The organism is Burkholderia aenigmatica, from assembly GCF_902499175.1.
Classification (GTDB): Bacteria; Pseudomonadota; Gammaproteobacteria; order Burkholderiales; family Burkholderiaceae; genus Burkholderia; species Burkholderia aenigmatica.
Map to the genome: position 1 here is coordinate 1 of NZ_CABVQC010000012.1, position 113,177 is coordinate 113,177.

The window sequence follows — 113,177 nt, forward strand, 5'->3', positions numbered from 1 at the left end:
GCCCGCCACCCCGCCCGCACCCGCACGCGGCGCCGCGCGCGCCGCATGCCGGCGCGCCGGGGGCACCCCGTATTCGATCGTCAGACCTGTCATGCTCGACTCCTTGCAGTGACGCGCCGCGGCGCGCTACGCGACCCACGCATGGCGTTGCCGGTCGATCCGCGTGAACGGCGCCGGGTCGATCCATGCGCGCGCATCGAAATCCTGTTCGAGGAAGCCCCACTCGACGAGGAAGTCCTTGAACGCGACCAGCCCGTCGATCGACGTCTGCGCGAGCCCCGTCTCCAGATGGCGGTGCACATCCGCACCGTACGCATAGCGCACCCATTCGTCGGACGCGCGCGTTTCGCGGCCGATATAGGCGACCGTCTCCGCCGGATGGCGCGCGGCCCAGTCGCCGGCCCCCACCACGACCGACAGGAAACGGCTGACGAGATCGGGGCGCGCGTCGATCAGTGCGCGGTCGACGGTCAGCGTGCGCGGCGTGCCGTTGCCGATCCGCACGAGCGGATCGGGGTGCGCACCGAGATCGATGACGACCTGCGCGTCGATCAGATGCACGGTTTCGAGCCCCTCGACGCCTTTCACGAACACCGCGTCGACCTCGCCGCGCATGAGCGCCGCGATCTCGAGCCCGTACTCGTGCGGGCCGCGCGTGAACGAAGCGGGCCCGGTGCGGCGCTCGCGCTGGTCGGGCAGGTCAACCCATTCGGCGTCGCCGTGCCCGAGCCCTTCCAGTTCGAGCGCGCTCAGGAAGCCTTTCAGCGCGGCCGCGCGCCAGAAGTCGATGCTGATCGGATGGCGCGGCAACCCGAGCCGCCGGCCGCGCAGGTCGCGCACGGTGCGGATGCCGCGATCGGGCAACGTGACGATCGCCTGGAATTCGTTGGTCCACGACAGGCCGATCACGCGCGTATCGGCGCCGCGCGCCCGCGCCCACAGCGCCGGGATGTTGCCGCCCTGCCGGAACGAGTGCGGCATGCTGTGATCGAAGTGCGATTCACGCTTGCCGGCGTCGGCCGTCTCCTGCAGCGAATGCAGCGCGATGCCGTCCGGCCCGAACTCCTCTTCGAACCAGCCGCGGTGCACGGCGATGCCGAGCGCGGTCGGCACCGGGCAGCGCGTGTACCAGAGTGCGTCGCAGGCCGTGGCCTGCGCAGCGAGTGTCGTCATGGTGAATGTCCTTGTCGATGTCGTTGGATTGCGCGGGATTGCCGTTGCGCTCATGCGCCGGCTACACGCAGCGCCGCCCGCGTGCCGCGCGCGTTCAGCGCGCCGTCGACGAGCGGCAGCACTTCCTCGCCCACGCGGTACGCCTCCTCGAGATGCGGGTTGCTCGCGAGGATGAACGTCGAGACGCCGATGTCGACGTATTCCGCGAGCCGCTCGGCCACCTGCTCGTGGCTGCCGACGATCACGCAGCCGGGGCCACCGCGAATCTGCGACATCCCGGCCCACAGGTTCGGGCCGACGATCAGGTCGTCGAAGTGCTGCGTGTTGCCCTGGTGCAGCGCGAACTGGCGTTTCGCGCCGACCGATTCCGACGACTCGCCGCGCCCGCCGAAGCCGTTGCGCGTCGCGTCGCCCACCGTCGCGAACATCTGCCGCAACTCGGCCCACGCCTGCTCCTCGGTCTCGCGCGCCAGGATGTCGATGCGCATGCCGAAGCGCAGGTCGCGCTCGGCGTTCTGGCGCTCGAGCGCGCGGCGCGCCGCATCGATCACTTCCTTCTGTTTTCCAAGCGGCTCGCCCCAGCTCAGGTGCACGTCGCCATGCTTCGCGGCGACCGCGAGCGCGGCATCGCTCGCGCCGGCCAGGTAGATGCGCGGCGGCTTCTGGCCGCTCAGCGGCGGCAGCAGGCCGCCGGCTTCGACGCGGTAGAAGCGGCCGTCGAACGTGAACGGCTCACCGGCCGCGACGCCCTTCACGACATCGAGGAATTCGTCGGTGCGCGCATAGCGGCTGTCGTGATCGATGAAGTCGCCGTATGCGCGCTGGTCGGGGCCGCCACCGCCCGTGACGACGTTCCACTCGACACGGCCGCGGCTGATCCGCTGCAGGCTCGCGGCCATCTGCGCTGCATAGACCGGATGCACGAAATGCGGCTGCAGCGCGATCAGGAGCCGCAGCCGGCGTGTCTCGCGCGCCAGCGCGGCGGCCACGACCCACGGTTCCTCGGTAAAGCGGAAGATCGGAATCAGCGCGCCGTGGAAACCGGCGATGTCGGCCGCGCGCGCGACCTGCGACAGATAGTCGATGTAGCCGAAATCGTCGTCGTCGACTTTCGGCGCGACGCGCGACGCGCGCTGACGGTTCCATTCGCCGCGCGTATGCAGGTCGTGTGCGCGCCGGCCGTCGCCATGCATCGGCAGGCGCCACAGAAATTCAACAGCCATCGGAGTTCTCCTGGTCGGGCCATTCGGATTGCGTGCGGCATCGGCGTGCCGCGCGTGTGCTGCGCTGTAAAGCACGCGGTGTGCCAACGCGCTCGCCACCGCGCGTGCCGAGCCGTCGATGAATGCGCACGGCGCCTTGCCGGTCGGGCATCAGCGGCAATCGCGCAGCGCGCGCCGGCTGGTGCTGGCCACACCGAAACACGCCCGTACCGCGCTGCTGCACCGGCCGCACCGCTGCTGCGCGCGCAACAGCGGCCGACGCGACTGTTGCTGACGCAACAGGCGATGCATCGGCACGTGCATCGCACCTCCCGCGCGACGCCCGCGCCGCGTGCGGCCGCGCCGTTTCCGTTCACTGGCCCGGAACTTGCAACGTTGACCGGCCCGCGCGTGCGACACCGACGCCGTGCGCGACCGGGCTTCAACCATGCTTACGCAGAGAGGGAATCTCACCCATGACAGACAGGCCCGATTCGTCATCGGACAAGCAGCAGACGTTCTGGTACGCCCGATCGCCCGTGCCGACCCCGCTCGGCATCGCCGTGCATCTCGGCTGGCTCAACGGCGAAACGTCGGCCGACGGCGTCGCGATCCGCTCGCCGCGCGGCGCCACGCGGCACGACGTGTCGTCGATCAGCGATCACACGCTGACGCGGTCGTTTCGCCAGGGCGGCAGCATCCCCGCGATGTGGGCGCGCTCGAACGGCGCGAACACGCGCGTGATCGGGCTGTCGTGGGTCGACGAATCGCAGTTGATCCTCGCGCGGCCCGAGTCGGGTATCCGCTCCGTGAAGGCGTTGCGCGGGCGCCGCATCGCGATCCCGAGCCGCCCCGACGACCGCATCGACATCTTTCGCGCGTCGGCGCTGCGCGGTTTCGGCAACGCGCTGAGCCTCGACGGGCTGACCACACGCGACGTCGAACTCGTCGACGTGCAGGCACGCACGCTGCAGGCCGTCGGGCCCGCACGCGCGGCGGACCTGTTCGCGTCACCGCACGGCTTTTCGAGCCGCGCGCTGTATGCGGCCGAAGCCGGCGCGCTGCTGCGCGGCGAAGTCGACGCGATCTACGTGAAGGGCTCGACCGGCCTCGAGATCGCGCAGCTGATCGGCGCGCACGTCGTGATCGACATCGGCTTTCATCCGGAGCGTTCGATCCGCAACAACAACGGCACGCCGCGCCCGCTGACCGTCAACGCCGACGTGCTCGCGAACCATCCGGACATCGTCGCCGGCTTCCTGAAGCTCGTGGTCGCCGCCGGCGAATGGGCCGGCACGCATCCCGACGAAACCGCGCACTACGTGGCCGGCGAAACCGCGTCGTCGATCGACTGGGTCCGCGCCGCGTACGGCAACCAGCTGCACCGGCATCTCGGCGTCAACCTCGACGACGAATCGGTCGCCGCGCTCGACGACTTCAAGACGTTCCTGCACGACCAGGGCTTTCTGGAAGCCGACTTCGACGTCGCCGACTGGATCGACCCGCGCCCGCTCGCCGACGTGCTGCGGCCGTCGCTGCAGAAACGCGCGTGAGCCCCTTTTCCGCCCCCTGCTCCGGATCATCATGAAATACACGCTCTCCCTCGCCTCGCTGCACCGCCCGCTGCGCGCGCTGTTCGCCGTGCTGCCGTTCGCCGCCGCATCGCTCGCCGCGCCGGCTGCGCATGCGGACGATGCGCCCAAGGTCGTACGGATCGCCGTCGTCGCGTATTCGAGCGCCGGCAAGACGCAATACGCGGGCGCGTCCGCGCTGATCGACGCCGACAAGTCGCTCGAAAAGGCACTGGCCGCACGGCACGTGAAACTGCAATGGGTACCCGTGTCGACCGCGGCAGTCGGCACGCTCGTCAACGAGGCGTTCACGAACGGCAGCATCGATTTCGCGGGCTACGGCGATCTGCCGTCGGTCGTCGTCAACGCATCGGGCACGCCGACGCGCCTGATCGTGCCGGGTGGCGTCGGCAGCAACACGTATCTCGTCGTGCCGGCCGGTTCGACCGCGAAGTCGATCGTCGACCTGAAAGGCAAGCGCATCGCGCTCAATCGCGGCCGGCCATGGGAAGTCACGTTCAGCAAGCTGCTCGCCGAGAACGGGCTGAAGCTGTCCGACTTCAAGATCTACAACCTCGACCCGCAGGCCGGCGCGGCGGCCGTCGCGGCCGGCCGCGTCGACGGCTTCTTCACGCTGTCCGACGCCTATTCGCTCGTCGACAAGCAGGTCGGCAAGATCATCTGGTCAACCAAGACGGCGCCCGATGACTGGAAGATGCGCGCGGAGCTGTGGGCGTCCGACGATTTCGTGCGGCGCTACCCCGACATCACGCAGCTTGTCGCGACAGCCTACGTGCGTGCCGCACACTGGATCTCGCAACCGCAGAACCGCGACGCGTACGTGAAGATCCTGAGCGCATCGGGCCAGCCCGAAAGCGTCGTGCGGCGCGAATACGCGGACGAATCGACGCCGTGGAAGGAGCAATGGACGCCGCTCTTCACGCCGGCCCTGACCGGCCACTACCGCGACGTCGTCGCGTACAGCCGCCAGGCCGGCCTGACGTCCACGCCGGTCGACGTGAACGCGCTGCTCGCGCCGACCTTCGTGTCGACCGCGCTCAAGCAGCTCGGCCTCGACGGCTACTGGCGCGCCGACGCCGCACGCGTCGCGAGCCGCTGATGCCGATGCATGCCCTCGCGTCGAACGGCGCACGCGCGCTCCGCCTGCCCGGTATGGCACGGCTCGGCGGGCTCGCGCTGTGGTGGGCGACGCCCATCGCGTTCATCGCGCTGTGGTGGCTTGCGAGCGCACGGCATTGGTTCCCGCCACAGCTCGTCGTGCCGCCCGATCGGCTCGCGGCGACGCTGCGCACGCTGCTCGACACCGGCGAACTGCGCGACAACCTGATGATCACGCTGCATCGCCTCGCGCTCGGCTTCGCGATCGGCGCGACGGGCGGTGCCGCGTTCGGCATCCTGCTCGCGCGCAGCCGGCTGTTCGCCGACTACCTGCGGCCGACCTTCGACCTGCTGCGGCAGGTGCCGACGCTCACGCTGATTCCGCTGCTGATCCTGCTGATCGGCGTCGACGAGCCGCTGAAGCTCGTCGTGGTCGGCAAGGCCGTGTTCTTCCCGGTTGCCCTGGCCGCGTACACGGGCGTGCATGACGCGCCGCGCGACCTCGTCGAGATGGCGCGGCACTACGGACTCGGCCGCTTCGCGCTGCTGCGCGACGTGCTGCTGCCGGCCGCGTTGCCGCCGCTGCTGACGGGCGTACGGATCGCGCTCGCGCGCGCGTGGCTCGCGCTCGTCGCGGTCGAGCTGCTCAGCGCCGACAGCGGGATCGGCCAGATGATGGAACTGGCGCGGCAGATGCTGCGCCTCGACGTCGTGCTCATCGACGTCGCGGTGATCGGGCTGATCGGCTTCGCGATCGACCGGTCGATCGCGCTCGTGCAACGCTACGCATTGCGCTGGCAGATGCCCGCGCGCTGAACGGACAGACTTCGGAATGACCCTCGCTACGCTCCCCCCCTCATTCGCCACGCTGCGCCGCCGCGCGTGCGGCCTCGTCGTGCCGGCCCTGCTGGTGGCCGCATGGCAATACGCATCGTCCGGCGACGCCGCCCATCAATACGCGTTCGTGCCGTTGCAGCAGGTCGGCGCCGCGCTCGTCGAACTCGCGCGCAGCGGCGAACTCGCGACCGATCTCGGCGCGAGCCTGCGCCGCACGACGCTCGGCCTCGTGGCCGGCGTCGCGCTCGGGCTCGTGTTCGGTGCGGCCATGGCGCGCTCGACGCTTGCGCGCAAGCTCGGCGAGCCGGCGTTCCAGGCATTGCGCTACGTGCCGCTGCTCGGCCTGATTCCACTGCTGAGCCTGTGGGCCGGCACCGGCGAATTCGCGAAAGTGTTCATCATCGCGCTCGCCGCGTTCTATCCGATGACCACCGCCAGCTTCGACGGGCTGCGCCGCGTCGATCCGCGCTACGTCGAACTCGCGCAGTCGTATCGACTGACGCGCGTCGGCCTGTGGCGCGACGTGCTGATTCCGGGTGCGTTGCCCGACCTGTTCGCCGGCGTGCTGCAGGCCGTGCCGTTCGCGTGGATCACCGCGACCAGCAGCGAGCTGCTGTTCAACGCGGGCGCGGGTGTCGGCAGTCTGATGCAGAACGCGCAAGCCGGCGCGCGCGCCGACGTCCTGCTGGTATGCGTGCTGGGTGTGACGACGCTCGCCGTCGGCATGAGTGCGCTATGCGAGCGGATCGCGCAGCGCGCGCTGCGCTGGCGCGATCACGCCTGACGGCGCAGCCGCGCGTCGGCGTCGCCCACGTCGCGCGGCTTCAGGATGCCGAGCTGTGCGAGCCGCGCGCGCACGATGTTGCGTGACTGGTCGAGCAGGCGCGACATGCGCAGCTGGTTGTGCTCGCTGTAGTCGAACACGCTGCGGTAGACGGTGTCCTCGATGTGCTGCCAGAGTGCCGGCGTGCCGAGATCCAGCAGTTCGATCACCGCGTGACGCAGCGCGTCGGTCGCTTCGGCCACATCGCGCGCACGGCGCGGCGCCTCCGCCGTGGCGCGCGAGTCGCCGGCATCGGGGGCGAGCGACAGCGCGGAAAACTGCAGGTCGCCCACCTCGATCGCGCCGCCCGCGCAGATCAGCATCGCGTGGTGGATCACATTCTCGAGTTCGCGGATGTTGCCGGGCCACGCGTGCGCATGCAGCCGTGCGCGCGCGGCGTCCGTCAGCGTCGGCGCGGCCACCCGCAGCCGCTTCGCATAGGTGTCGATGAAGTGCTCGATCAGCGGCGCGATGTCGCCGGGCCGCTCGCGCAACGGCAGCAGGCTCAGCTTCACGACGTTGAGCCGGTAGTACAGGTCCTCGCGGAAATTGCCTGCGCGCACCGCGGCTTCGAGATTCACGTTGGTCGCCGCGACGAGCCGCACGTCGATCTTCACGGTCTTGCGCGACCCGACCGGTGTCACTTCGCGCTCCTGCAGCACGCGCAGCAGCTTGACCTGCGCGGACAGCGGCAGGTCGCCCACCTCGTCGAGAAACAGCGTGCCGCGATTCGCGGATTCGAACCAGCCGGGCTGGCTGTTGATCGCGCCGGTGAACGCGCCGCGCTCGTGGCCGAACAGCTCGCTTTCGATCAGCGTTTCGGAGAACGCGCCGCAGTTGACCGCGACGAACGGGCCCTCGTGGCGCTCGCTCAGCGAATGCACGAGGCGCGCGATCAACTCCTTGCCAGTGCCGCTCTCGCCGGTGACGAGCACGGTCGCGTCGCTGGGCGCGACGAGCTGGATGCGCTCGAGCAGCACCCGCGATTTGGGATCGTCGAACGTCAGTGCCTTCGCGCGGATCGTGATCGCATGCGAAGTCGGGTCCGGCAAGCTGAAGATGGCCATGGCACAACCGGCGTGTTGAACGGGGAAGGTTCGACGATAACAAGGCTCGCGCCGGCCACGAACCAATTCATCGAGCTATCGGTATGACGGCGGCCGGATTGCGCAGGCCGCCGCGCGACGTCATGCGAGGCCGGTCATTTTCCATTGCTGCTCGAGCGCGCCCGGCCCGAATTCGAGCGAACCGCCGAGGGGTTCCGCGAGCGCCTGGAAATACGCGGCTTCCTCGAGGATCAGGATGTACTTCGATACATCGAGGATCGACTGGCCCCAGAACGTCGCACCGCCGTTCGCCTCGATGATTGCAGGCACGTCGGGGGTGCGGCGGATCGTGTCGACGATGAAGCGCGGCTCGCCGGGACGACGATCGACATACACCGGAATCTCGCGGGCGCGCGTGTAGCGCGCAGCCGGCGCGTAGCGGATCGGCAACGGACGATGCGCGCTCGCCCAAGCGCCGAGGTACGGGCCGTGCACGTGGATCACGACACCGACTTCCGGCGCCTCGCGGAACACGTCCGCATAGCGTGGCCCGTTGCCGCCCGCGCGCGCGTCGCCGTGCAGCACGTCGCCGTCGAACGTGACGACGACGGGCTGGATCTCCTGCGACGCGGCCCATGGGCTCGGCGCCGACAGCGCGACAACGAGCTCGGTGCCCGGCACGCGCTGGAACGCCTGGAACGTGTTGGTGGCGGACAGTGTGCGCGTGTCCTTCAGCACGCGCGCGGCCTGCGTGAATTCGCGGGTGGCGCGCTCGACGAATGCCACGAGTTCACCGCTGTCGATGGTTGAAGTGACGGACATGAGGAGGGTTTCCTTGATCGGGTGGACGGATGGGCTCGCATCGCGATGTCGACACGCCGCGACGCACGGCCACCGGATCAGCAGCAATCGTGCCAGCCGCGCATGCATGCGTCGAAGGCCCGCGCCACGGTGCGTGTGCGCCTTGCACGACGCGCGCCGTGCGATCCACGTGTGTGCCTCTGTTGCGGGAGCAACAGCCCGCCAGCCCGGATTGCTGCGCGACACACAGCCGCTGAATGCGTGCGGGGCACGCCGGAAGACGCAGCGGCCCGTCGTGCCGCGCGCCACGCACCCAACGGATGCGCTGGTTCGAAACTTGCATCGTGGTCGGCCCGCGCCGCGCGATGTCCGGCGCGTCCGATCCGACTTCACCGACACCCATCCGACCATGACGTTCCTTCCCCTGCGCGGCTACACCGCACGCACGCTGCTGGCTTCCGCACTCGCCGTATCGTCTCTCCTCGCGCACGCGGCTTCGCCCGGCCGCGTTCCCGCGCCCGATCCGTTGCAAGGCGACGGCCGCGTGTCCGCGTTCTACACGTGGGACCGCGACATTCCGGCGACGCCCGGCGTGCTGCTGCGTTCCGAACCCCTTCCGGCGACGCTCGGGCTCGCGAGCGCCGGGCGCCAGCTGCGTATCCTCTATGCATCGACCGATGGCGTCGGCGGCCGCACGCCGATCGCCGTGTCGGGTGCGCTGTTCGTGCCGCGCGGCACGCCGCCGGCGGGCGGCTGGCCGATCGTCGCGTGGGCACATGGCACGTTCGGGATGGCCGACATCTGCGCGCCGTCGTGGTTCGGCCGCTCGTATCGCGACGTGCGCTACCTGAACGCGTGGCTTCAACAAGGGTTCGCGGTCGTCGCGACCGACTATCAGGGGCTCGGCACGCCCGGCCCGAATCCACAGCTCAACAACCGCTCGAACAGCTACACGTTGCTCGACAGCGTGCGCGCGGTGCTCGGCGGCGTGCCGGGCCTCGCGAACGAGGTCGTACTCGTCGGCCAGTCGCAAGGCGGCTCGGCCGTGTTCGCGGCAGCCGGCTATGCACCCGCCTACGCGCCGGAACTCGCGATCCGCGCGACCGTTGCTACCGGGACGATCTACAACGCATCGTCCGCCACGCTCGCGTCGTTGCCGAAGTTCGAGAGCGCGTACCGGCGCGACCCCGACCGCGTCGATCCGACGCTCGCGTACCAGTTCTACTCGGTGCTCTCCGCGCAGCAGATCGACCCGTCGCTGCGCGCAGACGAAGTGCTGACCGAGCAGGCCTTGCCGATCCTCGAACAGGCGCGCATCAGTTGCCTCGCGTCGCTCGAGGACGACGCGGCGCTCGCGCACCTCACGCACGCGAACACCGTGAAGCCCGGCGGCGATGCCCGGCTGAAGACATGGTGGGACGACTATCTGAAGTATCCGACGCTGAAGATCGCGACGCCCGTCTTCATCGGCGCGGGTGCGGACGACGGGCTCGCGCCCCTCGAACTCGCACTCGCGAAGGATGCGTGCGCGGCGGGTACGACGGTCGAGGCGCACCTGTATGCGGGCCGCGAACACAACGGCACCGTGAACGCATCGCTCGCCGATTCGATTCCGTTCGTGAAGCGCGTGCTCGCCGGGGAAAAAATCCACCCGGTCTGCACGCCCGCCGCGCAGCAGGCCGTGTCGCAATAGCCGGCACCGCACGCTTTGCACGACGGCGCGAATGCATTTCCGAATCCGTTATTGGATCGCGCCGCCGTGCATTTTTATACTCGTCAGCACTCTCTGAAAAAGAGTGCCAGCCCATCTCGACAGAACAGATCAGCACAGGACGAACCAATGAGCCTACGCCCCTTGCACGACCGCGTGATCGTGAAGCGACTCGATCAGGAAACCACCACCGCGTCGGGCATCGTGATCCCCGACAGCGCCGCGGAAAAGCCCGACCAGGGTGAAGTGATCGCCGTTGGCCCCGGCCGCAAGGATGCGGACGGCCAGCGCATCGTGCCCGACCTGCAGGTCGGCGAGCGCGTGCTGTTCGGCAAGTACGCGGGCCAGGCCGTCAAGGTGGACGGCAACGAGTTTCTCGTGCTGCGCGAAGAAGACATCGTCGCGGTCGTCAATCAATAACGGAGCGCAATCATGGCAGCAAAGGAAATCATTTTCAGCGACGTCGCACGGGCCAGGCTGACCGAAGGCGTGAACATTCTCGCGAACGCGGTGAAGGTCACGCTCGGGCCGAAGGGCCGTAACGTCGTGCTCGAACGCAGTTTCGGCGCGCCCGTCGTCACGAAGGACGGCGTGTCGGTCGCGAAGGAAATCGAACTGGCCGACAAGTTGCAGAACATCGGCGCGCAGCTCGTGAAGGAAGTCGCGTCGCGCACCAGCGATGCGGCCGGCGACGGCACCACCACGGCGACCGTGCTCGCCCAGGCGATCGTCCGCGAAGGCCAGAAATACGTCGCGGCCGGGCTCAATCCGCTTGACCTGAAGCGCGGCATCGACAAGGCCGTCACCGCGGCCGTCGACGAGCTGAAGAAGATCAGCCGGCCGACCACTACGAGCAAGGAAATCGCGCAGGTCGCGACGATCTCCGCGAACGGCGAGGAGTCGATCGGCCAGCGCATCGCGGAAGCGATCGACCGCGTCGGCAAGGAAGGCGTGATCACCGTCGAGGACGGCAAGTCGCTCGCGGACGAACTCGATGTCGTCGAGGGGCTGCAGTTCGATCGCGGCTACCTGTCGCCGTACTTCATCAACAATCCCGACAAGCAGATCGCCGAGATCGAAAGCCCGTACATCCTGCTGCACGACAAGAAGATCTCGAACATCCGCGACCTGCTGCCGGTGCTCGAACAGGTCGCGAAGTCGGGCCGGCCGCTGCTGATCATCGCGGAAGATGTCGAGGGCGAAGCGCTCGCGACACTCGTCGTGAACAACATCCGCGGGATCCTGAAGACGGTGGCCGTGAAGGCGCCGGGCTTCGGCGACCGCCGCAAGGCGCTGCTCGAGGACATCGCGATCCTCACCGGCGGGCAGGTGATCGCCGAGGAAACGGGCCTGACGCTCGAAAAGGCGACGCTTGCCGAACTCGGCCAGGCGAAGCGCATCGAGGTCGGCAAGGAAAACACGACCGTGATCGACGGCGCGGGCGATGCGAAGAACATCGAAGCGCGCGTGAAGCAGATCCGCGTGCAGATCGACGAAGCCACGTCGGACTACGACCGCGAAAAGCTGCAGGAACGCGTCGCGAAGCTCGCGGGCGGCGTCGCGGTGATCAAGGTCGGCGGCGCGACCGAGATCGAAGTGAAGGAGAAGAAGGATCGCGTCGACGACGCGCTGCACGCGACGCGCGCGGCCGTCGAGGAAGGCATCGTGCCGGGCGGCGGCGTCGCGCTGATCCGCGTGCGGCAGGCGATCCGCGAACTGCAGGGCGTGAACGCCGACCAGAACGCGGGCATCAAGATCGTGCTGCGCGCGCTCGAGGAACCGCTGCGCCAGATCGTCACGAACGCGGGCGAGGAAGCGAGCGTCGTCGTCGCGAAGGTGGCCGAAGGCTCGGGCAACTTCGGGTACAACGCGCAGACAGGCGAATACGGCGACCTCGTCGAATCGGGCGTGCTCGATCCGACCAAGGTCACGCGCACGGCATTGCAGAACGCGGCGTCGGTCGCGGGGCTGCTGCTGACGACCGATGCGACCGTGTTCGAAGCGCCGAAGGATGCGGCGCCGGCAGCCGCGCCGGGCGGCCCGGGTGCGGGCGGGCCGGGGTTCGATTTCTGACGGTGCGGTGCGTGTGCCGGTTCGCCGGCATACGTGCAGCAATACGCAGCGATGCAACGCGTGGCGATGGAAGTCGTCACGCGTTTTTGCATTGGATGGGCGAAAAAGAGCGGCGTGCCAGCCCGCCAACGCGCTCGGGTAAGATGAACGCCCGTCCCGTCGCACTGCCTTCCACGCCATGTCGACCACCGTCACCACCTTGCTGCCGCTTGCCGGCGTCCTTCTACTGAGCGTCGCCAGCCCCGGCCCGAACTTCGTGATCGTCACGTCGACCGCGGTCGCGTCGCGCCGTGCCGGCGTGATGACGGGCCTTGGCCTGGCCGCCGCGTCCGGCACCTGGGCGGCGATCGCGATCGCCGGGCTCAGCCTGCTCGTCACGCATGTCGCATGGGTGCACACGGCGCTGCGGCTGGCGGGCGCCGCGTACCTGATCTGGCTCGGCCTGAAGATGATCGTGACCGCCCGCAAGCCGTTGCCCGTTGCCGCGCCGGCCGCCGCGTCCAACTGGCACGCCGCCAGGAAGGGCTATGTCGTCAGCATGACGAATCCGAAATCGGTCGCGTTCTACGGAAGTATCTTCGCGCTGATGGTGCCAGCCCACGCGCCGGCCTGGCTCGATCTCGCGGTCGTCACGCTGTCGGTAGCAATCTCGGCCACGTGGTATTGCACGATGGCGCTGCTCGCCTCGCACCCATCGGTGCGCGCGCTGCTGGTTCGCCGCAAGGCCGTGCTCGATACGACGGCCGGCCTGCTGCTGATGGGTGTTGGCGGGCGGATGCTCGCCGGACGCTGATCCGCTGCGTTTCCATTCCCGCTGGCACACACGTTTCGAACCTCCACCGCGCCCACCATGCCGACCATCCAAACCATTCTCGACGACTACGAACGCCTCGGCTGGACCAACAACGATCCGATGTCGCAGATGCTGGCGCTGCGGCACGACGACCCGGCGGCACTCGCCGACCTCGTGATCGCATCGTTCGATCGCGTGTTTCCGCACGCGACGTTCCTCGACGCCGCGCTCGATCTGATGGACGACACCGCTTTCGCGAAGGTCGCCACCGAAGCGTGGCAAGACGTCCGCAACGGCGCATGGAACGATCGGCTCGCGAGCGTGTTGTCGAGCGTGGCAACGCAGATGCCGCAGGTGTTTTCCGGTCACTGGGACATGCTCGTCGACATTTACACCACGAAGCAGTCGCCGCGCCTGTACGTCGAGGACAACGTGTGGCGGATGCTCGATCCGGCGACGGTCGAACGATGGCGCGGCCGGCTTGCCGACGTCCCTTCCGGTAGCAAGGTAGAGCATGCACGTGCCGTCGCGCTGCTCCATTCGCGACAGCCTGCGGCCGTTCGCGACGCGGCAGCGTGGTTGTTTCCGGACGATCCCGGGACGCGCGCCAACTGGCTCATGTCCGCCGGCTACGTTCAGGAACACGACACATTGCGCGCATTGCACGGCGAAACGCCGCTGCACATCGACTTCGGGCCGACGCTGGGCGCACCGATACTCCGCGCCCAGCCGAAATGGCAACGCGGGGTTCTCGCGCATCATGCAACCTGGCGCGCCGGCGATTCGCATCGATTGGACGCGCGCTTTGGCGGCGTATCGTCGCATCGATGCGGCCTGTGTCACGCACCGCTGCATCGGTTGCTGACACTGCCGCAACCCGCTGAAGCGGGCATCGACAGCTCAACGCCCGTGTCGTTCGACACCTGCCTGTCGTGTGTCGGCTGGGAGAGCGACGGCCCGATATTCCACCGCCACAACGACGCCGGCAACGCCTGTGCGCACCCGTCTCAGCAACGCGACGCCGCCATCCAGCCGGAATATACGGCGGCCCCGCTCGTAGAGGCCGACGTTGCACTCTTCGCCGCACCCGCACGCTGGACGCGGCAGGAATGGGGCCTGTCGAACAGCCGGCAGAACCTGAGTCGTGTCGGCGGTGCGCCGTCGTGGGTACAGTCGGCGCAGTATCCCGATTGTCCGGATTGCGGCCGCAAGATGTCGTTCGTCATGCAGCTCGATTCCGACCTTCCGCAAACGGACGGCGGCGAATGGCTGTGGGGCAGCGGGGGCGCAAACTACACGTTCTGGTGCGCGCCGTGCCGCACCAGCGCGCATCTCTGGCAGTGCACGTAGCACACGGCGCGATCCCGCACGGGCCGCGTAACCTTTACGACCTTTTTACTTGCGCCCGCGCTTGCGTTCACTAGAATGTGTTCGCAATCCATCCATCACCGAGTACGCACATGCGCATCCGAAGTCCTCGCCCCCCGAGTTGCTTTTCTGCCTGACAGGCAGGACGCCTGCGTCTCTCTGTTCCCGAGCCACCGTCCCGCCAGCAGGCGGACGGTGCGCGCCGTAGTCCTTCCCGTGCACGCTTGAACACGACGTCGATGCGTTGATCGCGCATCGTGCCGGCAAGCGTGTTCGCGCGGAATTATCGAATCACGACGCGCCATCGATCCGCCGCCCCGGCAACGATCGACTGGCATGCCTCGCATCCCGCATGTCGATCCAGCCGCGTTACTTCGCATACCTGATTTAACCAACGGAAGTTTCCGATACCGGAGCCCGGTCATGTTCGAGATCGACAAGCAGTACACCCGCGAATTCATCCACACCGCCTGCGGCGGCAGCAAGCAGGCGTTCCTGCCGACGAAAAACGGCAAGGTCGTGGCCGCCTGCCTGCGCACGGACCTCAACCCGCACGCGCCCGACGTGATCCTCTGCGACGGCAGCGCGTCCGCGCGGGCGGCCGGCAGGACGCTCGCCGCGCAACGCGATGCGATTCCGGTGTTCATCCGCATGGCAACCGACGCGTACCGCTTCGTCGGCCAGTACGTCGTCAGTGAATCGCTCACCGCACCGCTCGACTGCGCGCCTTACGTGCGCAACAGCAGCTTCACGTCAGGACAGATCTCGCGCGTCCTCAAGCTCAAGCGCTGCTGACCCGCTTGACAGGCGCCTCGCGCGCCCCGTTCCGGTCATCTTTCATACAGGAGCAATCATGCTTGGCCTGACGTTCTGGAAACACGTGATCGGCGCGCGGACCGATGCAATCCGCGATGACAGGGCGGCTGCACACGACCGGCACCGACGGGTGTCGAGGACGCTCGTGCTGACCAGCGCCGCGGTGGCGTTCGCGGCGATCGCGTTCGGTGCACCGGTCGTCGGCATTTCGGTCTTTCTGCTGACGACGCTGCCGTTCGTCCTGTCGGGTACCTGAAACGGTACGTATCGAACGCGTCGCGCACGCCGCGACGCCATCGATACACAATTTTAATGCCGGGCCCCCGCGTATCTGACACCGTCTTTACGCGCTTTTGTCTAGGATTTCCCTGTCATCCCGACACGGAGAGATCCGCATGCAAACGCAGCAGGCCGCCATCGGCGGCCAACCCGACCTTCCCCGCCGACGCGGCGGCATGCCCGCCGCGACCCGGCTGGCCGACGCCTGCCCACCGGACAACATCCTGCTCGACGTGCCGGTCGAAAGTGCGATCCAGTTGTTCGATCTCGTCGCGCGATATATCGAGCGCAACAGTGGAGTAACCGCGGAACGGATCAGAACTGAACTGATCAAGCGCGAACAACTCGGCTCGACCGGCCTCGGCCAGGGCGTCGCGATTCCGCATGCGCGTGTCGACGGTCTTCGCTCGGCCATCGCGCTGTTCGTTCGCGCGCAGTATCCGTTCACCTTCAACGCACCGGACAGCAAGCCCGTGCGCGAATTCATCGTGCTGGTCCTGCCGAAAGAAGACGATCGCGCCCACCTCGAACTGCTCGCCGACGCGGCGCGGTGTTTCAGCGAGCGCGCGTTCCGGCAGGCATCGCGCGACGCGCAGACGCCCGACGACATTCACCAGCTGATGCAACGCCCGCATTGATGCCGCACCGTGCGGCGACTGGCACTCCCTTCATCCATTCGGATTCCCATGTTCCCAGACCCTGAAAGTCCCACTCTTACGTCCCGTCGCGTGGCCGGCCTGGCCCGCTCGCTGCCGTTCATGCAGGCCCTGCACGGGCAAACCGTCGTCATCGTCGAGGGCGGCGCCGCGCGCGACGCGCGCGCCCGTCAGGCATTCGCGCAGGATGTCGCGCTGCTCGCCCTCACCGGCGTTCGCCCGATCGTCGTCCAGGGTGGTCCGGCCGCGTCCGGTACGCAATCGGTCCACATCGTTCACGCGGCGATGGCGGGCGTCAATCACGAACTGGTGCGCCTGATCGGCAGTCACGGCGCCAAGGCAATCGGCATCGACGGTCACGACGGCGGCCTGCTGGTCGCGAGCGCGGATTCCGACCGCATCGGCACGAGCGCGGTCGCACGGTTCGACGGCGCCGCGCTGAACGCGTTTCTCGCGAACGGGCTGGTGCCCGTCGTGATGCCGGTCGCCCCGGACGACGCCGGCCATGATCACCTGCTGCCCCCGGAACGGCTCGGCAGCCTCTTCGCGCAGCGCACGGGCGCCGTGACGCTGGTGATGATGGTCGACAGCACGCTGTTGCACGAACTCGGCGAGCTCGCCGGGCTCTACGGCATCGCGGAACTCGAGCAATGGCTAGCCGAGCATCCGGCCGCCACCGCTGCGCCCTGCGTGCGCGAAGCGCTCGACGCGCTCGCGCATGGCGTGCGGAACGTCCATCTCGCCGATATCGGGCAACCCGAATCGCTGATCGACGAACTGCTGACGGAGGAAGGATCGGGCGTGGTGTTCTGCCGTCGCGGCAACACCGATCTGCTGTCGGAAACCCGCCGCTACTTCGCGGATTCGGCAAGCGTGCTGCGTGACGGCTTCAGCGTCGAGCAGAAGCAGGTCGTGCGGTTCTGACTTGCGTAGCGATCAAGCGCTTGCGGCGACCCGCACGGGCCGCCGCAAGCGAATGACGTCAACGCCGCGTCGCAAGCCGCCGCACGACGCTCACCAGTGCATCGACCTCGTCGCACGTGTTGTAGAACGCGAGCGACGGCCGCACCGTTGCCTCGAGCCCGAACCGCCGCAGGATCGGCTGCGCGCAGTGATGCCCCGAGCGCACCGCGATGCCCTCTTCGTTCAGCGCCTGCCCGACTTCCTCGGTCTCATAGCCCTTCAGCACGAACGACAGCACGCTCGCCTTGTCCCGCGCGGTACCGACGAGCCTCACACCCGGCACCGGCGCGAGCACGCTCGTCGCATACGCGAGCAGGTCGTGCTCGTAGCGCGCGATATTCTCGATGCCGACCCGGCTCACGTAGTCGAGCGCTGCACCGAGCCCCACCGCATCCGCGATGTTGCCGGTGCCGGCCTCGAACCGGTTCGGCGGCGGCTGGAACACCGTGCGCTCGAACGTCACGTCCGCGATCATGTTGCCGCCGCCTTGCCACGGCGGCATGTCGTCGAGGATCGCGCGCTTGCCGTACACGACGCCGATCCCGGTCGGCCCGTAGATCTTGTGCCCGGAGAACACGAAGAAATCCGCATCGAGCGCCTGCACGTCCACGCGCATGTGCGAAATCGACTGCGCACCGTCGACCAGCGCCTTCGCGCCGGCACGATGGGCAAGCTCGACGATCTCCTGCACCGGCACGACCGTGCCGAGCGCGTTCGACACCTGCGTGACGGACACGATCCTGGTGCGGTCGTTGAGCAGCTTCCGGTATTCGTCGAGCAGCACCTGCCCCGAATCGTCGACCGGAATCACGCGCAGCTTTGCGCCCTTGAGCGCGGCAAGCTGCTGCCACGGCACGATGTTCGCGTGATGCTCGAGATGCGACACGACGATCTCGTCGCCTTCGCCGACGTTCTGCACGCCCCACGTCTTCGCGATCAGGTTGATCGCCTCGGTGGTGCCGCGCACGAACACGATCTCGTCCGGCGACGATGCGCCGATGAAGCGCTGCACAGTTTCCCGTGCATGCTCGTACGCATCCGTCGCGCGGCCGGCCAATGCGTGAGCCGCGCGATGGATGTTCGAGTTCTCGTGCGCGTAGAAGTACGCGAGGCGGTCGATCACGGCCTGCGGCTTGTGCGTCGTCGCCGCATTGTCGAACCACACGAGCTGCTTGCCGTTCACGCGCTCCTGCAGGATCGGGAAATCACGGCGGATCGCATTCACGTCGAACGGCGGATGTGCGCCGCGATGCAGCGGGCCTTGCGGCTCGGCTGCGTGCGCATCGTCGATGAAGTAACGCGGCACGTCGGCACCCGATGCGCGCGACACCGGCACGTCGCGATGCACGGCGAGCAACTCGCGCAGCGCATCGTCACCCGGCAACCCGAATGCTTCCGGCGATGCGAGGCCGTTCGACGGCACGACGATATCCTGCGGCGTCGCCTGCCAGCCCTGCAGCGAACCGTCGGTGAAGTAGTACGGCGATGCCTTTGCCGCGCGCTCCGGTGCCGGCGCACTCACTTGCGGCACGCCGAGCGCCGCACCACCAACGCGCGGTTCGAGCGCGGGCGCGATCGACACCACGTTGTCGGGCAGCCCGTTCTGCGCGGCCGCATGCGGCGCGAGCGCCGGTGCGCGGTTGCCGAGCGACAGCACGTGGGTCGGGGCGGACGGCGCGAGGTTCGCGCCGGGCACTTTCCCTTGCGGAAGCGCGAGGCCCGGCACGCCGGTGCCCGCGCCGCCCGGCCCCGCGAGCGGCGAGCCGCCCGGTACCGGGTTGCTCACCGACGCGAGGATCGGCGCGGCGGCCGGCAACGCCGACGGCACGCCGCCAACCGCGCCACTGCCCGCCGACAGCCCAGGCGCGGTGGCCTGCCCGGGTGGCGTCGCGAAGAACTCGGACGCGAGCCGCGCAAGCGCCGCGGGATCGGGCAAGCCGGCCGGCAGCGGCGCGTGCGGCAACGCGTGCGCGTCCCCGCCGGCCAGGCCGGGATTAACGGTAGGTGTCGGGATAGTCATGGAACTTGGCGATTTCGACGTCATCGAGGACAGCCAGCGCATCCGGCGAATGGACCGCGAGCGAGCAATACAGCGAGATCAGGTACGACGCGATCGCCTGGTTGTTGATCCCCATGAAGCGCACCGACAGGCCCGGGCCTTGCTCGCCCGCGACACCCGGCTGATACAGGCCGACCACGCCCTGCCGTTTGTCGCCGACGCGCAGCAGCAGGATCTTGGTCTTGCCGTCCGCGACCGGCACCTTGTCCGACGGGATCAGCGGAATGCCGCGCCACGTGAGGAACTGCGAGCCGAACAGGCTGACCGTCGGCGGCGGCACGCCGCGACGCGTGCATTCGCGGCCGAACGCGGCGATCGCGAGCGGGTGCGTGAGGAAGAACGCGGGTTCCTTCCACACCTTGGTCAACAGCTCGTCGAGATCGTCCGGCGTCGGCGCGCCCGTCAGCGGGAAGATCCGCTGGTCGTCGGTCACGTTGGCCAGCAGCCCGTAGTCGGGGTTGTTGATCAGCTGGCTTTCCTGCAGCTCCTTGATCGTCTCGATCGTCAGGCGCAGCTGTTCCTTGATCTGGTCGTGAGGACTGCTGTAAAGATCGGAGATCCGCGTATGCACATCGAGCACCGTGCTCACCGCGTTCAGGAAGTATTCGCGCGGCTGCTCCTCGTACGGCACGAAGGTCTGCGGCAGCACGCTTTCGTCCTCGAGCTGCGTGCACGCGGCGCGCACGGCCTCCGGGTTCTTCACCTGGTTCAGCCGATAGATGCCGGCCTCGACCGGCACCCATTGCAGCAGATGGGTCAGCCAGCGCGGCGTGATCGTGGAAAGCTGGGGGACGGTCTTGGTAGCGTTCGCTAGTTGGCGGGCGGCGTGATCGCTCAGCGCGGCCGTGCCGCTTGCAACGGTCGACATGTGTGGCTCCGGGTTCTTAAGATGAAAAACGGGATTGCTTATGACGCTCGGTGATTATCGGAAGCACACACCTGCCGGCTCAACATGCTATAGCCGTCATGTCGCGTGCAACCGAAAGGGAAACGAAACGGGGCGGCCTCAGGTGACGTACACGCCCGGCAGCAGCGTCGAGATCGACACGTCGAACGCGCGCGCGATCTTGTCGGCCGTGACGATCGATGCGATCGCCTCGCCGCGCTCGATCTCGCCGACATACGAGCGGTTCAGCCCCGCGTGTTCGGCCAACTGCTCCTGCGACCACGTGCGCGCTTCGCGCAGCTTGCGCACGTTGGCGCCGAAGTGATGGATGAGGTCGCTCATCGCGCCTCCTAGGCGACACGCGCCGCCGCGCGCGGCGCGGCGTTCGCTTCGCTGCGCAGCACGGCCTGCGTGATGTTCTCGCCTGCCGGTACATCCTGCGTGAGCCACACGTTGCCGCCGATCACCGCGCCGCGCCCGATCGTCACGCGGCCGAGGATCGTTGCGCCCGCATAGATCACGACGTCGTCCTCGACGATCGGATGGCGTGCGAGCCCTTTCTCCAGATGGCCGGCCGCATCGCGCGGGAAGCGTTTTGCGCCGAGCGTGACGGCCTGGTACACGCGCACGCGCTCGCCGATGATCGCCGTCTCGCCGATCACGACGCCCGTGCCGTGGTCGATGAAGAAACCCGCGCCGATGCGCGCGCCCGGATGAATGTCGATGCCCGTTTCCGCATGCGCCTGCTCGGCGATGATCCGCGCGAGCAGCGGCAGGCCAAGCCCGTACAGCTCGTGTGCGAGCCGGTGATGGATCATCGCGAGAATGCCCGGGTAGCACAGCAGCACCTCGTCGACGCTGCCGGCCGCCGGATCGCCGTGGAACGCGGCCAGCACGTCGCTGTCGAGCAGCCGGCGGATCTCGGGCAATCGCGCGGCAAATGCCTGCACGGCTTTCGACGCGACTTCGTCGACGCTATCGAGCGGCGGTCCGTCCGCATTTCGCTGGCGCGCCGCGTAACGCAATTCGAGCGTCACCTGCGCGAGCAGCGCATTCAGCGCCGCATCGAGCGCATGAGCCACGTGGAAGTTCTCGCTCTCCTGCCGCAAATCCGGCGGCCCGAGCCGCATCGGGAACAGCACGCCCTTCAGCGCGCCGATGATTTGCGCGAGCGCCTCGCGCGCCGGCAAATCGCGCCCGCCCGGTTCAAGCGAGCGCCGCTGTTTCTCGCGCCATGCGCGGCGCACCGTCTGCAGCGATTGAACGATGTCGTCGATGTCGAATGCGGCCATGCTGCTTTCTCCCTGTAACGGCCGTGAATCAATCAGTCCTGCGCCCACGGCAGGCCGCGGAAGCGCCAACCGTTGTGGCTACCGCGATGCTGCCGCTCGTCGAGGTCGCCCTCGAAACCTTCGAGCACGTTGAATACCTGTGTGAATCCACCCTTCGTCGCGGCTTCGGCTGCCTGTGCCGAGCGGTTGCCGCTGCGGCACAACAGCAGCACGACGGCCTCTTTACCCGTCTTCGCTTCCAGCTCGCGCACGAAGCGGGGGTTGCGCGTCAGGCTCGTGCCGGTCGCCCACGGCACATGCAGCGACTCCGGCACGCGGCCGACGAATTTCCGTTCCTCCGCCGTGCGTACGTCCACCAGCAATGCGTCTCCAGCCAAGAACAACGCCCACGCGGCTTGCGGCGCGACGCCGCCCGCATAGGGTGTACCGGCCGCCGCTGCCGCCGCGCGCGCGTCTTCGAGCGCCTGCTGTGCAGCGGTTCGTTCTTCCAATGCAACCGTCATGACACTTCCTTGTTTTCGTAGATTCGTATGAACAAAAACACCGGGAATTCGGCCGTTGCAGCTTGCGTGCTGTCTATAGCCGTCAGCGCCACTATGCGAGTGCGGCCGGGGAAGCAGAACCAATAAAAATTCATTTCCTAATCAGCGGCGCGGGGAATGCAATAGCGGACGTGCGCTATCGGGGCGGGGTCGCTGGCGAGCAGGACAAGCGGGAAGGTGGCCGTTCGATGTCTCGCATCGAAGGGGTTTGAAAGGAATGGAGAGACGATCAGGATCGCAATGCGCGATGTATCGCCACGGTTAGCACACACGCTCTCCCAATCAGCGGAATCCCCCTCGGACACGCCGGTTGTCGAATCGTCGTCGTGTGAGGACACCGTGTTTGTGCTCTTCCGGTTAGCCGCTCGGCGAAACCTCAGACGACACCAGAACGCGTTTCTTGACATCCTTCCCGGCCTAAGGGCTGGGAACTCCTACTGCTCTGAAACGATGAAGCCCGTCTCAGATCGCTTCGGCGGGTTCCTGCTTCATCAAGCGGCCTGACTGCGCCGGCTCTCCACAGGCTGCAACGCGGTGTCCCCGCGCCAGTATGTTGATCGCACCGACCACATCGGCGTTTTCCTCGAAGCCGCAGGCCGTGCACACAAACCGCGCCTGATTCCGCCGGTTTTCGGTCGACATATGATTGCAGACCGGGCACGCCCTGCTTGTGTTCTGCGCAGGTACTGCGACGAGCCAACCGCCTTGCCATGCCAGCTTGTAGCCCAGTTGGCGACGGAATTCGAACCAGCCCTGATCGAGGATGGATTTGTTCAAGCCTGACTTGGCCCGAACGTTTTTTCCCGGCATGTCAGCGCTGCCAGCCGCCGACTTCGACATGTTTCGTACCCGCAAGTCCTCGATGCACACCATCGCGTGATTTTTGCTGATCGTGGTCGTGGCTTTGTGCAGGTAGTCCCGGCGTGCGTTACCAATACGGGCATGGATACGCTGGATATGGGCTTTCGCTTTCTTCCAGTTACTGCTGAACTTCGTCTTTCGACTCAGCGACCGCTGTGCGCGACGCAATCTCGCTTCGTGCTGCTTGTAGCTGTTGAGTGGCGCAAGGTAGCTTCCGTCACTCATCGTGGCAAACCGCACGATACCCATGTCGATACCTAATGCACCACCGGCCTGTGGCACCGGTTGTTCGACTTCACGTTCGGTTTGGATCGAAACAAACCACTTGCCTGCGCTCAGGCAAATTGAGGCATTGCGCAGGTCGCCCAACACGTCCCGACTGTTGCGGTATCGGATCCATCCCAATTTGGGCAAGAAGATGCGATCGTTAGCCTGATCGAGCTTGATCTGCTTTGGGTCAGGGTACCGGAAACTATCGCGCTGCCCGCGCTTTTTGAACTTCGGAAGCGCCGCGCGCTTGGCGAAGAAATTCTTGTAGGAGCGCTCCAGATCCTTCAACGAATGTTGCAACGGATGCACCGGAGCGTTTTTCAGCCACGGTGTTTCTGAACCGTTGCGCCACGCTGTCAATTGCTTAGCCATTGCCACATAACCGATGAACCTACCGCCTGCTTCGTGGTTCTCCTTCTGCAACGCCAATGCCTTGTTGAAGACGAACCGGCATGCGCCGGCGATACAACGCATATCACGCTGTTGCCCGCTGCTGGGAATCAGTTCGAACTTGAAGGCTTGGAAACGTCGCATCCAGATATCGTACCGTTGCCTTTGAAAACGTCCAACGAAAAATGCTTCCGGCAAGTCGATGCTCGACGTGCCAATCGCGTCATTTGCTTCGCCCCGAAGCGTTCCGCCGCTCTCTACACACCATAAGAGAATCGTGCCCGCACATGGCGCGCCCTTTCCTTCCACTTCACACCGCCACGTCCCATCACGGCGCGAGCCGCGTGAACACGTAGTCGTGATTCTTCACACGCGCCTGGTGGCACGCAAAGCACGTCTGATGCTGGCCGATATCGGCCGGCACGCCGTTGACGAAGCGCCCGAAACCCCAGCCGCCCGTCGATGCATAGCGGCGCGAGTCCTTCACCATCACCTGCACGGTCGTCGCCTGGCCGGGCACCGTGGCCGGCGCGAACTCGTCGGACTGCTTGCGCTTGTACGCGAGCTTCACGAGGATCGTGCCGTCCGGAAACGGCAGCGTCGCCTGTTCGAGCGCACGGATCGCGACGGGATTGCCGAGCACCACGCGTAGTTCATCGAGGGGAGCGGCTTCCTCGGCCGGCGCAACCACTTCCCACTTCCGGTAGCCGGGCGGAATCGTCACGCCGTAGATCGGCGACGCGGCAGCGGCCGGCTTCGGCTGCTCCGCGAACGCGGCCGGGCCGCTCGCCGACAGCGCGCCAGCCAGCAGCACGCCCGCGACCAACGCACGCCGCGCGCCGCGACGCACCGCCCCCACGCGAGCCCGCCTCACAGATGCTCCACGTGCAGGATCGCATCCGCGAACGCCTGCGGCGCTTCCTGCGGCAGATTGTGGCCAATCCCGCCGGTGATCGTCCGGTGCTGGTACTTGCCCGTGAACTTCTTCGCATACACGGCCGGCTCCGGATGCGGCGCGCCGTTCGCATCGCCTTCCATCGTGATCGTCGGCACCGTGATCGCGGGCCCGGCCGCCAGACGCCGCTCGATGTCGTCGTACTGCGCCTCGCCCTTCGCGAGCCCGAGGCGCCAGCGATAGTTGTGGATCACGACGGCCACGTGATCGGGGTTCTGGAACGACGCGGCCGAACGCGCATAGGTTTCGTCGGAGAACTGCCACTTCGGCGACGCGAGTTGCCAGATCAGCTTGTTGAACGCGTCGCGGTTCGCCGCGTAGCCAAGCTCGCCGCGCTCGGTCGTGAAATAGAACTGATACCACCACTGGAATTCGGCCTGCGGCGGCAGCGGTTTGCGGTTCGCCTCCTGGCTGCCGATCAGGTAGCCGCTCACCGACACCAGCGCCTTCACGCGCTGCGGCCACAGCGCCGCGATGATGTCGGCCGTGCGTGCGCCCCAGTCGTAGCCGCCGAACACCGCTCGGTCGATCTTCAGCGCATCCATCAGCGCGACGATGTCCACCGCCGTCACCGCCTGCTGGCCGTTGCGCACCGTGTCGGCCGAGCGGAATGTCGTCGAGCCGTAGCCGCGCAGGTACGGCACGATCACGCGATAGCCGGCCGAGACGAGCAGCGGCGCGACTTCCGCATAGCTGTAGATGTCGTACGGCCAGCCGTGCAGCAGGAACACGACGGGGCCGTTCTTCGGCCCGAGGTCCGCATACCCGACGTTGAGTACGCCCGCGTCGATCTGGTGAATCGTGCCCAGCGACGCGACGCCGGCCGAGCGCTTCGCCGCCGGCGCATCAGGCGCCGACTGCGCATGCGCGAGGGCACTGAAGCCGAGGTCGGCGAGGCTCAGGCTCGCGAGTGTCGTACCCAGGATCAGGCGGCGGCGGGTGTTCACGGTGTCAGGCATGACTCGTTCTCCATGGTCGATCGCTAAGGAAGGGGCCCCGCGGCACGTGCGGGTGCTCGGGAAGCGTCGTTCTCGGCGGCGGCGCTGGCACTGCGCCGCCGTGTGAATCGCTTCACCGGATTTATATCCGATCCATCCGGAGGCTTTGTATCCCAACGTATCTGTGTGCGAATACGACACACGGGGATTCAAAAATTGCGTGGAGAACGACTCTTTCGGCCCGCCTCAAGGCGCCATCGGCCCCGTGGCGCCGCCGTTGGCGCCCGCGCCGAAACTACCCGGCGATCGCGGGCACATGCTCGCGCCTTGAAAAGGCGTGACCGGAAACGCGTGCGCCGCCCATGCAAGATTGCGGCGATACTCCGGGTACCGGGGTGACATCCCATTCGACTTCAGGTGATCGGTTTGACCCATGCCAATGAACAACGCGTCCCCGTACAACGGGCAAGCCCGAACAGGCCGCCGCTCTGGCTCGCGACCATCCTGACCGTGTTCGGACTGGCAGCGCTTTCGCTTGCGTCGTTCTTCGGTTTCTCCACCGGGTATTGCAATGACCTCGGCGGTGCCGTGGTCTGGGTCGTGCTCTACACGGCCGCCGCCATTTATGGCGTCTTCAAGCTCTATCGGGATGTCTTGCCGGTCGGACTGGTTGCCTGCATCGCGCTCGCCGAGGTCGTCCGGCGACTTCAGCGCTTCAGGGTCACGTGGCTTCGATTTCTGATTGCGCTGCTTTGTGTCTATGGCGCCACGGCACTGCTCGCCTGGCTGGGGAGTTCACACAGCGACTGCCGCGTTCTCTGACGCGCAAGGTCATGCAGGATGACCGCACGTATCGGCGCGACTGCGCTACCTGACGTCCGCCGGCAACATCGCGGATGCGTGATGCCGTCAGGCATCGCCAGTGAACGCGGGCCACCTGACGGCCGGCCCGCCGTCACCGCGAGCACCACGCCGATACACGAAGCCATTCACGCCTTCCGATCCGGCAGGATATGCGCCCGAATCGACCGCCCCCGCCACGATATGTGGTCGATCCGCGCCCGCAGCGTGTAAAGCCCCACCGACGTCAGCGTATTGAACCTGAGCAACGCAATGGGATCGCCAATCCCGGCCGGCACGCGCTCGATCGCATCGAACAGCGGGAACCCGTGCCGCTTCAGGAACGCGCCGACTTCGTCGTCGCGTGCGTGTTCTTCGACATTGACCAGCAAAAGTTCGGCCATGACGGCTCCTTTTCTTGTTCGTTCGTCACCGGATCAACCGGCGCGTATGTTGCGCGATCATCAGTTCCTCGTTGGTCGGGATCACCCAGGCCGGTACGCGACTCGACGCCGTCGCGATCAGCGGCCCGTCCGCGCGGTTCGCTTCGACGTCGATCTCGACGCCGAGCCAGGCCGCGCGGCGCAGCACGCCTTCGCGAATCGCCGCCGCGTGCTCGCCGATCCCCGCCGTGAAAACGATGGCGTCGATGCCCTCCATCGCGGCGGCCAGCGAACCGAGTTCGCGCGCGATGCGGTAGATGTACAGTTCGATCGCGAAGCGCGCATGCGGATCGTCGCTCGCGAGCAAGGTCCGCATGTCGCTCGACAGGCCGGACACGCCGAGCAGCCCGGAGCGCCGATAGAGCAGATCCTCGACGGCGCGCACGTCCATCCCGAGTTCGTCCATCAGGAAGAGCACGACGCCCGGATCGAGGTTGCCGCAACGCGTGCCCATCGGCAATCCGTCGACCGCCGTGAACCCCATCGTGCTCGCGACGCTTTTGCCTGCCACGAGCGCACACATGCTCGCGCCGTTGCCGAGGTGGGCGACGACCGTGCGCCCGCGCGCCGCCTGCGGCGCGACGTCGGGCAGCACGCTCGCGATGTACTCGTACGAGAGCCCATGGAAACCGTAACGTCGCACGCCCCGGCTGGTGATCGACGCGGGCAGCGCGAACGCCTGGGTCACCGCGGGCTGCGTGCTGTGGAACGCCGTATCGAAGCAGGCCACCTGCTCGATACCGGGCTGCACCGCTTCGAGGATGCGAATCGGCGTGAGGTTGTGCGGTTGATGCAACGGCGCGAGCGGGGTGAGTTTTTCCAGCTCGGCGACGATCTCGGGCGTGACACGCACCGGGCCGCTGAAGCGTTGCCCGCCGTGCACGACGCGATGGCCCACCGCTGCGAGACGGTGCCCTTCCTGATGATCCTCCAGGAACGCGGCGATCTGCGCGAGCCCTTCGTGATGGCCGAACGACTCGCCGCCGGCCCATTGCCGCTCGTGACGTTCCGCGTGATGGTCGACCGCGCTGAAGTGCGCGGTGGCCGTGTACAGGCCATCGACCTGGCCGTGCACGATCAGCCCGAGCGTGTCGCCCTGCACGTCGAATGCGGAAAACTTGATGCTCGACGAGCCGGCATTCAACACCAGAATCACGTCTGCCATGGCGTCACCCTGCGCGCCTGGCCGCTTCACGCTGCCCGTTCGCGACGAGCATCGCGACCGCACAGGAAGCCAGCCGGGTGATCAACGAATCGGCGCGACTCGTGAGGATGACCGGCACGCGCGCGCCGAGCACGATCCCCGCCGCGTCCGCGCCGGCCAGGAACGACAGGCTCTTGGCGAGCATGTTGCCGGCTTCGAGATCCGGCACCATCAGCACGTTCGCGTGCCCGGCCACCGGCGAATCGATCTGCTTGATGCGCGCGGCCTCGGGATCGATCGCGTTGTCGAGTGCAAGGGGGCCGTCGACGAGCGCGCCGGTAATCTGCCGCCGATCCACCATCTTGCACAGCGCGGCGGCTTCGAGCGTCGACGGCACTTTCGGGTTGACCGTCTCCATCGCCGAGAGGATCGCCACGTAGACCTGCGGAAACGCCAGCGCATGCGCGAGATCGATGGCGTTCTGCAGGATGTCGACCTTTTCCTCGAGCGTCGGCGCGATATTGATCGCCGCGTCGGTCACGATCAGCGGATCGGCGTGCGCGGGCACGTCTATCACGAAGCAATGGCTGATGCGCCGGCCCGTGCGCAGCCCGGCATCGTGCCGGACCACTTCGGCCATGAGTTCGTCGGTGTGCAGGCTGCCCTTCATCAGCGCGGACGCCCGGCCCTCGCGTACGAGTCGCACCGCCGCCGCTGCCGACGCCTCGCTGTACGGCGTATCGACGATCTCGTGCGCGCGGATCGACAGCCCGAATTCCGCGGCGGTCGCTTCGATACGTGCACGCGGGCCGACCAGGATCGGGTCGATCAGCCCCTTGCGCGCCGCCTCCAGCGCCCCCTCGAGCGAGCTTCGATCGCACGGATGCGCGACGGCGGTCGGCATCGGCGCCAGCGTCTGGCAGTGTTCGATGAGGCGCTGATATTTCTCGTGTCTGTTTTCCATCTCGGTTCCTTGCCGGCTGTCACTGCACACGATCGGGGGCCGCTACCGGCCCCTTGGCCGGCCGCATCGCGGGCGGTGCGCCCAGCACCGCGCGGATGCGTTGCAGGGCCGCCCACTGCTGCTCGCTCACCGACGCGCTTTGCACGCGCGGATCGCCGAGCAGCTTGTCGAGCACCGTCAGTAGCCGCCGGCGGTCCTCGGGCCTGGCAAGCAGTGCCGGCAGCGTGGCGACGGCCTGCTGCGGCGCGTAAGTCGCGATGATCTCCTGCTCGCCATAGATGCGCCGCCACTGATCGGCCGGCAGGTCCGGCAGATACTCGGCGTAGGTTTCCGCGAGTTCGCGCTCGGTCGCCAGCTGCGCCAGCGGAAACGGTTCGCCGCTGCGTTCGAGCAGAAACGCTGCGCGCGCCACCGCTTCGGTGTAGCCGCCCCGGTCGATCGATGCGAGCGCCTCCTTCACGAACGGCAGATCGCGGGGATCCGTCGCCACCGGCGAAGCGGCATGATGGTCACGATACTGCTCAGCGAAATGCAGCATGAAGGGCTGCGTGTACAGCGTAAAAAACAGCGACTCGGTACTCGCATCGCGCATCGCGCGGAAAAAATCGAGCGACGCACTGACGATATCGGAGCCGCGATGTTCGAGCTTGCGCCACGGCTCGATATCGTCGGCCGGCTGGCGGTAAGCCCTGACCGTGTCGGCGGCCGGCTTCAGCCAGCCAAGCCACGGATTCAGATCCGAAAACGCCCAGCGCTGAAAGCGCAGCGGATGAAAATCGCGCAACAGGCGTGCCGTGGTCTCGTTCGATGCCTGCTGCACGAACGGCTGCATGAACAGTTCATAGGCGCGCTGCGTGAATTCCGACAGCTCGGCGACAGCCTCGAACGCATGTTCGTCCTTGCGCCCGAAGCGGTTGAAGTGTTGCGCGATCTCTTCGAGACGGTGCTCGGCGAAGGTGACCTCGTAAGCGATCTTCCCGTCGGCGCCTTTCACCTCCTCGATCGACATCGCATAGAGGCCGGGCGGCAGCGTTTCGACGGCATCCAGCACGCTGACGATCTGCGCGTGCTCCTTCTTCGCGACCTTGCCCGACACGAAGATGCCGAGATGCCCGACATCCTCTTCCATCAACCCGATGATCACCTGCCCGCGCGACTTGATCTCCTCCGTGCTGCCGTAGATGTCCGCGACCCAGTTGAACGCCTGCTGCGGTGGCGTGATGTTGTCACCCATCGACGCGAACAGGATGATCGGCGAGCGGATCTCGCGCAGGTCGAACGCTTTGCCTGCCCCGTCCCGCACCTCGCCGGACCAGAGCTTGTTGCCGATGAACAGGTTGCGCGTGATCCACTCGATCTCTTCGCGGTTCATCAGGTAGTAGCCACCCCACCAGCGCTCGAATTCGAGGAAGCGCGGCGGCTCAGTGTCGATGTTGTCGTACACGTGGTAATACTTGTCCCACAACGTGTTCGCCGGGTTCAGGTTCTCGAAATTCTGCACGAGATAGGCGCCGTCGAACTTGCCGTTGCCGAGGTCCGACGAGAACGACGCGAGCCAGGTGCCGCCGAGCAGGCCGCCGGCATAGCGCATCGGATTGTCGCCGGGCCCGTCGCTCCACGCACCGCTCCAGTACGACATCGGGGCGCCGTTGATGACGATCGGGCCCGTATCGTCCGCCGACGAACTTGCGAGCATCATCGCGGCCCACCCGCCCTGGCAATTGCCGACGATGGCCGGCTTGAGGCTGTCCGGATGCAGCGCCCGCACTTTCCGGACGAACGCCTGTTCCGCCGCACACACGTCGAGCAGCGTCTGGCCGGGCTCGGGCTCCTGGAAGAACACGACGAAGTACACGGGATGCCCCGCGCGCAACGCCACGCCGACTTGCGAATCGTCCTTGAAGCCGCCGATGCCCGGGCCATGCCCCGCGCGCGGATCGATGATCAGGTAAGGCCGCTTGCTGGCGTCGACGATCACGCCGTCCGGCGGCTGGATGTGAACGAGCGCGTAATTGACGGGCCGTTCGAACTGCCGGCCGTCGAGCACGACTTCGTAGTCGAAATGAAGCACCGGCTTGAGCCCCTGGGCCGTGCGCTCGACGTATTGCGTGCCGCGCTCGCGCAGGGTGTCCCAGAACAGCAGCGAGCGCTGTACGGCATCCACCGCGTAATGCCACGCGCTCAGCGGCGAGAAAGGCGCGGCAAAGGGGGCGGCACCCGGGTCGCGGCTGTCGCTGCCGTCGAGCGCTTCGCCCAACCGTTTCCCGTATTGTTCCAGCGCGTGCTGCGTGCGCTTTTGCAGGACATGGGCAATCTCCGTGGCGATCTCATGACTGCGCGCCAGTTGCGTGGCAGCATCCATAACACTGTTCTCCAGAGGGGCAAGGTAAGTCTCGACGCATTCCGGGAGCGGCCGCCTCGCGTCAGCCGAGCACGTGCATCCCCGCGTCGATGTAGTGAACGCCGCCGGTCATCGCACGTGCGGCATCGCTGGCAAGAAAGGTGCACAGCGCGCCGACGTCGTCGATGTCGAGCGGCCGGCGCAACGGCGCGCGCCGTGCGGTGTCGTCAAGCAGGTGACCGAAGTTCGGCAGCCCGGAGGCCGCCCGCGTGGGCAACGCGCCGGGCGAAACCGCATGCACGCGGATGCCGGCCGGCCCCAGTTCGACCGCCAGGTAGCGGACGGTGGCTTCCAGCGCCGCCTTGACCGGCCCCATCACGCCGTACTCCGCGATGACCTGGTCGGCACCGATATAGGTCATCGCCATCAGGCTGCCGCCGGACGTCATCAACGGCTCGGCAAGCTTTGCCATCCTGATGAACGAGTGGCAGGAGGTATCCATCGCGAGGGCGAACCCTTCCGGCGAGCTGTCGACAACCCGCCCGTGCAGATCGGCCTTCGGTGCATAGGCAACGGCATGCAGCAGAAAATCGAGGCCGCCCCACTGCTCGCCGATCATGTCGAACACCGCGTGCATCTGGTCGGCCCGGCTCACGTCGACGGGCATCGCAATCGCCGGCTTCAGCTGTTCCAGCAGCGGCTCGACAAACGGCAACGCCCGGTCGGATTGCCAGGTCACGGCCAGCTCGGCGCCTGCTGCGTGAAAAGCTCGCGCACATCCCCACGCGATGCTCTGCTCGTTCGCCATGCCGACGACGATTCCCCTTTTGCCTTCAAGGGGCCGCATGCCATTGCCGGACACGCGCGACTCGCGCACGTCGTGATTCGTCATCGCGAAACCTCGGGTCGTATTTTTTCACTGCGCGAAACTATAGAAAGGTCGATTTACCTTTCTGCCGCGAGCCAATAAACAGGAGGAGCAGTCCGCACGCATGTGCAGTCGCGAATCATTGTATTGAGGGTTTCAATACACCAGATCATTCGTGCGATATATTTTTGATTTTTATCAAAATCGCTTTTCAATCAAATAATTACGATGGAATGTTTCTGTCGGGAAGGGTGTATTTCATCGATATGTCATTCAATCGTGTGCGGAAGCGCCGTGCGGCTTCCGCACTCCCCGATCCGATCAAGTCGCGGCCGTTTCCGCTATCAGGCGGCCACTTTGCCGGACGACGCCAGCAGCGGATAACGAGACCGCGTTGAAGTGATGCGCGCGATCCTCCGATCGATCCGCATAGCGGCCGTCGCGACGCTCATCATCCAGGATAACGAAATGGTGTCGCGCATCGCGTCACGCGGAAATACGGGGCTTTCCGGCGAGAGGTGCGGAGGACACCTTGCGCCGGAAAATCGGGGCACTCAATTGCCGTGGCTGACGACACTATCCGCGATCTGAGCGTCCTGCACCGCGACGCCCGTCAGGTCGGCAACGGTGATTTGCGTGGTATCCCGGTCATCTCGCGCACGCCCGCCTCGCGCGAGCACATCGCCCAGTTCCAGCAGGGCGCTTTCCTGAATCAACCCGGCGGACAACGCATGTGAAATCTCGCCGTACTTGCTGCATTGCGCGATCGAATCGACGACGATCGCATGCGCGCTCGCGACGATCCGCGCATCCAGCTCCTGTTTTCCCGGGCCGTCGGCACCGACCGCGGTGATGTGGGTGCCTGCGGCAATCCATTCGGACTTCAGCAGGGCTTCGCGCGACGGCGTCGTCGTCACGATCAGGTTCGCGTGTCGCGCAACCGACTCAGGGCTGTCGTGCAACGTGACGTGGAAACCTTGCGCCGACATATCGGCCACGAAGCGCTCGCCCCGTCCGGCGTTCGGCCCCCACGCGTGGACGTCGCGGCAGGTCGTGACGGGCTTCAGGTATTCGAGCTGGAACCGCGCCTGATCGCCCGTCCCGATGATGCCGATGCCGCGCACCTCGCGTGGCGCCAATACCCGGGCGGCCAGCTGGCCGGCGATCGCCGTGCGCACCGATGTCAGCCATCCGCCATCCTGGAGCAAGCCGACAGGCTCGCCCGTTTTCGCGGAGAAAATCATCACGAGGCCGCTGTTCGTCGGCAAACCCGCGGCGGGATTGTTGTAGAAACCGGCCGACACCTTGACGGCGAAAGTCTCCGCGCCTTCGACATACGCCGACTTGACGCAGCAATCGCCGTTGGCCGCGGCGAAATAGAAGTTCTGAATCGGCGGAACGAGCACCGCCTTCCGCGAATAGGCGATGAACCCCTGCTCGATCATCCGCACCGCGCGATCGGCGTCGAAGCGCGCAACGATCTCGTCTTTGCTCCAGATCTTCATTGCACCGCCTCGATGAATTTTTCCAGCACGATGTTCCGGCCGCACAGAATCACGGCCACCGCACGCCCCTGGTATTCGGGCGCGCGCTTCAGCATCGACGCCAACGCGACGCCCGCCGCGCCCTCCACCATCCAGCGGTCGGTCTGCGCGACACGCTTCATGGCGGCCTTGATTTCTTCTTCGGTGACGAGCGTCGTATCCGAGATCACGTTCCGGCCGATGTCGAACGTGATGGTGTCCGGTTCGATCCCGCCCGCGGTGCCGTCCGAAATCGTGTCGAGCTCTTCGCTCTCGACAATCTTCCCCGCCTTCAACGAGCTGTAGAGTGCCGTCGAATTGGCCGGCCAGCATCCGACGACTGCCGCGCCCGGAATCAGGCGGCGGACGGCCGTGCCGACGCCGGAAATCAGCCCGCCGCCGCCCACCGACGCAAACACCGCGGCCAGTTGCACGTGTTCCGCGCGCGCCTGCTCATGTATCTCGATGCCGATCGTGCCTTGACCGGCGATCACGTCGAGATCGTTGTAGGGGGAAACGAACTTCATCCCCTTCAGTTGCGCCTGGCGAGCGGCTTCCAGTTCGACGCCGAGATTCGAGTCGTCGAGGGTCACGACCTCGGCGCCGAGCGCACGGATGGCCTCGAGCTTGACCGGAGAGGCCGTGCTCGCCGCGTAGACCGTGACCGGGACACCCGCCAGCTTGCCCGCCAGCGCCACGCCCTGGCCATGATTTCCGCTCGACACGGTCAGGATACCGTTGCGCCGCGTCTGCGGATCCAGGAGCCGCACCTTGTTCGTCGCGCCGCGAAACTTGAACGAGCCGGTATGTTGCAGGTGCTCGCACTTCAGATACACCTGGCACCCGGAAGCCGCGGACAGCATCGGGCTGAACGTCAGCGGCGTCACGGCCACCTGAGGACGAATCGCGCGATGCGCTTCCTCGATCCGGTCAAACAAATCTTCCGTCACCCTTCACCTCTTAGCTCTTTCAGATAGTTGAAAATCGTCGCACGCCCCAACGCCAGGACCTTTGCGACATAGTTCGCGGCGCTCTTTCCGTTGAACGCGCCTTCCGCATACAAGGCCGCCACGAGTTCGCGCTTATGCTCCCGTGTCAGCATCGACAGCGCGAGCTTGCGCTCCTGCAGCCAGTGATCGAGGAAGACATTCACCCGATCCTGCCAATCGTCGCGGAACAGCTTCTCCGGCTGCGGCTGCAGCACCGCGCTCGACAACAACAATTCCAGGGCCTGCTTGGCCTGATCGAGCGCGGCCTGGTGAAAATTGATGCACATGACCCCAACCGGCTCACCGGCCTCGGTCCGCAACACCGCACTGATCGAGCGGATCTTGCGGCCGTCCCAGCCCAGCTTTTCGTACGGGCCGATCACGTTCTCCCGCTCGTCGAACCCGATTTCCTCGAGCGCCGAATCGTCGCCGACCTCCCGCTTCGACAGATTGTTCGCCACATAGGCGACCGTTTGCGTCGCAAGATCGTGAAGCACGACTTCCGTATAAGGCTGGAACAGCAGTGCGATCGCATCGGCAACCGCGCGGTGCGGGGCAACCTGCCCCATACCCGCCTGTCGCTTGCCGCGCTTCGTCGGGCTCGCCTTGGTCCGATCGCCGGTCTTGCCCGTGGCGCTGGTGGCGGGCGTGTGTGCTCTGCTCATGTCTGTTTTTCCGAATCGATGCAGACCTGACGCAGTACACGTCCGTCGCCGGTCAATGCACGGCCAGGTCCACCGTAAAGTACTTGTTCAGAAGCTGCCGATAGGTGCCGTTGCGTTTGAGTTCGGCAAATGCACCATTGAGCGCCTCGCGAAGCTGGTTGTCGCCCTTGCGCACCGCAATGCCGACACCCGTGCCGATGATTTTCGCATCATTGACGGGGTTCCCGGCGAAGGCGAAATCCTTTCCGTTCGGCTTGCTCAGGAAACCGAGGCTCGCCGACGTCGCGTCCACGAACGTTGCATCGATCCGCCCCATCGCGAGGTCCGCATACGCCTCGTCCTGGGTCTGATAGCTCTGGACGTTCACATGCTTCGACGCCCACATCTGCTTCGCATACTGTTCCTGGATCGACCCCTGCAACACGCCGACGCTATGCCCCGCGAGTGCCTCGGGCGTCGGCCGCAGCGCGCTGCCCTTGCGGGCGACGAGCTGGGCCGGCGTCAGATACAGCGGCACCGTGAAATCCACGAGTTCGGCCCGCTTCGCGTTGATGTTCAACGCCGAATCGATGGCGTCGAACTTGCGGGCCTGCAACGCGGGGATCAAGCCGTCGAACGCGTTCTCCACCCACACGCATTTCGCCTTCAGTTGCGCGCAGAGTGCATTCCCGAGGTCGATGTCGAAGCCCTGGAGCTGCCCGGACGTCGCCTTCGATTCGAACGGGGGATAGGCGGCTTCCAGGCCGAACCGAATGGTCTTGATGCCTTCCGCATGGGCCCCTGGTCCCCACATCGCCATCGCCGCAAGCGCAACCGCGAATATCGCGCGAACTCCGTGCTTCCCCATCGCTCTCTCCTCACACCGGGTTAGGTCCATGAAACGATCGATGCGGCGGGCGCGTCGCGTCTTCAGGAACGAGACCGAATTGCCCGACCACCTTGCCGTCGACGTCGATTGATCGGCATGTACTTTTTAGTCTAAACTGGATTTTGTTATCCATCAAGATGGATGCACCCCGTGCCAACCCTGTCCTCGCTCCTCGAAACCGGGGAGCGAGCCGCTGCATCCGGCGTCGCCGTCACGCGACGCACTCCCGTCACCGCAAGAGGTTTGTCAATGACGCGACTGAATATCGACTGGCAGCTCGACGGACGCCAGGCGGCCTACCTGGAACTGCCGAGTTCCACCAACACGAGCGCCTGGCAAAATCTGCGCATCCCGGTCTTCTTTTTCCGGAACGGCGTCGGACCGTCGACGCTGCTGCTGGGTGGAAGTCATGGCGATGAGTACGAAGGCCAGATTGCACTCTCGAAGCTCGCGCATGCGCTCGATGCGCGCGCGCTCGCAGGCTCGGTCATCATCATCCCGTCGTTGAATTTGCCTGCCGTACTGGACGGCGCCCGCCTGTCTCCGCTGGACAACTGCAACCTGAATCGGGAGTTTCCGGGCAACGACAGAGGCTCGGTCACGCAGCGCCTCGCACATTTCATTTCGTACGAACTCGTTCCGCGCGTCGACCATGTGGTCGATCTGCATTCCGGTGGCCGCACGCTGCGCTTTCATCCGTGCATGTTCGTTCATGAGCAATCCGATGCATCGCGCACGGCTGCGTTCATCGACGCGGCGAGAAGCTTCGATGCGCCCTTCACGGTCGTGCTGCGCGAGGATCATGCCGACGTCATGATCGACGATGTTGTGGAACGCGCCGGAAAGCTGATGCTGGCAAGCGAACTCGGCGGCAGTGCACTGGTCACGCCGTCGACGATCAAGCTGACGCATGACGGGCTGCATCGGCTGCTGCGGCATCTCGGACACTTCCGTCGCGCGGACTGTCGAACGCCGGCGCCTGCGTCCCGCGTGCTCCACGTGCCCGGCTCCGAATACACGGTGCTGGCCGACGATACGGCACTCTTCGAACCGATGGTCGAGCTCGGCGCAACGATCCGGCAGGGAGACGTCCTGGGGGTTCAGCATTACATGGACCGGACGACACCACCGGCGCCCGTTCATGCGCCACGGGAGGGCGTACTGCTCTGCCTGAACGGCCAGGCACTCGTCCGGCGCGACGATACCGTAGCGGTCATCGCCGTCCCGTTTACCGCGGACACACCGGGCAATTGACCGGCGTAACGCCGGGACGCCCCCGCCCGTCTCGTTGCTCACGATCTGAACCCATCCCGATTGGCAGACGAAAGATGCTCCTCCGCAAGCCGAAACAAGCCCTCGCCGATCAACGCCCGCTCGATCGATATCGGCGCATCGCCGACGGTATCGCCGCGCTGTTCTTCCCTTTCGCGGAAGTCGTGATCCACGATCTCGCGACGCAAACCGTCGCTTACATCGCCAACAACCTCTCGAAGCGCGAAACCGGAGACGACTCGGCCCTGGACGAATTCAAGGCGTCCGCGATCGAGCACGTGATGGGGCCCTACGAGAAAACGAACTGGGACGGCCGTCAGATGCGCTGCGTCAGCGTCCTCGTACCCGGTGAATCGTCGGAGCCGATCGGGGTCGTGTGCATCAACTTCAATATCGCGGCATTCAACGACATCAGGCACGCACTCGACCTGTTCGTGACCGGCGCGGGCCCCGTGCGACCGCAGGAAGCCCTGTTCAACGATGACTGGCAAGAGCGCATCAACACGTTCCTGCACACCTGGCTACGCGAACGTCAGCTCGCGCTCGACTCGCTGTCCCGGAAACACAAGCGCGAGCTCGTCAAGGCCCTGTACGCGCAGGGCGGCTTCAACGGCAAGCGTACCGCCCACTATGTCGCGAACGTGCTCGACATGGGACGCGCTACCGTCTACCAGCACTTGAGGGACATGCGCGGGCTCGAATGACGGATTCGGCACTGCTTCGGCGCCGGTAACGGCGTGCCGGCCGCGCCGGCCGGGCGCGGCAACGGCCCACCCGAGCGGCTCGATACCGGCCCCGTCAGCTTGACTTCGTCCGCAGGAAATCCGACACGCGCGCCAGCCCCTGCTCGAGGACATCCCGGTGGTTTGCGTAACCGATCCGGATAGTCCCCTCCATCTCGAGCGCGCTCCCCGGCGTGAACATCACGCCCGTCGCTTCCAGCAATTCGACGCAGAAATCGCGCGACGGCATGTCGTACGCATATTTCAGGAGCGCGGTCGTTCCCGACTTCGGCTTGATCCAGGAAATCGCGGGTTCCCGATCGACCCACGCCGCGAGGATCGCGAGATTGGTGCGGACGATGTCGAGATTGCGCTTCATGATCGCATCGCGGTGTTCGAGCGCCAGGGTGGCGAAGTAGTCGTCGATCATCCCCACGCTGATGGTGTTGTAGTCGCGATGGACGGCGACTGCCCGAATCAGATCGGTCGGGCCGGCGATCCAGCCGAGACGCAACCCGGCGAGCGAATAGGTCTTCGACATGCTGGCCGTGCTGATGCCCTTTTCGTAGAGGTCCGCGATCGATGCGCTATACCCGCTCCCCTCCTGGTCCGTGCCGCGATACACCTCGTCGCAGAGGACATAGGCGCCGCAACGCCGAGCGATATCCGCGACCTTGCGCAGAAACGCTTCGTCCATCAGCGATCCCGTCGGGTTGTTCGGGTTGTTGATGGCGATGAGTCGCGTTTTTCCGTCGACGAGCGACTCCAGTTCGGCGAGATCCGGCAGGAAGCCGTTCTCTTCGCGCAGCTTCAGGACCTTGACGTTCGCGCCATAGCTTTCCGGAATCGAGTAGTGCTGCTGATAAGTCGGCAGGACCGAGACAACGGTGTCGCCGGGTTCCACGAGCGTTTCGTAGATCAACGCATTCCCGCCGATGGCGCCGTGCGTCACGATGACGTTTTCCGCCGACTGCTTCGAATACGTGCGAGCGATGGCCTCGCGCAGCCGGGCGGTCCCTTCGATCGCGCCATACGTCAGCTTCATCGGCCGCAGCTCGTCGAGCACCGATTCCTGACGGCCGGTCAGCGTGAGAAGCTGGTCGACGGTCAGCGATTCGACGCACGTTTCCGCAAGGTTGTACGTGCAGTGGTGCTCGTAAAGATCCATCCAGCGCTCGACACCGAATTCCTTGATTTTCATGTCAGTCCGTTCCTTTGATATGGATTGCGCGATCTGCCATCGGCCGCGCGTGTAGACAGCGAGCAGGTGGGCGCCTCGTCCGGCACGACATCTCCGCGGCAGGCAGCTTCCGCCTGTTGCCCGAGCGCGAATTCCATGACGACCCGACATCCCTGCGGAACAACCTGGTCAAAGTATCCACTTCCTAAACCAAAATGTCCAGAGTAGACTAGAAAATCTAAATTAAGTCATGAGGCCCGGCGCTTGTCGGGAATCGCCGAACGAGCGTTTCGTCGGCGTCCGCGCTTCCACGGCGCCGCACCCCATTTGAGGAGACTACGCATGACCTATCGACGCATCGAGATTCCCCTGCCGTCGCCCGCGCCGGGTGTGGCGCTCAGCCTGACGGCACACCGGTTCGGCCAGATCGATCACGGCCGCAGCCTCTATTTCCACGCCGGCCTGCATGCGGACGAGCATCCCGGCCTGCTCGTCCTGCAACACATGCTCGCGGCGCTGCACGCACTCGACCGGGCCGGGCGCATCGACGGTTGCGTCACGGTCGTCCCGTTTTCCAATCCGATCGGCCTGTCGCAGCGGCTCTTCGGCCCTGTCGTCGGGCGATTCGATTTCGAGAACGGCGAGAACTTCAACAGGAACTTCCCGGCACTCGGGCGAGCCGTCGAACAGCGTTTGCGCGAAGACGACGCCGCGAGCCTCACGCGTTCCGAGTGGAAGCGCTTCTTTCGCGGCCTGCTGGACGGCGGCAATGCAATGAGCCCCGCTGCCGCGATGAAGCTTGAATTGACCCGGCTGGCGATCGAGCACGACATCGTCATCGACCTTCATTGCGACACCGATGCCATCGCCCACGTCTACGCGTCGACGCTCCAGCGCGAACGCGCGATCAAGGTGGCGCGATGGATCGACGCCCCGGTCGTGCTGCTGGAACCGGCGCGAGCCGGAGGCGGTGCGTTCGATCAGAGTCATTCGAGCGCATGGGGCGAACTGCAGCGGGCCGGCCTGTTCGATGGCGAGGCCAGCGGCTTTTCCGCGACGATCGAATTGCGCGGGCAGTCGGACGTCAGCGACGCGCTCGCGTCGACCGATGCCGGAAGGTTGCTGCGCTTCGCCGAATCCGAAGGGGTCCTGTCTTTGCCCGACGCGTTCGACGATTGCGCCCGCATCATGTCACCCGAAGCGTTTCCGCTGGAAGGCGCGGCCCATGTCCGCTGCCCTTGCGCCGGCGTGATCGTGTATCGGCGCGCGCCCGGGGAGCGGATTGCCGCGGGCGAGATGTTTGCCGAGATCGTGCGCCTCGACAGCCCCGAGATCAATGCGCGCGTTCCGGTCGTCAGCCCGATCGACGGCGTGATGGTCGTGCGTCAGCTCCAGAAGCTCGTGCGTCCGGGGCAACGCGCGGCACTGATCGCCGGCCACGCGCCGCTCGTCGATCGCGATCCCGGAAATTTGCTGCTGGATTTCTGACCGTTCGTCGCTACGCCGCCCACTCGTCTCACACCCAAACCGACGCATGGAAACACGGGACTTACCGCTTCCCGATCTCTCGCCCGGGACGCTTCAGCGATGACTGGAGGCGGAGCTTCGTGCGCCGTCAGGCAGTGAGTCACGCGGCGAGCGGCCCGCGCGGCCGCTCGCCCATGTGACGCTCAGAGCGCCTTGACGATCGCGCCGTCGACGCGAATGTTCTGCCCGGTGATGTAACCCGCTCCGTCGGACAGCAGGAACGCGACCGTCTTCGCGATCTCGCCGGTCTTGCCGAAGCGGCCGGCCGGAATGCGCGCGACGATCTCCGGCGTTTCCGGCCAGCTGTCGATGAAGCCCGGCAGCACCGCGTTCATCCGGATGTTCTCGGCCGCATAGCGTTCCGCGTAAAGACGCGTCCACGCGCTCAGCGCCGCGCGCAGTGCCGACGATACGGGCATCGGCTGCTCGGGCGCGTCGGCCGCGAAGCTCGAGATGTTGACCACCGCACCGCCGCCCTGCTTCTGGAAGATCGGCGTCACGCGGCGCATCACGCGCACCACGTTCAGCAGGATCAGGTCGAGCCCCGCGTGCCAGTTGTCGTCGGTGATCGCCAGCAGCTCGCCCTTCGGCGGGTGCCCGGTGTTGTTCACGACCGCATCGATGCGGCCGTAGCGCGCGACCGTTTCCTGCACGAGCCGGTCGATGTCGGCTTCTTCCGTCACCGAGCCCTGGATGCCGAACCCGCCCAGCTCCTCGCCGAGCGCCACCGCGCTGCCCGACGGCGACATCAGCGCGACGCGATAGCCCGTCGCCGCCAGTTCGCGCGCGATCGCCGCGCCCATGCCCTTGCCCGCCGCCGTGATCAACGCCACTTTTTCTACAGTCACGATCTGCTCCTCGTTCGAGTCCTGCCGCCGCGCAGCCGCCGTTCGGCGCGCCATGGTGGTAATGTAGGCGCATCGATACCGACTGTCGAACCAGTATTTCTGCCTCCAGCCGATAGTTTTTCTACAGCCTGACGATGCCGCCTCGCCCCTCCCGCCTGCCGCCGCTGAATGCGCTTCGCGCGTTCGAAGTCTCCGCGCGGCACCTCAATTTCCGCGCCGCGGCCGACGAGATCGGCGTCACGCAGGGCGCCGTCGCGCAGCAGGTGCGCCACCTCGAGGACGTGCTCGGCCTGAAGCTGTTCGAACGCCTGCCGCGCGGCCTCGCGCTGACGCACGACGGCGCCGCGTATTTCTCCGACGTGCAGCGCGCGCTGCACGCGATCGCCGACGCCACCGACAAGCTCGTGAAGCGGCGCGCCGCGCTGACGATCAGCACGACGCCGTCGTTCGCGTCGAAATGGCTGATCCCCCGGCTCGCACGATTCACCGACGCACATCCCGACTACGACGTGCGCGTGATCGCCGACCCGCAGCTCGCGACGTTCCGCCACGACGGCGTCGATCTCGCGATTCGCTACGGCAAGCCACCGTTCGGCAAGCATCTCGCCACGCATGCGCTGTTCCCGCTCGACGTGTGCGCGGTGTGCAGCCCCACGCTGCTGGCCGCGCCCGCGTCATCGAGCGCGCTCGCGGGCCAGGTGCTGCTGCACGACGCGCACGACCTGTGGCCCGAGTTCCTCGCCGCGATGCCGGAACCCGTCGCCATCGATCCGCACAAGGGGCTGCGCTTCAACCAGACGTCGCTCGCGATCGATGCGGCCGTCGCCGGCCAGGGCATCGCGCTCGCGACCGATCCGCTCGTCGAGCGCGACATTGCCGCGGGCAGGCTGTGCAAGCCGTTCGATTTTGCGTTTCCGCTGTCGGTGGGGTTCTATCTCGTGTATCCGGCCGAGCGGCGCGACGACGATGCGATCGCCGTGATGCGCGCGTGGATGATCGCGCAGGCGGTGTCCGACGAACAGCAGGGTCAGGGCGCGATCCAGCGGCCTTCGTAGCCGCCTGCGTGCAGATCGAATACCGCGCGGCGATGGCCGCTACGCGCGAGTTCGAGCCAGTCGATGCGCGTCGCGGTCACGTGAAGCAGGCAGAAGTTTTCATAGCCGTCGCCGGCTGGCTCGGGACGTTGGCTCGCCGGGACATGCGCCGCCTCAGGCGACTCGACCGGCGTACCCGGCGGCAACGGCGCGCGATACAGCAGCAGCGTATGCGGGCGGCTCGATTGCCAGATCGCGCGCCGTTGCGCGTCGTCGTCGCAGATCGATGCAACCCCCTCCACGCGAATCTGCACGAGCGCATCGAGATCGTTGGCGACGAGCGCGATGCGCGGATCGCGGCGCAGCTCCGCGACCTTCTCCGAACGCGCATCGGTATGAAACGACAGCACGCGATCGGCGCGGCTCACCTGGCGCAAGACGATCGTGCGTACCTTCGGCGCGCCGTCGATGCCGAGCGTCGCGGCCTGCAGCATCGTGAACGGCGAGCGCTGCGCGCTCACGCCGGATTCGAGGCAGGACCACAGGCGCTCGTAGGTTTCCGCGAGCGATTCGGACGTTGATTCGGGCATGACGAAGCGGCGATCGTGCGGGTGGCGATCGCGCAAGCTTAACCGTTTGCGGCGGCGATGGCACGCGCATGGCGCGCCGGCCGTCGCCGTGCGGCTCAGTTGTAGCCGAGTACGACCGATGCCGCTTCGCCGAGGTCGGCTGCCGGCTCCGCGCCGAAGCGGCCGAGCACGTCGGCCACATACTGCGGCCCCGCGCTGATCTGCGACGAACGGTGCGCAACCGGCCGGTGATCGCCCGCGCCCGGTGCTGCGCCCATCGATACGGTATCGTTGACGGTGAGTTTCATGTGGATGTCTCCTCAAGCGGCCAGCGCCGCACCATACGCGCGCACGAGGCGCGCAACGCCTTCCCGGATCGCGTCGACGTCCGGTGCGGCAAATGACAGCCGCAGCGAGGACGCGTCGACGTTGTCCGCGAAGAATGCCTTGCCCGGCACGAACACGATCTTGTTCGCGATCGCCTGTTGCAGCAGCACGTCCGACGACACCGCGCCGATCCGCGCCCACACGAACATCCCGCCTTCGGGACGATGGAATTCGATCGCATCGCCAAGGCCGTCGCGCAGTGCGTCGCACATCGCCTCGCATTTGCGCTGGTAGGCAGCCGTGATGCGCGGCAGATGGCGCTCGAGCGCGCCGTCGGCCAGATATTCGGCGGCGGCCGCCTGCGTCCACGGCGTGCTGCACAGATCGACCGTCTGCTTCGCGATCACGCAGCGCCGCGCGATCTCGGCCGGCGCGATCGTCCAGCCCACGCGCAGCCCCGGCGCGACGATCTTCGACAGGCTCGCGAAATGCACGAGCCAGTCGCGCGCGCCGTCCACTTCATCGGCGAGCGCCAGCATCGACGGCACGGCCTCGCCCGCGAAACGCAGGTCGCCGTACGGATCGTCCTCGACGATCAGGAAACGGTATTGCACCGCGAGACGCAGCAGCTTCAGCCGGCGCTCGCGCGTGAGCGTCGCACCCGTCGGGTTCGCGAAGGTCGGCACCGTGTAGAGCAGCTTCGGCTGCGCGATCGCGCCGGACGCAAGCTGCTCGCCGAGACGGTCGACGTCGAGACCGTCGCCGTCGACCGGAATCGTCACGATGCGCGCCTGCTGCAGACGCATCGCCTGCAGCGTCGCCGGATAGGCCGGCTGCTCGGTCAAAACCACGTCGCCGGGCGACACCATCACGCGCAGCAGCAGGTCGAGGCCCTGCTGCGAACCGGTCGTGACGAGCAGTTCGGCCGACGTGCACGCCACCCTGCGGCGCGCCATCAGCGCGATCAGCTGCTGCTTCAGGTCGGCGAGGCCGTCGGTCGGGCCATATTGCAGGCAGCGCACGGGCTGCGCGTACGCGCGCTCGGCGGCCGCGTTCAGGCCGTCGACGTCGAACAGGTCGCTGGCCGGATAGCCGCCCGCGAAGGAAATCATGCCCGGTTCGGACAGGTACTTGAACAGTTCGCGGATCGGCGAACCGGCGGGATTCTGGAATGAGGGAGTGAACGCGTACATGTCGTCGTGAGCTGGATGGCGCGGACGGCCGGGATAGCCGCCCGATGCCGGCCACCGCGGCGCTGCTGGCGCCACGGCGGTGAAATCGAGCCACGATTGTCGATAGTCATTAAGGCCGCGGCAAACGATATCTATGCACTAGGTCTTGCGGTTTGGTCATCAAATGGGGCTTGGGCGGGGGATGCGAAACGCGCTGGTTCCCGGCGTCTCGACACCGGATTCCGGGCACGCGTTGCCGGCAGAAAGCCAATCCGTCCGATTGTTTCGCGAAGCGTTCGCCCCGCCCGCCCCGCTTGCCGGGATCGCGCCAAATCAGTGCGCCGGCCCCGCAGGCGCGACCGGCGGCGGCCCGGGCTTCCACGTCGAGAGCGCGCGCGTGAGGTCGTCCGACACATAGTGCGGACCATCGAACAGATAGACCGAATAGCCGCGATACGCCAGCAGTTGCTTGCTCAACTCGTCGGCGCTGGCCGAACGGAACCCGCCGCGCTCGGCGGGCCGGAACGCCTCGGCGATGACCCGCACGCGCCGTTTGCCCAGCTTTGCAACCAGCTCGTCGAGGTAGCTGCGTGCGACATACGGCTCGCGGGCATAGACGCCGCAACCATCCTGGAAGAACACGCCGACGTCCGCAGGCAGCCACGTTGCGAGCCAGTCCGCGAGTGCCTTTCCGCCGATATTGGTCTGGTCGTACACGCTCACCCAGAGCGGACGTGGCAGCCGTTGCAGGACCGCGGCGAGCTTGGGGGCATCCTGCCAGGTCGGATCGATTTCGACCGGGAAGTAGTAGCCGGTGACATGCAGCGGGACGGATGCGTGCGCCACTTCCAGGGACTGGTCGGCGAGCGTCGATAGATGGGTGCGCGCACGCTTTTCGTCCTGGTAGCCGGCCAGGCCCAGGATGACGTTTCGGGCCCACGGCTCACGACCGATACGTTCCCAGTCGGGAAGGTGCGCAGCAGGCGGGATGCGGGTGTTGGCGATGTACGCGGCATCGTCGACGACGGTCCATTGAATCAGCAGATCGCTGATGCCGAGCATCTGCCAGTTGCCGACCGGGTTCGTCGTCGAGTTGTCCACCTGCCAGACGATGCCGTCCGCGTGCACGTCGTGCGCGGTCCAGCTGCAGGCGGCCACGACGAGCGATGCGCCGATGGCCGCAAGCGTCGCCGCCCGGGGCGAACGCGGCGCGGCGGCGAGCAGGCCCGGTCGTGCTGCGAGCCGAAACCGGCCCATGCACAGACGAATCCTGCGCAAGACCGGGATCGCGTACGTGGTCATCGCTGGCTCCCCGGGAAGCATGCCTGCGCGTCATCGTAGCCGATCAAACGCAAACGTGCGACCCGCGTTGTTGATGCGGGTCGCACGGGGTTGCCGCTACGGCGCCCTCACTTGGCCGTCGTGCCGTCCACCCACTTGTAGCCGAGATTCGTGATGCCGGTGACCAGACTCTGGAAGTCCCGATACGCCGGCAATCCGAGATCGGGTTCAAGCCAGTACGGATGGAAGAAGAACGATGCGAAACCGTCCCGCACCGCCAGACCATACTGGGCATTGGTCACGATTTGCTGCCACGTGTACGTGATGCACGAGAACGGGTCGATATTGCAGATGTTGTACTGCACGCTGCCCAGGTTCTCCGGAATGATCCGTTGCCCGTAGTAATCGGTGTTGATGATGTACGGGAAAAACTGCCCGGCGGAAAAGTCCTGGTTGGCCGCCCCCGTTCCGATTTGCGGATTGGTCGACGTGTAGTACACGGCCCGCTGGAACGTGGTCGGGAACGTGAGGGCGGTCGCCGACGATGCCGCGGGCGACATCTGGTACTGCGGCGCAGCCCAGCCGACGACCTTGTAGCCGTTGGTCGTGAACTCGAGCAGACCATCGGTCATCCTGCCTTCCGCCCATTGCACGGAGTCCTCATCGACCGGTCGGTTCTGCACGGCGAACCAGAACTCGTAATCGCTGCCGCTCACGGCGTTCTGCAGATTCGGCGTCGAATCGTACTGGTGCGTATATCCGTGCATCACGATCGAGCCGCCACGCGCGAGTGCATAGTTCAGCGCGCTCTTGAGGCCGGTTGCCTGCGCCAGATGGATCGTCTCCGGCACGCCGCCGTTGTAATAACCGTTCGGGTCCGTATACAACGGGATGGTGGCCATCGTGAACGGAATCCGCTTCGAGTACAGGTAATTCGACAGCTGCTGCATCGAGCTCGTCGTCGTGTACGCGTCGAGATCCTCCAGGCGGACGAGCGCACGATGATTCACCGGTGCATTGGTCTTCAGAATGTCGTGCAGGATGTCGCAAATCACCAGGTAGCGATCCGTCGGGCCGATGTAGGAAAACGGCATGTCCGCGAAGTACCAGAGATTGCCCGAGCGCATGACGTAGGGCGTGGTTGCACCGCTCTGGCTGTTCTTGATGGTGACGAGCGCCTGCGCCTTGGTGGCATCGACGATCTGGGTCAGGCCGACGTCCGGATCCGCACTGATGACGCCGGTCGAAGCGTCATAGGCGTAGTACTTGACCATCGACAGGTTCTTGTACGTGACCGTGTCGTAGAAGCCGGGATTCGGATTGCTCGCCGACGGCGTCGCGTTCATCCCGGCAAGGCCCTGGAAGCTGAACCCGTAGGTCTGGTTGAACGTGTAGGCCGTGTTCCATGCCAGTTCCCACAGGTTGTACTTGAACCAGACCACCGTCTTCTGGGCGGTCATCACGTCGCTCAGGAACGCCGTCGGAATCGGGTTGTTGTAGTAGTCGCCGATATAGAACGTCGCGTCGTGGCTTCCGATCATGCCGGACGTGTAGTTCTGGATCGGCACCAGGTCGACCGTCGTATTGAAGTGACCCAGCAGGTTCCTCAGCATGATGCTGTACATCAGGCCCAGCTTCGAATACGGATCGTTGGCCGGATTGTCGTACAGCACGAGCGTATGGGCGGTGGTGGCCTGCGCATGCGCGGTGCCCGGCAATGTCATTTGCGCGAGTCCGGCAAGCAGGGCGATGACGAGCAAGATCTTTTTCATGGCCGTTTCTCCCTAGTCACGTTCCACATTGCCATTGGATTTCTTGACGGAATTCTTGCTGAACTTCGGGCGGCCCGTTTCCTTGTATGCCTTGTCCCAATCCTCGTCGGACATCCCTGCTTTCACTTTGACCTGAGCCGAGCCGGTCGGCAGCGGAGGCGGTTTCACCGTCTTCTGGACAGAAGAATTGCCGTTCTGCTGCGCACTCGCATCCTGAACGCCGACGGCGAAGACAAGCGTGGCGATCAATGCGACGAGCGATCCGGCGGTGTTCAACCCGTTTCGAAAAGATTGCTTGCGATGCGAAGGCATGATTTTCATCCTTTGATATGCAAAATAAGTTCATCTCGTTAACGAAACGAGCACGGCGAAGCGCCATCCGGATTCGGGGCGTTATGTCGTGAATTTCTGCTGCGAGATTGAAACCAGACGAATAAATCCGGCAGGAGATGGTTTGACTTTCAAGCTAGAACCGTACCATCCGTCGCAAATGGGCATAGCGCCAAGGTGCCGAAATTGACGCATCAATTCAGCTCAAAAATTGCCTCGATAAACGTTTCAGGCGTGCAACGCGGCGGTGTCACGAATTTAATCGGACAAACGCGCCAAGCCTGTTCGTACGATTCAGGGAAAACCAGTTGATCACCGCGCTTCGCAAAGATGCAACGCGGTCATTGCGCGGACGACATGCATGCGCAATGACGACCGAGGCGCCTGATTTCCGGTTCGACGCCGATCCATCCGGCCGGTCGCGGCTGGAATCGCGCGACGACTTCCCGAGGGTGGCCGCCGGCGCCCGGCAGAGGGTCTGAAAACGATGTGTCATCCGGTCGATCTACCGCGTGTTTCAGCACTGAAACATTTGGCTCGGATTCGATGGGCCGATCCTGTGCGACGCCCCGTGACGCCCTCAGGCTCAAGGGTCACGCAGCGATGGCGCACGACTTGCTTCATGAGCAGTGGGTTGCGAAGTCGGTGCGCGGGGAGCACTGCGCGTGCGCCGGGTGGGGCGTGGCGGCAAGCGTGTTGAAGCACGCTGGGACGGAAGCAGGCAAGCAGGGACCGGGTTGTCGAAAAGTCATCCACTGAACACGCTGCATCGAGGAAGGTCGCGCCCGGCGCAGCGCCTTTTCGAGCGGCAGGCATTCGCGTGGCACACACCACGGAGTGGACGTGACGGGGGCGACGAAGACGAGGAACGTTTCGTCTTGCGTCGGTACGAGGGGAAATAATTCAATACAAGATAACAGCGCGGAAAAAATGATGGATAACATGATTTGGAGTGCGTATTTATATGCACTGAACCTTGTCACCATTGTGACCGCAATCGTCATCCTGGTCAGCACACTGGATGACCTCACGCTGGATGCCTGTTACTGGTCATTTGAAATCGGTCGAATCCTGCGCCGCGAAAAATCGCAAACGATCGATATCGGCATGCTGCGCGCGCTGGAAGAACGGCATCTGGCGCTGATGGTGCCGGCCTGGAAAGAATATGACGTGATCGCCAAGATGATCGAAAACACGTTGGCGACCCTCGAATACGAGCGCTACGTGATATTCGTCGGCACCTATCATAACGATGCCGAAACCACCGCCGAGGTCGAACGAATGGTCCGCCGGTATCCGGGCAGGGTCACGCGCGCGACGGTCATGAACGACGGGCCGACCTGCAAGGCGGACTGCCTGAACTGGATCGTCGAAGCCATCCTGCGCTACGAAGCGGTTCATCACATCCAGTTCGCGGGCGTCGTGATGCACGACTGCGAGGATGTCATTCATCCGGTCGAACTCAAGTACCTCAACCACGCGGTAGCGGAGAGCGACCTGGTCCAGCTTCCCGTGCTGTCCTTGCCGCGCAAGTGGAACGAGTTCGTCGCCGGCTGCTACCTCGACGACTTCAGCGAAACGCACCAGAAGGACGTGCCGGTGCGGGCCCGCCTGACCGGCATCGTCCCGGGCGCGGGCGTGGCGTCGTGCTACAGCAGGCGCTCGATCGAAGCGGCGATGAAGGAACGCAACGGCTGCCCGTTCAACACCAGTTCGCTGACCGAGGACTACGACTTCAGCTTTCGGCTGAGGGACCTCGGCATGAAGGAAACCTTCGCCCGCTTTCCGCTTTCGGATATCGCGCGCGACTCCGGGGCCAAGCGTGCCAGTGGTAGCAGCAGCGTCGTCAATCGAAACCTGCTGGCCACACGCGAGTATTTTCCCAAGACATTTCGCACCGCCTACCGTCAGCGCGCCCGCTGGATTCTCGGCATCGCCTTTCAGGGCTGGGAGCAACTCGGCTGGAAAGGCAACCTGCTCACCCGCTACATGTTCTTCCACGATCGCAAAGGCATCGTGACGTCACTGTTTTCGGTGATTGCCTATGGCGTGCTGCTCAACTTCCTGTTGCTGGCCGCCCTTCAGAAAGCCGGCCATGCCATCCCTGTCGGCGCCACCGCCCTCGCGGCGAGCCCGTGGGTCGCGCCGCTGCTGTGGGTGAACACCGCCATGCTGTTTGCGCGTGCGGGGCAACGCTACCACTTCGTCAGCAAGCTGAACGGCCCGGTCCAGGGGCTGCTGTCGATTCCGCGGATGTTCGTCAACAACCTGATCAATTTCTACGCGGTCTGCCGCGCGTGGCGCATCTATCTCGGCCATCTCGCGAGCGGCAAGCCCATCGCGTGGGACAAGACCAGTCATACCTACCTGTCGAACAAGGAACTCGGCAAAGTGCGCCTCAAGATCGGCGAGATCCTCGTCGGTTGGGGGGTGGTCACGCTGGAGCAATTGCAGGCGAGCCTGGAGAAACAGCTGACCTGCGGCAAGCGGCTGGGTGAGTTGTTGATCGAAGGTAGCGCGCTCTCGACCGAATCTCTGGCGGATGCAATCGCCGAGCAAGCCGAACTGCCTCGGGTGTGCCTGGGTAACGTCGCGGTGGGCCACTTCGCGGATTCGCTGGCATTCGAGCTGCAGTACGCGTATCGCGCCGTCCCGTTTTCAACGGCGGACGACGGCACGTTGAACATCGCGGTCGGACGGCCGCTCACGCCGGACGAACAGGATGTCGTGCGGCGCGGCGCCCGGGCGAAGGTGGCCTATTTCATTGCCTGCGATCTGGAGATTACCGCCGAACTCGCCCGGCACTCGCGCTTCGTCGAACTCGTACGCGCACGCGACGGCGATCCGTCGGCGCAGCAGGACGCTCCCGCGAAAAAACCGTCGGGAGAACAGGCATGAAGCATTCGAGATTCCCGCTCGCGGCCAGCCTCAAGCGCTGCGCACGGTTGAGCGCACTGGCGATCGCCGTGTCGCTGGCCTGGCAGGCGCCGGCATCCGCCGCCCAGCACTTGACGCCCAAAGCCTACCGGCTCGCCGACAGCGCCTACAAGGCGATCAATGCCGGCGACCTGCCCCTCGCGGAAGTGTATGCGTCGCGTGCCATCAAGATTCAACCTGGAAGCGAACAGCTCGGGCTGCTGCTCGTCGATGTCTACAGACGGGAAGGAAAAGTCGACCAAGCGGACGCGATGACCGAATCGCTGATCGTTCGTTTTCCGAAGAGTGCAGCGGTACGCGCACAGCATGGCTACCTGGCGCAGCGGCAGATGCGCTACGACGTTGCCTGCAGCGATTTCGCCGCCGCCGTCGCGACCGGGAAATGGAGCAAGGAGCAGCAGCGCAACCTGCGCCTCGCCTGGGCGGACAGCGCGCTCGCGGCGAAGCGTCCGCATGAAGCCGGCATTGCACTGACGCCGCTGGCCGATGAGAAATCGGCCGTGGTGCAGTTGCGTATCGCACAGATGAGCCTGCAGGCAGGCGACCGCGACACCGCGATCCGCATGGCGGACCTGGCAACCAGCGATGCGACGTCCGATGGCGAGCGCAACATGGCCGCGTCGATCGCGGCGCAGGCGCGGCAAGACGATCAGGCCGCTCAGGCGCCAGTGGACAATACCGCGCAACAGAAGCTGCAGGACGCCTACGACCTGCTGCGCGACCACAAGGACCGCGAGGCGCTCGATGCATTCCAGGAAGGATTTTCCGGCGGCGCCGGCAACGCAATGAACTACGCGGACGCGGGCTACGCCGCCAAGCGGATCGGGCTGAACCAGGAGTCCATCGACCTGTTCGAGCACAGCCTCGACGCCGACGAAAACGAACACACGTTCGACGCGCAGCACAAGTTCGGCTATCGGCGGGAAGTCGAGCAGCTTCAGCGCACCTGGGGGTTCGTGCTGAGCGCGCCGTACCAGTCGGCCGCGTTCGGCCCGCAAGGCACCATCAGCGTGTTGCAGCCGGGTATCGAAGTGTATTGGCAGCCGCCGAAGATCGGCTATCAGAACGGCCGCATCTTCCAGTTCTTCGTGCGCGGATACGGCACGGCCTACGACGGGACAGGCAACGTGACCGGCATGCCGACCGTGCAGGGTTCGGTGGGCGCACGCTACAAGCCGCTGCCCGACCAGAACGTCGTGCTGACCGCCGAGCGGCTGTTCCACGTCGGCGCCCTGTCGACGACCGACTGGTTGATGCGTCTGGGTTATTCGTCGGAAGCCGGGACCGACCTGAGGGTGACCGAACCGAGCTGGCGCAGCTGGCAGGCGTATGTCGAGGGCGCGTACTTCATCAGCGCGGGTCGGTACATCATTTATTCGGAGTTGCGTTACGGGCACACCTGGCGCTTGCCGATGATCAGCGATCGGCTGACCATCTACCCGCACGCCGCGGTGGCCGGCGATCACGACAATCGACAGCCGGACAAGACGGCGATCGGCGCCGGGCCGGGCATCCAGTTGCGGTACTGGTTTCGCGAAGGCCGGTATAGCGCGCCGGCAAGCTACCTGGATGTCACGGTGCAATACCGGTTCGGGTTGACGTCAGCGGCACGCGCACGTGGTCTCGTGGTACGCGCGACATTGTGGTTCTAGCCATCGACGCTGACGCTTGATCTTGAACGGCGCTTTTCGCTTAGTTGGGCGACTTGAGCGGAAGGATCGTTTGACGCAACAGCTGGAAGTACGAGCTCGTCGAATACGGGAGCATTTGCTCGACGTAGTTCCACCAGAAGAATCCGCCGATGAAACGCGGATCGGTCATGCTGTCGACCATCGGGTAGTACGTCTTGATCAGGTTCTGCTGCACCGATGCCGGCGCGGCGGTGTCCGAGGTGCCGATTTCGCCGAAGCCGACCTTCGCGTTCGGGAAGATGCCTTCCAGCGCCGCAAAATCGTTCTTCCACGTCGGACTCAGCCCCGGGCAATCCTGGTACGGGTAGTAGCTGAACAGCGCATAGTCGGCCTGCTGGCGGACCGTCGACGACAGGAAGGTGGTCGGCCACGTCTTCCAGTAATCCTGCGGCTTCTCCCAGCAGTTGTTGCCCTTGCTGTCGTCGTTGTAGTACAGCGTGATGGCCGTCTTGCCGCCGTTCGATTTGACGATCTGGTTGGCCGCGGCAACCATCTGACCGATCTGCTGCTCTTCCGAGTTGACCACGGAGTTCGTGCCGCTCGGGTCAGTCCGCAGCCATTCGCCGTTGATTTCGTTCGCGATCTCCCAGACGTCGACGGTGTTCTTCAACTGCGACACCAGTTCCTGCGTCCGTGCCTTGTACGTGGCGAGATCTGTCGGGAAATAGTAAGAATCGTAGACTTCGCCCATCACGTACGCGACTGCGTGCAGGCGCAGCAGCGGTGCGTAGTAGTCGGCGGCAGACGTACCCGGATCGAACACGACACGCACGGTGGGCTTGTACGGCAGGTTCTGCAGCGACGCGACGATCGCGTCCAGCTTGGTCAGGTCGTCGAGGGTCACGCCGTAGACGGGATTCTTCAGAGGTTCGACCTGAGCCTCGGCGGGCCGGGATAAGGGCATGAGCCCGGCATAAGCAACGCATGCGGCGATGGCCGTGCGCGAGAGATTTTTCGTCAGTTTTTTCAAAACGCCTTCCATCCCAAAGTAAGAAGAAGCGCGATTTTAGACGAAAATAAAAGCTAATTATCGGACGATATCGAAACTAGCGAGCCCCAAAACATCGTTAGGATTGGTATCGAAAGTGAGCACTTCGGGGCGTCGCGACGGGGCTATTGTTACGAGATACTGATCAATTGCACTGCAGCATCGGCGCGGAAGGCTGGCGCGGGGAGCCGGCGGGCGTTCGACGCGTGCGTATCAGGGTAAAGCCGATGTCCGGGTGGCCGGGGGCAAACGATTGCCAACGCTCGAAGCGGGTGGCCGCCCACCTCGACCGACAAGTGCGCCCCGCGACAGGCGCCGCACGCGACACGGGCGCTCGCCAGGCGACCGGTAACGGAAGCCGCCGCGACGAAGGTGCGCGACATGGCTTCGCACGCACGGCTCAGCCTTTGGCTCGTTGCCAACGATGCATGAGCCAGAACACGAATCCCGCCGCCGCGCCCAGGCATAAGAATGCCAGGAACCCCAAAGCGGCCGACAAACCGGCTTTGAAAAGATCGTCATCCCAGATCGACGTATAAATCAAAAAGGTGGCTATCCACGTCAACAATCCAGTAATCCCGCCACACAGACACGATGCGATCACGGAAACGCGCCAGTATTTCACTACCAGCAGATATTGTGGAATGGCAAACACTGCCGTGCCGAAATAGGCGATTGGAATGGAATATTTCAGTGACCCGTGATCGCCGGTGAAATACGACCACAGTAGACCCGGCACGAGGGCCGAGAGCGCAAAGGCAAGAAAAGGTATCTGACGCATCGGTGCAGGCAGCCGTTCGCTGCGGAAAGTCTATTGGAATCAGGCTTGGTCGGTGGACGGCTCGGGAACTTCACTCAATCGCGGCATCGCGGCCCTGCCAGTCGGTCGAGAACACTTCAACGAGCGTCGTCGATTAAGCGGTTATCATAGCGACAGCCGACCTTAGTATGCCTGACACCATTCAGCGCAACCGCCAAACGGCGAACAGACAGTTTTGTCGTCGTGCCGGCTCCTCACTTTACGCGATGGATTACCTGCTTCCGCATTACGAACGAGAACTTGCACTACTACGCCGATCGGTTGCCGCCTTCGCATCACGCTATCCCAAGATTGCCATTCGGCTCGGGATCAGCGGCGACCGTTCCGAAGATCCCCATCTCGAGCGAATGCTGCAGTCGTTCGCGCTCCTCGCGGCGGATATAGACAGTCGGCTCGATGACAGCTATCCGGAGTTTGCCGACGCCCTCCTCGGCATGCTTTACCCCCGGTATCTACGCGCGTTTCCGGCATGCGCGGTCGCCCAGTTCGATGTCTCGGACATGTTCGACAAGATCACCGAGCCGTCCATCGCTCCCCGCGCAACCGAGCTGGTCGGCAAGACCGAAGACTGCCGTTTCCGAACCGTCTATGACGTCACGCTGGCACCCGTACGTATTTCGGATGCGCGCTACACGTCGGCGTCGGCCGCCCCGTCCAATGTGGCGCTGCCCCCGAACACGGCCGGCCTGCTCTCCATCACCTTCGAAGTTGCCCGGCCGGACTTCCGCATCGACGCCATGCCCCACCCGTTGCGCATCCACATCAGTGGCGCCAGCGAAATCGTCGGCGCCACCATGGATGCGATGACGATATACACGGCCGCAGCCTTCGTCGAGGACACGGAACATCGCTGGGAAGCATTGAACGCGCCACCCCTTGCCGCAGTTGGTTACGGTGATTCCGAGAGGCTGATTGACGAAGATGACGGCCCTGCAGCGTTGAGGTTGCTGAGCGAATACTTTGCGTATCCGAAGAAATTCGATTTTGTCGACGTCGACCTCGCGTCGCTCGCGCGTGCGGCAGGCTCCGCGCAACGTCTGACACTCCACCTCGCCATTTCCAGTATTCACCCGGATTCGCCGGCTGCCCAGAGGTTGAAAAATCTGTCGGCCGGCCATCTCAGGCTCTTTTGCACGCCAATCGTCAACCTGTTCCAACTCACGTCACTGTCGCTCAAGCGAGACCCGATCAGCGGCACGTACCCCGTCCGGTCCCAGAATACCGATGCCACCGACGTCGAAATCTGCTCGGTCGACGCAGTCCGCGCCACGACAAACGCATCCCGGGCGAACGTCATTCATCCGTTCACGTCGCTCATGCACGGCAGCGCTACCAGACCGGCCGGTCCCTACTGGGTACCCAAACAACGCAACGCGGCTGCTCCATCGGACAGGAAGGAGGCCGCACTCGATTTGGTCGGACTGGACGGACGACCCGCTGCCGACACCGGGATTGAGCAGATCGTGGTAGATGTCACCTGCTCGAATGGCGACCTCCCTCGCACGATGCGATTCGGTGCCGACGATGGCGATCTGGTCAATGAGCAGGGCGCGCTAGTGTCACGCATCGTGATGTTGAGCGCTCCGACGGAGGTCGAACGTTTGCCGCGCGATGGCAATGCGGCATGGCGGTTTATCGCGCTGCTCGCCCCACACTCGATCGAACTGACCCGAGCGGGGCTCGTGGAGCTGAAACGCCTGTTCCGCGAATTCTCGAATCATGCTGCGAGACACGCGAACCTGTTGGATGGGCTGACGAACCTGAGCCATCGCGTCAAGCAGCTCTGGTTGTCGGGAGAACCGATGCCGAGCTTCGTGCGGGGCCTGGAAATCACGCTGACGGTCGATGAACAGGCATTCGCTACTGCCAGCCTCAGCACGTTCATCGTCGTCATGGACCACTTTTTCGCCATGTACGCGCCGGCGACAAGCTTCGTTCAACTCGTCGTGACGTCTGCCAACAATGGCAGAGAAATTCGACGGTGCGCACCGAGGCCGGGCACGATCCCGCTGACCTGACGGGATGGGGCACGACCCACCATTACGGGGGGGAATTGATGCCCCAACGACATGAGGCCTGTCTCTGCTTCAGACGGTCGAACATCCTGATCCATTGCCTGCTTTAACGTGGTTTGTTCCACACGGGCACAGCACCAGATCGCCATCCGACACACAGGACCGACCGTCCTCTTGCATGTCGGTATCGCTAGCTTGGATCGGGTACTCGCCCGGGCATCGGGTACAGGTTGCCATTTCATGATCCAAGGCAATACGTCTGTCACCGTCGTGCATACTCGACGCAGTCGCGATGACGCGCCCGCCGGTCGTGGTCGAATCGCCATCGCATACCAATGCTTTACTCATCGTGCCTCCCGTTGGCTGCCCCGCGAAAAACATGTTCGCCGCTTATCGACGGCAGCTCAGGACTCGCTGTACCTGAAAATAAGCTTGCCCATCTGCCACGTATCTTCCGGCTGCCTCAGCCTCTTTGAAGTTTTCGGCAAGTTAACATTGCGAGGATCTTTCCAGCCAAATGTTTCAAATATCTTGTTGGCCATAGGCACTTGCCTTTTGAATCTCCGCCAAATTCCAAATGCCACGAACAAAGCAATCGCCTCCAGCGCCAATCCGCCCGTCAGGTAGACCTCAAACATCAATTCCCATTTATCAAACGAACTGTCACGCATTACCACTGCTGTGACAAACAACATCGTCACCAACGCACAACCACCCCAAAATAGCGTCGAGAATTTCAGAAAAAATTTAAACAGCGCCCTACTTCCACGCTCGCAATGAGGGTGAACGGACAGAATGCCATCACCACACCGCCTGATTGCGTAGCCGATCCATCCAGCGCCCGCCCGCTCCGCGACAACCTCGACTTCATCGCCATTTTCGAAAACAGATAACCAGATCCATGCGCGGACTTCCTCACCGTTCAGCCTGAAGGTCACCAGATCCCCCGTCGTTTCCGTGAACTCTGTGGATGTACTGAGGTTGAGAGCAATATCATTCAAGCCAGCCAGCGCCGCGACGACCGCAGTGCGCTCCATGGCTTGCTTGTCCGCTTCCGTGAAAATCGCCTCGTAGGACTCACGACGCTTCGTCAGTCCCGTGATGACTCCTCGCAGGAGCACCGGGGCAGTAGCCTGCTTATTTCCCATCTCTAATTTCCCGTTGCAGCAAGCGCCGCCTCAAAAGCGGCCTGCTGCTTTTCCAGCGTGCGTCATTTGTCTGGGGCGGTTCCGAACGGCGAACTTGATGGCCAGTTCTCAAGGTCATCGGGTGCGAAGTGGTTGTCGATCAATGTAATTACCGTCAAGACCACAGCCACTTCCCAGCCGGTTGCGAGCAGGATCGGTTGGATGGACTGACGAACCCGAGCCATCGCGTCAAGCAGCTCTGGTTGTCGGGAGAACCGATGCCGAGCTTCGTGCGGGGTCTGGAAGTGACGTTGACGGTCGATGAACAGGCATTCGCTGCTGCCAGCCTCAGCACGTTCAACGCGCCGGCGACAAGCTTCGTTCAACTCGTCGTGACGTCCGCCAACAATGGCAGAGAGATTCGACGCTGCGCACCGAGGCCGGGCACGATCCCGCTGACCTGACTTTCCTGCGGCCCAAATTCCGGCGTCATGGCACGTCCGAAATCCGCGCGGATCAGGTAAGGCTCGAAATCAGATGGCAGCCGCAGGTCGCCCGATGACCGTGCCGCGCAATCGGAACACCGTTGTCGGTCATTGATTCATCGCCCTCGACAATCAGATTCGGCTTGACGTCGGGATGCTGAGGACACGATACCTCGTCGCCTTTGCGGGCAACAAAACGGCCGTCGAAGCGCATCGTCGACGAACCAGTGATCACCTTGCCGCCGTGGTCGGTGTCATCGCCGACACGGATGAGATTCATCATGAGTAAGGCCCAACCTTCGAGTGAGCGAACTACGGTTAGTAACGGAAATACAAGACACCCAATGCACCAGGCTCCCCAGACTGCTTGCTCTTTTTCGTGATCGCGGGCAAGTCAATATTTTTCACGTTCTTCCAACCGAAACCGGCAAAAATCCCCTCGGCCAGACGAACAAATCCCATAAATTTTCTGGATATGTTGAATGCGATCACGCCAAAAATAGCCGCAGCTACCCCCCCGCCGCCCGCATACATATAAAAAATTCCCAGCCAATTATAAATGCCTTCAAAAATCGACATGATCGCTCCCAAAGCAATCATGACCAACATTAATACCGAATATATATAAAACCACCATCGCACCGTCGCCTTATAGTGCGCATATCGGCCTCGACTGCAATGCGGATGGAGCGCTACGATTCGGTCACTGACACGCCTGATGCCGAATGCGCGCCATATCTCGCCAAATGGCTCCGCGACAATCTCGACTTCATCGCCCTCTTTGAACACGGATACCCATACCCAAGCACGAATGCTTTTCCCATCCAGTTCAAATTCAAGCAGATCGGCCTCCTCGGCCGTATCATCCGCGGACGCGGCTAGCCCGATGGCCACCCCACCCAGACCCGCCAGCCCAGCCACAACAGCCGTTGCGCCCATCGCCGTTCGATCCGCATCTGTAAACAAGAACTCCTGAAACTGCCTCGTGCTACGAAGATTCTTGATATGCCCTCTCAACAAACGGGTAGGAGAGAATTTTTCCGTGCTTGCCGTCATTAATCCGTTCCGTTAGCCGAAAGATCCATTACCATCAATGCCTTCTCAAATTCGTCGCTCTGCTTTACCGAATCCCAGGCCCGACTCATGGATCAGATGGCATCGACAGGTCGCTCGATGATCGTGCCGAGCAATCGGAACACTGTTACCAGCCATAGACTCACCGTCCTCGAAAATCAGACTCGATTTGACATCAGGATGATGCGAACACGGTATCTCATCACTCGTTCTGTCAACAACTCCCGTTAGTAACGGAAATACAAGACACCCAATGCACCAGGCTCCCCAGGCTTCTTGCTATTTTTCGTGATCGCGGGCAGATCGATACTCTTGACATCCTTCCAACCAAACCCCGAAAAAATTCCCTCGGCAAGGCGAACGAATTTCATCATCCTTCTTCCTATACGGAATGAAATGACGCCAGTAATCATCGCGACGATCACCCCACCACCCAAAAATAAATTCAAAACACCAAACCAATCGCTTTCGCCACTGAAATACAAAACAATTGCAGCGAAAATATTAAAGCACAACAAAAATATACCAGTCAGCCCAATCCACCATCGCGCTGTCGCCTTATAGTGCGCATATCGGCCACGACTGCAATGCGGATGGAGCGCAACGATTCGGTCGCTGACACGTTTGATGCCAAATGCATGCCATATCTCGCCAAATGGCTCGGCGACAATCTCGACTTCATCGCCATTTTTGAACACGGATACCCATACCCAAGCACGAATGCTTTTCCCATCCAGTTCAAATTCAAGCAGATCGGCCTCCTCGGCCGTATCGTCCGCAGACGCAGCTAGCCCGATGGCCACCCCACCCAGACCCGCCAGCCCAGCCGCAACAGCCGTTGCGCCCATCGCCGTCCGATCCGCTTCTGTAAACAAAAACTCCTGAGACTGCCTCGTGCTACGAAGATTCCGGATATGCCCTCTCAGCAATTGCGTGGGGGAGGATTGTGCCGTGTCTGCCATCGTTAATCCATTCAGTCAGTCGAAAGACCCATTACCTTCAATGCCTTTTCAAATTCATCGCTCTGCTTTCCCGCATCCCAAGCTGGATTCGCAGGTTTCCGTCCGAACGAGCACTTTTCAAGCCATGTCTGCAACTCATCGTCCGAAAAATACCAAATCAGGAATTGGATTGCGACCACTGCCACGGCAACCTCCCAGCCAGTCAGAATCAAAATACCCCGACCAAGCAATAACAATGCCTCTGATCCACCGATCGTTATACCCATTCCTTCTGCGGCTACGCCGACTGCAGTCGTGCCCGCCGCCTTCGCCGCACCCTGTCGAGCAAACCACCCGCCAGCCTCTGTAACCTCCGGGGTCGTAAACGAAGCCAATCTTGCGGTCGCACCGGCAATGCCCGCAGCACCTCCCCTTGCCAGAATCACAATGCGCCCCCCATTTCCGGCCAAGCGCGCAAGCAGCGGAGCTGACGATGTCAGAGCGGTAAGAAGATATGACAGGCCCGTACCAAAGCCTAATGCCGCTTTGGCGTAATAAAGGTAAGCAATGACACTATTTCCCGTTTTTCTCGCCTTCCGGACGTCCACAGCCGCCTGAATCAGCGCCGCAACCCCTCCCAGGAAACTCGTAATCGCCTTCAGATTGCGCAGCGTCTGCGCTGCGTCACTCCCGAACGCCTTGAGCGCCTTCTCCGAAACCGTAAATACGGCCCCTACCACCGACACCCCGGACGCCACCAGCAACGCATAGTCATCGCTGCTCTTATCTGCCTTGGCAAGCAAGCATCCGAAATTCAGCATCTCGATTACCACCAGCGTACTAGCCAACCGCGCATTCAATTGCGTCGACGCCCCCTTTTGCGACTTGCTGACCTCCTCCCACATGTCCGTCAAATTCTTGACACGCTTATCCGCTCCTACGGCCTGCAGCGAACGCAGATACGCCTGAGGCGGGGGTACTCCCTGCTGCCGCAACGCGCGATAGCCCATCTGCAAAGCCAGGCGCATTGCGGGCTCGGCCAGCACTGCGGCCTTGATGAGCCTGGTTGTGTCCGCCTGCGCAATCCCGCCTCGTAGCATCAACGTGCCGCGAATCAGATACATACCGACGCTATCGGCCAACTCCGCACTCTTACTCCATTTGAACAGGCCATTGCCTATCGTCACGGCGAGCTGATCGACACGAAGACCTTTCACGACATATTCCGAACCCGACGCCGCCGTTGCTCCGCGCTTTAGCACATCCGTCATCTTGTCGCAGAACTTCAGGAAGGCCTTCAGATTCTTGATGAGATACGAAGACACGAAGTCGGCCCAATGACTGACTTGATCGCCGGCACTCGCCGGCTGTGTCTTGTATTCGGTTGCCTTCGCCAGCAGCGCCTTGATTTCCTCCTTCTGATCCTGCTGGTTGTACGCATAGGCCCGCCACACCAGACTCGACGGTTGCGTGGGATCCATGTTGTTGACCAGATCCTCGACCAACTTGGCGCCCTTCTCCTCCGACGGCAAACCCCACAACGCAGCATCGATGACTGCGGCGAAGGCATGTCCATCGTCGAAATCGTTTTCGTGATAATCATGCAGCGCAGCCATGAACGTCGACGCTTTCAGCCACGCGCCGACATCCGGCGTCCGATTGGCCTGTAACTGATGCGAGGCCTTCTGCACCGACTCGTACCACGGTCGAAACACGTTCAGTTTGCTCGGATCGAGTTTGCCGTAATACTTCGGCCAAGCGGCATCGCCTATCCGCTTTGCCTCAGCCGGCGTGATCACTCCGGCAGCAGCAATTTTCTTGTCGGACATCGCCTGCTGTTCCGGAGATACGACCAGAGCATCGGGAACTCCATCCGCCGCATACGGATTATTCTTCATCGCCTCCCAACCAGCCGTCCACGCCGACCGCAAACGGCTTTTCGACTCGACTGCACCGTTGCGTACCGCTCCTTCAGCAGAGGTAATCGACTCGAGCGCATCGATCTGTTTCACCCGCTCACGCGTGTACGTCAGTAACCAGCTCCCAGCGTCGTTCCGGAAGCCGTTCAATTCATGAACGTTCCCGATACCGTCCCACAATGCCAACAACATCGGTGGATGATGCTTGCCCTTGTCGAGCTGGCCGACATCGCTCATCACCCGGATCAACGCGTCACTGGCCGACCCGGGAGACGCCTGACGAATACGCAACGGGTAACAGGTCGTCACCTGACGCATGACTTCCGGCTTGTATTTGCCGGTTTCGTCGCTCAGCGTCTGCGCAGGCGGCTGCAACAGTTTGGGATCGAGGCCAGGCATGTATTCGATGACGTCATCGATACTTTGTCGGGTTGCAACGACAGCGTGCCCTTGTGCATCCTGGCCCGCCGAGATCCACTTTGACGGCTCGATCCATTGCATGCGTTTCTGACGAAGCGCTGCATCCTTCTTGTACAGTTCGAACGTGTCACGATGCCACGCGTGCTGCGAAAATGCGACATACACACGGTCAGTGCACTTATCGGGCCTCTCGATAGCAATGATGTCCATCGGTACTGCGATAGATTTCTTTGCACATGCAGGATGCGTCGTCGGCTGGGCCGGCAGCGGAAGCGACTGCTTCCACAAGCGCCCGTCCTCCGTAACGTTATACGCTTCCCAGTAGTTACTACCTCGCGCACCCTTTACGTAGAACAGATACACCCAACCTGCACGCAACGTGCGCAGCGCGTATCGATGTTCAGTCAGTTTGACGTCAGTCACCCCATGCCCGCTAACGCCGGCTGGCAACTTTGCTGCCACGGAATTCGGCACGACTGTGTACCGAACCGGCAGGATCGGCAGCCCCGTCTTTTCGCAGTTGGCGCACTGGTTTGCTGTATCCATTCGCTCTCTCGATATGGGAACTAGATTTATTCTGCTGAGACTAGAAAGACAAAACTGCCTTCGACTCGTCGTACCACGCTCCCCGGCGAATCGCTTCGATTTCGTCCTCGCTCAATTCACCGACAGCGGATGTATAGAACTCATCCGGCGCGCGCTGGCGCAATGCCAGTGCGACGCCCGGATGACGATCGAAATATGGATGCCACGCCAGCGCATGCCCGATAAAAGCGATCTTGTCCTCGCGATCGGTCAGTCCGTGCTGCTCCGCACGGGTCGCGCTCGCAATCGCGGTCTCGACTTCGCTGGATCGAGGCTGCCGCTGCGTAGCCAACATATGCAACGCAAGCGCTCGATTTATCACGCCATGACGATGGATATCACGCCACTGCCCTTCAGTCAGATCCAGTTCCGTACACGATGTCGTTGCCGACGAATAGACGCATAACTTTGCAGTGGCATCCAACGCATGCCAGGCATTGACCGGGCCAAGCAAGGTCCGCTTCTGCCCGTCAGACAGAATCGGCCACATCAGGCTCAGTGCACGCGCGTCGTAGAAACGCAATGCGCATCGGCGCCCCTGATCGTCGATTTGCAGTATGTGATTCGACCAGTATCCGGCGATTTGCTCCGGTGCCATGTCGCTCGCCAACCAGCCGCCAATCCGTTGACCGAGCCCCTTTGCGACGGCATCCGGCTGTCGATCTTCGAAGGCCAGCCGAACGCTTTCAACCAACAACGCCACACCTTCCGAGGTCGACAAATCCAGCTCGATCAAATACGGACGATGATCATCAGGGAAGGCTTCGTGCCCAATTGCGACGACGGCGCCAGGCCGATCATGGAACGACGGTGCACCCTCGTCGCTTTGAGGCAATGCACGCTGACTCGGGTCGACTACAAGGCAACAGCGCGACATGCGTTGCTGGTCGAAATAAGCGCGCAAGGCACGGACAGTCGAATCGATCAACTCACGGTTCAAGTCATCAACAGGTTCGATCGTTTCCATCCCGTCACTCCAGCACGACGCTCGACGCGCTATCGGCCGATGCCGCAGCGGTCTTCCACGAACAGCCCTTCGGCACACTGGCAAGCGGTGAAGGCAAGCGCATCGACGATGCGCCCGGCTTGTCCCACGATGCGCATTTTTCGAGAATCTGGCCGCTCGTTCCGTTCTCGATCAGATCAGGTGTGATCTTGATATACGAGCCGCCTGCGCCGATCCAGATTTCTTTTTCGGCCGAGATAACGACCTTCCCGTTCGAGCTCGTGATCGTCACGTCGTTGAGCGCCGAAAGCTTCATCTCGTCACTCTGCGCCTGAATCTCGACCTTGCCCTTCGCCGCAAACAGCTTGATCCCCGCGTTCTGCGCGAACAGGCTGATCTTCTCCATCACACTCGCGATCAGCGATTTGCCGGCCGCCACGTGCACGCTCTTGCCACTGACGATATTGACCTGCTGGTTCGCCGTGACCTGCGCCGACTCCTGCGTCGACAGGCCCACGCCGGCGGGACTCGCCATCAGCATGATCGGCGTCGAGAACCCGTTCGCGTTGCCCGTGCCGCCCCCGTCCGTCCGACCACCACTGCCGGCGCCGCCGCTCACGCCATAGTGCGTCGCGTCGGTGAATTTCTTGAGCGCGTCCTGCCCTTCCTGCAGGCTCTCCGCCTGGTTCGCCGAACTCGCCTGCGACGTCAGATCGACGACGGTTTCCGCACTGGCCAACTGCTCGGATGCAGCGGTCACGTTCAATGGCTGGTTCGTCGCTGTCGGGTGCGTGGATACGAACAAGCCCTGCCCCGCCCGAATGGCGCCATAGGCGTCCGATTTGAGGTCGAAACCGCTACCGAGGAACGCACCACGCGTATTGTCGGTCTGCTGGATCAGGTACCCGAGGTGCAAATGAGACTGGTAGCTGCTCGAGTAAAGGTGAACCCGATTCTGCTGCGTCGAGTCGTCCATCACGAGCTGGTTGTAGCCGGTGCCGCCGTACTCGCGCGAGCGTTGACCGGACAGCAAACCGTTTGTGTGCCACACCGGCTGCGTCGCGCCCCCGTACATCCTCGCAATGATGACGGGCCGATCGCAGTCACCTTCCATGAAGCCCACGACGACTTCGTCGCCCTTGCGTAGTGGCTGAATCCCGCCACGGCTCGAGCCCGCATCCAGAAACGTCGGACGTACCCAGCACGACGCGCGTTCATCCTGGCCGTTGCGGCGATTCCAGTGGAACCACACCTTCACCCGGTTCAGCGAATCGGTATAGACCTCCTCGCCGCTCGGCCCGGCCACGATCGCATTCTGCAACTGCATCACGGGCTTCTTGTGTTCGAACGGGCTGCGGAACGGAACGTTGCGCGGTTGCGCTTCGACCATCACCTGAAAGAAACCTTCGCTGCCGTCGGCATGGCGAACCGTCGCGCCTGCCTTCGCTTGCGCAACCTCCTCAGCCAGCCCGTCGGGGAATTGCTCTGCTTCGTCCAGACCGGGCAGGTTATTGCAGATCAACCAGTCGACGCCGAGCAGAACGAATTCGCGATCCGGTTGACTGCCCGCATCGTGTACCGGATGGCCGCGCAGTTCGAAGCGCCGCCCCGGCATCGCACAACGCAAGCCGCCGATGCCGTGAAAGCGCTTCATCCGCGACTTGCGCTCTTCGAGCCGAATCTGCGCAAGACGCTCGCCTTGCTCACGATCCGACCACATGTACGCACCGGGATAGTCGTAGATCTCCCCATCGGTCGGCAGCTTGCCGTCCACGTCGGTCACACCCTGCACCTGCCGAGGAAGATCGGGGCGCTTGTAGTCGAACGAGCGCGACGTCAGTTGCGCACTATCGATCTGGAGCTGCTCCTTCCATTGCGCGAACCCGTCCAGTTCGCCGCTGATTTCCGTAGGGCCGAACTCGACAACCGGCTGCTTCAGCTGCGGGACAAAATAAACGTCGTCCGTCAGCACCATCGTGTGCGACCGACCATTGTCCGCCTGCTCGAAGTACGGGAACACGCCCACCTCTTCAAGGCTGCGATGAACGAAGTTCAGGTCGTATTCCCATTGCACGCGGTTCGAATACGACGGAAGCGGTTTATGCAAATCGAAACGATACGCGCCGCGTGCTTGCGGATGCTGGTCGAATACGTCGGTCAGAATCTGCTCGCCGTTCTGCTCCTGCCAGTCCCGCATATCGCGGCGCAGGCGCAGAAAATAGAGCCAGGAAGAGAAGGCCAGCTTGTAAAAGGTCAACGGCCCATCCGCCCCCAACCGGCTGAATCGGTGAACATAGCCATGGATCGGCATGTATGAGCCGTTTGCCTGCTGGATCCAAAGCGTGACCGGCTTGGCGAGCAGCGCGCTGAGTTCGATCTGACTGCCGCGCGGTGAAACGGCATCAATCTCGAATTCGTAATCGCGGCCGAGTCTAGCCGTTCCTTTCACATAGAGCGGCAATAACCAGTCGACGCCGAGCGGCGTGTCCAGTTTGACAAGACGATTGTATTGCGCGTCGCCAAGACGCAATGTCTTATAAAGCGCGGTATGGCCCATGCAGCTTGCCCTTGGTTGGTATTCAGGTGGGGTTTCTGCCGAGCGGTGATTATAAATACCTTTCGGAACAAGACGATAGTGGCCGTTGCACCTCATCTATTTCAAATAGACGGAAAATATGACCGGCACACACGAAATTAAAGAGACTTCACAATTTTTCAGGAAAAAATTTCCGATAATTCTCGTGAGTCGCTTTAAACCACTCATCTCTTTTCTGAACCCGGCCAACCGTGGCGACTCTGCGGCCGTACTCCCGGATAGTGCGCGCTGCGCACGGGAAATTCGGCGAATTTCCCCCTCTTTGATGCCGTGCCAGTCAGCCTCGCATGCGTATCGATCGCGAGATTCGTATCGGGGCTCTATTGACTCTCAGCCAGGAATTAAGCGGCTCGAGCTTTCTCGCCCTCGGCGCCACCTATCCCGTCGCCCTTTCGATTGGAGAAGTGCAAGAAATGGGAAAATCAGGCGTCGTTTCACGATCTTGTAATAAACGGCACTCGTCAAGATCGCCATAAGGAAATGAACAACGCCGATCCCGCCTTTGATCGCATTGACGAACCCGAACGCCGTTTCGACCCACGCCGCGCGACACGACGTGTTCGAATCAATAACGAATGGGGCGGGTTCCCCGAACGACACCACGCCCGGTCAACCCGCCCCCTTTCTGCCCCTACTCAGGCACCCGCGTTGCGATTCGCCTCAATCACCGTCAGCGCCGCCATATTCACGATCCGCCGCACCGTCGAGCTCGACGTCAGAATGTTCACCGGCGCATTGACGCCCAGCAGGAACGGCCCCACCGCCACATTACTGCCCGCCTCGGTCTTGAGCAGGTTGTACGCGATATTCCCCGCATCCACGTTCGGGCACACGAGCAGGTTGGCCGCCCCCTTCAGCGGCGACATCGGCAGCAGCCGCGACCGCAAGCCCTCGTCGAGCGCACAGTCGCCATGCATCTCGCCGTCGGCCTCGATATCCGGCGCCTGCTCCCGGACGATCTCCAGCGCCCGACGCATCTTCACGCCCGAAGCCGCACTGCCCGACCCGAAGTTCGAGCGCGACAGCAACGCCGCCTTCGGCGTCAGATTCAGCCATTCCATCTGACGTGCCGCGGCAATCGTGAATTCCGCGATCTGCTCCGCATCGGGGTTGTCGTTGACGTGCGTATCCACCAGCGCGACCGTCCGCTGATCGAGCAACAGGATGTTCATCGCCGCATAGGTGGACGCACCCGGCTTCTTCCCGATCACCTCGTCGACGAACCGCAGGTGGTTGTGATACTCGCCCACCGTCCCGCAAATCATCCCGTCCGCGTCGCCGAGCCGCACCATCATCGCGCCGATCAGCGTCAGGCGGCGGCGCATCTCGACCCGCGCCATTTCCTTCGAGATGCCATCCCGGCACCGCAGTTCCCAGTACGTCGTCCAGTATTGCGGGAACCGCTCGTCATACTCGGGGTTCGTCACCTCGACATCCTGCCCGAGCCGGATCCGCAACCCGAATCGCTCGATGCGCGCCAGCAGCACTTCCGGGCGCCCGACCAGGATCGGACGCGCCAGCTTCTCATCGACGATCACCTGCACCGCGCGGAGCACGCGCTCGTCCTCGCCTTCGGTAAAGACGATCCGTGCCTTGCCACCGTCGCGCACCAGCTGGCGCGCCGTCGCGAACAGCGGCTTCATGAACGCGCCGGAGTGGTAGACGAATTGCTGCAGTTGCTCGACGTACGCGTCGAGATCGGTCAGCGGGCGCTTCGCCACGCCGCCTTCCATCGCCGCCTTGGCCACGGCCGGCGCGATGCGGACGATCAGGCGCGGATCGAACGGCTTCGGAATCAGGTATTGCGCACCGAACGCCACGTCGTACGCACCATAGGCGGCCGCAACGACTTCGTTCTGCTCCTCCTCGGCCAACCCCGCGATCGCGTGAACCGCGGCGATCTCCATTTCGCGGGTGATCGTCGTCGCGCCCACGTCCAGCGCACCGCGGAAGATGTACGGGAAGCAGAGGACGTTGTTGACCTGGTTCGGGTAGTCCGAGCGGCCCGTCGCGATCACGACGTCGTCGCGCGTCGCATGCGCCAGTTCCGGGAAGATTTCCGGCGTGGGATTGGCCAGCGCGAGAATCAGCGGGCGCGGCGCCATCTCTTTCAGCATGTCGGCGGTCAGGATGCCGCCGACCGACAGGCCCAGGAACACGTCCGCGCCGCCGATCACTTCCGCGAGCTTGCGCGCGTCGGTTTCCTGCGCAAAGCGCGACTTGGCCGGGTCCATCAGCGCGGTGCGGCCGCGATAGACGACGCCTTCGATGTCGGTCACCCAGACGTTTTCAACCGGCAGCCCGAGGTCGACCAGCAGGTCCAGGCAGGCCAGCGCGGCGGCGCCGGCCCCCGACGTCACGACCTTCACGTCCGAAATCGACTTCCCGACGACCTTCAGCCCGTTGATGAACGCGGCGGAGACGGTGATGGCGGTGCCGTGCTGATCGTCGTGGAACACCGGAATCTTCATGCGATCGCGCAGCTTCTGCTCGACCGTGAAGCACTCGGGCGCCTTGATGTCCTCGAGGTTGATGCCGCCGAAGGTCGGCTCGAGACCGGCGATGATGTCGACCAGCTTGTCCGGATCGGTTTCGTTGATCTCGATGTCGAACACGTCGATCCCCGCGAACTTCTTGAACAGCACGGCCTTGCCTTCCATGACCGGCTTGGACGCGAGCGGGCCGATGTTGCCCAGACCCAGCACGGCCGTGCCGTTCGTGATCACGCCCACCAGATTGCCGCGGCTCGTGAAACGGTGCGCCTGCAGCGGATCGGCGGCGATGGCTTCGCACACGCCCGCCACGCCCGGCGTGTAGGCCAGCGCGAGATCGCGCTGGGTCACGAGCGGCTTGCTGGCGACGACCGAGATCTTTCCCGGGGTCGGAAATTCGTGATAGTCGAACGCGGCCTGCTGCTGTGTCTCTGTCTGTTTCATGTTTTTCCGATCCGGGCACGGGCGCCAGGCCAGTCCCGGCGCGATCCATGAAGGTGATTCTAGGGATCCGCCATAAGGAGATGATTCTGTTTTAATATCGGCTCATCACTTTTTCATGATGAATACATGACCAGTCAATGACTTTTGACGCGAACGACGTGGTCAGGCGGCTGGGCGCGCGCCTGAAGATGCGGCACCTGGTGCTGTTGTTGCAGATCCAGCAGCACGGATCGCTGACGCGCGTCGCGGAGCACATGGCCAGCAGCCAGCCGGCCGTGACGAACGCGTTGTCCGAGCTGGAGAGCATGTTCGGCACGCCGCTGTTCGAGCGCTCGTCGCGCGGCATGCGGCCCACCGCGCTCGGCGCGGTCGTGCTCGAGCGGGCGAAGGCGATGATCAAGGATCTCGACCACCTCGCCCGCGAAATGGAGGCCGTCGCCGCCGGGCATGCGGCCCACCTGCATATCGGCGTGATTCCGTTCATTTCCGGACAGATGCTGTCGGCGGCGCTCAAGCGGCTGCAAGCGCGCATGGAGCGGCGCGTGACCGTGACGATTCACGAAGGCACCAGCGATCAGCTCCTGCTGCAGCTCAGGGACCACAGCGTCGACATCGTGATCGGGCGGGCGTCGTCGGCGATCGATCTGGGCCAGGTCTCCTTCGAGGTGCTGTACCAGCAGCAGCCGCGCATGATCGCGAGCCGGCGTCTGGCCGCGAAACTGGCTCGCACCGCGCTCGACTGGCACAAGCTGCACGCGCTCGACTGGATTCTCGGCGCACCGCATACGCCGATGCGGGAACAGGTGACCGACCTGTTCCTGTCGGCCGGCATCCCGCCGCCCGTTCCGATCGTCGAAAGCTATTCGTCGAAGCTGATCGGCGAGATGATCGCGTCGAGCGACGAGGCCGTCTCGATCGTGCCCGCCGATATCGCGGAAGAACTGGTGCGGTTCGCGGGCGTGGCGATCGTGCCGTACTCGCTGGTGTGGACGCTCCCGCCCATCGCGCTGTTTACCCGCGCCGCCGATTCGCGCGCGCCGGCGCGCGATCTGCTCGTGGACGCACTGCGCGAGGTGTGCAGGGAGACGTACGGGGACGCGCAGCGATAAGGGTTCGCGCGCCGGGTCCGCCGAAAGCCGTCATACGCTTCGACGAATACCGGGCCGCCCCGTAGCAGGCTACTGGCTGGCGGTGAGGCGACGCAGAATTTCCGCACGCTCGGCGGTCAGCACATGATCCGAGCCCTCGCCGCGGTCATAGCGCTTGGTCGTCCGGTAGGAAAACCGCTTCCTGTACTGGCTGGTGGCGGGATCGAACACCCACGCATCAACGACGAACAGGTGCGCCTCGAAATGACTCTCGCCGTCGCCCCACACGTAATCGGCTCGAACGAACACCGGATAGGGCGACACGTCCGGCACCTTCCACATCGCGCGGTCGGCCAGCTCCGTCTGGGTGACTTTCGGCATCAGGTTCTCGATCTTGCCGTTCGCGCCATAACGCAATATCGCCACGCGCTCCAGCATCCCGCTGCCACCGCCGAAGAACATCCCCGAGAAGAACACCCACGAGCCGCCCGACGCAATCGGCAACCGTTCGGATCGCGGCTTCAGACCGAACTGGTACACGTCCTTCGAGCCATCGTACAGCAGCGCGGGCGGCATTTCGAAGCACGGCGCGCGATCGGGGAGCACGCAGAGTTTCACGCCGGACAACGGGAACCCCTCGTTGTCCAGCCGGCCCTCCGCCTGAGCGAAACGTGGGAATGCAAGTTCGCTGGATGCGGCTTGAGCCCCTGCGATGCCAATGACGAAAACGCTCAAGATCACGCCGAGCGGCTTGAAAACCCTGCGCATGCACCTGCCCCCTTCTCTCATGTTTTGTTAGGCGCGAATTGTCGATGATCCGGCCGCGTCTGTCGAATGAACGGGTGCGGCCGGCGACGTGCGCCGGCCAACACACATCAGACGGTCGCCAGCACCAGACGCCCCGGTGACGCGCCGATATGCAGCCCGTCGGAACGATTCGCGAGATAACGCTGGTTCAACTCGTCCGGCGTCCAGGTGTTGCTGTGGCTGAAGCCCAGCGCAGCCAGCCTCCCGGTCAGCTCGGCGGGTTCGAAGAAGCTCTTCCACGGTTCGCCACGCTCGGCGAAGCGCACCATCATCTGCTCCACCGCGATACGCACGATCGGCGACAGGCTCGACAGCGGGACCACATATTCGAGCAGAACCGCACTGCCTTTGGCGCAGCCGGCGATGAAGCGCAGCGTCTCGACGACCGCGGCCTCGTCGAGATACATCGTCACGCCAAGCCAGCTGAACAGCGCCGGCGCATCGGCATCGAAACCGGCGCGCGCCAGTCCCTCCGCGAGACCGACGCGCTCGAAGTCGACCGGCACGAACTGCAGCGACGGCGGCACCGCGATGCCGGCCTCGCGCAAGCGGGCCTGCTTCCACGCCTGCGTCGCCGGCAGGTCGACCTCGAACACGCGCCCCGGCGCATCGGGTCGCCGGTATGCGCTGGTATCGAGCCCCGCGCCGAGCACCACGTACTGGCGGGTGCCGCGTTCGATCGCATCGGCCCAGACGTCGTCGGCCAGCCGGCTGCGTACGACCACCGTGCTGCGCATGCCCACGGTCATCGGCTGGCGGAACTTGTCGAGGTTGTCGCGCAACGCTTGCGCCTCGGCCGTGCCGAGGACGGTCAGCGCGACCGGATCGTCGAGCACCAGCGGCCGGTCGAGCACCTGGTGCGCGGCCCGCTGCGTGGCCACCATCAATGCGCTCGGCTTGGGGCCGGCGTTCATCGGTGTCGTGTCGTGGCCGACGATATGCGCCCGGTTCAGATAGGCCAGCAACGCATCGTCGAGGCCGATGCCCAGTTGCAGATCCGGTTCACGCATCATCGCATCGCGCACGCGTGCCTCCAGCGCCGCGTCGTCGCCGCAGAAGCTGTCGAGAAACAGCTGCTGCCAGCGCTTGACGACGGCCTGCACCGGTGCGGCGCCGGCGTCGACGCCCGCGTCCAGGTGCGCTCTCAGCTCGACCACCAGTGCCGGCCACGCCCGATGCTTCATCGCGGCGAACTGGCGCCGCCGCACTTCGTCGGCCTGAGCCGGATCGAGGTATTTCGCGAGCAGCGCACAGCGCGCGTGCGTGAACGCTTCGTCGATCCATGCCAGCATCTCCGCCGTGATGCCGACGATTTGCGGGGCGCGCGGCTCGTCGAGCTGCATCGTCATCAGCTTGGCCGCGAGCGTCGGGTCGTTGCGGGTCATCCGGACCACGAGCCGGATCCAGCGCCACGCCAGTGCATGGGCGGCCTCGCTGTCGGCCGGCAGCGCCTGCTGCCGGGCAATGCGGACTTCGTCGATCAGTTCGAGCCAGGATGGATCCGTCGGCGCGATCGTATCCGGCCCGGTTGCCAGCAGCGCATCGAGTTCGTCGTCATCAAGGTGTTTTTGGATCATGTTCATCAACTCCAGAGCGTTCAGCCAGTCGGTCGCCGTGGTCTCGTCGCCGGCGGCGATCATGTCCACGATGTATCGCAGGTGACGACTGAGGCGCTGCGCACGCGATGCCTGCACGTCGAGTTCCGCAATCTGGCGCCGCAGAAGCTGGAGCGGCGAACCTGCGAGTTGACCATCGAGGCTGGCCTTGATGTCCGGCAGCGAATACCCGAACCGCTTCAGCGCCTCGATCCGATGCAGCCGGACGAGGTCGTCCCGCCCATACAGGCGCGCGCCGCCGTCCGTGCGCTGCGACGGTGACAGCAGCCCGATTGCATCGTAGTGATGCAGGGCCCGGACGCTCAGTCCCGCCTGCTTCGCCAGATCGCCGATTTTGAGTCGCATTTTTTCCCAGTCGTCGGGGTCGACCATAAAAGCTGACGTAGCGTCAGGTGCAAGTGAAATCGAAGGAATTGTGTGTGCGGCTGGAAGACGTCGGGGTCATCTTCCGGGTCTTCACGCAAACCTGCTGCGGATGTTTGCGGCGGCGTTCCCGGATTCTTGTCGACGAAGCCCGATCATGCCGAACGCCGGAGCGGGAAGAGATATGCTTCAATCGTCTGTCTTTCGCCATGATTCAAGGGGGTTCCGTTGAGGCGACGCTACGAAGCAGCATTCATTCTCCCGCTACCGAATGAAAAGCGGCTAACCGACGATGGCTGGGAGTTCACTGCCGATACCCGTCTGCCCGAGGCCACCCGAATCTTCCTCGCGACGGCGCTCGGGATGCAGCCACTCGAACAGTTCGCCGGCGAACAACACTACGTGAGTCCGGAAGTGGACGCATCCACGCTTGAGGACGACAGCGGCGCGATCGAGTTGGTGCATATCAAGCTGTACGACATGCGAGCCGAACACCTTTTGAAGATGTTTGACGCCAGTTCGCTTGCGGCGACCACGGAGCTGTTTTTCCCGCCATCGTGGAAGAAATAGACCATTCATCCAGCCGCTACGCCCACGGACAGCCTGAAACCGTACGCTGGAACCCACGCGAATACGGCTATGACCCAGGCGCCTGCACCTCGCCGCCCGCTGCCTGACATGGCCGCGCCCACGCCGGAACGCTGCGCTGTTTGCGCAGGGTACTGAAGATTGCGATACCCGCATGACGCCCCCTACACGGTCACGATGTGCCAGTGACCTTCGAGCATATCGAGCGAAGGGGGTATCTCGTGTTTCGGTCCCGGTTTGAACGGCGCCCCGAATGTATCGCAGTCGGTCAACGATCTTGGAAATTCGCCGATCTCACGGCCGGCCCACGAACGTCGTGTCCCGGCGAGAAGAACCGACGGGATTGCAGCGCTCAATGCAGAGAAAGCGAGGTTCAACGCTGGCTCGGCCTCCGGGTGGTCGCAGGCCATTGCGGCAAGAATCGTGTAGGAGAACTGGCTACGGCTTCGATCATGACCGTCACCCGTGGCATTGCGTACTGCAAGAAAGCCATCCGGCGGGCAATCGTTGCACTTGCCCGGGCCAGGCGACCAAGCCGAAAAGCAGACGAAGTCCCAATGCGGCGAATCCTGGTCGCTATCGGGTGACAAGTGGGTCCATTTTCGGTGCGATTTTTCATTCCACCCGATCGGGCCGAACCGCACGACAGTCTGGTTAGGTGAACCCTGCCGACGCCGATCGAGCTGGGTCATCCGCAACGATGTCCGGCCCCGTGCCGACGACAGCAGTGGCGTCAAAGCGGGAACCAGTTGCTGCCATACGGAATGGTTCCACCCGCACGGCGCCTCCGGCGTCGCCAGAAGCAGACGGACATCGTATTGACGCGTGTCGTATGTACTCATTGCGTGTTTGCCAATGGGAGGAATGCCCGGCCAATCACCCCTCGGCCCGATGGCAAACCACCTCGATATTGTGTCCGTCCGGCCCAATGACAAACGCCGCGTAGTAATTCGCGTGATAACGCGGCCGCAGCCCCGGCGCGCCATTGTCCTTCCCGCCTGACTCCAGCGCCGCGCGATAGAACGCGTCGACTTGCTGCCGATGCTCGGCCACGAACGCGATGTGAAGATGCGCCGGTTTCTCCGTCGTCTGGAACAGACACAACGAGGGCTGGCCCGGCGGAGAAATCTCGATGCCGTACGAAGGCTCGCCCTCCCCCTGCACCACTACGCCAAGCGGTTCAAGCGCGTTCAGGAAAAACGCCTTGCTGGCTGCAAAGTCGCTCACACCGAATTTGACATGGTCAAACATGACTCCCCCTCGGATAGATGGGTCTGCCGGCACCCGGATGGAATGTGGAAATCACCGCGATGTTGCCACACGTAGCCGTCGCCGGCACCCCCGCTCGCGACCGAAAAAAAAAGCCCGACACAGTCGGGCCAACGAGCGAGATACAAGGAGACATCCCGCTCATCCCTCATCGAGCGGTCACTGCGCGCTACCTGACATCATCATGATCCTGGCAATAGCCGACGATCGCGCACGGCGTTGCGACCGATCGTCGATCGACAGGCTTGCCTGGAAGGATTCGGAAAGAAACGACTACTGCGAAACCGGAGCGCCGGATGCTCCGTCCGCCGGCATCGTCGGCAACGGAACCGCAGCACTATTCGCCCCGCTGCCCGTTGCGCCGGCCGAATTCGTGGTGCCCGTCTGTCCGCGGCGGCCGCGGTGTGCGCCACGCACGACCGGGGGCGCGCTCGCGGCAACCGGCTGGATCGGCGGATGCGCGATGTACTGGAAGTTTTCATTGATCGCGCTATTGCCCGTATCGTACGACCGGTGCACGAATACGCTGCTGGTCACGGACTCGCTGGCTTGCGCGAACGCCGGCGGCATGGCGGACATCATCGCGGCGGCGGCCGCCGCGCTCAACGCGGCGATCCGCACGAGCAAACCGGCATCGCGGACTGTCGGGCGTACTGTCACGCTACGTTTCCTCCAATGTGCATCCTGTCGGCGATCGTCCGGCCGCCCGCGGCGCCCGCCCGAAAAAATTGGCCCGCACGTGAATGCGCGGGCCAAGCCGAGAACACAACAACACCTTGGGGGGTATCAAGGCGAGACCAGTCTAGCCCGAGTCGCCCGAAAGAAAATTTCAGGCCAAATTACAGCTATTACTCCATATAACGAAGCATCGGCTGCCGTCGCATGCGTCCAGGTGGTGACACATCGCCCGTGAGCCCGCGTGCCCGTGTCACGACGGCACGGCGTGCCGTTCGCGTGCGTCGCTCCGGGCTGGCAGATTGGCGCCATCGCGCTTCAAGCTTCCACGTGCCCGGCAAACGCACGCACCGTCAAAACCGGCAGCGGCGGCAGTCATACAAGCTATGGACACCGCCAACACAGCAACGTGCCAGATCAACGCGTGCCGGACAAATGCAGCGTGAACCACTCCACCGCCGCCTGGCTGGTTGCGCCGAAATGCTCGATATACGGCGTGAAATGCCCGCCCTTGATCTGGAGCAAGCGCTTCGGCTCCAGCGCGTTTCCCCACGCCTTGAGGCACAGGTCGGTGGGCGTCAGCAGATCCTGGTCGGCCACGATCATCAGCAACGGGGTGGGCGAGATGCGATCGACAAACTGGCCCGGTTCATTCTCGCGCGACATCTCGGCGCTGCGCAGCGTCACTTCGTTTTTCCAGTTCGGTGCAAACTGCGCCGCCGACTCGGTGAAGAACCGGTACGCATCCGCGCCGGCCATCGCACAGGCCGTCGCGGGATCGGCACTCACTGCCGGCAACATCGCCGGCGCGCCGCCCGCGAATCGCTGCGCGCGATCTTCGTCGAAGCGAGCCAGCAGCGCCGGCACCAGATCGGAACGCGTGCGGCGCAACGCCGACTGATACCCGCTGACCGTCGGCACCTGCGCAACCACGCATTTGACGCGCCGGTCGATTGCCGCGACTTCGAGCACGTGGCCACCGCTGTAACTGGTGCCCCAGATGCCGATGCGTGCGGCGTCGACCTCGGGGCGGGTCAGCAGATAGCTGATCGCATCGCGATAGCCGCGCTTCTGTTGCACGGGGTCGATCTCCTGACGCGGGTACCCGTCGCTCGCACCGAAATTCCGGTGATCGTAGAGCAGCACGCCAAAACCGCTGGCGGCAAACACCTCGGCGTAGCGGTCCAGATATTGCTCCTTCACGCCGGAGAAACCGTGCGCCATCACGATCGCCGGATACGTCGGCGTATCGGCGCGGCGCTGCGCCGGCTCGTAGTACCAGCCTCGCAGCGTGGCGGCTTCAGACAGGAATTCGATGTCGTGTCGCGTCATGTCGGCTTACCTCATTCGGTCAGTGTTATCGATGACCGACACGATAAGCGTGCACGCCGCGCCCCGCGTTTGCAGGAAAGACGATTGCTACGCGGAATCGGACAGTTTCGCGTACGCGCTGGGCGTCATGCCGACAAACCGGCGAAACACGGTCGAGAAGGCGCTCGTGGTTTCGTAGCCGAGTTCGGCCGCGACGGCGATCACCGCGCATCCGGACGCCAGCAGCGGGCGCGCGGCCGAAATCCGGGCTTGCTGGCGCCACTGGCTGAACGACAGCCCGGTTTCGGCGGTGAACAGCCGGGCCAGTGTCCGGCTCGACGCACCGACTTCATCGGCCCATTCCGTCAGCGTTCGCTGATCGGCCGGATGCTCGAGCAGCGCGTCGCAGACTCGGGCAAGACGCCGGTCCTGGCCTGACGGCAGCGGCAAGGGCTGCTCCGGAGACCACTCGATTTCGGCCAGCATGAGCTGGATGACGAGATCGTCGCGGCCGTCGGGATCGACCTCGATCGGGAACGACGACGCGCGCACGATCAATTCACGCAGCAGCGGCGAAACGTTGACCAGGCTCGGCTGATCCGGGGTTGCCGACCGGTACGCTTGCAGGTCGACGTAGACCGTGCGCATTTCGAGTGGCCCGTGCGCGTGCATCGCGTGCGGCAGGTCCGGCGGAATCCAGAGTGCGCGATGAGGCGGGATCATCCAGAGCGACTGGCTGGCGATGACTTCAGCGATGCCCGTCGTGGTGTAGACAAGTTGCGCGCGCGGGTGCCGATGCTCGGCGACAACGAAGCCGTCGGGGAATGCTTTCGGCATGACGGCGGCGATCCCCGGCGCATGCTGGTAGTCGCGCGGGTCGGTGCTCTTCGTGACGGATGCGATACCGGCCCGCTTCGGCGCTGCCGCCGCGTCGTGCTCGATCGCTTTACCGTGGCCGCGCCCTTCGACCTTCATCGCTCGTCCTCTCGTTTGTGCGGGATCGCCAGGTCGTGCGATCCGGGCGAATCGGACAGATGATACGGGAATGTCGGATCCCGGGAATCCTGGCGGGAAGCCGTGAATCGGTAACGAGATCTCACCGCCGATTCGCTGTACCGGAGACTCGATACGCCGCATTGAACTTCCGATCGCGCCAGTTCCAGCGCAGTCTGCGCGATCTTGGAAGTTCGATTCCGTGCTGCTATCGTTGTGCCCCTTTTGAAGCTTTCGGAGCGGCCGATACATGCCCTTGATCTTGCGTCGAGCGATTGCGGATGATGCCGCAGAGGTGGCTGAAGTCTATCTACGGTCGCGCAACACGCTGGCATCCTATGCGCCGCTCGCGCACGCCGAAGCCGCTGTCCACGATTGGGTGGCCAACATACTTGTGCCGTCGGGCAACGTTACCGTTGCCGTGAACGATAACCGCGTAGTCGGCATGGCCGCGCACGTCGTTACCGATGGCGTGGCATGGCTTGACCAGTTGTATGTGTGCCCCGAATTCAAGCGACGAGGGATTGGGTCTTCCCTCCTGGAATCGGTGAAGTCGCAGACGGTTGGCATGCTCCAGCTCTATACGTTCCAGATGAATCGCGATGCTGCTGCGTTTTATGAGCGGCATGGGTTCGTTGCGATTGCATACAGCGACGGAAGCAGGAACGAGGAAGGTTGTCCCGATGTTTTGTATTGCCTGACGCGGTAGCGGCTGCCCGCCTGGCACGCAGCACCTGTCCGTCATCGGCGATGATTGAAGGACTTGATCTCCGGAACCGTTCCATGTCGTTACGTGCGGTCGCGGCACATATAATTGCCTCCCGGCAAACCACTACGGAAACGGGTACGCATGAGCATTCGAGGGAAAGACCGCCAGATCGATAACATCGAATTCAGTGTCAGCGACATTGCACGAAGCAAGGCCTTCTATGGCAGCGTTTTCGGCTGGACCTTCACTGATTACGGCCCAACCTACACCGAGTTTCAAGACGGCCGGATCACGGGTGGGTTGACAACCGGTGGGCCCGTCCGGCCGGGCGGCCCGCTCGTCATCCTCTACGCTGACGATCTGGTCGAAACCCAACGAAGGATCGAGGCGGCGGGGGCCATCATCAGCCGCCAGACTTTCTCGTTCCCCGGCGGCCGGCGTTTCCACTTTCTTGATCACGACGGCTATGAACTGGCCGTATGGTCAGCGGACGAATCGGGCAAGTAGCCAGACAAGAACCCGTAAGCGGTGAGAGCCGCCGCCCCAAAGACACCCACGACCGGGCGCCTTGAAGCTCAAGACGTCCGGAATGATTCGGAAACGGGTGCTCACGGGAATGGCCGTCAGCAGACTCGACCTCGCAAGACATCGACGCGCGTCTTCGACACCGCCAGATCGCGAACGAAACGTCTTTCGACATAGCATTCAGAATCGCTTCCTGCTGCGATCCACAGCAGCGTGCGAACAGCCAGGAACCCAATGCATACCGTCAAGATCGCCAGGAACCGCCCGGATTTCAGATGCTTTATCGACCTGCTGTACGGGCACCCACGGAATGTGGATACGGATGGCGACGCCTATCCGGTCAACAGCAGGCTTTGGACGCGCCTGTACCTCCGCGACAGGAAAAGCGACGCCCCGAGCGTCGAGATCGATCCGACCGACACCGATCCAGCCATCTTCGCGGTCACATCGGACGCGCCAGAACTGGAGGAGTTGACCGCGCTCTATCTGTATCTCACCAGCGGCGACTCGATCCGTGCCTCGGAAAACCTGTTGGCGGCGTCGGACATCGAACGGCTCAGGGAAAAACATGCTGAAGCACTTCAGCGGGCCGATCGATCCGTCTGGCACCAGTCTTCGGATGAAGACCCTTACCCGAATCAGCGCCTGGCGGCCGGTTGAACGTTGCCGACGTCGTGACGAAACGCGCCGGCCGTGTCATCGTTCGATCGTCCTCCCCGTCAATGAAGCCTTCATCGGTACTGTGGAGACCGGCGACAGGGTCCAATCCGGGTCATTCGACAGGCACGTTCGGATCGCCGACAATCGAGTGACTGAGCCAGTGAACCCCGACCATCCGATCAGATACCCCGATTCGCCATGAGTGACAATATCGTCTGGGTCGTCGATATCGACGCAAGCCTTGAAGAAGCACCGATCCTCGCGCAACGCGGCATCGCATGGCTTGCCGAGCAAGGCATCGTGCAAGCGGTGCCCGAAAGCGGCAATGGGCTGCACGGCGATATCTATCGTCCCGGCCCGAATGCCGATGCGTGGTCCGAGTTCATCAGTCTCGGCAACGACTGGTGTGGCGTCGGCCTCGAGACCGAACGCACGGTCTTTCATTCAGGCCCGGGGCCCAACGACGTACGTTGTCCACACTGCGGCGCGTCTCACTCACTCGATGAGGTACCCTGGGGCGACGCAGTCGGCGCCTGGTACTCGAACGAAGCCGATGACACGCTCGCCTGCCCCGCATGCGGCGGCTCGGCACGCATCGTCGACTGGACGTTCCTCGAGCTCGACTGGGCATTCGGCAATCTCGGATTCGGGTTCACGAACTGGTTGATCGAGCCACGTCTCGCCGTCGAACTCGGCAAGATTCTCGGGCATCGCGTCAAGATCGTGCACCACCACATCTGACGGCTTGCATCGGCGTCCCGCGCGTGACGCGATGCGCAGGAACATCCCTGCCTTGTCGGGCAGCAGCGACGGCTGGAAGCCGTAACGCTCGTAGCACTTCGGCGCCCCGTGATCGGCCATCAGGCTGACATAGGCGGTCGGCGGCGCATGCTCGTGAATGTAGCCCATGAGCGCCCGCATGATCAGGTCGCCTACGTCTTTCTTCTGGTGAGCGGGCAACACCGCGATATCGACGATCTCGACGAAACAGCCGCCGTCGCCGATTACCCGGCCAACTCCGACCGGGACACTGTCGCAATGAGCGACGATGCGAAAGAAACTGCTGCGTCTCTCTAACGCACCGCCCTCCGGGCCCGTTTATACCGTTCCCGATTTCACCAGCCTGCTAGAGAATCCGATCCAGCGCGTCGGCAAACCGTGCAACCGCCCCATCGACATCATGCAGCTTGTCGAGGCCGAACAGCCCGAGACGGAAGGTCTTGAAATCCTCCGGCTCGTCGCACATCAGCGGCACGCCGGCCGCGATCTGCAGGCCGACGTCGGCAAATTTCTTCCCGGTTCGAATCCCGTCGTCGTCCGTATAGCTGACCACGACGCCCGGTGCCTCGAAGCCTTCGGCCGCGACGCTGCGGAAACCCTTGTCGGCCAGCAGCGCGCGAATGCGCGTGCCGAGCTCGAGCTGCTCCGCTTTCACCTTGTCGAAACCGTACGCCTCGGTTTCCTTCATCACGTCGCGCAGCGTCGTGAGGCTGTCCGTGGGCATCGTCGCGTGGTACGCGAACCCGCCGCCTTCATAGGCTTCCATAATCTGCAGCCACTTGCGCAGATCGCACGCGAAGCTGGTGCTGGTCGTCGCGTCGATGCGTTCGCGGGCGAGCGCGCTGAGCATGACCATCGCGCAGCACGGCGACGCGCTCCAGCCCTTCTGCGGCGCGCTGATCAGGATATCGACGCCGCTCGCCTGCATATCGACCCACACCGTGCCGGACGCGATGCAATCCAGCACGAACATGCCGCCGACCGCATGCACGGCGTCCGACACCGCGCGCAGATACGCATCGGGCAGCATCATCCCGGACGCGGTTTCGACGTGCGGCGCAAACACCAGATCCGGCTTGTGCTCCTTGATCGCGGCGACCACTTCGTCGATCGGGGCCGGCGCATATGCGGCCTGCCGTCCCGCTTCGACCGGGCGCGCCTTCAGCACCGTCGTTTCGGACGGAATGCTGCCCATGTCGAAAATCTGCGACCAGCGGAAACTGAACCAGCCGTTGCGGATGACCAGGCACTTCTTGTTCGTTGCAAACTGCCGCGCGACGGCTTCCATGCCGAACGTCCCGCTGCCGGGGACGATCACGACCGACTTCGCGTTGTAGACTTTTTTCAGCGTGGCGGAGATGTCGCGCATCACGCCCTGAAAGCGTTGCGACATATGGTTGACCGAGCGATCGGTGTACACCACCGAATATTCGAGGAGCCCCTCGCGGTCAACATCGGGAAGTAAACCAGGCATGCTCGCCTCCGGTGAAAGATGAACGATGGAATCTGGGCGAGCAGTGTCCGTCATGCGATACCGCCCTGCACCCATGCAATTGCGTTATTTTCTCGACGAAAGCAGATTCTAACGAAGGCCGCGCGCCGCTTGGGGCCTATTTTGTCGGCGGTCCCGCGTATGGGCGACGTGGCGCCGCCGCCAGCCGGAGCGCCTCGCTGCCACGGAGCCGCCGCGGCCCCCCGGCTGAATCGCCCGCCCGGTGGCCGTCGACGTCGACCGTGCGGCGCACGAAGCCCTGTTCCATGTATGGATAAGTGGCACTTCCGCCGCGTGCCGCCTAACATGTCGGCTCCCCCCTCACGACAGAGTCTTCGATGATCCCCAACCGAGCGTCATCACAGCAACCGTCGGCCGATCCCGCACTCACCCAGCGCGTCGATGCGGTACTGTCCCGTCAACTCGAAACGCAACGCCTCGTCGGCGTGGTCGTCCTGATCGCACGCGACGGCGAGCTCGTCTATCGCCGTGCGGCCGGGTTCGCCGACCGCGAAGCGCGCACGCCGATGCAAGAGGACACGCTGTTCAGGCTCGCGTCGGTGACGAAGCCGATCGTCGCGGCGGCCGCCATGGCGCTCGTTGCACAGCACAAGCTGTCGCTCGACGACGACGTCACGCGCTGGCTGCCCGAGTTCCGGCCGGCGCTGCGTGATGGCAGCGTACCGGTGATCAAGGTGCGCCACCTGCTCACGCATACCGCCGGCCTCGGCTATCGCTTCGCGGAAGCCGACGCGACGGGCCCGTATGCGCGTGCGGGCGTCTCCGACGGGCTCGATGGCGCATCGATCACGCTCGCCGAAAACATGCGCAGGATCGCGAGCGTGCCGTTGCTGTACGCACCCGGCACCGGCTGGAACTATTCGCTGTCGATCGACGTCGTTGGGGCGGTGATCGAGGCCGTCACCGGACTGCCGCTCGCCGATGCGGTCGATGCGCTCGTGCTCCGCCCGCTCGGTACGCGCGACACGGGATTCGTCGCACGCGACGCCGCGCGGCTCGCGACGCCTTACGTCAACGACACGCCGCAGCCGCACCGGCTCGCCGAGAACGAAGCCGTACCCATCTACGAGGGAACCGTCGGCGTGACGTACTCGCCGTCGCGTGCGCTCAACGCGGATGCATTCGCATCGGGCGGCGCCGGGATGGTCGGCACCGCCGGCGACGTGCTGAACGTGCTGGACACGCTACGAGCGGGCGGTGGCGCAGTATTGCCGGCCGAGCTCGTCGACGAAATGGGCCGCATCCACTCCGGCAACCTCGAGTTGCCCGACCTGCCGGGTGCGGGTTACGGGATCGGGTTTTCCGTGTTGCGCGACCCGCGCGCGGCACTGTCGCCGGAGTCCCCGGGCACGTGGCGCTGGGGCGGCGTCTACGGGCATTCGTGGTTCGTCGACCGCACCCGCGGACTCACCGTCGTGTCGCTGTCGAACACGCTCTACGAAGGGATGAACGGCCCGTACACGCTCGATCTGCGCGACGCGATCTACGGCATCGGCTGACACGCACAATTGCGCGCGCAACAAAAAAGGCCCGACACAGTCGGGCCAATGAGTTGAGACACAAGGAGAATCCCCGCCCACCACACCGGGCGGGTTACGCCGCGCTACACGACGTTCTTTTCGACGATCGGCCGGTTTTCCAGCACCCGCGCCCAGCCGAGCGTCGATAGGTCGAGCGTGTCATAACGCCCGCCCAGAATGAGTTCACTGACCCCGCGCCCCGTCGCCGGCCCTTGCTGCAGCCCGTGGCCGCTGTAGCCGTTCGCGAACACGACGTTGTCGAGCTCGGGGTGATACCCGATGATCGCGTTGTGGTCGAACACGTTGTACTCGTAGTATCCGGACCAGCAGTTCTCCACGCGCAGCGCCTCGAACTCCGGCACGCGATTCGCGAGCGTCGGCCAGATCACGTCGTCGAACAGGTCGTGGTCGACTTCGTCGAGCGGCAGGTCGTCCGGGTCGCGGTTCGGGCTCGGGGACGTCCCGCAGATGTACGTGCGCCCTTCCGGCCGGAAATACACGCCGGTCGGATCGATCAGCAGCGGACAATCCGTGAGCTTCGCCGGCGACGACACGTTGAAGATGCTGCGGCGCCGCGCATACACGGGAATGTCGATACCCATCATCGACGACAGCGCGCGCGTCCACGCCCCTGCCGCGTTGACGAGCGTGTCGCACGCATAGCGCTCGCCATCGGCCGTGACCACATGCGTCACCTTGCGGCCGTCGCGCACCACCGACTTCACGTCGGACGGCACATAGCGCGCCCCCAGCGCCTGCGCCTTCTTGCGCAGCGCCTGCACGAGCCCGTAGCCGTCGAACCAGCCTTCGCCGCTCACGCCGTACGCGCCCGACACGAGATCGTCGACGTTCAGCCACGGAAACTTCGCGCGCAGCGCATCGCGATCCATCAGCCGGATGTCCGCGCCGAGGCTCGTCTGCAGCGCATGGTTCTCGCGCAGCGTCGCATCGCCGGCCGGCGTCGCGAGAAACAGGTAGCCGCCTTCGTGCAGGTCGATCGACGGCTGGTAGCCGTCCACTTCGAGCCGTTCGCCGATCGTGCGCAGGAAGTCGATGCCGAACAGCGACATCTCGATCGACAGCGGCGTCGAGAACTGCTGGCGGATCGACGCGGCCGACAACGCCGACGACGATCGCGCGTAGGTGGGGTCGCGCTCGATCACGGTCACGGAAACCGTGGGATCGGTGGCGCGCAGGAAATAGGCGATCGAACTGCCGATCACACCACCGCCGACGATGACGACTTGAGAACTCACGACTGACTCCAGTTGCACAGGTTGGGCGCGGCCAGCCGGCCATGCCCGTGGGTTGTTCGTGCCGCGTCACACGCGGCGTCGCGCGGGCAGACCCGGGCGGCTGCCACACCGGCGTGCGCCGCGATCGCAACCGATCGCTGATGGCATTTCAGCACGTCCGGCATCGCCGCGAAAGTCCGCGCGCGCGGGTTAATCCGCCGATTTCGTCGTGACGGGCTGCCACGCGGCGTTCTTCACCTCATACAGCGTCGAGCTCGGGTTCTTCAGGTCGCCCGTGTTCGTGAACGCGATCGTGCCCGTGATGCCGTCGTAGCGCGTGCCCTTCAGCGCGCCGTTGAAATCGGCCGGCTTCGTCGAGTTCGCCTTCTGCATCGCGTTGATCGCGATCCACGTCGCGTCGTACGCGAACGGCGCGTACGCGAGCATGTCGATGCCGTACTTCTGCTTGAATTTCGTTTCGAACTGCTTGCCCTTCGCGAGACGCGACAGCGGCTGCCCGTATTCCCACACGGACGCGCCTTCCGCCGCATTGCCGGCCAGCTTGATGAAGTTCGCGTTCATCACGCCGCCGCCCGCGAGGAACTGCGCGCGGATGCCGAGCTGGCGCATGCGCTTCACGAGCATCGCGGCCTGCGCGTCGAGTCCGCCGAAGAACACGAGATCGGCATTGGTGCTCTTGATCTTCGTGAGCTGCGCGCTGAAGTCCACCGCCTTGTCGTTCGTGAATTCGCGCGCGACGATCGTGCCGCCGTTCGCCTTCACCGACTTCTCGAATTCGTCGGCTTCGCCCTGGCCGAACGCGGTGCGATCATCGATGATCGCGATGCGCTTCGCCTTGGTCACGCTCGCCGCATAGGCGCCTGCGTTGCCGGCGTTCTGCGTGTCGGTCGCGATCACGCGATACACGGTGCCGAGCCCGGCGCGCGTGATGTCGGGATTGGTCGCCGACGGCGTGATCATCGGAATGCCGGCCTTCGCGTAGATCTTCGATGCGGGCAGCGTCGTGCCCGAGTTGAAGTGGCCGATCACGACGGCCACCTGTGCGTCGGCGAGCTGCTGCGCGGCCTGCACGCCGGTGCGCGGATCGCTCTGGTCGTCCTGCGACGCGACGACGAACTTCACGGGCTTGCCGCCCACCGTCGTATGTGCGGCATTCGCTTCGTCGACGGCCATGCGCACGCCGTTCTCGATGTCCTTGCCGTACGCGGCGCCACCGCCCGTCAGCGGGCCGGCCACGCCGACCTTGACGACCGTCTCCTGCGCATGAACCGCGCCCGTCTGGAGCGCGAGGATCGCGGCGGTCAATGCGACGCCGGAAAGCGAACGAATGCGGAACGTCATGACAATCCTTGTTCTGGGGGCCGGGATGCAACACGCGACTGCCGCGCGTCGGCAACCTCTCGCGTGCCGGTCATCTCGTCCGCCGGCGGGGCGTCATGCAACACGCCCTGCTAGCGGGTCGATCGCCGCGGCTCCGTCTCCGAAGAACCTTTCATCGCGAAAGAGGTGAATGGATTGTGGGTAGCCAATACCCGTGCAGCAAACGAAATATCGGAACTATGTTGTGAGGATTTGTCATCAAGTTCCGCGTTCGCGGCCGGCCCGCGGCCCGCGCAACGGGGAGCCGTGGGTCGACAGTTGCGGTGGGAAACCACGCCGGCGCCCGTCCATCAAGGCCGGCGGTGGTCATGCCGGCGGCGCATCATCGTTGCGATGACGGCCCGGCCGGCCGCGCGTATTCCGCTGCCTCACGGGCCGCCCAACGCAAATCGGGCAGGACGCGTACGCGCCCTGCCCGATCGGCTCACTTCTTCCGGAAGCGGCGCGCGACGCGCCCCGCTTTCGCTGCGTTACTTCGCCGCGTTCGCCGTCATCTTGAAGATGCCCTGCGCGTTACCCGCATCGAAACGCAGGTCGGTCACCCAGCGGCGTGCCGCCTGGTCGAACGTGCGCTTGCGCGTGATGAACTCGTAGAACGAACCCGGCACGTTGCGCTTCACCGTGCTGCCGTCGCGCGTGCGGAACTCGCGCTCGACGGTATCCGCGCGATACGCGGTCTGGAACACGCGGCCCGAGCGCGAGCGCTCGACTTCCGGCTTCATCGGCCGGCCCTTCGCCTTCTCGTCGTCGGACAGCTTGAACACGTCGGCGACGCGGTCGGTCGCATGGTTGAACGCGTTGCCTTCGGTCGAGATCCACGCCATTTCCGCCGATTCCAGCAGCAGCGTCTCGTAGTCGAGTTCGTTCGGCAGGTCGTGCTGGCGCGCGAACGCCCCGACGATCTCCGGCAGCAGCGCGTGCGCGGCGTCGAGCGACAGCCAGCCTTCGCGCTCGACTTCCCACAGCAGCGCGACGGCGGCCGGCGACAACGGATCGCGCGACGTGCTCACGACGTTCGTCACGGCCTGCTGGAATTCCTTCGAGAAACGTTCCGGATGCAACTCGCTGACGAAGAATTGCGCGATTTCGTCCGGTGCGTCTTCATGCGCATACGCGCGGCCCGTCATGCCGAGCTTGTCGAGCGGGTAACGGCCGTTCAGGCGGAAGCCGAGCGGACGCAGGATGCGCGTGAACGCGGCTTCGCCCGGCGGCAGCGCGCCCGTGTTCGGCCAGCGCACCGTGCGCAGCGCGCCGTGGTCGAAATAGACCGAGCCGCCGCTTTCGATCGCATCGGCCGTGTACGCGCGGCCATTCGCCGATCTTTCGAGCAGCCCTTCGAACAGCGCCATGTTCATCGCCTGCGCGATTTCCGCGCGCGTCACGACGCCGTCTTCCCATTCTTCGAGGATGGCCGGCATGTTCAGGGTCGAGAACAGGGCGTCGGTCTTCGCCTGTCCCAGCAGCTTCGTCAGCAAGCTCTCGATATTCGGATTGCGCATCAGGTTTCTCGTCTCGGGGGACCGCCGGCAAACGTGCCGGCAACTCGTTGGCCGGCTGCCCTGCGGGCGCCTAGCCTTGCGTGGGGAGCATTATTCAAAGGGTTGCAGCCGGGCGTAAAGCGAGATTAAATTGATATGTGATGAGTTTTTGGAATTATCAGCCGCCCCCTGCTCCGCCCTCCGCCTTGTGCCGTGTGGGCTGATCGTCAGACGAATCGAACATCATGCGTAAATTCAAGATCCCCAACATGGGCGCGCTCGTGGCTTTCGAAGCCGCCGCGCGCCACGAGAGCTTCACGCACGCGGCCAAGGAGCTGTTCCTGACCGAAAGCGCGGTATCGCGCCAGATCGCGACGCTCGAGGCGAGCCTCGGCGTGCGGCTGTTCGCGCGCGTGAAGCAGCGCGTCGTGCTGACGCGCGCCGGCAAGCTGTACGGCACGCAGGTGCGGCGCGCGCTGGAGACGCTCGACCGCGACACGCTGTCGATCATCGCGCACGGCAGCGGCGGCGGCTACCTGGAGCTGGCGGTGCTGCCGACCTTCGCGTCGCACTGGCTGATTCCGCGCATCAAGAGCTTCTACGACCGCACGCCCGACGTGCGCGTGAACATGGGCAGCCGCACCGACCTGTTCTCGTTCGAGGACACCCACTTCGAAGCCGCGATCCACTACGGCAAGCCGACCTGGCCCGGCACGTCGTCCGACTACCTGTTCGGCGAGGAAGTCGTGCCGATCTGCTCGCCCGCGCTGCTCGACGGGCCCGTCGAGCGTGTCGAGGATCTCCTTGCGTACCCGCTGCTGCACTCGACGACGCGCCCCGGCGCGTGGGCGCAGTGGTTCGAGACGCACGGCGTCGAGGACATCCGCACGATGCAGGGCGTGCGCTACGAGTTGCACACGATGCTGATCAGCGCGGCCGCGGCCGGGCTCGGCGTCGCGCTCGTGCCGAAATTCTTCGTCGAGGAACAGTTGCAGCAGCTCGGCCTCGTCGTGCCGTGCGACGCGGCGACCGTCGGCGATTCCGCGTACTACCTCGTGTATCCGACGGAGTTCAGCCACAGCAAGCCGCTGGAGCTGTTTCGCGGCTGGCTGCTCGAGCAGGCGAGCGCGTATGCGTCGCCGGATTTCGACGCGGATGACGGCGAGATGGTGGACGACGAGGACGTCGAGTAACGGCGCGGTCGCGCCGGCGTCATGGCGCGGTGGCGTCGCATGCGTGTCGCGTCGGCCGGCCGGCCGTCACCACCTTCACCAGCCGCGCGCGATCGGGCGCTTCCAGCCCCGGGCACACGGTGTCCAGCGCGCGGATCACGACCGTTGCGCGCCCGTCGAAGCGGCATACGCCGTCGGGCTGCGCGGCGGGGAGCCGCAGTCCGCGCAGCGCATCGCGCTGGTTCGTGAAGACGATCACGCCCACGCGTTGCGAGCGGTCCGGCAAGCGCCGCGCCGATGCCTCGTCCTCTTCGAACCATACGTCCGACCCGATCGATTCGTCGCCGTAGTCGAGCGCGTAACGGCCCGACAGCGTGATCGCCCGGCCGACATGCACCGGATGGCATTCAGGTTCGGCGTCGGCCGGCGCAGGCTGCGCGCCCGCCGCGGCCGCGCCGCACGCCAGCAGCAACACACCCAGCGCGCGGGCGCAGCCGGTCAGGGTCGACACATCAAGCGCTTTGCGGATCATGGGCAGTGAGGTGCGGGGCATCGTGACGAAGACCCGCATTGTCGCGCAGCGCGTGCATTGCATGCAGGTGCCGCGTCATTGTGGCAGACGGCATACGCGGGCCGTGCGCGGCAGCGACGATCGTACGATCGGGGGAATTCGGGGGTAAGCGGCGATCGGCCGCGTGCTATGCTTCGCGCCGCACCGGCCGGACAGAAACCGAAGCCGGGCACACGACCACGCTGAAAAGGGAGAGGAATCGCGAAGGATCCGTTGAAGCCGGCGGGGCGCATCGGGTCCGGTACGCGCCGGACCGGGCAACCCCGACCCGGCGCTCCGGGCAGCCGACCTCGCATCGGCAGCGCGGCGGACCGACTGCTGTTCTTCACTACGTATGCTCTCAGGTTCACTGCATTTTTTTCTTCGCCGCGCTGCGCCATTATCCGCGTAATCCGGCCCAAGGGAAACGTTTGCGCGCGCTCCGCGCGTGTTATACCGCCCATTCGGCAATAGTCTTTCCAAATGCTTACGGCCCATGCGTCATCGTTCGGCAAATCTTGCATTCGGCTCGGCGTTCCTTTTTAATGGAACTGGTTCCAATCCTCGAATCGGCCATGCCGATGCGTGACGCTCCGTCGTCCGCGCGTCATGATGCCGATTCAGGATCGAGGATCGCTCAGCTCAGGATTCGCATCGCCCGTCCTTCCCGGACACCCCGTCAAACGAGACCGTCATGCCCGATTCCGCCTCCCTGCAGCAGTTGTTTCCCGCCTTTCAGGACATCCCCGCCGAGTACCGGCTGACTTCGCCGATCCACCAGCGCGTGTCGCTCGTCGACGGCGCATTGCGGCCGTGGGACGGCGCGACCAAGACCGTGCTGTCGCCCGTGTGCGTCCGGCAGGCGGACGGCAGCGTCGAGCAAGTCGAAATCGGCAGCTACCCGGTGATGGGCGAAACGGAAAGCGACGCGGCGCTGGACGCCGCGGTGCGCGCGTACGACGCCGGCCGCGGCGAGTGGCCGACGATGAAGGTCGAGCAGCGCATCGCGTGCATGCAGGATTTCATCAAACGGATGGTCGCGCAGCGCGAGCTGGTGGTGAACCTGATCATGTGGGAGATCGGGAAGAGCCTCGCCGATTCGCAGAAGGAGTTCGACCGCACCGTCACGTACATGACGCAGACGATCGACGCGCTGAAGGAGCTCGACAACGCGAATTCGCGCTTCGTGATCGCGGAAGGCACGATCGGCCAGATCCGCCGCACGCCGCTCGGTGTCGTACTGTGCATGGGCCCGTACAACTATCCGCTGAACGAGACCTTCGCGACGCTGATCCCCGCGCTGCTGATGGGTAACACCGTGGTGTTCAAGCCGCCTCAGTACGGCACGCTGCTGTTCGAGCCGCTGCTCGAAGCGTTCCGCGACGCGTTCCCGAAGGGCGTGATCAACACGATCTACGCGCCGGGCGCGGTGGTCGTGCCGCACATGCTCGCGTCGGGCAAGATCAACGTGCTCGCGCTGATCGGGTCGAGCAAGGTGGCCGATCACCTGAAGAAGCAGCACCCGAAGTCGCACCGGCTGCGCGCGATCCTCGGCCTCGACGCGAAGAACGCGGCGATCGTGCTGCCCGACGCCGATCTCGACCTCACCGTGAAGGAATGCCTGCTCGGCGCGCTGTCGTTCAACGGCCAGCGCTGCACCGCGCTGAAGATGCTGCTCGTGCACCGCTCGATCGTCGACGAGTTCCTGAAGCGCTTCACCGCCGCGCTCGAACAGCTGAAGATCGGCATGCCGTGGGAGAAGGGCGTCAGCATCACGCCGCTGCCGGGCATGCATCGCACCGCCTACATGACGGACGCGATCGACGACGCAAAGGCCAAGGGCGCGCAGGTCGTCAACCATTCGGGCGGCGAGTTCAGCAAGACGCTGTTCTATCCGGCCGTCGTGTATCCGGTATCGGAAGGGATGAAGCTGTATCGCGAGGAACAGTTCGGGCCGATCATCCCGGTCGCGCCGTTCGACGACGTCGACACCGCGCTCGACTACGTGACGACGTCGGATCACGGCCAGCAGGTCAGCATCTTCGGTTCCGATCCGGCGCAGATCGGCGCGCTCGTCGATCCGCTCGTGAACCAGGTGTGCCGCGTGAACATCAACTGCCAGTGCCAGCGCGGGCCCGACGTGTTCCCGTTCGCGGGCCGCAAGGATTCGGCGGAAGGCACGCTGTCGGTGAGCGACGCGCTGCGCGCGTTCTCGATCCGCTCGATGGTCGCGGCAAAGCAGACCGACGGCAGCAAGCAGCTGCTCGATTCGATCGTGTCGGATCACTACTCGAAGTTCATCAATACGGGCTTCATTTTCTGAAGCCGTCTTGATGCAGGGGCGCTCCGCCGTGCGTCGGCTCGGCGGAGCCGTCGGGTCGAGCGGGCACCCCACCTCCCCCGCTTGCGGTCAGATCGCACCCGGCCGCGCACGCAAGCTGTTCAGCAACGTGTCCCAAACCTGCAGTGCACCCGCTTCGTCGACCGGCGAGGTGGCCTGGTCCGGTGGCAGGTCGTCGCGCGCGGGCGCACCCAGCAGCAGTTCGATCGAGGTATGCGGCTGCGTCAGCGAGTCGGGATTCCCCGGCGCGAGCAAGTAGAAGCGATACACCGTGACCGCGCCGTCCTGGAGCGCAAACAGCACCTCCTCCGCGTCCATGCCGGCGACCCGCCGTTTGCCTTTGCGCAGGATGCTGTAGCTTCCCGGCATGCGATTGAGTCGCGCGCGCAATGCGGACAGGTTGCCGGTGAACGGCTGCTTCTGATCTTCGTTCACCGCATCCCGCAGCTTGATCAGGAGCAGCGCCGGCCGGCCCGGCATCAACGCGAACGACTGGCTCACTTCTTCCGTGTAGGTGGACGGTCCGGTGACGATCCCGCCATCGAAGCAAAAGCCGGATTCAGCAGGCACGGCCCAGTTATCGCGAACCCTGATTCGCCGGTAGGTATCGTTGTAGATGCTTTCCGCGCGATCCAGCACATCCGGGCCGATCATGCCTGTCGTATGAATGAGCGTACGGTTCGCGAACAGATAACCTTCAGTATCGAACGGCAAAGCGACCGATTTCACCACCGCATCGTTGAACACGAAAACCCGCGAGCGCTGAACGGGAGAAAAGGCCTTTTCCAGCCGGGCGCGCCCCGTTCTCTCATCAAGATCGACAGGATTCACCCGTTGTTGGGTTCGCAGTTCGTGCTCGCGCGCCGCGACCTTGGCATCGTAGGTCTCCATCGATACGTCATGCGTCGTCACCAGCTTTTCTCCACGGTACCGGTAACTTTCATTCGAAATCTCACTCGATCCGGGCCGATCGAATACGAGACGACCGACGCACCACGGACGCAAATCCGATAGCAAAGGATTGTTCATCCCCGGTTCCACGGCAACCGCAACAGAGCAGGCACACAATCCCGCCAGCAAGAACAGTGAACGAATGAAACGCGCCATTACGATCCTCGTCGCACGTCGATGTCTTTCGTGACTACAGGCGAGCCGCGGCGCCCGGTATGCAAGTGAATGACCATTTGAAAAATCACCCAAGGGTCGATATCGGCCGGCGGTGTTGTCAAGATTGCCCTCGATCACCGCCAGCCTCCGCGGAACAGTAGTCGATAGCAATCAGTCGACTAAAAGAGATATCTACTCGTGGCCAAAAGGCAAAGCGCTCTCAGGCATGAAGGCGTGCCGACCGGGACATTGCACGAAATGCAACAGCCCCCTTCCAGCGCTAATGGCCTTCACGGGCTGGTGGGCACGTGGCGCCTGTTAGCAGCGCACACGCCATGCTTGCGATCTTCACCCTGACTGAACCAATACAAAGTTGCTCTTCAAGCGTCACTACTCCAGATTGCTGTGGGATGGATCTGCTTTGGGCTGGAACCGGCGATGGATCGATATAACGGATTGGAGAGTGTCGGCCAGTTCCGGGGTGTGCACCATCTCAAGCAATGCGCGCGACGATGGTGCCTCGAACGCATTTTTTCCGGCAACGAAGCCGACATTCGAGTGCGACATCGGTCCATCGATTGCGATTGCATGGAGATTTGGAACGTGAGCGAGTCGGCCGGCGAGAGACTGCGGAAGGACGGCCGAGTAATTTCCTGTCGCCAAATGAGCTGACAGCACGTCAATCGAATCGGTACGAATAGTCTGCGCGGTACACCGCGTCAGCCTATCCTGAATGGCCTCGGAAACTCCCGAGTTAAGCAGGCAAATCCGTCTATTTAAAACGTGCTCCCATGTTGTATTTCGAGGTTGATGTTCCCCATCCGCATGAAAAAGAAAAATGCGTTCCCGGTATAGAAGGTGGGTATCGAATTCGTCCCCCGGGATATCCTCAAGATGCATGAGTGCCATATCCAGGTTGTTTTCTCGAATCGCCTGCAGGAGGGTCGCGGCACTGGAGACTAGAATTGATTGCTGAAGTAAAGGTATTTTGTCGGCAAGCGCAATGCTTAAAGTGGGCGCTACCCCGGAAGTCCCCGGAAGTATTCCTAGCCGGAAATGCCCCTCCATACCTCGGCGTAGCGAGGAGAGTTCTCGTTCCAGCCCTTTGCAGTCGTCATACATCTGCTGAGCCCAGGCCAGTACGCGCATCCCTTCAGACGTGAGCCCATCATATCGTCGACCATGACGCACGATATCAACACCCATGTCCTCCTCCAGTTGCTTGATACCCGCGGACAGGGTCGGCTGAGATACATGACAGCTTTTGGCCGCGTTGCCAAAATGGCCTTCGCGGTGCAAAGCGAGCAAGTATTCAAAGTTCCTGACGATCATAGATTTATTCTGGTAGAGGTAGCGAGATTTTATACTTTCGCGAAAATCAGGTGCAAGCTTCGACCGGCATCCGGCCCTAGACAGATAGCTGGCTCACATGAGAGGACGTTGCGTGCAATCCTCGTGCCTCAGATTCGATTCGTCATACTAACGCCATGTACCGAGAGCCCTGAATGGCTGATGACACCGGGCCGTTGACCAGCGGCTTGCTGTTTGAACTCCGGGAAAACGGACGACATTGCCTGGTCATCAGGCACATCGTCATGGCGACCGTTCTCGTCTGGATCGGTATCCGGGTTCGTTCGACCACGACATGATAGCTTCAGCTCAATGAGCGGACTTACATAGGTCACGCCTATCTGCACATAGATTTTTCCAGTTTGACCCGTTTCCAGCCTGCCCTGATCATGTCAACACACGCAGAACATGCGTCATTGATTTGAATGTTTTGCGTTTCTTGGGAGCAAATCTCCACCAGCCCGTAAAGGTGCTCAGAGAGGACGCAATTTATGGAGATATTGCGGCATACATACTATAGAGGAGTACTGTATATCGAGAAAATATATCCAAGTAGAGAGGTGTTCAATGCCACATAACCAGGAAGAAAAAAAGCAAGCACTGACGCGCATCAGGCGCATCAAGGGTCAGGTAGCAACGCTTGAACAGGCACTCGATTCAGGTGCCGATTGCCCTGCGATTCTTCAGCAGCTTGCAGCCGTTCGTGGGGCAGTCAACGGCTTGATGGCCACGGTTCTGGAGAGCTATCTGCGGGAAGAGTTTCCCGGTAGCGAAATCAGGAGTGGTTCGCAGAACAAGTCTATTGACCAGACCATCTCTATCGTCCGCTCCTATCTGCGGTAGAGGCACCAGGGTGCCCTCGGTGAGGGCAAATTTAGTTAGCTAGTAAAGGATGCGACATCATGAAATCACGTGCAGCAGTTGCCTTCGAGCCCGGAAAGCCGCTGGAAATCGTCGAGATCGACGTTGAGCCGCCGCGCAAGGGCGAAGTTCTCGTCAGGATCACGAATACCGGCGTTTGCCATACCGACGCCTTCACCCTGTCGGGTGACGACCCCGAAGGTCTCTTCCCGGTCGTGCTGGGCCATGAAGGTGCGGGCATCGTCGTGGAGGTGGGCGAAGGTGTGACCAGCGTGAAGCCTGGCGATCACGTCATTCCGCTCTACACCGCCGAATGCGGCGAATGCCTGTTCTGCAAGTCCGGCAAGACCAACCTCTGTGTCGCTGTTCGCGCAACCCAGGGCAAGGGGCTGATGCCCGATGGTACGACGCGCTTTTCGTACAACGGCCAGCCGCTTTACCACTACATGGGCTGCTCGACCTTCAGCGAATACACGGTAGTGGCCGAGGTATCGCTGGCCAAGATCAACCCGGACGCCAATCCCGAGCACGTCTGCCTGCTGGGTTGCGGTGTGACCACCGGCATCGGCGCCGTGCACAACACGGCCAAGGTGCAGCCAGGCGACTCGGTGGCCATCTTCGGTCTCGGCGGTATCGGTCTCGCTGCGATTCAGGGCGCACGCCAGGCCAAGGCGGGCCGCATTATCGCCATCGACACAAATCCGGCCAAGTTCGAGCTGGCCCGGGTGTTCGGTGCTACCGAGTGCCTCAACCCCAAGGACTTCGACAAGCCGATTCACGAGGTTCTCATCGAGATGACCGGCTGGGGTGTCGACCACACCTTCGAGTGCATCGGCAACGTCAATGTGATGCGTTCGGCCCTGGAAGCTGCCCATCGTGGTTGGGGCCAGTCGATCGTCATCGGCGTCGCCGGTGCCGGCAAGGAAATCTCGACCCGTCCGTTCCAGTTGGTCACCGGCCGGACCTGGAAGGGCTCCGCTTTCGGCGGGGTCAAGGGGCGCACCCAACTTCCGGGCATGGTGGAGGACGCAATGAAAGGCGAGATCGATCTCGCTCCGTTCGTCACCCACACCATGGGGCTCGACGACATCAACGAGGCCTTCGATCTGATGCATGAAGGCAAGTCGATTCGCACAGTGATCCACTACTGATCCACGGATCACTGATTATCCACTCTCTACATATCAATTTAGGAAAACTAATCATGGCAACTCCTGTCATTTCCGGCGACGGCATCTTCTCGCACGTCTTCATCGGCGCCGCCGACGTTCAGAAGTCGGCCGCGTTCTACGACGCCGCTCTGGGTGCGCTCGGCATCAAGAACCTCGGCCCGTTCGGCAACGGGTGGGTGCTTTTCGGGCGTGAGAAGCCCGCTTTCATCGTTGCCCGCCCTGGCAACGGTGAAGTGCCCTCCAGCAATGGCGCAACGATCGGCTTTGCTGCCGCAACGCCCGCCGACGTGGATGCATTCCATGCCGCCGGCCTTGCCGCAGGCGGCACCGACGAGGGCCAGCCTGGCGCGCGTGGTCACCTGCCCGGCGCCTATGCGGCCTACCTGCGCGATCCGGCGGGCAACAAGGTCTGCTCGTACGCCTTCGTCTGAAAGCAAGGAAGCTGAGGGCGCCCCGGAAGGGCCGGCACAAGTCTCTATAGGGCGAGCCTGTTAGACAAACCGTGTAGAGCGGTGCCTGCTCGTGAAGGTCGGCCCGCAGCCGTGCGCGAAACGCATGGCTGCGGGCATTTGCCTGGAAACGTGTTTTTTCAACAAATGAGGAGTGAGGTCGTTATGAAAGAGCCGGCCAACATCACGATGACGACCGCACCGCCCGCCTGGACAGCCACCGTGTACGGCATGCCGGCCTATGCCGATCGGGCCGCAGCCGTGGGCGAAGTGCACGCCCGCCCGCATCTGTTGATTCAGGCCCCTCGCGGCATATTGCAGCTCGCTTTCATGACCGAAGGCGACATTGCCAGGGATCAGGTGGCGATGAACGAGTTGTCTCAACGCTTCGGCGTTGCCGAACCCGACCATGCCATGCCGCTTCACGGCTTGACGTGGGATGAAGGCGACCTGCACTGCGAAAAGCACACCGAGTTCTCGACGTATCTCTGGTGCGCTTCGCTTGACGCCGAGACCGGAGAACCCTGCGGAGAAAATCCGTTCGAGCGCGGATTTGTCCCCCCCGGCCCGGTCGTATCCGGCATCCGTTTGAGACTGCTTCCCTGGACGCCGCAAACGGAGAAGGAGGCCGATCGCTTCGATGCCGCCAGCCTGTGCTACTCACTGGTGGAGAACGGCTCTGCCGCCATTCTGACCGACTTCCGACAGGACGAGGATGGCCTGACGCAGATCCTCATCCTCGCCCGCGATTTGAACCCGACGCGGGCGGGTGCGCTAGCCCAACGTCTGCTGGAAATCGAGACTTACCGTACCTTGGCGTTGCTGTCCCTGCCGTTGACACGATCGATGACATCGGAACTGCGACGCATGGAGTCGCGACTTGCAGCGATCACCGACGAGATGTGTACGAGCGTGGCAGAACGGCGCGACAGCGACGTGCTGCTATCCGATTTGACCGGCCTGGCTGCCGAGCTGGAAGCTGAAGTTGCGGCGAATCTCTATCGCTTCGGGGCTAGCCGTGCGTACTACGAGATCGTCGAGGAAAGGCTTGCAGCGCTTTCCGAAGTGGCCGTATCCGGGTACTGCACCTGGACGGATTTCCTGCAGCGTCGCATCGCTCCCGCCATGCGGACATGCCAATCCGTAAAGGAGCGCCAGGCCAAGCTCTCCGACAAGCTGACCCGGGCCATCGCGTTACTGCGTTCCTGGATCGACGTCGAACTCGAACGCCAGAACCGGGATCTGCTGACCTCGATGAACAACCGCGCCCAGATGCAATTGCGTCTTCAGCAAACCGTCGAAGGTCTGTCGGTCGCGGCGATCTCTTATTACGTCGTGAGTCTTCTCGGCTATCTGCTCAAGGGCATTCCGGTCGTTCACGACGTTGTGGCGCCGGTGACGGCGGCTCTGGTACCTGTAGTAATGCTGACGATCTGGTGGGTCGTGCGCAGGATCAGACACGCCCACCGCGATGCGGTTGCGGAAGAGAAACCTTCCTGATGGACCGCATCTCTGGCGCGCGATTGCAGCGCTATTCGTTTTAATACCGGAGAACAACATGGAACGCGTCGAACATCACGCCAGCTTTGACGGCTGGCAGGACGTCTATCAGCATGAATCGAAGACGCTGGGCTGCACGATGAAGGTCGGTATCTACCTGCCTCCGCAGGCGCAGCACGGCAAGGTGCCGGTGCTGTACTGGCTTTCGGGCCTCACCTGCACCGAGCAGAATTTCATCACGAAGTCCGCGGTTCAGCGCCATGCGGCCGAACATGGCATTGCCATCGTCGCACCGGATAGCAGCGCTCGAGGCGAAGGCGTTGCGGATGATCCTGCCTATGACCTTGGGCAGGGGGCAAGTTTCTACGTCAATGCGACACAGGCCCCTTGGTCAGCGAACTATCGAATGTATGACTACGTCGTGGAGGAGTTGCCTGCGCTGATAGAGGCCAATTTTCCCGTGACAGCGGAGCGAAGCATCAGCGGCCACTCCATGGGGGGACACGGCGCGTTGGTCATTGCCCTTCGCAATCCGGACCGCTATCGAAGCGTCTCGGCCTTCTCGCCGATCGTCGCCCCCACCCGGGTTCCGTGGGGCCACAAGGCGCTGGAGGCCTACCTGGGCAGCGACCGGGAAGCATGGATGCAGTACGACACCGTGGAGTTGATTCGCACCGTGCACGAGCGTTTGCCGTTGCTGGTGGATCAGGGCCTGGGCGACGAATTCCTGGAGAGCCAGCTTCAGCCCGACTTGCTGCGCAAAGCCTGCGACGAGACGGGGCATCCGCTCACGTTGAATCTGCGCCCGGGCTACGACCACAGCTACTACTTCATTGCCAGCTTCATTGGCGAGCATATGGCACACCATGCGTCAGCGCTGAAACGCTGAGCGAGAGGAGATCAGGTCATGATACGGACCGCAAAAAACCGACATCACGTCGTCATCATCGGAGCAGGCTTCGGCGGGATCGAGGCTGCCAACCAGCTTGCTGGTGCCGAGGTCGATGTGACGATCATCGATCGGCGCAATCATCACTTGTTCCAACCGTTGCTTTACCAGGTTGCAGGGGCGTCTCTCGCGACATCGGAGATCGCCTGGCCTATTCGCCACCTGTTTCGCAATCGCCCGGAAGTGAACACGTTGATGGCGGAAGTGGAAGGTATCGATCAGGACGCGCGCCAGGTCATTCTCAGCAATGGATCGAGGCAAAACTACGATACGCTCGTGCTCGCGACTGGCGCTACCCACGCCTATTTCGGACATGACGAATGGGGGGCTTTCGCGCCGGGGTTGAAGACGCTGGAAGATGCCACGACCATTCGGGGCCGAATCCTCGCGGCCTTCGAGGAGGCCGAGCGCACGAGCGATCCCCTGCAGCGTGCCGCGCTGCAGACGTTCGTCATCATCGGTGGTGGTCCCACCGGCGTTGAACTGGCCGGAACCATCGCCGAGCTTGCACGAGACACGCTGGCGCGTGACTTCCGCTCAATCGATCCGAGTACGTCGCGTGTCGTGCTGATCGAGGCTGGCCCGCGCCTGTTGTCCGTCTTTCCGGAGGATCTTTCGGCCTATACACGCCAGGCGCTCGAAAAGCTCGGGGTCGAGGTCGTGCTGGGTACGCCTGTCACCGAATGCTCGGCAAACGGCGTGGTGTATGGCGGCAAGCCCCTATCGGCCAAGACCATCGTCTGGGCCGCCGGCGTCCAGGCGTCTCCCGCCGCCCGTTGGTTGGGTGCTGCGTCTGATCGTGCCGGTCGAGTGGTCGTTCGCCCTGACCTGACGGTCGCTGGTCACCCGGAGGTCTTCGTCATCGGCGATACGGCGTCCTGCACCATGGCCAACGGGAAACCCGTGCCGGGCATCGCTCCGGCGGCCAAGCAACAAGGCAAGTACGTCGCCAATCTCATCGGACGCCGCTTGAAGGGCGAGCCCGTTGACGCGCCCTTCAAATACCGGCATCAGGGGAACCTGGCAACCATCGGCCGCAGCTTGGCAGTGATAGACATGGGGCGGGTGAAGCTGCGTGGTTCCTTTGCGTGGTGGATCTGGAAGCTCGCGCATATCTACTTTCTGATCGGTACGCGAAATCGCCTCAGCGTCGCGTTGAGCTGGGTGTGGAACCACAGCATCGGCTACCGGGGCGCTCGCATCATCATGCATGCGAGCACCGACGAGAATCCCACGGTGTTGGACAAATCCGCCTCCCTGGATTGAGAGGGTCAACGTTACCGGAACGTCAAAGCACGAAAATCAAAGCCCCCATCCCGCGCACCGCTGGCTCCGACAGACGATCGTGTCGCTGTTCACGCGCCCGGCGGAGCAGCCGGGCAGCACGGCGCGCCCGGCCACCCGGCGCGCCGCCCGCTAGATGCGCGGGCGTGTCGCTTTAGACATTCGACACCAGCAGCCTGATCCCGGCCACGCCGAACACGACGGCGAGACACGCTTCCATCGCGCGCCGGCCGCGCACGTACAGCCGGCGCGCGCCGTCCATCGAGAACACGAGCGCATAGCCGCCGAACACCAGGCACCCGATCGCAAGGCAGCCCGGCACGACCGCGCCATGCGACGCACCCGCGCCGTTCGACGACAGCGCGACGATCGACACCCACACGAGGATCGCTTTCGGATTGGTCAGGTGCAGCATCGCGCCGCGCACATAGAAGCGCGACAGCCGCTGCTCGCCCGCCGCGTTCAGCGACGCTGCCGCGTTGCCCGACAGCGCCGTGCGCCCCGACTTGAACGCGAGCCACAGCAGGTACACCCCGCCGAAGAGCTTGATCGCGACCAGCAGCTTCGACCACGCGAGCAGCGCGGCCGACACGCCGAGCGCCGCCACCGTCGCCCAGAACATCGACCCGGAAATGACGCCGAGCGCGAACGCGAGCGCCGCCTTGCGGCCCTGGTTCGCGGCGACCGACATGATCGCGAGATTGCTCGGCCCGGGGCTGGCCGTACCGATGAAATAGGCGGTGTAGGCCAGCAACAGGTTGGCCGAGAAGAAGGCGTGGACGCTCATGTCGAACCTCGCAGGGATGATCGGGAGATTGTTGGCAAACGCGCGCCGCCTGCCCATGGACAATTGGCCTGTAATTCGCTGGGCCAGTTGCCAGTTGGGCGGTCGCGCAACCGGATCGCAGCCGGCGAATCCGTCTCGTTTTTGAAACACTCGTCACATTCCCCTGCGGTTTTTGCCGACCCTGGCGGCCGTCCCGTCCCACCGCGTCCGGCCGGCCGAACGCTTGGCAGGCGCAGGCGGCACGCACGGGCCGCCTCGTTTCGTCGATCCGGCGAGGCACGCGCCGCGCAATTTATCCCGCCGTTACGTTACATCCGTGAAGCATTTCGCCTCGCCGCACCGCCCGCCGTACCCGACATGCATCGCGCCGCGCATGTCGATGGCCGCCTCGATCACCTCCGCCCCCCAGTATCGGCGGGACTCGCCGCCGCGCGCCGCAGCGCGGCTCAGCCCTGCTCGACAATGGTCTCGCGGCGCTGGTACGGAACCTGCATTCCATTCGGGGGACAGCCGCGCCGTTCATCGCGCGGACACGAATCCACCCTCGGGCGCACCCACCGGATACGCCCGATCGATCCGCGCAAGCAACGAGGCCCTTCATGGATGCGCTGCCCAATTCGTCCGACACGTCGTTCCAGCTCTTTCTCGCGAAGCTGCTCGAACAGCCGTTGCCCGACTGGACCGAAAAACAGCAGATGGAACTCGAGATGGCGCGCTCGCTGTCCACCGAAATGGTCCACCTCGCCGAGGACATGCGCGGCCGCACGCCCGATCTCGCGCGCTGCCTCGTGCTGCTCCGCTACGCGAAGGTGCTCGACTTCATGCTGACGTCGCTCGCCGCGCACCGCGACATTCATCCGCAGACGCTGCGCACGCTGTTCCGGCTCGCGAACCTGAAAGTCGACGATGCGTATCCGGCCTGAGCCGGCACCATGCAGCGGCGGCCGCGGCAGCCCTGCCCGATCCGCGCGCATGCCCGATGACCTCGCCGCATGAGCATCAGGAACCGGAAATCCCGGCTGGCCGGCGCACTCGGCGTGTTCGTGAAGCGCTACGGGCGCAAGGCGCAGAAGCATCACGACCCGAACGACCGCCGCTACGATCACGACGTCGAGCGCACGATGCTGCGCTTGTCGCCGGCCGACCTCTCCGATCTGCTGGCCGACGCTGACGCCAGCGCGGACGACGCCGAGGCCGGTTTCGCCGAGGTGAGACGCACGCCGTGAACGCTGCCGACTTCGACCGGATCTGGCCGGCCATCTGCGAAACCCCGGCCTGGTCCGTGACGAAAGGCCAGGGCAGCTTTCTCACGTTCGAATTCGGGCAACCCGCGCTGCATGTCAGGGAGCCGATCGCCGGCTCGCGCGGCCTGTCCGCGGCGGCACGCGACAGGCTCGCGTCGCGGCACGTGACGGTCACCGGCAACGGGCATCTGTGGATCTGCTACTGCCATTGGTCGATCGCGCTCGACGGTCACGAGCTCGCGCACAGCGAATCCCGGTCCGGCGACATCGCGGCTGCCGCGCAACGTCTCGACGGGCAGATCCTGCAATCGGTCGCGCCGCGTGCCCAGCCGGGTTCGTGGGCGTTCGACTTCGACCTCGGCGGCCAGTTGACGACCTGGCCCTACGGCGACGACCCGGCGGACGAACAGTGGCACCTCTACGACCGGCGCTCGGGCAACGTGCTGACCGCCCGCGCGGACGGCACCTGGTCGTATGGCCCGGCGAACGCGCCGCCCGGCAGCGAATCGTGCGGTTCCGACTAGCCGCCGCGGACACGCCCGTTCGGCTGCTACAGCACGCCGGGCCGATGCCGCGCATCAGCGTGACGACCGGCCCCGCCCCGCAAACGGAGGTACAATCGCGCGCCATGAACGCACTTCGCCGCTTCCTGCTCCGGCACGGTGTCGCGCGACAGCTTCTGTGGGGATTCCTCCTCGTGACGCTGCTGTCCCGTGCGCTGATGTCGGGTGCCGTGATGCTCGATCCGGAAGGTCCGGATGCGGGCTCGGTGGTGCTGTGTTCGGGCCGCGGCCCGCTGATCGTCAACGTGGCCGCGCTGGCAGTCCGTTTCGATGCCGGCGCGCCGATCACACCGGCCAACGATGCGCTGGCGCTCGCCGATGCGCTCAAGCATGACGCGCATGCCGACAACACGGCATCGTCCGGAAACGGCGACAGCCTGTGCGCATTCGGTGCCGCGCTGTTCACGGCGCTGGCGTCGTTCGTATTGCTGGTGTTGCTGTTTCCCGCCGCCGCGCCGCGGCGCTTCCGGATTCACTTCGACAGTATTCCCTTCGTGCGATCGATCTTCGACGATCGCCCACCTTCCCGCGCGCCTCCTCTGTTCTGCTGACGGTTCCGCCCAGCGGCTCGTGCACGTCGATGTGCATGGGCCTGCACGCCATTCGTCTCATACGACCTGATTCAAGCGTTCACCCGCCTGCCCGCATCGCGCGGGCGACGCCGTCATGCGCCCCGCCTGCGCGTGGCGCCGCGCCGCCCGTTCCATCGATGCGCGCTGGCGGGCGCGACGCACGTTGACGTCCGCCGGCCCGCGCCGGCGTGGCCGCTCAACGAACACGAGGAGCTGACACCATGTCGACCACCGTCGAGCGGGCCATCTCGCCCGCCCAATCCGCCCACGCCGGCTACCGGACGCTCTGGCGCTGGCACTTCTATGCCGGCCTGTTCGTCATGCCGTTCCTGGTGGTCCTCGCGATCACCGGAACGCTCTATTGCTTCCAGCCGCAGATCGAGCCGTTGCTGTATCCGCACCGGCTCGTCGTCGAGCCGCGTGCCACGCCGCGACTCGATCCCGACGCGCTGCTCGCGAACGCGCGCACCGCGATGCCGGCCGGCGCGACGCCGGTTTCCATGCAGGTCTCGACCGCGCCGGACCGCAGCGCCGAATACGTGTTCCGGCTGCGCGACGGCAGCCGCGAGAGCGTGTACGTGAACCCGTACGACGGCAGCGTGCTCGGCACGCTGAGCGTCGAGAACCGCTTCATGCAGATCGACCGGATGCTGCATCGCAAGCTGCTGCTCGGCAAGACGGGCGAACTGCTGATGGAGCTCGCCGCGTGCTGGACCTTCGTGATGATCGGCACCGGCATCGCGCTGTGGTGGCCACGAGGCGCTGCGCGCGTCGCGCAGGCGCTGCGCCCCGACCTGTCGCTGCGCGGCCGACCGCTGTGGAAGAACATTCACGCGACGGCCGGCATCTGGCTCGCGGCCGGCACGGTGGCATTCATCCTGACGGGGCTGCCGTGGTCGGGCTCGTGGGGCAAGAATTTCAAGGCGCTGGCCGCGACCGTGAACCTCGGTGCGCCGGAAGGCGCATGGGGCGGCGGGTCGGTGCGCTCGACCCGCCCGGGTGCCGCTACGGCGCCCGCGCCGGCCCAGGCCGCGGCGCCGGCCGGCCATCACCACGCATCCGGCGAATCGATGCCGGGAATGGTGATGGACGACCTGCCGTTGCCGCAAACGCCGTGGGCAGTCGGCAACGTGCCCGTCCCGCATTCGCCGTCGGCACCGACGCCGGCACCGCTGCCGCCGGCCCGCGCGATCGCGATCGTCGCGGGCGTCGGCGTGACGAGCGGCTACACGCTCGCGCTGCCGTCCGGCGCGGACGGCGTGTTCACCGCGTCGTACTTCCCGGACGACCCGAAGGCCGAGCGAACGATCTACATCGACCAGTACAGCGGGGCCGTCCTGAAGGACATCCGCTATGAGGACTACGGCGCGGTCTCGCGGGCCGTGTCGTACGGCACGTCGCTGCACATGGGCCGCTACTTCGGGCTGGCGAACCAGATCGTCTGCGCGGTGCTGTCGCTCGGGCTCGCCGCGATGGCCGTCACGGGTACCGTGATGTGGTGGAAGCGCCGCCCGGCCCGCAAATTGGGCGCGCCGTCGCGCGAGCGCGGTGCGCCGCCGATGCGCGGCTGGATCTCGGGGCTCGTCCTGCTTGGCGTCGTCTTTCCGCTGATGGGCGCGACGATCGTCGCGGTCTGGCTGGTCGACCGCCTGCTGTTCGGCCGTGCGGCACGCGCGGCAGCGTGATCGCGAAGCGATTCCACCGATTCGAAGGATAACGAAACATGAAGTTCAGATTGATGCTGCCCGCCGCGTTGCTCGCGGCCTTCGCGCCGGCAGGGCAGGCACAGGAAAGCGACGCCGGAAGCACCGGCGCCACGCTCGCACCGATTCGCGTCAACGCCCAGAAAGCGACGCCGCTCACGCAACCGCTCGACACCGGCAGCCGTCTCGGGCTGTCGTCGCTCGAAACGCCCGCGAGCGTCGAGCAGCTCGACCGCAAGACGCTCGACACGCGCGGCGACAGTTCGATCGTCGACGCGGTGAGCCGCGCCACCGGCATCAGCGCATCGCCGCACCCCGGCAACGGCGGCTCGGAGCTCGGCGCGCGCGGCTTCGTCGGCGCGTCGTCGGTCACGCAGCTCTATGACGGCGTGCGCCCGTACGGCGCGATCGGCATCACCTTTCCGTTCGACACGTGGTCGGTCGACCATATCGACGTGCTGCGTGGCCCGGCTTCGGTGATCTACGGCGAAGGCGCGATCGGCGGTGTCGTCAACATCGTGCCGAAGAAGCCGACGCGCGGCGCGATCCAGAACGAGCTACAGGTCGGCGGCGGCACCGAGGGCACGGCGCGGGCCGCGTTCGGCAGCGGCGGCGCGATCAACGACAAGCTGTCGTACCGCTTCGACATCAGCGGCAACCGCTCGTCGAACTGGGTCGACCGCGGCAATTCGCGCAACCTGTCGATCTCCGGCGCGCTGCGCTACGACGTGACAGCCGACTTGTACGTGACGGCGTCGTATGCGCAGGGCTTCCAGCATCCGATGCAGTATTTCGGCGTGCCGCTCGTCAACGGCGCACGCGATCGCGCGCTCGACAAGAAGAACTACAACGTCGGCGACAGCGACATCGCGTTCCGCGACAGCTGGGCGACGGTGTCGGCGAACTGGCAGCCGAGCGACAGCCTGAACGTGACGAGCACGCTGTACCGGATGAAGAGCAACCGTCACTGGAAGGATGCCGAGTACTACACGTACCTGCCGTCGACCGCGCAAGTGCGGCGCAGCAGCTACACGGAGATCTTCCACGACCAGGAGCAGTACGGCAACGTGACGGCGGCCACCGTGAGCAGCGCGCTGCTCGGGATGCGCAACACGTTCTCGGCGGGCTTCGAGTTCAATCACACGACGTTCCAGCACGACAACAACTCACCGTATTCGGGCACGTCGACGGTCGATCCGTTCAACTTCGATCCGGGCAGCTTCATCAACACGGCCGGCACCTATCCGAAGTACCGCAGCCAGTCGAACCAGTACGCGCTGTTCGCCGAGAACCGGCTGGAGATCACGCCGCGCTGGTCGGTGATCGGCGGGCTGCGCTACGACCACGCGAGCGTGAACCGCGACGATCTCGTGAACGGTGGCGCGTTCACGAAGATGTTCGCGAACACCGGTTGGCGCATCGGCACCGTGTACGACGTGCAGCCCGGCCTCGCGGTATACGGCCAGTATTCGGTCGCGGCCGATCCGATCAGCTCGCTGCTGTCGCTGAATGCGTCGAAGGCGAACTTCACGCTCGCGACCGGCCGGCAGATCGAGATCGGCGTGAAGCAGTCGTTCCTCGGCGGCAAGGCGGAATGGACGCTGGCCGCCTACCGGATCGTGAAGAGCAATCTCCTGACGGCCGATCCGCTGAATCCGAACCAGTCGATCCAGGTCGGCCAGCAGTCGTCGCGCGGGCTCGAGGCGACGGTCGGCGCGGAGATCGCGAAGGACTGGCGCGTCGACGCGAACGTGTCGATCCTGCGCGCGAAATATGACGACTTCCAGCAGACCTCCGGCGGCACGACGGTCTCCCGCGCGGGCAACGTGCCGATATCGGTGCCGCAGCGGCTCGCGAACCTGTGGGTGAGCTGGCGCTTCGCGCCGGACTGGACGGGCATCGCGGGCGTCAAGTACGTCGGCAAGCGCTTCGCCGACACCGCGAACCAGCTCGTGATGCCGTCGTACACCACCGTCGACCTCGGCCTCGCGTGGAAGCCGCGCAAGGACACGACGATCACCGCGCGCGCCTACAACGTGTTCAACCGGCGCTTCGTGCAGTCCGCGTACTACAACGAGACGCAGTACCTGCTCGGCAACGACCGGCGGCTCGAAGTGCTCGCGAACTACCGGTTCTGACGCCGCGCGACCCGGCCCCACGCCCGCGCGGCCGATCCGCCGCGGCGGACGAGCGAGCGGGCGGGCCGGGTCGCCCCGCGGACACGTTCAATCGAAACAGGAGAATGCCGGATGGCTACGATGGCGTGGCACTACACGGTCATGCTGCACTTCGAGTCGATCATCATGAGCGAAGTGATCATGCCGAACGCGCTCGACATGGCGCCCGAAGCGAAACCCGTCGCCTGGTTCTCGCGCAATCCCCACTGGGAGAAGATGGCCAACCGGCGGGCGATCGATCCCGTGACCGGCGATCGCGTGACATTGACGATGTGGCAGACGCGGCAGGCCGGCGGCGGGCTGGTGCGCTTCGGAATCGATGCGACGAAGCTGCTTCACGACCAGACGCTCTGGCAGCGCGCGCGTGTCGATGATGCGGCGCGCGACGCGCTCGTCACGGAGGGGGTGCGGCAGGGTGCCGACCCGCTCGAGTGGTGCGGATCGGTGAAGCCGGTGCCGGTCGAGCGGCTCGTCATCGAGTCGCTCGACGATACGTACCGGTGGCAGGCGTTCAAATGGTAGGCGGCCGCCGTGCACCCGACGCGTTGCGCACGCTATCGCGACGGCCGGCTCCGCCGGAACTCGACGAGGAATGCGATGGCCAGACCGTTGCCTGACCGGGCTATCGTGATCCTCGCCGCGCCCTTCAGTCTCTCACGCGCGAATGGAACCTGAGCGGCTGTTCGTCCGACGGCGCGGGTGCGCCGCCGGTGTCGCAGGCGCCGCAGGTGCTGCAGCCGTCGCCGCAACCGGCGCTCGCGGGCGCCGAGCCCGGCATCAGGCGCGTGCCGAGCCAGCGCAGCGCGCGCGGCCGGCCCGGCCGAGACAAGGCGAGCGCGGCGGCGCGCTGACCGCGCGCCGCCAGTTTCGGCGCGAGCTTGCGGAACATGAAGAGCGCGCTGGCGGCGACCAGCACCGCGATCGCCGCGTATTGCCAGGCAAGGGCCGCGCTCATGTCAGCGCCCGCGCGATCTGGTAGGTGACGAACGACGCGGCATACGCCATTACGAACATGTAGCTGAACGAGATCGCGACGTTGCGCCACGAACCCGTCTCGCGGCGAATCACCGCGAGCGTCGACATGCATTGCGGCGCGAACGCAAACCAGGCCAGCAGCGACAGCGCGCTGGCGACCGAGAAGTTGGCGGCGAGTGCGTGGCCGACGCTCGCGATGTCGGCGTCGCCGCCGCTCACCGCGTAGACCGTCGCAAGCGCCGCGACAGCGGTTTCGCGCGCGGCGAACGCGGGGATCAGCGACAAGCTGATCTGCCAGTTGAAGCCGAGCGGTGCGAACACGTATTGCAGGCCGCGTCCCATGTAGCCGGCGAACGAATAGTCGATCGCGGGGCCGACCGCGCCGGCCGGCGGCGACGGGAACGTCGAGATGAACCACATCAGCACGGTCAGCGCGAGAATCACGCCGGTCAGCCGCTTCATGAAGATCGAGCCGCGCTCCCACAGGCCGATCGCCACGTCACGCATGCGCGGCAGGCGATACGACGGCAGCTCCATCAGCAACGCGTGCTCGCCCTGCGGGCCGCGCACCTTCTTCATGATCCAGCCCACCAGCACCGCGCCGCCGATGCCTGCCGCGTACAGCACGAACAGCACGACGCCCTGCAGGTTGAAGATGCCCAGCACGCGCTGCGACGGGATGAACGCGCCGATCAGCAGCGCGTACACCGGCAGGCGCGCCGAGCACGTCATCAGCGGCGCGACGAGGATGGTCGCGAGCCGGTCGCGCGGGTCGGTGATGCTGCGGGTGCCGAGCACGCCGGGAATCGCACACGCGAAGCTCGACAGCAGCGGAATGAACGAGCGGCCGGTGAGCCCGACCGACACCATCATCCGGTCGAGCAGGAACGCGGCACGCGGCAGGTAGCCCGACTCCTCCAGCACCAGGATGAACAGGAACAGCACCAGGATTTCCGGCAGAAAGCCGAGCACGGTGCCGAGGCCGCCGATCAGCCCGTCGGTGACGAGGCCGCGCAGCGGCCCGTCCGGCAGGTGCGCGCCAGCCAGTGTGCCGAGCCACCCGAAGCCGTCGCCGATCGCGTCGGTAATCGGCTTGCCGATCGAATACACGGCCTGGAACACCAGGAACATCACGGCCGCGAGAATCACGAGCCCGAGCACCGGATGCAGCGCCCAGCGGTCGATTCGATCGTCGCGGATGTCGGTGGCGCGCGGCATCACGACGGCGGCCGCGAGCAGCGCGCGCACGCGCGTGTGGATCGCATCTGGATCGGCCGCGTCGACCGCGGCCGGCTGGTCGGCCGGTGCCGCGGGCGGGTTCGCGACGGCGCGGTCGAGCACGTCGACGAGCCGGCTCGCGCCGCCGCGCCGCACGGCCACCGTCTGCACGATCTGCACGCCCAGCTCGCGCGCCAGCACGTCGACGTCGATCCTGATGCCGCGGCGTTCGGCCGCGTCCATCATGTTCAGCGCCAGCACGACCGGCCGGCCGAGGCGCTGGACTTCGAGCACGAAGCGCAGGTGCAGGCGCAGGTTGGTCGCATCCGCCACGCACACCACGAGATCGGGCGGCGCTTCGCCCGGGTGACGGCCGAGCAGCACATCGCGCGTGATGCGCTCGTCGGGGCTCGTCGAATCGAAGCTGTACGCGCCCGGCAGGTCGAGCACCTGGATCTGCCGGCCCGACGGCCCGACAAAACGTCCCACCTTGCGCTCGACGGTGACGCCGGCATAGTTCGCGACCTTCTGCCGGCCGCCGGTCAGCTGGTTGAACAGCGCGGTCTTGCCGCAATTGGGGTTGCCGACCAGCGCAATACGCAATGCCGTGGCGCTCATGACTGGCCGCCCTCCTGCACGCTCACGCTGACACGCTCCGCTTCGGCGCGGCGCAGCGCGAAGCGGGTCGAGCCGACCTGGATCAGCAGCGGATCGGCGCCCCACGGCCCGCGCGCCACGACGCGTACCGGCTCGCCGCGCACGAAGCCGAGATCGCGCAGGCGCTGGGCGATGGGGTCGTCGGGCCGCGCGTCGTCGACATGGTCGACCAGGGCCGGCGTGTGTTGGGTCAGATTCGAGAGGCGCATGGCGGGGAGAACGCTACGGAAGAAAAATGAAAATCGTTCTCATTATAAGTGGCGAGGGACAATCGCGACGCGAAGGTCGGCCCGACCTTGTTCGACCGCGAGGTGCAATGACTGTGAGGCCGGCCCCGGCGCGAGGCCCCGGCTGGGTGCGGCCACGGATGCCGCCTCAGGGCGAGCCGGCGGTCGGCGCTGTCTGGCCGAGCACTGCGGCGAGCACGAGCGCCGCGAACATGACGGCGGCCTCGGCGCCGAGCACTGCGTCGAAGTGCCGCTGCGCGGCGGGACAACCGGAATCGTGCTGTTCGGCGCGCATGCGCAGCACAGGCAGCACGACCATCCGGTTCCAGCCGCCGAGCAGCGGCGCGCACTCGACACACGCGAGCAGGCCGCGAGCACGTGGCCCAACCCCAGCCCGAGCAGCCTCGCGCCCGTGAGCGCCGTCTCCCGCCGCACGTTGTAGAACCCCGTGACAAGCACGACGGCGAACGCGCCGGTCGCGACGGCAAACAGGAGGCCCTGCCCGGCCGCCAGCGCGCTCTGCGCGTCGACGAGCGCGTCCGCCGTCACTTCACCATGAACGCGTAGTGCCCCTGCGTGCGGTGGCCGTCGAGCGCAACGGCCACCCATGCCACCGTGTAGACGCCCGGCGTCAGCGGGTTCAGCGCGACGGACATGTGCTTGCGGTTCGACGCGTCGACTTCGGCTTTACCGTTCGTGATGGCGTGGCCCTGCGCATCGGTGACGGCGATCGAGCTGAACGCGGGTTCGATACTTCGGAAAGTCATCCGAAATGATCGAGCCTCGAAACGACCCGCCAGGGGGCGGGGCGGTCGATGCAGCCCCGCGCGCACACGTCACGCACGCGTGCCTGCCGCGCGCCCCGCCATCCACTTCCGGTAGCGCCGCGTCTGGCACTGCGCGGCCATTTGCTGCCTGACCAGCGCACGCAGCGGCGACACCTGCGGGTGCGTGCGGCGGCCTTCGCTGAGCCGCGTCAGCTGGAACTTGACGACGGCCATGTTCGCCAGCGCGCCCAGCGCCTTGTTCTTCCAGCGAATCGGTTCCAGCACCGGCGCGCTGTCCTTGCCGGCTCGCCAGTCGCGCGGCAGGTTCGGTTCGATGGACAGCGCGGTCGCGATGCCGACCATCGCCACACCGCTGTCGACCACCTGCTCGGCAACCGCGCGGCGCCGGATGCCGCCCGTGACCATCAGCGGCATCCGTGCGACGTCCGTGATGTCGCGCGCGAATTCGAGGAAATACGCTTCTCGGGCCAGCGTGCGCCCGTCGCGTGCCTCGCCCTGCATCGCCGGCACTTCATAGCTGCCGCCCGACAGTTCGACGAGATCGACGCCGAGCGGATTCAGCAGTTCGACCACGCACTTCGCATCGTCCGCGCTGAAGCCGCCGCGCTGGAAATCGGCCGAGTTCAGCTTGACCGCGACGGCAAATGCCGGCGACACCGTCGCGCGCACGTCCCGCACGATATCTAGCAACAGGCGTGCGCGATTCTCGATGCTGCCGCCCCATTGATCCTGCCGGCGGTTCGTCAGCGGCGACAGGAACTGGCTCAGCAGATAGCCGTGCGCCGCGTGAATCTCCACGCCGGTGAAGCCGCTCCGCTCCGCGAGCTGCGCCGCGCGCACGAAGCGCTGCTGCACATCGGCGATGTCGGCTTGCGTCATCTCCTTCGGCACCGGGAACTGCTTCGACAACGCACCGAGCGCGAGCGGCACGGCCGACGGCGCGAGCGTCGTCTGGCCAAGCGCCGCCTGCATCTGGCGCCCCGGGTGATTGATCTGCATCCACACGTGCGCGCCGCCCGAGCGCGCCACCTGCGCCCAGCGGCGGAAGCGGTCGAGATGCGCATCGCTCTCGAGCACGACGCCGTTCGGCCCCGTCATCGCGCGGCCGTCCACCATCACGTTGCCGGTCAGGATCAGGCCGACCTGGCCATCGGCCCACGCCTGGTACAGGCGCAGCAACGCGTCGGACGGTGCGTGGTTCGCATCGGCCATGTTCTCTTCCATCGCGGCCTTGGCCAGACGGTTCGGAATCACCGCCCCGTTGGGCAGTGTCAGCGGTGTAAACAGGTTCATGGAGGGCACCCTCGATTGACGATGCCCAACGATAACTTTAAAGTCAACTTTAAGGTCAAGCCCCTTTGGAGCACAGCATGAAAATCGGCGAACTGGCGCGCGCCAGCGGCATCGCGGCGTCGCG

Annotated in this window: 108 protein-coding genes and 1 pseudogene (1 of these 109 running past the window's edge); 47 read left to right on the plus strand and 62 right to left on the minus strand. The window is 64.4% G+C overall.

Annotated features, from left to right (window positions below; all coding sequences use genetic code 11):
* Positions 1–126: 126 nt before the first annotated feature.
* Positions 127–1,173 carry an ABC transporter substrate-binding protein gene (locus BDO18943_RS10905; protein ID WP_175022296.1) on the minus strand — a complete coding sequence of 349 codons (1,047 nt, stop codon included), beginning with the start codon at positions 1,171–1,173 and terminating at the stop codon, positions 127–129.
* A 50-nt stretch (positions 1,174–1,223) separates the two neighbouring features.
* Entirely contained in the window at positions 1,224–2,396 is a 1,173-nt protein-coding gene (locus BDO18943_RS10910) for an LLM class flavin-dependent oxidoreductase (protein WP_175022297.1), read from the minus strand.
* A 455-nt stretch (positions 2,397–2,851) separates the two neighbouring features.
* Between BDO18943_RS10910 and BDO18943_RS10915 the strand changes: the two genes are divergently transcribed.
* Genes BDO18943_RS10915 through BDO18943_RS10930 form a run of 4 tightly spaced genes read left to right on the plus strand, consistent with a single transcriptional unit; the run spans position 2,852 to position 6,686 of the window.
* The gene (locus BDO18943_RS10915; protein ID WP_175022298.1) at positions 2,852–3,928 is read left to right on the plus strand and encodes an ABC transporter substrate-binding protein; all 1,077 of its coding nucleotides are present in this window, start codon (positions 2,852–2,854) and stop codon (positions 3,926–3,928) included.
* A 31-nt stretch (positions 3,929–3,959) separates the two neighbouring features.
* The gene (locus tag BDO18943_RS10920) at positions 3,960–5,066 is read left to right on the plus strand and encodes a PhnD/SsuA/transferrin family substrate-binding protein (protein ID WP_175022299.1); all 1,107 of its coding nucleotides are present in this window, start codon (positions 3,960–3,962) and stop codon (positions 5,064–5,066) included.
* Positions 5,066–5,881 (plus strand): ABC transporter permease, encoded by an 816-nt coding sequence (locus tag BDO18943_RS10925; RefSeq protein ID WP_175022300.1) that lies wholly within the window; start codon positions 5,066–5,068, stop codon positions 5,879–5,881. Before BDO18943_RS10920 ends, BDO18943_RS10925 begins: the two co-directional genes overlap by 1 nt.
* 16 nt (positions 5,882–5,897) lie before the next feature.
* Positions 5,898–6,686, plus strand: coding sequence for an ABC transporter permease (locus BDO18943_RS10930; protein ID WP_175022301.1), 789 nt, complete (start codon positions 5,898–5,900; stop codon positions 6,684–6,686).
* Here BDO18943_RS10930 and BDO18943_RS10935 read toward each other — a convergent pair.
* Both BDO18943_RS10935 and BDO18943_RS10940 read right to left on the minus strand, forming a co-directional pair.
* Positions 6,677–7,792: a sigma-54 interaction domain-containing protein gene (locus BDO18943_RS10935; protein ID WP_175022302.1), complete on the minus strand. Its 1,116-nt coding sequence runs from the start codon at positions 7,790–7,792 to the stop codon at positions 6,677–6,679. The two genes, BDO18943_RS10930 and BDO18943_RS10935, sit on opposite strands and share 10 nt — an antisense overlap.
* Before the next feature lie 120 nt (positions 7,793–7,912).
* Positions 7,913–8,593 (minus strand): class II aldolase/adducin family protein, encoded by a 681-nt coding sequence (locus tag BDO18943_RS10940; RefSeq protein WP_175022303.1) that lies wholly within the window; start codon positions 8,591–8,593, stop codon positions 7,913–7,915.
* A gap of 388 nt (positions 8,594–8,981) precedes the next feature.
* Between BDO18943_RS10940 and BDO18943_RS10945 the strand changes: the two genes are divergently transcribed.
* From BDO18943_RS10945 to BDO18943_RS10985, 9 genes are all read left to right on the plus strand, one after another.
* Positions 8,982–10,265: an alpha/beta fold hydrolase gene (locus BDO18943_RS10945; RefSeq protein ID WP_175022304.1), complete on the plus strand. Its 1,284-nt coding sequence runs from the start codon at positions 8,982–8,984 to the stop codon at positions 10,263–10,265.
* Between the two features lie 147 nt (positions 10,266–10,412).
* Positions 10,413–10,703 (plus strand): co-chaperone GroES, encoded by a 291-nt coding sequence (locus tag BDO18943_RS10950; protein WP_011356207.1) that lies wholly within the window; start codon positions 10,413–10,415, stop codon positions 10,701–10,703.
* Between the two features lie 12 nt (positions 10,704–10,715).
* Positions 10,716–12,356: a chaperonin GroEL gene (groL, locus tag BDO18943_RS10955; RefSeq protein ID WP_175022305.1), complete on the plus strand. Its 1,641-nt coding sequence runs from the start codon at positions 10,716–10,718 to the stop codon at positions 12,354–12,356.
* Positions 12,357–12,534: 178 nt separating this feature from the next.
* Positions 12,535–13,149 carry a LysE family translocator gene (locus BDO18943_RS10960; RefSeq protein WP_175022306.1) on the plus strand — a complete coding sequence of 205 codons (615 nt, stop codon included), beginning with the start codon at positions 12,535–12,537 and terminating at the stop codon, positions 13,147–13,149.
* A 57-nt stretch (positions 13,150–13,206) separates the two neighbouring features.
* Positions 13,207–14,499, plus strand: a complete 1,293-nt coding sequence (locus tag BDO18943_RS10965; RefSeq protein ID WP_175022307.1) for a hypothetical protein — start codon at positions 13,207–13,209, stop codon at positions 14,497–14,499.
* 441 nt (positions 14,500–14,940) lie between these two features.
* Positions 14,941–15,312: a DUF6697 family protein gene (locus BDO18943_RS10970; protein ID WP_043178447.1), complete on the plus strand. Its 372-nt coding sequence runs from the start codon at positions 14,941–14,943 to the stop codon at positions 15,310–15,312.
* A 58-nt stretch (positions 15,313–15,370) separates the two neighbouring features.
* A complete protein-coding gene (locus BDO18943_RS10975) occupies positions 15,371–15,589 on the plus strand; it encodes a hypothetical protein (RefSeq protein WP_011356211.1) in 219 nt (72 codons plus the stop codon).
* A gap of 139 nt (positions 15,590–15,728) precedes the next feature.
* Entirely contained in the window at positions 15,729–16,250 is a 522-nt protein-coding gene (locus BDO18943_RS10980) for a PTS sugar transporter subunit IIA (protein WP_175022308.1), read from the plus strand.
* Between the two features lie 48 nt (positions 16,251–16,298).
* Complete coding sequence (locus BDO18943_RS10985) at positions 16,299–17,192, plus strand: amino acid kinase family protein (protein WP_175022309.1); 894 nt, start codon at positions 16,299–16,301, stop codon at positions 17,190–17,192.
* Positions 17,193–17,250: 58 nt separating this feature from the next.
* Here BDO18943_RS10985 and BDO18943_RS10990 read toward each other — a convergent pair whose 3' ends face one another.
* The 8 genes from BDO18943_RS10990 to BDO18943_RS11025 all read right to left on the minus strand — a co-directional run bounded on the left by BDO18943_RS10990 (position 17,251) and on the right by BDO18943_RS11025 (position 25,445).
* Positions 17,251–19,251, minus strand: coding sequence for a family 2A encapsulin nanocompartment cargo protein cysteine desulfurase (locus BDO18943_RS10990; RefSeq protein ID WP_175022310.1), 2,001 nt, complete (start codon positions 19,249–19,251; stop codon positions 17,251–17,253).
* Entirely contained in the window at positions 19,226–20,158 is a 933-nt protein-coding gene (locus tag BDO18943_RS10995) for a family 2A encapsulin nanocompartment shell protein (protein ID WP_021156739.1), read from the minus strand. Before BDO18943_RS10995 ends, BDO18943_RS10990 begins: the two co-directional genes overlap by 26 nt.
* A gap of 138 nt (positions 20,159–20,296) precedes the next feature.
* On the minus strand, positions 20,297–20,518 hold the full coding sequence (locus BDO18943_RS11000; RefSeq protein WP_089453685.1) for a helix-turn-helix domain-containing protein: 222 nt from the start codon (positions 20,516–20,518) through the stop codon (positions 20,297–20,299).
* Positions 20,519–20,526: 8 nt separating this feature from the next.
* The gene (gene epsC / locus BDO18943_RS11005) at positions 20,527–21,468 is read right to left on the minus strand and encodes a serine O-acetyltransferase EpsC (protein ID WP_175022311.1); all 942 of its coding nucleotides are present in this window, start codon (positions 21,466–21,468) and stop codon (positions 20,527–20,529) included.
* A 32-nt stretch (positions 21,469–21,500) separates the two neighbouring features.
* A complete protein-coding gene (locus BDO18943_RS11010; RefSeq protein WP_175022312.1) occupies positions 21,501–21,971 on the minus strand; it encodes a rhodanese-like domain-containing protein in 471 nt (156 codons plus the stop codon).
* A 501-nt stretch (positions 21,972–22,472) separates the two neighbouring features.
* Positions 22,473–23,675, minus strand: a complete 1,203-nt coding sequence (locus BDO18943_RS11015) for an RNA-guided endonuclease InsQ/TnpB family protein (protein WP_175022314.1) — start codon at positions 23,673–23,675, stop codon at positions 22,473–22,475.
* A 184-nt stretch (positions 23,676–23,859) separates the two neighbouring features.
* Positions 23,860–24,405, minus strand: a complete 546-nt coding sequence (locus BDO18943_RS11020; protein WP_175022315.1) for a cytochrome P460 family protein — start codon at positions 24,403–24,405, stop codon at positions 23,860–23,862.
* Entirely contained in the window at positions 24,402–25,445 is a 1,044-nt protein-coding gene (locus tag BDO18943_RS11025) for an alpha/beta fold hydrolase (protein ID WP_175022316.1), read from the minus strand. The genes BDO18943_RS11020 and BDO18943_RS11025 overlap by 4 nt, the downstream gene beginning before the upstream one ends.
* Positions 25,446–25,850: 405 nt before the next feature.
* Between BDO18943_RS11025 and BDO18943_RS11030 the strand changes: the two genes are divergently transcribed.
* Positions 25,851–26,246, plus strand: a complete 396-nt coding sequence (locus tag BDO18943_RS11030; protein WP_175022317.1) for a hypothetical protein — start codon at positions 25,851–25,853, stop codon at positions 26,244–26,246.
* 167 nt (positions 26,247–26,413) lie between these two features.
* On the opposite strand, the gene BDO18943_RS11035 is transcribed toward BDO18943_RS11030, so the two are convergent.
* From BDO18943_RS11035 to BDO18943_RS11080, 10 genes are all read right to left on the minus strand, one after another.
* Positions 26,414–26,668, minus strand: a complete 255-nt coding sequence (locus tag BDO18943_RS11035) for a hypothetical protein (protein ID WP_089453693.1) — start codon at positions 26,666–26,668, stop codon at positions 26,414–26,416.
* A gap of 25 nt (positions 26,669–26,693) precedes the next feature.
* A complete protein-coding gene (locus tag BDO18943_RS11040) occupies positions 26,694–27,872 on the minus strand; it encodes an acetate/propionate family kinase (RefSeq protein WP_175022318.1) in 1,179 nt (392 codons plus the stop codon).
* Positions 27,873–27,876: 4 nt separating this feature from the next.
* On the minus strand, positions 27,877–28,815 hold the full coding sequence (locus BDO18943_RS11045; protein WP_175022319.1) for a phosphate acetyltransferase: 939 nt from the start codon (positions 28,813–28,815) through the stop codon (positions 27,877–27,879).
* Positions 28,816–28,834: 19 nt separating this feature from the next.
* Positions 28,835–31,177, minus strand: coding sequence for a DUF3141 domain-containing protein (locus BDO18943_RS11050; RefSeq protein ID WP_175022320.1), 2,343 nt, complete (start codon positions 31,175–31,177; stop codon positions 28,835–28,837).
* 61 nt (positions 31,178–31,238) lie between these two features.
* On the minus strand, positions 31,239–32,048 hold the full coding sequence (fabI, locus tag BDO18943_RS11055) for an enoyl-ACP reductase FabI (RefSeq protein ID WP_374101768.1): 810 nt from the start codon (positions 32,046–32,048) through the stop codon (positions 31,239–31,241).
* A 320-nt stretch (positions 32,049–32,368) separates the two neighbouring features.
* On the minus strand, positions 32,369–32,506 hold the full coding sequence (locus BDO18943_RS11060; protein WP_175022321.1) for a hypothetical protein: 138 nt from the start codon (positions 32,504–32,506) through the stop codon (positions 32,369–32,371).
* A 72-nt stretch (positions 32,507–32,578) separates the two neighbouring features.
* On the minus strand, positions 32,579–33,529 hold the full coding sequence (locus BDO18943_RS11065; RefSeq protein ID WP_175022322.1) for an ornithine cyclodeaminase family protein: 951 nt from the start codon (positions 33,527–33,529) through the stop codon (positions 32,579–32,581).
* Complete coding sequence (locus BDO18943_RS11070; protein ID WP_175022323.1) at positions 33,526–34,497, minus strand: threonine/serine dehydratase; 972 nt, start codon at positions 34,495–34,497, stop codon at positions 33,526–33,528. Before BDO18943_RS11070 ends, BDO18943_RS11065 begins: the two co-directional genes overlap by 4 nt.
* On the minus strand, positions 34,494–35,201 hold the full coding sequence (locus tag BDO18943_RS11075) for a helix-turn-helix transcriptional regulator (RefSeq protein ID WP_205187724.1): 708 nt from the start codon (positions 35,199–35,201) through the stop codon (positions 34,494–34,496). The genes BDO18943_RS11070 and BDO18943_RS11075 overlap by 4 nt, the downstream gene beginning before the upstream one ends.
* A gap of 52 nt (positions 35,202–35,253) precedes the next feature.
* Positions 35,254–36,048, minus strand: coding sequence for an ABC transporter substrate-binding protein (locus BDO18943_RS11080; protein ID WP_175022324.1), 795 nt, complete (start codon positions 36,046–36,048; stop codon positions 35,254–35,256).
* A gap of 171 nt (positions 36,049–36,219) precedes the next feature.
* Here BDO18943_RS11080 and BDO18943_RS11085 point away from each other — a divergent pair, with 171 nt between their 5' ends.
* Both BDO18943_RS11085 and BDO18943_RS11090 read left to right on the plus strand, forming a co-directional pair.
* Positions 36,220–37,323 carry a succinylglutamate desuccinylase/aspartoacylase family protein gene (locus BDO18943_RS11085; protein WP_175022325.1) on the plus strand — a complete coding sequence of 368 codons (1,104 nt, stop codon included), beginning with the start codon at positions 36,220–36,222 and terminating at the stop codon, positions 37,321–37,323.
* 74 nt (positions 37,324–37,397) lie between these two features.
* The gene (locus BDO18943_RS11090; RefSeq protein WP_175022326.1) at positions 37,398–38,045 is read left to right on the plus strand and encodes a helix-turn-helix transcriptional regulator; all 648 of its coding nucleotides are present in this window, start codon (positions 37,398–37,400) and stop codon (positions 38,043–38,045) included.
* Between the two features lie 94 nt (positions 38,046–38,139).
* On the opposite strand, the gene BDO18943_RS11095 is transcribed toward BDO18943_RS11090, so the two are convergent.
* Positions 38,140–39,264, minus strand: coding sequence for an aminotransferase (locus BDO18943_RS11095; protein WP_175022327.1), 1,125 nt, complete (start codon positions 39,262–39,264; stop codon positions 38,140–38,142).
* A gap of 321 nt (positions 39,265–39,585) precedes the next feature.
* Here BDO18943_RS11095 and BDO18943_RS11100 point away from each other — a divergent pair, with 321 nt between their 5' ends.
* Entirely contained in the window at positions 39,586–40,731 is a 1,146-nt protein-coding gene (locus BDO18943_RS11100; RefSeq protein WP_175022328.1) for a succinylglutamate desuccinylase/aspartoacylase family protein, read from the plus strand.
* A gap of 182 nt (positions 40,732–40,913) precedes the next feature.
* On the opposite strand, the gene BDO18943_RS11105 is transcribed toward BDO18943_RS11100, so the two are convergent.
* On the minus strand, positions 40,914–41,618 hold the full coding sequence (locus tag BDO18943_RS11105; RefSeq protein ID WP_039354670.1) for an SDR family oxidoreductase: 705 nt from the start codon (positions 41,616–41,618) through the stop codon (positions 40,914–40,916).
* A 134-nt stretch (positions 41,619–41,752) separates the two neighbouring features.
* Here BDO18943_RS11105 and gcvA point away from each other — a divergent pair, with 134 nt between their 5' ends.
* Complete coding sequence (gcvA, locus tag BDO18943_RS11110) at positions 41,753–42,673, plus strand: transcriptional regulator GcvA (protein ID WP_175022329.1); 921 nt, start codon at positions 41,753–41,755, stop codon at positions 42,671–42,673.
* Here the strand turns inward: gcvA and BDO18943_RS11115 are convergent.
* From BDO18943_RS11115 to BDO18943_RS11140, 6 genes are all read right to left on the minus strand, one after another.
* A complete protein-coding gene (locus BDO18943_RS11115) occupies positions 42,646–43,242 on the minus strand; it encodes a pyridoxamine 5'-phosphate oxidase family protein (RefSeq protein WP_175022330.1) in 597 nt (198 codons plus the stop codon). The genes gcvA and BDO18943_RS11115 overlap by 28 nt on opposite strands.
* Before the next feature lie 95 nt (positions 43,243–43,337).
* Positions 43,338–43,529: a hypothetical protein gene (locus tag BDO18943_RS11120; RefSeq protein WP_043178469.1), complete on the minus strand. Its 192-nt coding sequence runs from the start codon at positions 43,527–43,529 to the stop codon at positions 43,338–43,340.
* A 12-nt stretch (positions 43,530–43,541) separates the two neighbouring features.
* Positions 43,542–44,741, minus strand: a complete 1,200-nt coding sequence (locus BDO18943_RS11125) for an aminotransferase-like domain-containing protein (protein WP_175022331.1) — start codon at positions 44,739–44,741, stop codon at positions 43,542–43,544.
* Positions 44,742–45,053: 312 nt separating this feature from the next.
* Positions 45,054–46,022: an alpha-amylase family protein gene (locus tag BDO18943_RS11130; protein WP_175022332.1), complete on the minus strand. Its 969-nt coding sequence runs from the start codon at positions 46,020–46,022 to the stop codon at positions 45,054–45,056.
* Positions 46,023–46,129: 107 nt separating this feature from the next.
* On the minus strand, positions 46,130–47,773 hold the full coding sequence (locus tag BDO18943_RS11135; protein ID WP_175022333.1) for a DUF2334 domain-containing protein: 1,644 nt from the start codon (positions 47,771–47,773) through the stop codon (positions 46,130–46,132).
* A 12-nt stretch (positions 47,774–47,785) separates the two neighbouring features.
* A complete protein-coding gene (locus BDO18943_RS11140) occupies positions 47,786–48,094 on the minus strand; it encodes a hypothetical protein (protein ID WP_235995934.1) in 309 nt (102 codons plus the stop codon).
* Positions 48,095–49,033: 939 nt separating this feature from the next.
* On the opposite strand from BDO18943_RS11140, the gene BDO18943_RS11145 reads away from it, so the two are divergent.
* Positions 49,034–51,001: a glycosyl transferase family protein gene (locus tag BDO18943_RS11145; protein ID WP_175022334.1), complete on the plus strand. Its 1,968-nt coding sequence runs from the start codon at positions 49,034–49,036 to the stop codon at positions 50,999–51,001.
* Positions 50,998–52,692: an NfrA family protein gene (locus BDO18943_RS11150; protein ID WP_175022335.1), complete on the plus strand. Its 1,695-nt coding sequence runs from the start codon at positions 50,998–51,000 to the stop codon at positions 52,690–52,692. Before BDO18943_RS11145 ends, BDO18943_RS11150 begins: the two co-directional genes overlap by 4 nt.
* A 40-nt stretch (positions 52,693–52,732) precedes the next feature.
* On the opposite strand, the gene BDO18943_RS11155 is transcribed toward BDO18943_RS11150, so the two are convergent.
* Both BDO18943_RS11155 and BDO18943_RS11160 read right to left on the minus strand, forming a co-directional pair.
* Entirely contained in the window at positions 52,733–53,713 is a 981-nt protein-coding gene (locus tag BDO18943_RS11155) for a hypothetical protein (RefSeq protein WP_175022336.1), read from the minus strand.
* A 406-nt stretch (positions 53,714–54,119) separates the two neighbouring features.
* Entirely contained in the window at positions 54,120–54,500 is a 381-nt protein-coding gene (locus BDO18943_RS11160; RefSeq protein WP_175022337.1) for a hypothetical protein, read from the minus strand.
* A gap of 167 nt (positions 54,501–54,667) precedes the next feature.
* Here BDO18943_RS11160 and tssF point away from each other — a divergent pair, with 167 nt between their 5' ends.
* Positions 54,668–56,557, plus strand: a complete 1,890-nt coding sequence (gene tssF, locus BDO18943_RS11165) for a type VI secretion system baseplate subunit TssF (RefSeq protein WP_235995936.1) — start codon at positions 54,668–54,670, stop codon at positions 56,555–56,557.
* Positions 56,558–56,626: 69 nt separating this feature from the next.
* Here the strand turns inward: tssF and BDO18943_RS11170 are convergent, their stop codons facing one another.
* Both BDO18943_RS11170 and BDO18943_RS11175 read right to left on the minus strand, forming a co-directional pair.
* Positions 56,627–56,935 carry a PAAR domain-containing protein gene (locus BDO18943_RS11170; RefSeq protein ID WP_321533531.1) on the minus strand — a complete coding sequence of 103 codons (309 nt, stop codon included), beginning with the start codon at positions 56,933–56,935 and terminating at the stop codon, positions 56,627–56,629.
* Positions 56,936–56,958: 23 nt separating this feature from the next.
* Positions 56,959–57,702, minus strand: coding sequence for a putative type VI secretion system effector (locus BDO18943_RS11175; RefSeq protein ID WP_175022339.1), 744 nt, complete (start codon positions 57,700–57,702; stop codon positions 56,959–56,961).
* Between the two features lie 128 nt (positions 57,703–57,830).
* Here BDO18943_RS11175 and BDO18943_RS11180 point away from each other — a divergent pair, with 128 nt between their 5' ends.
* A complete protein-coding gene (locus BDO18943_RS11180; protein ID WP_235995938.1) occupies positions 57,831–58,145 on the plus strand; it encodes a type VI secretion system baseplate subunit TssF in 315 nt (104 codons plus the stop codon).
* A gap of 52 nt (positions 58,146–58,197) precedes the next feature.
* Here the strand turns inward: BDO18943_RS11180 and BDO18943_RS11185 are convergent, their stop codons facing one another.
* From BDO18943_RS11185 to BDO18943_RS11215, 7 genes are all read right to left on the minus strand, one after another.
* Complete coding sequence (locus BDO18943_RS11185; protein WP_043178489.1) at positions 58,198–58,449, minus strand: PAAR domain-containing protein; 252 nt, start codon at positions 58,447–58,449, stop codon at positions 58,198–58,200.
* A 35-nt stretch (positions 58,450–58,484) separates the two neighbouring features.
* Positions 58,485–59,222 (minus strand): putative type VI secretion system effector, encoded by a 738-nt coding sequence (locus BDO18943_RS11190; protein WP_175022340.1) that lies wholly within the window; start codon positions 59,220–59,222, stop codon positions 58,485–58,487.
* A 245-nt stretch (positions 59,223–59,467) separates the two neighbouring features.
* A complete protein-coding gene (locus tag BDO18943_RS11195; protein ID WP_175022341.1) occupies positions 59,468–60,202 on the minus strand; it encodes a putative type VI secretion system effector in 735 nt (244 codons plus the stop codon).
* Positions 60,203–60,213: 11 nt separating this feature from the next.
* A complete protein-coding gene (locus BDO18943_RS11200) occupies positions 60,214–63,066 on the minus strand; it encodes a T6SS effector BTH_I2691 family protein (protein WP_175022342.1) in 2,853 nt (950 codons plus the stop codon).
* Between the two features lie 40 nt (positions 63,067–63,106).
* Entirely contained in the window at positions 63,107–64,072 is a 966-nt protein-coding gene (locus BDO18943_RS11205) for a DUF4123 domain-containing protein (RefSeq protein ID WP_175022343.1), read from the minus strand.
* A 4-nt stretch (positions 64,073–64,076) separates the two neighbouring features.
* Positions 64,077–66,608 (minus strand): type VI secretion system Vgr family protein, encoded by a 2,532-nt coding sequence (locus BDO18943_RS11210; protein ID WP_175022344.1) that lies wholly within the window; start codon positions 66,606–66,608, stop codon positions 64,077–64,079.
* Positions 66,609–67,282: 674 nt separating this feature from the next.
* Entirely contained in the window at positions 67,283–69,583 is a 2,301-nt protein-coding gene (locus tag BDO18943_RS11215; protein ID WP_175022345.1) for an NADP-dependent malic enzyme, read from the minus strand.
* A gap of 137 nt (positions 69,584–69,720) precedes the next feature.
* Between BDO18943_RS11215 and BDO18943_RS11220 the strand changes: the two genes are divergently transcribed.
* Entirely contained in the window at positions 69,721–70,692 is a 972-nt protein-coding gene (locus BDO18943_RS11220) for a LysR substrate-binding domain-containing protein (protein ID WP_175022346.1), read from the plus strand.
* Between the two features lie 69 nt (positions 70,693–70,761).
* Here BDO18943_RS11220 and BDO18943_RS11225 read toward each other — a convergent pair whose 3' ends face one another.
* Positions 70,762–71,460 carry a hypothetical protein gene (locus tag BDO18943_RS11225; RefSeq protein WP_235995940.1) on the minus strand — a complete coding sequence of 233 codons (699 nt, stop codon included), beginning with the start codon at positions 71,458–71,460 and terminating at the stop codon, positions 70,762–70,764.
* Between the two features lie 86 nt (positions 71,461–71,546).
* Positions 71,547–73,439 (minus strand): SAM-dependent methyltransferase, encoded by a 1,893-nt coding sequence (locus tag BDO18943_RS11230; protein ID WP_175022347.1) that lies wholly within the window; start codon positions 73,437–73,439, stop codon positions 71,547–71,549.
* A 246-nt stretch (positions 73,440–73,685) separates the two neighbouring features.
* Here BDO18943_RS11230 and BDO18943_RS11235 point away from each other — a divergent pair, with 246 nt between their 5' ends.
* Positions 73,686–74,027, plus strand: coding sequence for a hypothetical protein (locus BDO18943_RS11235; protein ID WP_175022348.1), 342 nt, complete (start codon positions 73,686–73,688; stop codon positions 74,025–74,027).
* Positions 74,028–74,209: 182 nt separating this feature from the next.
* Here BDO18943_RS11235 and BDO18943_RS11240 read toward each other — a convergent pair whose 3' ends face one another.
* Both BDO18943_RS11240 and BDO18943_RS11245 read right to left on the minus strand, forming a co-directional pair.
* On the minus strand, positions 74,210–74,887 hold the full coding sequence (locus tag BDO18943_RS11240) for a hypothetical protein (protein ID WP_175022349.1): 678 nt from the start codon (positions 74,885–74,887) through the stop codon (positions 74,210–74,212).
* 34 nt (positions 74,888–74,921) lie between these two features.
* Entirely contained in the window at positions 74,922–75,296 is a 375-nt protein-coding gene (locus BDO18943_RS11245) for a VOC family protein (protein WP_175022350.1), read from the minus strand.
* 202 nt (positions 75,297–75,498) lie between these two features.
* Between BDO18943_RS11245 and BDO18943_RS11250 the strand changes: the two genes are divergently transcribed.
* Positions 75,499–76,227 carry a hypothetical protein gene (locus tag BDO18943_RS11250; RefSeq protein WP_175022351.1) on the plus strand — a complete coding sequence of 243 codons (729 nt, stop codon included), beginning with the start codon at positions 75,499–75,501 and terminating at the stop codon, positions 76,225–76,227.
* A gap of 179 nt (positions 76,228–76,406) precedes the next feature.
* Here the strand turns inward: BDO18943_RS11250 and BDO18943_RS11255 are convergent, their stop codons facing one another.
* Positions 76,407–77,321, minus strand: coding sequence for an alpha/beta hydrolase (locus tag BDO18943_RS11255; protein WP_175022352.1), 915 nt, complete (start codon positions 77,319–77,321; stop codon positions 76,407–76,409).
* 87 nt (positions 77,322–77,408) lie between these two features.
* Positions 77,409–78,545 carry an AraC family transcriptional regulator gene (locus tag BDO18943_RS11260; RefSeq protein ID WP_235995942.1) on the minus strand — a complete coding sequence of 379 codons (1,137 nt, stop codon included), beginning with the start codon at positions 78,543–78,545 and terminating at the stop codon, positions 77,409–77,411.
* Here BDO18943_RS11260 and BDO18943_RS11265 point away from each other — a divergent pair.
* From BDO18943_RS11265 to BDO18943_RS11280, 4 genes are all read left to right on the plus strand, one after another.
* Complete coding sequence (locus tag BDO18943_RS11265; RefSeq protein WP_175022354.1) at positions 78,544–79,002, plus strand: GNAT family N-acetyltransferase; 459 nt, start codon at positions 78,544–78,546, stop codon at positions 79,000–79,002. The two genes, BDO18943_RS11260 and BDO18943_RS11265, sit on opposite strands and share 2 nt — an antisense overlap.
* A gap of 141 nt (positions 79,003–79,143) precedes the next feature.
* The gene (locus tag BDO18943_RS11270; RefSeq protein WP_175022355.1) at positions 79,144–79,509 is read left to right on the plus strand and encodes a VOC family protein; all 366 of its coding nucleotides are present in this window, start codon (positions 79,144–79,146) and stop codon (positions 79,507–79,509) included.
* A 252-nt stretch (positions 79,510–79,761) separates the two neighbouring features.
* The gene (locus BDO18943_RS11275) at positions 79,762–80,187 is read left to right on the plus strand and encodes a hypothetical protein (RefSeq protein WP_175022356.1); all 426 of its coding nucleotides are present in this window, start codon (positions 79,762–79,764) and stop codon (positions 80,185–80,187) included.
* Between the two features lie 198 nt (positions 80,188–80,385).
* Positions 80,386–80,928: a serine/threonine protein kinase gene (locus BDO18943_RS11280; RefSeq protein ID WP_175022357.1), complete on the plus strand. Its 543-nt coding sequence runs from the start codon at positions 80,386–80,388 to the stop codon at positions 80,926–80,928.
* A 129-nt stretch (positions 80,929–81,057) separates the two neighbouring features.
* Here the strand turns inward: BDO18943_RS11280 and BDO18943_RS42605 are convergent.
* Together BDO18943_RS42605 and BDO18943_RS11290 are read right to left on the minus strand one after the other, a co-directional pair.
* Positions 81,058–81,237 (minus strand): annotated as a pseudogene (locus tag BDO18943_RS42605) (GNAT family N-acetyltransferase); the annotation flags it as partial.
* Between the two features lie 76 nt (positions 81,238–81,313).
* Positions 81,314–82,441, minus strand: a complete 1,128-nt coding sequence (locus tag BDO18943_RS11290; protein ID WP_175022358.1) for an aminotransferase class V-fold PLP-dependent enzyme — start codon at positions 82,439–82,441, stop codon at positions 81,314–81,316.
* A 356-nt stretch (positions 82,442–82,797) separates the two neighbouring features.
* On the opposite strand from BDO18943_RS11290, the gene BDO18943_RS11295 reads away from it, so the two are divergent.
* On the plus strand, positions 82,798–83,979 hold the full coding sequence (locus tag BDO18943_RS11295; RefSeq protein WP_175022359.1) for a serine hydrolase domain-containing protein: 1,182 nt from the start codon (positions 82,798–82,800) through the stop codon (positions 83,977–83,979).
* A 104-nt stretch (positions 83,980–84,083) separates the two neighbouring features.
* On the opposite strand, the gene BDO18943_RS11300 is transcribed toward BDO18943_RS11295, so the two are convergent.
* The 3 genes from BDO18943_RS11300 to BDO18943_RS11310 form a co-directional block, all read right to left on the minus strand.
* Positions 84,084–85,256 (minus strand): NAD(P)/FAD-dependent oxidoreductase, encoded by a 1,173-nt coding sequence (locus BDO18943_RS11300; protein WP_175022360.1) that lies wholly within the window; start codon positions 85,254–85,256, stop codon positions 84,084–84,086.
* Between the two features lie 189 nt (positions 85,257–85,445).
* Positions 85,446–86,597: a branched-chain amino acid ABC transporter substrate-binding protein gene (locus tag BDO18943_RS11305; RefSeq protein ID WP_122948785.1), complete on the minus strand. Its 1,152-nt coding sequence runs from the start codon at positions 86,595–86,597 to the stop codon at positions 85,446–85,448.
* A gap of 509 nt (positions 86,598–87,106) precedes the next feature.
* Positions 87,107–88,135, minus strand: a complete 1,029-nt coding sequence (locus BDO18943_RS11310) for a DUF1338 domain-containing protein (protein ID WP_043178533.1) — start codon at positions 88,133–88,135, stop codon at positions 87,107–87,109.
* 224 nt (positions 88,136–88,359) lie between these two features.
* Here BDO18943_RS11310 and BDO18943_RS11315 point away from each other — a divergent pair, with 224 nt between their 5' ends.
* Positions 88,360–89,307 carry a LysR family transcriptional regulator gene (locus BDO18943_RS11315; protein ID WP_175022361.1) on the plus strand — a complete coding sequence of 316 codons (948 nt, stop codon included), beginning with the start codon at positions 88,360–88,362 and terminating at the stop codon, positions 89,305–89,307.
* A 19-nt stretch (positions 89,308–89,326) separates the two neighbouring features.
* On the opposite strand, the gene BDO18943_RS11320 is transcribed toward BDO18943_RS11315, so the two are convergent.
* Positions 89,327–89,857, minus strand: coding sequence for a hypothetical protein (locus BDO18943_RS11320; protein WP_235995944.1), 531 nt, complete (start codon positions 89,855–89,857; stop codon positions 89,327–89,329).
* A gap of 673 nt (positions 89,858–90,530) precedes the next feature.
* On the opposite strand from BDO18943_RS11320, the gene BDO18943_RS11325 reads away from it, so the two are divergent.
* On the plus strand, positions 90,531–92,159 hold the full coding sequence (locus BDO18943_RS11325; RefSeq protein ID WP_175022362.1) for an NADP-dependent glyceraldehyde-3-phosphate dehydrogenase: 1,629 nt from the start codon (positions 90,531–90,533) through the stop codon (positions 92,157–92,159).
* Between the two features lie 87 nt (positions 92,160–92,246).
* Here BDO18943_RS11325 and BDO18943_RS11330 read toward each other — a convergent pair whose 3' ends face one another.
* Together BDO18943_RS11330 and BDO18943_RS11335 are read right to left on the minus strand one after the other, a co-directional pair.
* Positions 92,247–93,284, minus strand: a complete 1,038-nt coding sequence (locus BDO18943_RS11330; protein WP_235995946.1) for a T6SS immunity protein Tli4 family protein — start codon at positions 93,282–93,284, stop codon at positions 92,247–92,249.
* A 390-nt stretch (positions 93,285–93,674) separates the two neighbouring features.
* Positions 93,675–94,616 carry a LysR family transcriptional regulator gene (locus BDO18943_RS11335; protein ID WP_175022363.1) on the minus strand — a complete coding sequence of 314 codons (942 nt, stop codon included), beginning with the start codon at positions 94,614–94,616 and terminating at the stop codon, positions 93,675–93,677.
* Between the two features lie 173 nt (positions 94,617–94,789).
* On the opposite strand from BDO18943_RS11335, the gene BDO18943_RS11340 reads away from it, so the two are divergent.
* The 7 genes from BDO18943_RS11340 to BDO18943_RS11370 all read left to right on the plus strand — a co-directional run bounded on the left by BDO18943_RS11340 (position 94,790) and on the right by BDO18943_RS11370 (position 100,831).
* Positions 94,790–94,933, plus strand: a complete 144-nt coding sequence (locus BDO18943_RS11340) for a hypothetical protein (protein WP_175022364.1) — start codon at positions 94,790–94,792, stop codon at positions 94,931–94,933.
* A gap of 268 nt (positions 94,934–95,201) precedes the next feature.
* Entirely contained in the window at positions 95,202–95,477 is a 276-nt protein-coding gene (frmR, locus tag BDO18943_RS11345) for a formaldehyde-responsive transcriptional repressor FrmR (RefSeq protein ID WP_175022365.1), read from the plus strand.
* A 59-nt stretch (positions 95,478–95,536) separates the two neighbouring features.
* Complete coding sequence (locus BDO18943_RS11350; RefSeq protein ID WP_175022366.1) at positions 95,537–96,646, plus strand: S-(hydroxymethyl)glutathione dehydrogenase/class III alcohol dehydrogenase; 1,110 nt, start codon at positions 95,537–95,539, stop codon at positions 96,644–96,646.
* A 53-nt stretch (positions 96,647–96,699) separates the two neighbouring features.
* A complete protein-coding gene (locus tag BDO18943_RS11355) occupies positions 96,700–97,098 on the plus strand; it encodes a VOC family protein (protein ID WP_175022367.1) in 399 nt (132 codons plus the stop codon).
* A 183-nt stretch (positions 97,099–97,281) separates the two neighbouring features.
* Positions 97,282–98,616: a DUF3422 family protein gene (locus BDO18943_RS11360; RefSeq protein ID WP_175022368.1), complete on the plus strand. Its 1,335-nt coding sequence runs from the start codon at positions 97,282–97,284 to the stop codon at positions 98,614–98,616.
* A 58-nt stretch (positions 98,617–98,674) separates the two neighbouring features.
* A complete protein-coding gene (gene fghA, locus BDO18943_RS11365) occupies positions 98,675–99,505 on the plus strand; it encodes an S-formylglutathione hydrolase (RefSeq protein ID WP_175022369.1) in 831 nt (276 codons plus the stop codon).
* 18 nt (positions 99,506–99,523) lie between these two features.
* The gene (locus BDO18943_RS11370) at positions 99,524–100,831 is read left to right on the plus strand and encodes an NAD(P)/FAD-dependent oxidoreductase (RefSeq protein ID WP_175022370.1); all 1,308 of its coding nucleotides are present in this window, start codon (positions 99,524–99,526) and stop codon (positions 100,829–100,831) included.
* Between the two features lie 172 nt (positions 100,832–101,003).
* Here BDO18943_RS11370 and BDO18943_RS11375 read toward each other — a convergent pair whose 3' ends face one another.
* A complete protein-coding gene (locus BDO18943_RS11375; RefSeq protein WP_175022371.1) occupies positions 101,004–101,636 on the minus strand; it encodes a LysE family translocator in 633 nt (210 codons plus the stop codon).
* A 599-nt stretch (positions 101,637–102,235) separates the two neighbouring features.
* Here BDO18943_RS11375 and BDO18943_RS11380 point away from each other — a divergent pair.
* From BDO18943_RS11380 to BDO18943_RS11410, 7 genes are all read left to right on the plus strand, one after another.
* Entirely contained in the window at positions 102,236–102,559 is a 324-nt protein-coding gene (locus BDO18943_RS11380; RefSeq protein ID WP_021162626.1) for a hypothetical protein, read from the plus strand.
* A gap of 69 nt (positions 102,560–102,628) precedes the next feature.
* On the plus strand, positions 102,629–102,862 hold the full coding sequence (locus tag BDO18943_RS11385; RefSeq protein ID WP_175022372.1) for a hypothetical protein: 234 nt from the start codon (positions 102,629–102,631) through the stop codon (positions 102,860–102,862).
* Positions 102,859–103,404, plus strand: coding sequence for a hypothetical protein (locus BDO18943_RS11390; protein ID WP_175022373.1), 546 nt, complete (start codon positions 102,859–102,861; stop codon positions 103,402–103,404). Before BDO18943_RS11385 ends, BDO18943_RS11390 begins: the two co-directional genes overlap by 4 nt.
* Positions 103,405–103,508: 104 nt before the next feature.
* Entirely contained in the window at positions 103,509–103,994 is a 486-nt protein-coding gene (locus tag BDO18943_RS11395; protein ID WP_175022374.1) for a hypothetical protein, read from the plus strand.
* Positions 103,995–104,236: 242 nt separating this feature from the next.
* Positions 104,237–105,700, plus strand: a complete 1,464-nt coding sequence (locus BDO18943_RS11400) for a PepSY-associated TM helix domain-containing protein (RefSeq protein WP_175022375.1) — start codon at positions 104,237–104,239, stop codon at positions 105,698–105,700.
* 38 nt (positions 105,701–105,738) lie between these two features.
* Positions 105,739–107,856: a TonB-dependent receptor gene (locus tag BDO18943_RS11405; RefSeq protein WP_175022376.1), complete on the plus strand. Its 2,118-nt coding sequence runs from the start codon at positions 105,739–105,741 to the stop codon at positions 107,854–107,856.
* Between the two features lie 111 nt (positions 107,857–107,967).
* Positions 107,968–108,417, plus strand: a complete 450-nt coding sequence (locus tag BDO18943_RS11410) for a hypothetical protein (RefSeq protein WP_175022377.1) — start codon at positions 107,968–107,970, stop codon at positions 108,415–108,417.
* Positions 108,418–108,541: 124 nt separating this feature from the next.
* Here the strand turns inward: BDO18943_RS11410 and BDO18943_RS11415 are convergent, their stop codons facing one another.
* The 6 genes from BDO18943_RS11415 to BDO18943_RS11440 form a co-directional block, all read right to left on the minus strand.
* Positions 108,542–108,850, minus strand: coding sequence for a DUF6587 family protein (locus tag BDO18943_RS11415; RefSeq protein ID WP_175022378.1), 309 nt, complete (start codon positions 108,848–108,850; stop codon positions 108,542–108,544).
* Positions 108,847–110,706, minus strand: a complete 1,860-nt coding sequence (gene feoB / locus BDO18943_RS11420; protein ID WP_175022379.1) for a ferrous iron transporter B — start codon at positions 110,704–110,706, stop codon at positions 108,847–108,849. The genes BDO18943_RS11415 and feoB overlap by 4 nt, the downstream gene beginning before the upstream one ends.
* On the minus strand, positions 110,703–110,954 hold the full coding sequence (locus BDO18943_RS11425; RefSeq protein WP_031402528.1) for a FeoA family protein: 252 nt from the start codon (positions 110,952–110,954) through the stop codon (positions 110,703–110,705). Before BDO18943_RS11425 ends, feoB begins: the two co-directional genes overlap by 4 nt.
* Positions 110,955–111,120: 166 nt before the next feature.
* Positions 111,121–111,285, minus strand: coding sequence for a hypothetical protein (locus tag BDO18943_RS11430; RefSeq protein WP_175022380.1), 165 nt, complete (start codon positions 111,283–111,285; stop codon positions 111,121–111,123).
* 232 nt (positions 111,286–111,517) lie between these two features.
* Complete coding sequence (locus BDO18943_RS11435; RefSeq protein ID WP_260865390.1) at positions 111,518–111,739, minus strand: copper resistance protein CopC; 222 nt, start codon at positions 111,737–111,739, stop codon at positions 111,518–111,520.
* Between the two features lie 69 nt (positions 111,740–111,808).
* Entirely contained in the window at positions 111,809–113,053 is a 1,245-nt protein-coding gene (locus tag BDO18943_RS11440) for an NADH:flavin oxidoreductase/NADH oxidase family protein (protein ID WP_175022381.1), read from the minus strand.
* Between the two features lie 77 nt (positions 113,054–113,130).
* Here BDO18943_RS11440 and BDO18943_RS11445 point away from each other — a divergent pair, with 77 nt between their 5' ends.
* Positions 113,131–113,177, plus strand: partial view of a MerR family transcriptional regulator gene (locus BDO18943_RS11445; protein ID WP_175022382.1) — the 5' end (the start) only. The gene runs 418 nt beyond the window's last position; the window shows 47 of its 465 coding nt (coding positions 1–47); its start codon is at positions 113,131–113,133; the stop codon falls past the right edge of the window.

Coding starts and splice junctions, on each gene's coding strand:
- BDO18943_RS10975 (WP_011356211.1), top strand. CDS start 15,371: ATGCTTGGCCTGACGTTCTGGAAACACGTGATCGGCGCGCGGACCGAT.
- BDO18943_RS11400 (WP_175022375.1), top strand. CDS start 104,237: ATGTCGACCACCGTCGAGCGGGCCATCTCGCCCGCCCAATCCGCCCAC.
- BDO18943_RS11410 (WP_175022377.1), top strand. CDS start 107,968: ATGGCTACGATGGCGTGGCACTACACGGTCATGCTGCACTTCGAGTCG.
- BDO18943_RS10965 (WP_175022307.1), top strand. CDS start 13,207: ATGCCGACCATCCAAACCATTCTCGACGACTACGAACGCCTCGGCTGG.
- BDO18943_RS11310 (WP_043178533.1), bottom strand. CDS start 88,135: ATGCGCAATCCGAATATCGAGAGCTTGCTGACGAAGCTGCTGGGACAG.
- BDO18943_RS11250 (WP_175022351.1), top strand. CDS start 75,499: ATGATCCTGGCAATAGCCGACGATCGCGCACGGCGTTGCGACCGATCG.
- BDO18943_RS11170 (WP_321533531.1), bottom strand. CDS start 56,935: ATGTTTTTCGCGGGGCAGCCAACGGGAGGCACGATGAGTAAAGCATTG.
- BDO18943_RS10980 (WP_175022308.1), top strand. CDS start 15,729: ATGCAAACGCAGCAGGCCGCCATCGGCGGCCAACCCGACCTTCCCCGC.
- BDO18943_RS10910 (WP_175022297.1), bottom strand. CDS start 2,396: ATGGCTGTTGAATTTCTGTGGCGCCTGCCGATGCATGGCGACGGCCGG.
- BDO18943_RS11150 (WP_175022335.1), top strand. CDS start 50,998: ATGAAGCATTCGAGATTCCCGCTCGCGGCCAGCCTCAAGCGCTGCGCA.
- BDO18943_RS10940 (WP_175022303.1), bottom strand. CDS start 8,593: ATGTCCGTCACTTCAACCATCGACAGCGGTGAACTCGTGGCATTCGTC.
- BDO18943_RS10960 (WP_175022306.1), top strand. CDS start 12,535: ATGTCGACCACCGTCACCACCTTGCTGCCGCTTGCCGGCGTCCTTCTA.
- BDO18943_RS11160 (WP_175022337.1), bottom strand. CDS start 54,500: ATGCGTCAGATACCTTTTCTTGCCTTTGCGCTCTCGGCCCTCGTGCCG.
- BDO18943_RS10990 (WP_175022310.1), bottom strand. CDS start 19,251: ATGACTATCCCGACACCTACCGTTAATCCCGGCCTGGCCGGCGGGGAC.
- BDO18943_RS11025 (WP_175022316.1), bottom strand. CDS start 25,445: ATGCCTGACACCGTGAACACCCGCCGCCGCCTGATCCTGGGTACGACA.
- frmR (WP_175022365.1), top strand. CDS start 95,202: ATGCCACATAACCAGGAAGAAAAAAAGCAAGCACTGACGCGCATCAGG.
- BDO18943_RS10930 (WP_175022301.1), top strand. CDS start 5,898: ATGACCCTCGCTACGCTCCCCCCCTCATTCGCCACGCTGCGCCGCCGC.
- BDO18943_RS11220 (WP_175022346.1), top strand. CDS start 69,721: ATGACTTTTGACGCGAACGACGTGGTCAGGCGGCTGGGCGCGCGCCTG.
- BDO18943_RS11015 (WP_175022314.1), bottom strand. CDS start 23,675: ATGCGACGTTTCCAAGCCTTCAAGTTCGAACTGATTCCCAGCAGCGGG.
- BDO18943_RS11320 (WP_235995944.1), bottom strand. CDS start 89,857: ATGCGGGTCTTCGTCACGATGCCCCGCACCTCACTGCCCATGATCCGC.
- BDO18943_RS10935 (WP_175022302.1), bottom strand. CDS start 7,792: ATGGCCATCTTCAGCTTGCCGGACCCGACTTCGCATGCGATCACGATC.
- BDO18943_RS11305 (WP_122948785.1), bottom strand. CDS start 86,597: ATGACGTTCCGCATTCGTTCGCTTTCCGGCGTCGCATTGACCGCCGCG.
- BDO18943_RS11290 (WP_175022358.1), bottom strand. CDS start 82,441: ATGCCTGGTTTACTTCCCGATGTTGACCGCGAGGGGCTCCTCGAATAT.
- BDO18943_RS11060 (WP_175022321.1), bottom strand. CDS start 32,506: ATGCGCGACACCATTTCGTTATCCTGGATGATGAGCGTCGCGACGGCC.
- BDO18943_RS11130 (WP_175022332.1), bottom strand. CDS start 46,022: ATGACCACGTACGCGATCCCGGTCTTGCGCAGGATTCGTCTGTGCATG.
- BDO18943_RS11260 (WP_235995942.1), bottom strand. CDS start 78,545: ATGTATCGGCCGCTCCGAAAGCTTCAAAAGGGGCACAACGATAGCAGC.
- BDO18943_RS11095 (WP_175022327.1), bottom strand. CDS start 39,264: ATGAAAATCAAGGAATTCGGTGTCGAGCGCTGGATGGATCTTTACGAG.
- BDO18943_RS11215 (WP_175022345.1), bottom strand. CDS start 69,583: ATGAAACAGACAGAGACACAGCAGCAGGCCGCGTTCGACTATCACGAA.
- BDO18943_RS10920 (WP_175022299.1), top strand. CDS start 3,960: ATGAAATACACGCTCTCCCTCGCCTCGCTGCACCGCCCGCTGCGCGCG.
- BDO18943_RS11210 (WP_175022344.1), bottom strand. CDS start 66,608: ATGGGCCATACCGCGCTTTATAAGACATTGCGTCTTGGCGACGCGCAA.
- BDO18943_RS11195 (WP_175022341.1), bottom strand. CDS start 60,202: ATGGCAGACACGGCACAATCCTCCCCCACGCAATTGCTGAGAGGGCAT.
- groL (WP_175022305.1), top strand. CDS start 10,716: ATGGCAGCAAAGGAAATCATTTTCAGCGACGTCGCACGGGCCAGGCTG.
- BDO18943_RS10945 (WP_175022304.1), top strand. CDS start 8,982: ATGACGTTCCTTCCCCTGCGCGGCTACACCGCACGCACGCTGCTGGCT.
- BDO18943_RS11440 (WP_175022381.1), bottom strand. CDS start 113,053: ATGAACCTGTTTACACCGCTGACACTGCCCAACGGGGCGGTGATTCCG.
- BDO18943_RS11425 (WP_031402528.1), bottom strand. CDS start 110,954: ATGCGCCTCTCGAATCTGACCCAACACACGCCGGCCCTGGTCGACCAT.
- BDO18943_RS11200 (WP_175022342.1), bottom strand. CDS start 63,066: ATGGATACAGCAAACCAGTGCGCCAACTGCGAAAAGACGGGGCTGCCG.
- BDO18943_RS11205 (WP_175022343.1), bottom strand. CDS start 64,072: ATGGAAACGATCGAACCTGTTGATGACTTGAACCGTGAGTTGATCGAT.
- fghA (WP_175022369.1), top strand. CDS start 98,675: ATGGAACGCGTCGAACATCACGCCAGCTTTGACGGCTGGCAGGACGTC.
- BDO18943_RS11350 (WP_175022366.1), top strand. CDS start 95,537: ATGAAATCACGTGCAGCAGTTGCCTTCGAGCCCGGAAAGCCGCTGGAA.
- BDO18943_RS11405 (WP_175022376.1), top strand. CDS start 105,739: ATGAAGTTCAGATTGATGCTGCCCGCCGCGTTGCTCGCGGCCTTCGCG.
- BDO18943_RS11185 (WP_043178489.1), bottom strand. CDS start 58,449: ATGATGAATCTCATCCGTGTCGGCGATGACACCGACCACGGCGGCAAG.
- gcvA (WP_175022329.1), top strand. CDS start 41,753: ATGCCGCCTCGCCCCTCCCGCCTGCCGCCGCTGAATGCGCTTCGCGCG.
- BDO18943_RS11155 (WP_175022336.1), bottom strand. CDS start 53,713: ATGGAAGGCGTTTTGAAAAAACTGACGAAAAATCTCTCGCGCACGGCC.
- BDO18943_RS11175 (WP_175022339.1), bottom strand. CDS start 57,702: ATGGGAAATAAGCAGGCTACTGCCCCGGTGCTCCTGCGAGGAGTCATC.
- BDO18943_RS11340 (WP_175022364.1), top strand. CDS start 94,790: ATGGCTGATGACACCGGGCCGTTGACCAGCGGCTTGCTGTTTGAACTC.
- BDO18943_RS11120 (WP_043178469.1), bottom strand. CDS start 43,529: ATGAAACTCACCGTCAACGATACCGTATCGATGGGCGCAGCACCGGGC.
- fabI (WP_374101768.1), bottom strand. CDS start 32,048: ATGACGAATCACGACGTGCGCGAGTCGCGCGTGTCCGGCAATGGCATG.
- BDO18943_RS11075 (WP_205187724.1), bottom strand. CDS start 35,201: ATGAGCAGAGCACACACGCCCGCCACCAGCGCCACGGGCAAGACCGGC.
- BDO18943_RS11355 (WP_175022367.1), top strand. CDS start 96,700: ATGGCAACTCCTGTCATTTCCGGCGACGGCATCTTCTCGCACGTCTTC.
- BDO18943_RS11090 (WP_175022326.1), top strand. CDS start 37,398: ATGCTCCTCCGCAAGCCGAAACAAGCCCTCGCCGATCAACGCCCGCTC.
- BDO18943_RS11115 (WP_175022330.1), bottom strand. CDS start 43,242: ATGCCCGAATCAACGTCCGAATCGCTCGCGGAAACCTACGAGCGCCTG.
- BDO18943_RS10915 (WP_175022298.1), top strand. CDS start 2,852: ATGACAGACAGGCCCGATTCGTCATCGGACAAGCAGCAGACGTTCTGG.
- BDO18943_RS11245 (WP_175022350.1), bottom strand. CDS start 75,296: ATGTTTGACCATGTCAAATTCGGTGTGAGCGACTTTGCAGCCAGCAAG.
- BDO18943_RS11360 (WP_175022368.1), top strand. CDS start 97,282: ATGAAAGAGCCGGCCAACATCACGATGACGACCGCACCGCCCGCCTGG.
- BDO18943_RS11065 (WP_175022322.1), bottom strand. CDS start 33,529: ATGAAGATCTGGAGCAAAGACGAGATCGTTGCGCGCTTCGACGCCGAT.
- BDO18943_RS11240 (WP_175022349.1), bottom strand. CDS start 74,887: ATGAGTACATACGACACGCGTCAATACGATGTCCGTCTGCTTCTGGCG.
- BDO18943_RS11135 (WP_175022333.1), bottom strand. CDS start 47,773: ATGAAAAAGATCTTGCTCGTCATCGCCCTGCTTGCCGGACTCGCGCAA.
- BDO18943_RS11100 (WP_175022328.1), top strand. CDS start 39,586: ATGACCTATCGACGCATCGAGATTCCCCTGCCGTCGCCCGCGCCGGGT.
- BDO18943_RS11265 (WP_175022354.1), top strand. CDS start 78,544: ATGCCCTTGATCTTGCGTCGAGCGATTGCGGATGATGCCGCAGAGGTG.
- BDO18943_RS11230 (WP_175022347.1), bottom strand. CDS start 73,439: ATGCGACTCAAAATCGGCGATCTGGCGAAGCAGGCGGGACTGAGCGTC.
- BDO18943_RS11145 (WP_175022334.1), top strand. CDS start 49,034: ATGATGGATAACATGATTTGGAGTGCGTATTTATATGCACTGAACCTT.
- BDO18943_RS11395 (WP_175022374.1), top strand. CDS start 103,509: ATGAACGCACTTCGCCGCTTCCTGCTCCGGCACGGTGTCGCGCGACAG.
- BDO18943_RS11225 (WP_235995940.1), bottom strand. CDS start 71,460: ATGAGAGAAGGGGGCAGGTGCATGCGCAGGGTTTTCAAGCCGCTCGGC.
- BDO18943_RS11275 (WP_175022356.1), top strand. CDS start 79,762: ATGCATACCGTCAAGATCGCCAGGAACCGCCCGGATTTCAGATGCTTT.
- BDO18943_RS11330 (WP_235995946.1), bottom strand. CDS start 93,284: ATGGCGCGTTTCATTCGTTCACTGTTCTTGCTGGCGGGATTGTGTGCC.
- BDO18943_RS11385 (WP_175022372.1), top strand. CDS start 102,629: ATGAGCATCAGGAACCGGAAATCCCGGCTGGCCGGCGCACTCGGCGTG.
- BDO18943_RS10995 (WP_021156739.1), bottom strand. CDS start 20,158: ATGTCGACCGTTGCAAGCGGCACGGCCGCGCTGAGCGATCACGCCGCC.
- BDO18943_RS11335 (WP_175022363.1), bottom strand. CDS start 94,616: ATGATCGTCAGGAACTTTGAATACTTGCTCGCTTTGCACCGCGAAGGC.
- BDO18943_RS10950 (WP_011356207.1), top strand. CDS start 10,413: ATGAGCCTACGCCCCTTGCACGACCGCGTGATCGTGAAGCGACTCGAT.
- BDO18943_RS11190 (WP_175022340.1), bottom strand. CDS start 59,222: ATGACGGCAAGCACGGAAAAATTCTCTCCTACCCGTTTGTTGAGAGGG.
- BDO18943_RS11295 (WP_175022359.1), top strand. CDS start 82,798: ATGATCCCCAACCGAGCGTCATCACAGCAACCGTCGGCCGATCCCGCA.
- BDO18943_RS11325 (WP_175022362.1), top strand. CDS start 90,531: ATGCCCGATTCCGCCTCCCTGCAGCAGTTGTTTCCCGCCTTTCAGGAC.
- BDO18943_RS10905 (WP_175022296.1), bottom strand. CDS start 1,173: ATGACGACACTCGCTGCGCAGGCCACGGCCTGCGACGCACTCTGGTAC.
- BDO18943_RS11380 (WP_021162626.1), top strand. CDS start 102,236: ATGGATGCGCTGCCCAATTCGTCCGACACGTCGTTCCAGCTCTTTCTC.
- BDO18943_RS11415 (WP_175022378.1), bottom strand. CDS start 108,850: ATGAGCGCGGCCCTTGCCTGGCAATACGCGGCGATCGCGGTGCTGGTC.
- BDO18943_RS11140 (WP_235995934.1), bottom strand. CDS start 48,094: ATGAAAATCATGCCTTCGCATCGCAAGCAATCTTTTCGAAACGGGTTG.
- feoB (WP_175022379.1), bottom strand. CDS start 110,706: ATGAGCGCCACGGCATTGCGTATTGCGCTGGTCGGCAACCCCAATTGC.
- BDO18943_RS11255 (WP_175022352.1), bottom strand. CDS start 77,321: ATGACGCGACACGACATCGAATTCCTGTCTGAAGCCGCCACGCTGCGA.
- BDO18943_RS11035 (WP_089453693.1), bottom strand. CDS start 26,668: ATGGCCGAACTTTTGCTGGTCAATGTCGAAGAACACGCACGCGACGAC.
- BDO18943_RS10925 (WP_175022300.1), top strand. CDS start 5,066: ATGCCGATGCATGCCCTCGCGTCGAACGGCGCACGCGCGCTCCGCCTG.
- BDO18943_RS11050 (WP_175022320.1), bottom strand. CDS start 31,177: ATGGATGCTGCCACGCAACTGGCGCGCAGTCATGAGATCGCCACGGAG.
- BDO18943_RS11270 (WP_175022355.1), top strand. CDS start 79,144: ATGAGCATTCGAGGGAAAGACCGCCAGATCGATAACATCGAATTCAGT.
- BDO18943_RS10970 (WP_043178447.1), top strand. CDS start 14,941: ATGTTCGAGATCGACAAGCAGTACACCCGCGAATTCATCCACACCGCC.
- BDO18943_RS11000 (WP_089453685.1), bottom strand. CDS start 20,518: ATGAGCGACCTCATCCATCACTTCGGCGCCAACGTGCGCAAGCTGCGC.
- BDO18943_RS11315 (WP_175022361.1), top strand. CDS start 88,360: ATGCGTAAATTCAAGATCCCCAACATGGGCGCGCTCGTGGCTTTCGAA.
- BDO18943_RS11370 (WP_175022370.1), top strand. CDS start 99,524: ATGATACGGACCGCAAAAAACCGACATCACGTCGTCATCATCGGAGCA.
- BDO18943_RS11435 (WP_260865390.1), bottom strand. CDS start 111,739: ATGACTTTCCGAAGTATCGAACCCGCGTTCAGCTCGATCGCCGTCACC.
- BDO18943_RS11280 (WP_175022357.1), top strand. CDS start 80,386: ATGAGTGACAATATCGTCTGGGTCGTCGATATCGACGCAAGCCTTGAA.
- tssF (WP_235995936.1), top strand. CDS start 54,668: ATGCCTGACACCATTCAGCGCAACCGCCAAACGGCGAACAGACAGTTT.
- BDO18943_RS11080 (WP_175022324.1), bottom strand. CDS start 36,048: ATGGGGAAGCACGGAGTTCGCGCGATATTCGCGGTTGCGCTTGCGGCG.
- BDO18943_RS11010 (WP_175022312.1), bottom strand. CDS start 21,971: ATGACGGTTGCATTGGAAGAACGAACCGCTGCACAGCAGGCGCTCGAA.
- BDO18943_RS11040 (WP_175022318.1), bottom strand. CDS start 27,872: ATGGCAGACGTGATTCTGGTGTTGAATGCCGGCTCGTCGAGCATCAAG.
- BDO18943_RS10985 (WP_175022309.1), top strand. CDS start 16,299: ATGTTCCCAGACCCTGAAAGTCCCACTCTTACGTCCCGTCGCGTGGCC.
- BDO18943_RS11045 (WP_175022319.1), bottom strand. CDS start 28,815: ATGGAAAACAGACACGAGAAATATCAGCGCCTCATCGAACACTGCCAG.
- BDO18943_RS11125 (WP_175022331.1), bottom strand. CDS start 44,741: ATGTACGCGTTCACTCCCTCATTCCAGAATCCCGCCGGTTCGCCGATC.
- epsC (WP_175022311.1), bottom strand. CDS start 21,468: ATGGCCGCATTCGACATCGACGACATCGTTCAATCGCTGCAGACGGTG.
- BDO18943_RS11375 (WP_175022371.1), bottom strand. CDS start 101,636: ATGAGCGTCCACGCCTTCTTCTCGGCCAACCTGTTGCTGGCCTACACC.